Origin of the sequence: Pusillimonas sp. T2 (assembly GCF_002236805.1) — a bacterium.
Classification (GTDB): Bacteria; Pseudomonadota; Gammaproteobacteria; order Burkholderiales; family Burkholderiaceae_B; genus Neopusillimonas.
Genome location: NZ_NIQA01000001.1, coordinates 460552 through 575894 on the forward strand (window position 1 = coordinate 460552; position 115343 = coordinate 575894).

Consider the following 115343-nt stretch of genomic DNA (forward strand, 5'->3'; position numbering starts at 1 on the left):
ACTTGCGCATGGGTCTGGCTACGGGCTATTACTCGTTCCGATTCCGTGTCGCACAGCAAAACCCCGACGGCAGCTGGGCCGTTGTCGAACCGTCTCGCTGGCCGTCAGACCGTGGCCTGGAAGCATTGACTGCGGTGATTGCACGCACTATCAGTGCCAGCCCGGCATTGCCGCTGCAACAATGGGAAGCCCGCATGCGCGCAGCGCCCTAAAGCGCATGGGCCAACACTTCCGACACTAGGGGGTGCTGCTCTCCGCGCCGGTTTCTGATCGCAAAAACCTCTTCGCGAACCCAGTCGTCGCCGCCTAAACGTCGCAAACCCTTGAGCAACCTGGTTTGCAAGGCACCGAAGCGGCTGACCGGAAAAACGCCCAACCCCTGAGCCGCAAACACCGCCATCAGAGCGCTGTCTTCAAACTCACCCACCACGTTGGGTTGCACGCGAATTTCGGCAAACCAACGATCGAGCGACGCACGTAATTCCGAATGCCCGGTGGGCAACAGAACGGGGATTTGAGCCAGGCACGCAGGAAACGCCTGAACCTGTTTTTTGCTGACCCATGCCGAAGGCCCGAACCAGTCGATGGGCGACGACACCAGTAGTTCACTCTTGACCCGTAAATTGGCGTTGACTGGAGCCGCCTGGCCCGCCAGCACCAGGTCGATATGATGCAGGGTCAATTCGCCCAGCAACGGATCGAACTCGCCTTCGTGACACACCAGGTGCAAATTGGGCGTCGTCAGGACAGGCTTTAACAACGCATGAGCGGCAAGCTTGGAGATGCCGTCAGACAAGCCCACCGCCAAACGCACCACCGGTCTGGAAGCCGTTTGCAAGACCTCTTGGGGCAAACGCTGGCCCAACTGAAAGATTTCTTCCGCACGTGTGAATGCGGTCTTTCCGGCATCGGTTAACGCCACGCCGCGCCCTACGGGCTTGAGCAACTGACAACCCAATGACTCTTCGAGTGCGCGCACCTGCGCCGATACGGTCTGGACGGCCACGCCCAAACGATCGGCCGCCCGCGAAAAACCGCCCTCTTTGCCCACAACCCAAAAATAGTACAGATGACGGTAATTGATCATATTTCGAAAAAACCGAAGTTAAATTCAATTTTATGATGATTTATTAGAAATAAACAGACAGGCACAATTGGCCCTGTTTTCTAACCCCGTCCAATTTAAATGGCAACCTCATCATGACTGAGCTCATTTCGTTCCTGTCGACCCCCATGGCCAGCATGCCGCTCTGGGCCTGGCTGTTCTTCTTTCTAATTGTTATCACCCTTCTGGTGCTCGACCTGGGCGTGCTGCATAAAGAACAGCGCGAAATCGGTATCCGCGAAAGCCTGCTGCTATCGGCGGGGTACATTACGGCGGCCTTGATTTTTGGCGGTTGGGTCTGGTGGTATATGGGCGCCCAGCAGGGCCTTGATTACTACACCGGCTTTCTGATCGAAAAATCGCTGTCAATGGACAATATTTTTGTCATTGCACTTATTTTCAGCTACTTCGCCATCCCGCCAAAGTATCAGCACCGCGTACTGTTCTGGGGTATTTTGGGCGTCATTGTGCTGCGCGCCATCATGATTGGCCTGGGTGCCGCGCTCATCAACGAGTTTGACTGGGTCTTGTACATCTTCGGCGCGTTTCTGGTGTTTACGGGCGTCAAAATGTGGATCATGGCGGACGCCGAGCCCGACCTGGCCAAGAACCCCGTGCTGAACTTCGTGAAAAAGCACATGCCGCTAACGAACGAGCTGCACGGCAACGCATTCTGGGTAAAGAAAACCGACCCAAAAACCGGTCGACTGATGCGCATGGGTACCCCGCTGTTCCTGGCCCTGGTCATGGTCGAACTGACCGACCTGGTGTTCGCCGTCGACTCAATCCCGGCCATTTTCGCCATCACCACCGACCCGTTTATTGTTTACACCAGTAATATTTTTGCCATTCTGGGTTTACGTGCCCTGTACTTCGCGCTATCCGCAATGATTCACCGCTTCCATTACCTGAAGTACGCGCTATCGCTCATTCTGGTCTTTATTGGCTCGAAGATCTTCCTGGTCAACATTATTGGCAAGATCCCGGCCTGGGTATCACTGGGTGTGACCATGACGCTGATTGTCGGCGGTATTATCGTAAGCTTGAAGAAAACAGCCGCCCCTAAAGACACCCACTAAGGGGGCCGGGCGGCCACCGGAGACATCATGGAATTCCCTCAGTCCGTCATTGACCGCGTCGTCGCCCGCCAGGGCTGCCTTCACCCGTACGACCACTTCAACGCCGCAGAAACGGCGTTTGTAGTGGTCGACCTGCAAAACTTCTTTACGCAACCTGGTTACCTGGGCGAATGCAAGGCAGCCCGAGCCACCTTCCCTGCCGTCAACGCCCTGGCCGCTGCATTACGCCAGGCAGGCGGGCACGTCATCTGGATACAAACCAGTGCCGACGGCGCCGAAAAATTCTGGTCGCACTTCCAGCACAACATGCTTGCGCCCAAAAACAGCGCCCGACGCCTGGCCGAGTTATCCGAATCGCACGACGGGTTTCAAATACCCGACGCGCTTGACGTCGCCCCGTCTGACACGCGCATCATCAAACGCTACTACAGCGCGCTAAGCCCCGGTTCGTCCAACCTGCATGATGCCTTGCAAGCCAAAGGCGTCAAAAACGTACTTGTAGGCGGTACCGTCACCAATGTCTGCTGCGAATCGACCGCCCGTAACGCCATGATGCTCGACTACGTCACCGTCATGGTGCACGACACGCTATCGGCCGTCACCCCGCAAGAACATCAGGCTTCGCTTGAAGGCTGGCTGCTATTCTTTGGCGACGTTCTGGGCACTGAAGAGGTCATTGCCCGGCTACGCGCCGACTAATCATTTTTGTGCACGATACTGACAAGGCGTGCACAAATCCGATAGTCGCCCCCCTCCGCTGCACATTACTGTTCGGTTACAGCCCGGCGGGCATTGCCCCGCTGCGGCCAAACTTGTTGAACACAACTTATAGTGCATCGGAGACCTCATGAAAACCAATAACTTCCTGAACAGGGACCACTTCCTGCTGGGTACCTTTTCAACCAATTGCTCGGGCGGCATGACCGTCTCGAAATTGCCCAATCGCTGGAAAGCCGACTGGGAAAGCAACCTGAAAATCGGCAGGCTCCTGGACGACGCCGGCATGGACTTCATGCTGCCCATCGCTCGCTGGATTGGTTACGGCGGCGAAACCGACTTTCATGGTTATGTACTTGAAACCGTGACCTGGGCCACCGCCATGCTGGCCAACACGAAGCAGCTGACTGTCTTTGCAACCATTCACACCAGTGCCAATCACCCGGTCGTGATTGCCAAGCAAATTGCGACTATGGCCCAAATTAGTGGCGAGCGCGTTGGCCTGAACATTGTGGCCGGCTGGAACAAACCTGAATACGAAGCCCTGGGTCTGAGCCTGCCCGATGACCACGAAACCCGTTATGGCTATGCGCAGGAATGGTTCGACGTCATCAAAAAGGTCTGGAAACACGACGGCCGCTTTGACTGGAACGGCAAATACTTCCAACTCAAGGGCGTCTATGGCAATCCCAAGCCGCAAACCATGCCCCCGATCTATAACGCCGCCGGTTCGGGCCTTGGCCGCGAATTTGCAGCACGCAACGCTGACTTCCTGTTTACCCCCGCCATCGACCTGGAGCGCTCAAAGACCGAAGTTGCAGAGCTCAAGCAACAAGCCCTTGACCAGGAAGGCCGTAAAGTGGGCGTACTGACGTTCTCGCATGTCATTTGCCGCCCCACCGAAGCCGAAGCCAAAGCGGTATGGCAATCGCTGCAAGACAACGCCGACTGGGCCGCCGTCGACAACCTGATCCGTCTTCAGTTCGCACACGCCCATTCATTCCCGCACGACCTTCTGGCCCTGATTCGCGAGCGCTTCGCAGCTGGCCATGGTGGCTTCCCGCTGGTGGGTACGCCCGAACAGGTTGCAGACGGCATTACCCAACTGCACGAAGCCGGTTTCGGCGGTACCACGCTATCATTCTTTGACTACGCGGAAGAATTCCCCTATTTCCGTGATAACGTGCTGCCCATCCTTGAATCACGTGGCATTCGCAAAAAATTTGTATGAACGACGCATTACTCAACCAGGAATTCCGGGCCGCCATGCGCCAGCTGGCCGGCGGCGTCTCGGTCATTACCGCCGCCAACGGCAACGAGCGAACCGGCCTGACAGCCACATCGGTGGTGTCCATTTCGATGGACCCACCCGAGCTGTTCATTTCGGTAAACCAAAGCTCATCGTCGTGGCCTGTCATCGAGAAAGCCGGCAAGTTCGGCATCAATGTGCTGCAGCATGGCCAACAAATTGTGGCCGAGCACTTTTCGGGGAAAGGCGGACGCAAAGGTGACGACCGATACGCCGACGACGACTGGTACCAGACCCCGGACGGCGTCTGGCTGTCGCGCCGGTCGCTGGCTGCTTTTGCCTGCGACGTCGAAAAAGTCTGGCTGCACCGGCAACATGCACTTATCGCTGGCAAAGTCACCCGGATCGACATTAATCCTGGGCCTAAGCCACTTGCGTACTGGCAAGGCAATTACGGGTCATTTTCGGGCCAATAGCCCACATGTGAAATGGTCCCCCGGGGAAACCCCCAGAGGCAAAAAAACAGTTTAGGTATAAACTGTTAGCTTTATGTCATTGGGGCGTTTCCCCCGGTTCACCAGCCGCATTCTCCGGCTTCAGGCCGGCCCGGGCGCCGAAGGAAAATGCACATGCAGGCGGCACTCAACGCGCAACCGCGCAGCCATTTGTTTAGTCGTTTCCCAAAGTTCACATCGCATGATGCCGAAGAAGTCAGGCATCAGGTCAGCCGTATTTTTTGCGATCACGACCTGAAAGTCGTAGGCAAATCGCAGGCGCTTAATACACAAATACACTTTCGCCCTGGCAAGCGCGTCAGCTATGGCCGAATGCTTTATGGCGCCACTGTCGACATCGAGCCAGGCAAGCTCGACGATTTTTACCTGATACAAATCCCGGTTGCCGGGCAAGAAACCATCGAATGCAACCGGCAATCGGTGCACTCAAACCCCAGCATTGCCACCATCATTAGCCCCGACCTCGAATTCCGCATGCGGCACGAACGCCATGCCGAAAAGCTGTTCATTCGGGTCGAGCGCAACGCCTTCGAACAGCAATGTGCCCAATATTATGGGCAAGGGGTACGCGGGGCATTAAATTTTGATCCGGCTATCCCCCTAAATACCCCGGTCACGCAATCGCTCAAGCGTTTGCTCGACTGGCAATTGCTCGAAGCCTCTGAAGGCGAGCTCTTCAATCAGCCGCTTATTGCTGCGCGCTTCGAAGAAACTCTGATGGTGTCGTTGCTATGTAGTTTGTCGCACAACCAGCAACATACCATCGACCCGACCACGGTCGCTCCGGGGTTTATCAAGCGCGCCGAAGATTACATTCAACATCACGCTCACCTGCCGCTTACTGCCGGCGACATCGCCGAACATGTCGGGGTCAGTATCCGCAGCCTGTTTGCCGGGTTCCGAAAATATCGCAATACATCACCCATAAAGCTGCTCAAAGAAGTTCGGCTCGAGCGTGTACGCTCCGACCTCGAACGCCCTGCGGCCCATACCAACGTGACCCAAGTCGCTCTGCGCTGGGGGTTTACACACCTGGGGCAGTTCTCGGCCGACTACCAGCAACGGTTTGGCGAGCTGCCATCGGCCACGCTCAAGCGGCACGTATCCTGAACCATAAGCCGTAAAGCGCAGGCACAAACAACAGGGTAATGGCTGTTCCCACGGCCACGCCGCCAATCAATACAAACGCCAGCGGTCCCCAAAAAGTGTCCAGGGTCAACGGCACAAACGCCAGCACAGCGGCCAGGGCCGTCAGCACCACCGGCCGCGCGCGCTGCACTGCCGCTTCAACCACACCCTCCAAAGCCGTCATGCCGGCATCAAAATTGTCGGCCACCTGCTGAGTCAGGATCAAAGTGTTGCGCATCAAGATGCCCGCCAGGCCAGTCAGGCCCAGCAAGGCAACAAAGCCAAACGGCTGATTGAACAATAACAGGGCCAGCACCGCCCCGATAAGCCCTAACGGGGCCGTCGCCACGACCATAAAGGTGCCCGAAAACGAACGCATTTGCAGCATGATGAAGACCAGCATGGCGGCAAACATGACAGGCTGCAACTTTTGAATCGACGACTCGCCCTTACCTGATTCCTCAATCGTTCCGGCCATCTGCAGGTCATAGCCCTGCGGCAATTGCTCGCGTACCGACGCCAGAGTCAGCCATATCGCGACACTTACATCATTGGGTTGTGCGCCCTGCACGTCGGCCTGCACCATCAACGAACGTTGCCGGTTATAACGCTTGATTAAAGGCTCTTCGAAACGGGTTTCGACCTGACCCAAATGAGCAAAGGGTACTTTACGTCCCTCGGGGGTCAGAATTTCAATTTGCCCCAGTAGATCAGCATGCGAGGTCTCGTCGTCTAACCAGGGGCTCTGCATGCGGGCCACCACATCAACGGTGCGGATATTCTGGCGTAACTGACTAATGACCAAGCCATCGAGCTGAAACTGCAGCTGTTGCGACACCTCAAGCGGCGTCAGCCCCAACAGCCGCAAGCGCGCATTGTCCATCGACAAATGCAATTGCGGCGCGCGCTCGTCCCACTCAAGATGGGCATCGAGAATGTGCGGATTGGCCTGCATGCGTTGACGCACCTCATGGCCGACATCACGCAACACATGCGGGTCGGGCCCCACAAGCCGGAACGCCACCGGCCACACCACAGGCGGGCCGTACAACAAACCGGTCACTCGCACGCGCGCCTCGGGGAACGCCCCATCGGCAATCGCCTGTTGCAAACGGGCGATCACCCGGTCACGAGCTTTGGCGTCGTGCGTAACGGCGATCAGTTTGGCAAAAGCCGGGTTGGGCATTTCAGGGCTGGCAGAAATAAAAAACCGCGGTGCTCCAGCGCCGATATACGCTGACAAGCTGCGAATATCCTCGTCGGGGGCCAACAAACTTTCGATTTTGCGAACCGTTGCATCGGTTGCGGCAATACTGGAGCCTTGCGGCAAATAGACACTGACCAGCACTTCGGGCCGATCGGAAGCCGGAAAAAACTGCTTTTGCACGACCGTAGCCATGCCCACAATAGCCACTACCAGTAGCCCCACCGTCGTAAAAACCACCGTCTTTCTGTGGACTACGCACCAGGTGACCCAGGTGCGCAAACGACGATAGCCCGGCGTTTGATACGCCGCAGTGCCGCCATGATGCGCCGGCATGTCGGGCAACAGCTTTACGCCCAGATACGGCACAAATACCACCGCCACCAGCCACGATACGATCAACGCAATACCCAATACCCAGAAGATATTGCCGGTGTACTCTCCTACGGCCGACTGTGCAAAACCCACAGGAATAAAGCCGGCTACGGTGACCAGCGTGCCAAACAGCATAGGGGCTGCGGTCACATTCCAGGCATGTGCCGCCGCACGCACGCGGTCCCAACCCGCCTCCATTTTTACCAACATCATCTCGACCGCAATAATCGCGTCATCGACCAGTAGCCCCAAAGCCAATATCAGCGCGCCCAACGTCACCCGATCAAGATTGATGTTCATTAGCAGCATGACCAGAAACGTAATGCCCAACGTCAGCGGCACGGCAACACCGACAATCAGCCCCGCCTTAACGCCGATAGCCAACATACTGACGGCCACCACTACCGCAATCGCGACAAAAAATTTGACCTGAAACAGGCTTACCGCGCCGGCAATAGCCTCGGCCTGATTAGTCAGAACCTCGAGAGTCATCCCCAAAGATAGCGTCTCACGCTCTTTAACGACGAACTGAGTCAACCGCTCACCCAGTTCAAGGCCATTCACCCCACTTTCCATGACCACGCCCACCAGCATGGCGTCTTTACCGCGCGACCGAACCAAATAGCCTGGCGGGTCTTCATATCCCGGCGTCACGGTTGCAATATCAGACAGGCGAATGAGACGGTCGCCTATGCGCAACGGCACGGCTGACAGTTCGTCCAGATCAGACAAGTCAGTGTCCAGCCGTAAATAAACCCGCGGTCCTTCGGTTTCAAGGTGGCCAGCGGGCAACAAGCGGTTGTGCGCATCGATGGCTTGAAACACCGCCTGCGGCGAAATGCCCAAGTTATTCAGACGCGCAGTATCGAACTCGACAAACACGCGCTCGGACCGCTCGCCCAGCACAAGCGCCTTACGTACACCCGGCACCATACGGATCCGGTCACGCAGCGCTTCGGCATCGCGCGTCAGTTCGCGCATGGGCAGGCCTGGCGCCGTCAGCGCCACAAGACTGAAATAAACATCGGCAAAATCATCATTGACCACGGGCCCCATAACGCCGGCCGGCAAACTGATTGCCTCTTCCTGCATGCGCTTTCGTACTTCGTAGAACAGATCGGGTACCTGCGCTTTAGGCGTGTGATCAAAAAATTCGACCTGCAAGCTCACTTGCCCCGGGCGTACCGAGGTCTCGATTTTGTACAGACTGGGGACTTCTTGCAGCCGTTTTTCAAGCCGGTCGGCCACCTGCTGCTGCATTTCTTCGGGCGTGGCCCCGGGCCAGTAGGCTGACACCACCAGCGCGCGCACCGTAAACGGCGGATCTTCGGCGCGCCCAAGGGCCATGAAAGCGTAAATGCCGGCAATAACCGCCAGAATCAAAAAAAACAGCGTAATGGCGCGCTCTTTGACCGCCAGCGCCGAAAGATTGGGAAAACTCATTTGCTGAGTTCCTGCACGGCCATGCCATCGACCAACAAATGGGTACCCAGCGCGACGATTGTTTCGCCGGCCTGAAGATCTGCACGTATCAAGGCTGTTTCTGTGTCCAGCCTTAACAAGGTCACCGGAACAGGCCTGACTGTGCCATCTTTAAGTAGCCAGACATTAGGACCCTCACCCCGTTCGCTCAGCGCCCCAACAGGTACCCTGAAAAGTTTGCCATCTGTCTCTTCCAACGAAAACATTAACCGCTGTACGCTCCCCAACTGCAGCGCCGGCGCTTGTGGCGGCAATGCATAACGGGCGCGCAGCGTACGGCTTTGCGCATCGACGGCACCGGCCGCTTCGCGCAACTGCACCACCATAGCTTCCCCGTCGGACTTCAATTGCCCCTTGGCGGGCGGCTGATCACCTTGCGGAAAATAAACCTCGATCTCACGCTCGCCCGCATGAGCCAGCAACGCGACCGTTTGGCCCGCCGCAACAACTTGCCCCACATCGCCTGTCACATCAATCAATACGCCGTCGGCCGGCGCCAGCAAACGCGCATATTCAAGTGCATTTTTCGCCTGCGTCTGGCGCGCCAGCGCCCCTTGCAGTCTGGCCTGTGCTTCTTGCAGCACAAGTTCGGCCTGATCGGCTGCCTGACGGCTGACGGCGTTGCCGGCCAGCAATTGCCGATGGCGCGTCAGGTCGTCTTGTGCAATGCGTTGGGCCGCGCGCGCAGCGACCACGCCCGCCTGGGCTTCGCGAAATTGCTCATCCAGGTCGCGAGTGTCCAGCTGGAACAGTGACGCCCCTTTCTTGACAACCTGCCCGGCGTCAACGGCACGTGCCAGTATTCGGCCCGGCACTTGAAACGCCAGGGGCGATTCGACACGCGCACGCACCACACCCGACAGGCTGAACGCAGACCCCTCGGCAGCCTGCAATGTCCAGGTCTTTACATACGGTGCAGGCGTTGCCGCGACCGTATCACGACCCTCGCCACAACCAGACAAGAACAACGCCGCCACCGCCAAGCCAACAGCCAGAAAACGCATGAACTACCCCAAATTTGAACTGAATCGCATCGTACCGTATGTATGCCACCCGATGCAGGGCAGATTTTTGAATAGATAAACAATATTAATTAATTCATTAGATATTCAAATTTCCATAATGACTCGGCTTGACTTTAAATAGACGCATATCTGCTTCAGCCCCAAAGGAACCTTGCAAAACCATGTCCAAAGAATGTGAAATCCTGATTGTCGGCGCCGGTATTGGTGGCCTGAATCTTGCCCTCAATTTACACGCGGCCGGTATTTCATGCCGCCTGTACGAGGCGGTTCCTGACATCAAGCCGCTGGGTGCGGGTATCAATGTCCTGCCTCACGCGGTCAGTGTGCTCGACCGCCTGGGCCTGGTACCCGAACTGGAAAAAGTAGGCGTGAAGACCAAAGAATCCATTTTCTTTGATCACCACGGTTCATTTGTATACAGCGAACCGGCGGGTCTGGATGCCGGCTATGCCTGGCCACAGTTTTCGATTCATCGCGGCGACCTGCAATTTGTCTTGATCAATGCCGTAAAACAACGCCTGGGCGATGACGCGATTGTGCTCGATCGGCGCTGCACAGGAGTGACCCAGGACGACAACGGCGTTACCGCTACTTTTGTCGACAGCGACGGTAAACCTTCAGAGGTCAGGGCGTCCATTCTTGTCGGCTGCGACGGTATTCACTCCGTCATCCGCAAACAGTTGTACCCCAATGAACGCGAGCCCCGGTTTTCCGGAATTAACATGTGGCGCGGCGTCACGCCCATGAAGCCCTTTTTAAGCGAAGCCAGCATGGTGCGCGCCGGCTGGCTCGACGTAGGCAAGATGGTGATCTACCCGATTCGCAACAATATCGACGCCGAAGGCAACCAACTGATCAACTGGGTGGCGGAAACCTTGTCCGACCGCCCGGTCGTGCGAGACTGGACGCGTGCCGGACGCCTCGAAGACTTCTTCTCGTACTTCGAAAACCGCCACCACGACTGGTTGGATATCTCGGGCATGATTGCCAAGACCGAGACCATTCTTGAATACCCCATGGTCGACCAAGACCCGCTGCCACGTTGGAGTTTTGGGCGTATTACGCTGCTGGGCGATGCCGCACACCCCATGCTGCCTCGGGGCTCGAACGGGGCTGGGCAAGCCATTCTTGACGCCCCGTGCCTGATCGAACAGTTCAGAAAATACGGCATTAACGAGGGCGCACTAACGGTCTACGACCGCATTCGCAACAAGGCCACCACCGATGTGGTCTTGTTCAATCGCAGCGCGCCGCCCGACACTATTCTTAAAGAAGTGCATGAACGCACTGGTGGCAAACCCTTTAACGACATCAACGACGTGATCAGTCGTGAAGAGCTGCAGGCCATTTCGAACCGCTACAAAAGCGTCGCCGGCTTCAAGGTCGAAGACCTGCAAAAGAAACCTGCAACCAGTTCTGCAGCATAAGCCCGCAAGCATTACCAAATCAAAATAAACCAAGGAGACAAACCATGAAACCTTTCAAGAAAGCACTGAGCACCCTGGCCCTGGCCTGCGGCCTCATCGGCGCCGGGCAAGCACATGCCGAAAACCTGAAAATCGGCCTGATCCTGCCTTTATCGGGTCCATTTTCAACGATAGGCAAGCAAATTCTCGACGGCGTCAAACTGTATATGAACGTACACGGCGACACCGTCGCCGGCCGCAAAGTCGAGCTTCTATTGCGCGACGACACCGGCATTGCGCCAGCTGTCAGCCAGCGGGCAGCACAAGAGCTGTTGGTTAACGAAAAAGTCAATATTTTGGCTGGCTTTGGCTTTACGCCTGCAGCGTTTGCTGTAGCCCCGCTGTCAGAAAGCACAAAAACGCCCATGGTGGTCATGAACGCGGCAACGTCGTCCATCACAACCAAGTCGCCCTACATTTTGCGCACCTCATCCACCATGGGCCAATTTACAGCGCCCAATGCCATGTGGGCCGCCAAGAACGGCATGAAGAATGTCATTACCCTGGTGTCCGACTACGGCCCAGGGCACGACGCTGAGAAGCAGTTTGTCAAAACCTTTACCGAAAACGGCGGCAATATTGCGGCGCAAATTCGCATGCCCGTGCAAAGCCCCGACTTTTCACCGTTCCTTCAGCGTGTCAAAGATGCCAAGCCGGACGCCGTCTTTCTGTTTGTGCCTGCGGGTGAACAAGGCGTTGCATTTATCAAGGGCTACCGCGAACGCGGTCTAGATAAAGAAGGCATCGAACTGCTATCAACCGGCGACATCACCACCGAAGACCTGATTGCCGCTACCGGTGACGCCGCGATTGGGTTGAAAACGTCCTTCACCTATTCCGAGGCGCACGACTCTGACGTCAACCGAGAATTCAAACAGAAGTACAAAGCCATGTATCCGAACCAGCGCCCCACGTTCCTGACGGTTGGCGGCTACGACGGCATGCACCTGATCTACGAAACACTGAAGAAAACCGGTGGCAAATCAGACGGCGATACCTTCCTGGCCAGCGCCAAGGGCATGGCTTGGGAAAGCCCTCGCGGCCCAATCTCCATCGACCCTGAAACGCGCGACATCATCCAGAATGTTTACATTCGCGAAGTCAAGAAAGTCGACGGTCTGCTACAGAACGTAGAGTTCGACGTTATCCCGAACTTCAAAGATCCAGGCAAACAGCCCTGATTACGCGTTCAAATACAAAAAAGCCTGCATACGGCAACGTTGCAGGCTTTTTTGTGGTCCGCGGCAAGCCACCCAGCGCGCTGCCGCAATACACATCACGCCTACGCGTAAGAGTTTCTACACCGCTTTGGGACGCGGCCGCTTGTGAATTTGGCCCAGCGACGCATAGAACGGACCGCCCAGACGGGCCACAGGATCCATCGCAACACTATCAATGTGACGCCCGTCGAATACGTTTTTATCGACGTGGAAGGCCACAATTTCGGCGATATACAACGTATTAATGCCGGTACCCAAGGGCACCACTTGCGACAAACGGCACTCCATTTGTGCAGGCGACACCGCTACACGCGGCGGCTTGACCAACTGGCTGGGCAGCAACGGAATCTCAAGCACCTCGGCTTCGCTAACGTTGGCCGGGTACTCGGCACTGCTTTGGTTCATCATGTCGAGCGCTGCGGTGGGGGTGATATTGACGACGAACTCGCCGGTATCGCGAATATTGCGCGCCGAATCCTTGAGCGCGCCATCGTCTTGCAGCGCAATGTTTACCGCCAGCATGGGTGGGCTATGCGCCACATAATTAAAGGAACTGAACGGCGCCACATTGACGACACCCTCGGCACTTTGCGAACTGACCCACGCCACAGGCCGTGGCACCACCAGGCCGGACACCATCTTGTACCCCATGCTAGGGTCGATTTCCGACGCCAGCAAGGTCGTCATGTCATCGTTCTGAAAAACTTTCATTTAAATAAACACTTGAATAGCCAAAGAGAAGCGTCCGAATTTAACAGCTTCGGACGCCTTTAGACAATGCGAACGTCGTCAGCCGGGGCTTGGACTGACCGGCCTTGGGATGGGCCTACAGCAACGACGCGATCAGCCAGTAAATACCTGCTGCCATCAGCGCCGAAGCCGGCACCGTGATGATCCAGGCCGCCACAATTTTGGTCACCGCAGTACGCTTGACCAGCTCACCACGGTAAACACGACGCATTTTTTTGTATTCTTTTTTGGTCAACTCGACGTCTACCGTGTGATCTTTAAGCTGCTGCAGCATGGCTTGCTTGGCTTGCACATCGGCAGCGGCAAACTTGTCAAGAAACGCCTCGACCTGCGCCTTATCGGCCCCGGTGTGCCGGTGTTTGATCCACTCGAGCATTTGCGAATAGTTTGACTTCAGGTGTTCGCGCAAAAAGCCGACACCAAAAATCCCGCCAATAGCAATATGTGTTGAGCTGACCGGCAAACCCAATTGCGACGCAACAATCACGGTTACCGCCGCAGCCATGGCAATAGAAAATGCCCGCATCTGGTCAAGGTCGGTAATTTCGCCACCTACCGTACGAATCAGCTTGGGACCATACAAGGCCAAGCCAATGGCTATGCCCAACGCACCGATCAACATGACCCACAACGGGATACCCGCCTTGTCGGAAACACCACCATGAAGGACTGTGTCGGCAATAGCAGCCAGCGGCCCAATCGCATTGGCGACATCATTGGCGCCATGCGCAAAACTAAGCAAAGCTGCCGCAAAAATCAGCGGAATGGTGAACAAGGAGTTAATGGACTTTTTGGTATTGGACAATGTCGCCACACGACGTGCCATGACCGCACGCGTAAGCAACCAAACCAACGCACCAATAAGCCCACCGACAATAACCGCTGTAAGGAATTCAACATCCCAGATCTTGTTCAACCCCTTAAGAATAAGATAGGTGGAAAAGGAGAACGCCATGACGCCGATAAGAATGGGCACCGTCTTGCGTGCTGCAGCCACCATGTCGCTTTTGTAGGTAATGGCCCATTTAATCCACAGCAAAAAGCCGGCTGCAATCAGCCCGCCCAGAAGCGGCGAAACCACCCAACTGGCCACAATTTTGACCATGACGCCCCAGTTGGCCGCAGCAAAACCACCCGCCGTTACTCCGGCGCCAAGCACTGCACCCACAATAGAATGAGTCGTCGACACAGGCGCACCCAGCGCCGTCGCCAGGTTCAGCCAAAGCGCACCGGCCAGCAAGGCCGCCGTCATCAGGGCCAGGAAGTGATCGGGGCTGGGAATAGCCGCCATATCAATAATGTCGCCCCGCACTGTCGAAACCACATCACCGCCTGCGATAAGCGCACCCATAACTTCGAAGATCGCGGCAATGACTATGGCCCCTGCCATTGAAATTGACTTTGACCCCACCGCCGGTCCAACATTGTTAGCCACGTCGTTGGCGCCGATATTCATGGCCATGTAGCCGCCAATCATGGAAGCGACTACCAACATAATGCCCTGCGTGCCCGAAGTCCCCAGACCTAAAGACGAATAGATCATGATGCTGACAACAAACAGCAGACCCATGCCAAAGCGGAAGAATTCACGCTGACTGCGTTTAGTCGCGTGCTGGATGTCGGAGAGTTCCTGGAATTGCATGAAGATAGTCGGGAGAAAAAGCCCGTTTGCGAAAAATTGCGTAATTATGACATTTCAATGAATTGTCATGCGAACGGTTACATCACAATGAAGCGATGGCGCAACACCTATCCCCCGTGATGCCGCGCGTAAACCTCCGCCCCCATCGCGGCAATTTGCTGTTCAATCAGGGCGTCGAACGGTCGTAACAACGGCTCAAAATCTTGCCCGGGCTCAAGCCACGTCAACGTCCGGACAATCGCCTCAATCGTTGAAACGGCATTCGGTTCAGCGGCTTTACGCACGCGATAACGCGATGGCACACCATCGGCCAGCATCAGCCTGGGCAAGTCGGCCAGCACCGGATTCAGCTGAACAAGTTTGCGCGCCTTACGCCACGTGCCATCAGGCACAATCAGCAACGGTGCGTCGCCGGCCGCAAGTGCCTCAAGCGGCAGAGGTGCCTGAGCCTCGGGGCCCGGAAAAAGCAGAAACGCGGCCGAGGCCTGACGAATAGATGACGCCAGATCGGGAAAATGCTCGCCCACCCACAGGGTGCTGTTGGTTAACCCCAACGCAGCCAGCCGCGCCGTATTCAAGGCATGACGGGACTCATCAGGATGCTGCAGAATGAGTACACGCGTACGGCTGGGTACGGCGGAAACGTAAGCGCACAGGCAATGCGTTGCTGGGCGAAGACATCGTGGGCAACTGGAACGCCCCTTCTTTTCGAGATTCTTTGTATTCACCCTGGACATTCAATCTAAACAATAACAAGCGGTAGCACTCAAGCCCACCCATTGCACCGAACAATCCTCGTGAGGGTCGCGACTGTAACGAGAAATAGCTTAACGCCCAAAAAATCAGGAGAAATCTGGAAAATTACAAATAAAACAATTGGTTATAATGCAATTTTAAGAAACATTATCCAAAGTAAAAATAGTAGTGCATAGAAGACTTGTTGCGCACCAACAAAATGATCACCCAAACTCACGTTTTCCGTTTTTTGAGCAACAGCAGTACCGGAAACATTCTAAACTCGAAGGGTTATGGAAAACGAAGACATTACGACTGATCATCCCTTGAGCCCTACGTACGCCATCGCAATAATTTCAGCGAAAGGGGGCGTCGGCAAAACATCGTTCGCGGCCAGCCTTGGCGTCTGCATCGCACGGGCCGACCGACCAGTCCTCATGCTCGACTTGGATCCTCAAAATTCGCTTTGTCACCATGTTGGCATCCCGCCAAACGCACGAGAAGGCTCTGCGCTGGCAAGCCTTAACAACCACAAATGGTCGACCACAGTGGTAGAGCTTGCTCCAGACGTACGCCTGATCCCATACGGCATTCCCTCAGAGGCCGAACGAACCGCCTACGAAGACATACTGGAGCAAAACCCGCACTGGCTTTCAGAGCGTTTAAGCGAACTATCGATAACACCCGGCACCATCATCATTTTTGACACGCCGCCGGGCCCATCTATTTACATTCAGCGCGTTCTCGAAATCGCAAATCTAGCCCTGGTGCTCACTTTGCCCGATGCGGCCTCATTCGCAGCCATACCTGTCATGGAGCGCTTACTGAATCAATACAGCAGGCCACGCACGGCGTTCGACGGGGCCAAGTACATCATTAACCAAGTCAACAGCGCACACCCCTTGTCACGCGACATGGCTGAAGTTATCCGCCACGAGCTGGGCTCTGCATTGATAGGACGCATACATGCTGATCAATTTATGTGTGAAGCGTTGGCGAATCGACAAGACGTCACCAGCTTTGCGCCCTACTCGCAAGCTTCTTACGACATCAAAATTTGTACAGACAGGGTTTTGCAACTATTGCAAGCCAACACGACGAAACGGCCATGACCACCAAAAAATTGCCAAACAAGTATGCTGTCGGCATCAACAAACTGCTGCAACAGGCCTCTGAAGAGAAACGCTGGCGCAACCCGTGGGTCATTGCCATAACCCTTGCCATTACTTTATTTACCTTTGGCCTGCTGATCGTAGTGCCGCTCGACTTCTGGTCGCAGGTCCTCTTTTCGGTCTGCATATTGGCAGTAGCCATGGTCATCAGAAGACTGGAAAGCAAAATCGCTTCCCACATATTGATCATTTTTTCTTCATTGGCGTCGCTACGTTACATGTATTGGCGCGTTACCGAGACACTGGGTTTTGAGACGCTTCTTGATGCCACATTCGGCTATGGCCTTTTACTAGCCGAGATATACGCCCTATTGGTGCTATTGCTGGGTTACCTCCAAACCGCCTGGCCGCTGCACCGAAAGCCTGTGCCGCTGCCCGACGACATCGACGCCTGGCCCAGCGTCGATGTGTTCATCCCAACATATAACGAACCCATAGGTGTCGTGCGGCAAACCGTCTACGCAGCACTCGCCATGGACTGGCCTGCTGAAAAACTGAACGTCTACTTGCTAGATGACGGCAGGCGCGAAACCTTCCGAGAACTCTGTGAAGACGTAGGATGTGGGTATATGACCCGCGACAACAACCGACACGCCAAGGCGGGAAACCTGAACGCAGCCCTGGCCCAAACCAACGGAGAATTCGTAGCTATCTTTGATTGCGACCATATACCTACGCGCTCGTTCCTCCAATTAACCATGGGGTGGTTTCTGCGCGACTCAAAACTCTCCATGGTTCAGACCCCTCACCACTTTTTCTCGCCCGATCCTTTCGAGCGGAACCTAAATACTTTTCAGTCGGTACCCAACGAGGGGAACCTGTTTTATGGCGTGGTGCAAGAAGGCAACGACCTTTGGAATGCCTCGTTTTTCTGCGGCTCCTGCGCCATTCTCAGGCGCAGCATGCTGAATGAAATTGGCGGGGTTGCCATTGAAACGGTAACCGAAGACGCTCACACCGCACTCAAACTAAACCGAAAAGGCTACAACACAGCCTATCTGGGGATACCGCAGGCTGCAGGTTTAGCGACCGAAAGCCTTTCAGCACATGTGGGCCAGCGCATACGTTGGGCGCGCGGCATGGCACAGATTGCACGCGTCGACAATCCGCTACTTGGAAAAGGCCTTACCCTAGGGCAAAGGCTTTGCTATCTGAATGCAATGCTTCACTTTTTTTTCGGGCTCCCTCGCTTAGTGTTCCTGACCGCTCCATTGGCATTTTTGTTTTTCGGGGCACAGGTTTTCCAGGCATCCGCACTCATGATCGCCGCATACGCGCTGCCTCACATCATCCAGAGCAATCTGACCAACTCCAAACTACAAGGCAAATTCAGGCATTCGTTCTGGAACGAAGTCTACGAATCGGTGCTTGCCTGGTATATCGTGCGACCGGTCATCGCTACATTCATCAACCCTAACAAAGGTAAGTTCAACGTAACGGCCAAAGGCGGCATCATCGAGCGATCTTACCTTGACGCTGACATCGCCAAACCTTATATCTTGCTGCTCGGGCTGAATCTTTTTGGCTTGCTGATCGGCGGCATCATGTTGGCAAGCAACTATGAGAACCCCGACCTGTTCATGACCATTATCATGAACATGCTCTGGACGGTCTTCAACGTACTTCTTGCAGGAGCCTGCGTGGCGGTTTCCCTCGAAAGCCGGCAAATCCGGCAATCACCACGGGTATCAGCCACGCTTCCCGCGATTCTGCAGACGCCTGATGGTATGGCATTTCGCTGCGACACCCACGACTTCTCTGAGCAAGGACTTGGCGTCACGCTGCCGCCTGGCGTCCAAATAGCGCCCGGGTCGCTCGTTGGGGTCACACTTACGCGCGGAGATGACGAAGCCTACGTACCCTGCAAGGTAGTGTTGTGCCAAGACCAACGCATCGGTGTCAAACTCGAACCGCTTACGCCAGAACAGGCTTTTAACTATACGCAAATGACCTTCGGGCGTGCAGACTTGTGGGTCGACGCCTGGAACGCCGCAGCGCCAGACGCGCCGTTAAGCGCCCTACGCAACGTATTAAATATTGGTGTGCGAGGCATCAGACTATTCGCGAAGCTATCGCGCGACACCCTGACAGAAAAACTCAAGCATCCCGGCATCGGGAAGGCACGCTCTTCATCAGACTCACAGGTTAAACAGTCATGAAGGCGCTCGCTGGAAAATTGCATTCTGGGTTTCAGCTGCTTTGCGCTGCGGCTTCAGTATTGCTAGTAAACACGGCTTACGCCGCAGATCACGTCGAACCGCACGCACTCAGCGCTCCTGAAATACAAAGCAGGTCCCCAAACCAGGCATCAACGCAGTCTCTGTCGTATACGCTAGCCGACCTTGGCCAGCGCAATAACATCAAGATTGTCGGCGCCGATGGCTCGTACAGCGTCGCCCTGCTCATGCCCAACAAAATCGTGCCGGTCACAGCGCAACTCAAGCTGAAATACCATCATTCAGACGAGCTACTCAGCGGTCTATCTCACTTGAATGTGCGTATAGACGGAAAACACGTTGCGACAATACCCATCAAGCAAGATGAAGCGGGACAAGAACTGAGCTACAACGTCGAATTACCAGCGGGCTGGATAACACCCGAATCAAGGCTGGACCTGCAGCTTATTGGACACTACACCAATCGCTGCGAAAACCCCCGTTATTCCGGACTATGGCTAGAAGTAGACAACACGAGTACTCTCGATCTGGAGGCGCGTCCGAACCTTGCCAACCCTCGCCTTGACGATCTGCCTGTACCCTTCTTCAGGGGTAACTCGATCGCTCAACTTGTCTTGCCTTTTGTATTGCCGGCAAGCCCGGATGCCGAAACCCTTGAAGCGGCAGGCATCGTTTCGTCGTGGTTCGGCGCGCTCGCCGACTATCGCGGCGCAAAATTCCCCGTTAACCACGACAAACTGCCCGAAACAGGGGACGCCGTTATCGTCTTAAGCGCAGATGAATCAATTAACGGACTTGAGCTGCCTGCGGTAAAAGGGCCTGAGGTGGGCGTGTTCACGCACCCAAGTGATCCAACCGCCAGCCTTCTGGTCATACGGGGTAAAAATCAAGCCGAGGTAAAACAAGCCGCGCAGGCACTTGTACTAGGCGACAAGGCATTGACCGGTAAGCAAGCGTATATCTCAGCACTCGACCTTCCAGAACCGCGACTACCCTACGATGCGCCCAGATGGCTGTCTCGTCACAATCCCGTCGCGTTCGGCAATTTGCAAGCACCTGCCAACTTGCAAGTCAACGGTTTTTCGCCCGATTTAATCAGGTTTGGAGTACGTTTGCCGCCCGACCTTTATGACCCTGACGATGTTGGGGCATTAATTAAACTTGTTTACCATTACACACCCCGGCCAAAATCAGATGCATCCCGCCTCTTGAGTAGCGCTAACGGCATTCCGCTTGGCGTCATAGATCTCAAACCAGCGGGCAACCCCGACACGGCCACACTAAGCCTTCCGGTCAGAACGCTTGCCTCACAAACCGAGCTCCAGTTCTATTTCGACTATAACTATCTATCTCGCGAGAACTGTAAAGACGTTCCCGCGGATACTGTGCGAGGTCGGATCGACCCTAGCTCGACCATCGACATATCGCACTTGCCGCACTTTATCGCCATGCCCAATATGGCCGCTTTCGCCAATAGCGGCTTTCCGTTCACTCGCTTGGCAGATTTATCTGAAACAGCCTTTGTTCTACCGCAACAATCTGGTACCGAAGAGCAAACAACCTACCTCAACATTCTGGGTCAAATGGGCGCAGCGACCGGATACCCCGCAATACGCCTTCAGGTTGTTTTCCCGCAGCCAAACACCCCACTGCCCAACAAGGATATTTTGGTCATCGCGGGATCCAACGTCCACGATGTATTGGGGCCTTGGTCGAGCGCCCTGCCAAAAAATAGCGTCCTGGAAAACGGCCAAGATCAAGAAAATTCCTCGTTATGGAAAAAGCTTATTGCATACGTCGACCCTTCGACCAGCACTCAACCGCATCGCCAACTAAACCATCAGGCATTACTAACCGGCTTTGAGTCGCCTGCGTCAGCGGGCCGCAGCGTTGTTGTAGTTGCGTCAGCAAACCCATCAAATCTGCACCATTTCAGCGACGCGTTGTTAAACACAAGTTTGTTGGAACGCATCCGTGGGTCAAGTATTAGCCTGGGTGCCGATCAGGTACAAACGCTGTCAACACAAACCGACTATTACCTGACCGACCTAAGCCTGCCGCATCGCATTGTTTGGTACTTGGAACGCCACCCGTTAATCCTTGTCATGCTCGCTCTAATCACGACCGTGATACTTGGGCTCATGATGTACGCAACACTGCGTGCTCGCGCGATTAAACGTCTGCGCCAGCAAGAGAGCTAAACGAACAGGGATGCAATACAACACCTAGCCAAAAGGCTTAAAACTTTTGTAATTTTGGTCTAAAATCGCATTAAGTCGCACATTTAACATAATGCTACTCTTTAGGCATGTGCGCTACAGGCAAGGTTATGCTTCAAGAATGCGGGCCGGAAACCCGCAGCTCCGCCTTGCAAAAATTATGCTGGTTATGCATATACGCTTCTCAAGTTGCCAATTCCAGCGCTCTCCGTCTGCGTTGCAGCATCTGGGCCGCCCTGCTGGCATACCGTTTTTCCCCGCAAAACTACCTAAATCGCTCGTTCCAATGCGTATTTCCATACGTATTGCCCAACGCTGCGCTCGCAACGCTTGAGAAATCCAATAAGAACCCAAAGGACCGTCGTGGAAAAAGATATCGTCCAGTACTTGATTACGCAACACTGCTCGGCTCAATGGAGAGGCTTCATGGGGGCGCTTGCACAAGAGCTCACACAGCATCTCACACCCAGCAACCTACGCGGGCTCATGCGCCGCGCGGGCCAACGCTTTGCAAGACAGCACCCCTTACCAGAAAGTGAGACGATCGGTGCACTTCAAAGCGCAATCAATGCGCTCTGGCAATCGATGAACTGGGGTTGGGTTTCTATCGACGACGAACATGCACAACTCGTTATTCGTCACTACCTGTCGCCTTTACCCGTCAGCATGCTGCCCGAGAACATGCCCTGGTCAAACGGTTTCCTGGAAGGCGCCTATGAGCAATGGCTGCATCAATCGGGTGCTGATGAATCGCTTTGTCTGCGTCAATCGGCCATCGACGACAGCACGGGTACTGTTGAGTACCGCCTTGAGCACCGCTCATTCGAACGCTGAAATGAGTCGTACTCACCATTGTAAAAAACGAAACGGAATAGAGTGGAACGCAAAATGAGTCAAGACACCGACATTCAAAACCTGTTTCGACAGTTCGACGGGCAATCTGCAAAATATAAAGAGATCACCCGTGACGAGCAAAATTCCAGCGCACGTCACCGGTGGCCGTTGATCGAAACCATTAAGCTTCACCAAGAGCCGGTTCCGCCTGCGCGCATCGTAGAGCCGGCTTTTCCTGAGCACGTTGCAGAGCCGCAAGTGAGCAACACGTTCGCGGCTGCGGTCGCGACGAACCAAGCACAACACGCTTCCGTGGCGCCAGCGCCTGAGCCAAAACCCGCGCGTGTCATACCGTCAAAAACGGCCTTGCTCAGGTCGCTCGCGCAGTCGCCCCAACGACTTCGATCGCAATTTGGCCCAACCGCCGCGCCCGACCTCTCAGAGGCCCAACACAAGCCATTGTTCCAGGCGTCAAACAAGCGCACCGAAAAAAAACCAATCGAAACGCCTGCGCCCAGCACGGTAGCGCAAAGCGCTGCGCCCACAACACCGTCCGATACGGCACAAACGCCGCTAAAGCGGTTATTCGGGCGTTTGGCATCGTCACCGCAAGACAACGCCCCCTCTGACCTTCCCTTGCGTCGCGGATGAACCGCACCGTGAAGAAAGTAGCGATCGTTTCAACCAAGGGCGGCGTAGGCAAAAGTACCGTATCAGCAAATCTGTGCATGGCACTATTTCGCTCAGGCTTTCCGGTGCTGGGTGTTGACCTGGACCCTCAGAACGCATTGCACCTGCACTTTGGCGGCCGCAATGACAGACTTGACGGGATTTCGAGAGCGACACTGGAAGCACGCGAATGGCGTGACGCGGCGTACCAGGTTGACGCCGGCCTGGCCGTTTTGCCGTACGGCCTAATTAACGAAAACGATCGTCACGAGTTTGAAAAACGACTGACCCACGACGCCCACTGGCTCGAGCGCAACTTAAATCAATTGCCTATCGCACCCGAAACCATCGTCATCATCGACACACCGCCGGGGCCGTCAACGTATTTGCAGCAAGCCCTAACAACTGCAGACCTGGTCATTGTGGTGACGCTTGCCGATGCGGCCTCGTATGCCACCCTGCCTCAAATGGAAAAACTCATCCGCAACTTTTGCACATCGCGTGATGATTTTTTAGGGTACAGCTATCTGGTTAATCAGTACGATCCTAACAAAGCGCTTAGTCAGGACGTGCTGCAAGCCCTGCGAGAGCAGCTCCCTGACAGCACCGTCGAGCCCGTCAAATTTAACCAAAGTGTAGGCGAGGCACTTGCCTACGGAAAGACCCTCATTGAGTACCGTCCGGACAGTATTGTGAATCAAGATTACTTTTCCTGGGCCAAGTGGATCCTAGACCACCTCGAAGTCACAGTACCAGACACCTAAGCACGCTGCGCCAACTCAGACAAAACAAAAGACCTCAGATGCTCATGACAAATAAAACGTTTCACCCGCCCTTTACACGTGGTCGGCTTATTGCACGATGGATCGTGCCTTGCATGCTGGTTGGGGGCTTGTTAAGCCATACGTCCAGCCACGCCAACGAAACAACAATTGCCTCTGAGGAAACAGTCGCGCCTATCGGGATCGAACCGGTTGCGGCCACCCCACCCTTTGTCGCCAACCGCAACATAACCTTCCAAGCGCTCGGGGCACAATATCCATTGAACCTGCGCGGCATCGACTCAAGCAACACGATCCCCTTCAGCATTCGCGCAGACGAGGTAGTTACAGGCGCACGGCTCAAGCTTGGTTATGCCTATTCGCCTTCACTGCTCCCAGATCTCTCGCACATCAATATTCTGGTCAACGACGAGGTTGCGGCAACCATCGCGCTGCCCAACGATAAGGCAGGACGCCAGCTCACAAAAACCGTCACTCTCCCTGCCCATCTCATCACGGCCTACAACCAGTTACGCGTCCAATTAGTCGGGCACTACACGCTCGAATGCGAAGACCCTCTGCATTCCAGCCTGTGGGCCAACATCAGCAACCGCAGCACCTTAGAGCTGGCGGTCAACCCGCTGCCGCTACCCGACGACCTTGCCCTATTCCCATTGCCGTTCTTTGACCCACGGGATATCGAGCAACTCGTGTTGCCGTTTGTATTTAGTGGCGTCGCCGACAACAACGTGCTAGAGGGCGCTGGCGCGCTGTCCTCTTGGTTCGGTGCGATGGCTGGCCATCGCCGCGCCCACTTTCCTGTAGAGAAAGACGTGGCGCCTGCAAGCGGGAACGCCATCGTTTTCGTCAACGGTGCAGAGCAAGCCCGCTTTTTTCACTCTGACCCTTTGGCCGGCCCCACGCTGGCCGTTACGCCTAACCCTCAAGACCCCAGCAGCAAATTTTTACTGATAATGGGCCGAAACAGCGAAGAGCTTAAGCAGGCCGCCATTGCCCTGGCTGCGGGTAACCAGACACTGAGCGGTCGCGCAGCGCTCATTACACAATTCGCCGAATTGAAACCCCGGGTTCCTTACGATGCGCCCCGGTGGCTACGCACCGACCGGCCCGTAGCATTTGGCGAACTGATCGACGAAAAGCAATTGAACGTGTCCGGTTACAGCCCAGACTTGATTCGCATCAACGTGAGGACACCTCCTGATTTGTTCGCATGGCGCGAGAAAAACGTACCTATTCAATTAAAGTACCGCTATACGCCGCAACCGACTTCAGTGAACTCTTCTTTGCTCTTCAGCGTCGACGATCTCTTCATGAAGTCGATGCCATTGTTCGCACTGGATGATCTTTACCCAGAGCAAACCCCTGCTACCCAAACGCTACCGGATCAAGACATACCGTCTCACGCGCTGCTGGAAGTGCCGTTGAACACGCTGAAGTCCAGCGCACAACTGCAGTTTCGCTATATGTACGACTACATAAAGCAAGGCGAATGCCGTGACATCATCATTGACAACGTTCGTGGTTTGATCGACCCCGAGTCGACCATCGACCTGACAAGCTATCCTCATTTCAAGGCAATGCCGGATTTGACGTCGTTTGTAGACAGCGGCTGGCCTTACACCCGACTTGCCGACCTGTCGGAAACGGCAGTCATTCTGGACAAGCAATTTTCTGCCGACGAAGTTACGCTGTACCTCGACCTGATGGGCCTGATGGGCGAATCGACAGGCTACCCTGCGCTGGCCGTGACCGTAACCCACATAGACGGAATCGACGCGGTCGCCAACAAAGACTTGCTGGTACTCGCCGCCGGTGCCGAAAAACCCGCCTTAACCTACTGGAACGACTTCTTGACCGGCAGTTACACGGGTGCAGACGGCAAACGCTTGGGAACGTCCGACTTGCTGTACAAAAGGTTGATGTGGCCCACGCCTGACCCACGCAACGCCATCGTGCCGCAACGGGCGACGATTAACTACGACAGCCGCGGGTCCAGCGCCATAGTGGCTGGCTTCGAGTCTCCGAAAGTTCCAGGCCGAAGTGTGGTCGTTGTGGCCAGCAATCAACCCGAGGGCCTTAAACAAGCCAGCTCGGCCATACTGAAAAACGAAGATTTTCAGGGTACGGTGGGGGGAAGCCTTTCTATCGTCAGAAACAATAAGATAGACCAGCTTGTTGCAGACCAAACTTACTACACCGGCGATTTGGGCTTCTTCAAGCATATTCAGTGGGTACTCTCACCCTATCTGCCGGCCGCCCCCTGGAAAGCCGCTCTGATAGCACTCCTTGCGCTCTTGGTCGTGGCCGCCTTGGTGACGCAGCTTGCCCGAAAAGTTTTACGCAATCGCAAAGCGCGTACACCTAAGGCCTAAAACATGCCCCGTCACGCGCTGCGTCGTCAACTGTACAAAAGCCAGCACCCTCAACCGGGGCGGCGACGCTTCATCTGTTCATTAGCGGCCAGCGGCCTTTTAGCCGTTGGCGGCAACCCGATGGCGCAAACCGAACCGGTAGCCTCAACACAGTGCCGCGGCACCGTTGACTGGCCCCAATGGCAAACCTTTCTCGAATACTTTGTGCAGCCTGACGGACGCGTGCTCGATGCCAGCACCCCCGAACAGCACAGCTCGTCGGAAGGGCAATCGTATGGCATGTTTTTTGCCTTGATTGCCAATGATTGCCAGACATTCGAGAAAATGTGGCGTTGGGCCGTAAACAACCTGGCAAACGGAGACATTTATCGCAATTTGCCGGCCTGGATTTGGGGTAAAGACAAAGAGGGAAACTGGCGCGTTCTGGACAACAACTCGGCATCCGACGCCGAACTCTGGTTCATTTATTCACTGCTGGAAGCCGGGAAGCGCTGGGGTCGCCCCGACTACACAAACGACGCGCTCGCGCTGTTGCGGCTCGTCGAAACGCTGGAGATCGACACCTTGCCAAGCCTCGGCAAGATGCTGCTCCCCGGGCCCAATCACTTTGTCTTGCCCAACAATATCTGGCGTCTGAACCCCAGCTATCTTCCTTTACCGGTGTTGCGCCGGCTGGCCAGCGTTTCACCAAACGGGCCCTGGAACGAGGTCATTGAATCGACGGTCGCCCTGCTTCAAGCGACGACGCCCAAGGGGTTCGTGGCCGATTGGGTGTGTTATCAGGCAAACCCAGAAGCAGGCACCGGGATGTTCATTACTGACCCCGACAAAGGCGACGTCGGTAGTTACGACGCAATTCGCGTGTACTTATGGGCCGGTATGACGCCCGCTGACGACCCGTTAGCACAGACCATACTCGACACGTTATATGGCATGGCCATAGCGGTCAAAGAAACCGGCGCGCCCCCGGAGCGCGTGGATACCAAGACGGGGGTTGGCACAAACACAGGACCAGCCGGGTTTTCATCTGCCTTGGCCCCCTACTTCCATGCGCGCAATGAGCTGGCCCAAATGAACGCACAATACAACCGGGCCGCATCGTTGCTGCAAGCAAACCTGCTTGAAATGCGCGCCAAAGCACAACAGCCGCCATACTACGACAACGTATTAGATCTGTTCAGTACAGGTTGGCAACAAGGTCACTACCGTTTTACGGCATCGGGTGACCTACAACTCCAATGGGACCGCTAATGTCTGCCCGTCACTACACCATCGCCTTAGGCCTTCTGGCCGTTCTGACAACTCAAAACACCTTTGCTCAGCAATCCTCTGTCGTAGGGTCGCTTGTAGAGCAAGGGCGCTACTGGCAATCGCGCGGTGACTATAAGCGCGCCGCCGAAGTCTGGGACAAACTGCTGGTCGCCAACCCCGGAAACCCTGATGCACTGTATGGTCTTGCACGGGCTGCCCTTGCGGCGAACGACCTGGTCTCTGCCAATAGCCTTCTAGAACGCCTGCGCGCAGCCTCGCCGCGAAGCAGCCTGCTCCCGCTTTTGGAACAAGAGGTATACCTGGCTCAACCAGGGCCGCGTGCAGAACTGGATAAGGCACGATCTTTAGCCGCGGCTCAACAAATGGACGAAGCCATCGCACAATACGATAAAGTGTTGCGAGGCCAAAAACCCTTGGGCAGTCTGGCCCGTGAGTACTACAACTACTTAGGCTATAGCTCACAAGGCCTGGAGCGATCGATCCAGGGCCTCGAAGAAATTACCCAGTCTTCTCCTGACAATCTGAACGATCAGCTATCGCTTGCAAAACAGCTAATACGCAGCCTGGATCGCCGCCAGGAAGGGCTGACCATGCTGGAGCGCCTGTCAAAACAGCCCGCAGTTGCGAGTGAAGCAACAGAAGCATGGCGCTCTGCCCTGACCTGGATTGGCCCACCTCCGCCTGCCTATCGCGCAGCCTTCGAGGCCTATTTAAAGGCCAATCCAAGCGACGACGAAATCCGAAAAATCCTGAATTCGGCGCGCGCCAACGCCTCCAGCCCGACCAGCAATAACACCAAGCCATCAGAGCGAGCAGCCACCCCGCCGGCACAAAACCCTAAACTGGCGCGCGGATTCCAACTTCTGGAGGCCGGCAACTTGGCTCAGGCCGAAGCCTCATTCCGGGAGGTTTTGCAGCGCGATCCTCGCGACGCGGATGCTCTTGGGGGTTTAGGGCTGATTTACATGCAAAACAATGACTTTGCCCGGGCCGAAGAGCTGCTCGCGGTAGCGGCCAATCGCAAATCGGGTTGGAAACGAAGTCTGGGCGTGGTGAAGTATTGGAAGCTGGTCAACGAGTCCAACACTGTCAGACAGCAAGGCAATACGGCCCAAGCACGCAGCCTTGCAGAGCAAGCCATCAAAATGGACAACAAAACCGCCGCTGCGCACAATGCGTTGGGTGGCGCCTATGCCAAAGAAGGGCAAAACGAAAAGGCAGCGCAGGCCTTCAGGCAGGCTCTAAAGGCCGATAGCGCCAACCCGGAAGCCCTGCAAGGCTTAGCCGAAGCGCTGACCAACATGGGCTCGCTGGACGAAGCGGCCACCCTTGTCAATAAACTGTCTAGCAACCAACAACTTGACGCGTCGCAAGTTAGTAAATTGCGCGCCACCCTGACCACGAGCCGCGCACGACAAGCCATACAGCGCGGCGATACCGCCAACGCGCAACGCGCCCTGGAAGATGCACTTCGCGACGAACCGAACAACCCCTGGATAAGGCTGGAGCTGGCACGCCTTTACGCAAAAAACGGCGCCATCACCGAAGCCCGTGGTCTGGTTGACGGTTTGCTGCTCTCGCACCCGAACATGCCAGATGCACTGTACAGCAGCGCCTTGCTATCGTTAGAGCTGGGCGAATGGAACAACGCTTACAACACATTGCAACGTATCGCGCCAGCCGACCGAACGCGCGAGATGAGCGACTTACTGCAGCGCACCGGCATACAGGCTCAATCGGCACAGGCGGCCACACTGGCCTCTCAGGGCAAGCTTGCAGAGGCGCAAAGTCTGTTGCTTGGCCTGGAGCAATCTACCGCGAACGATCCGGGCCTGACCAGCGCCGTCGCTTCGGCCTGGGTCGATGCCGGTAACAGTGGCCGGGGCCTGGCGCTGATGCGCAAAACGCTGGAAAGCTCGGGCAGCAATAATCCGGATGCCCTGCTGGCTTACGCAGGACTGCTGCTGAAAACCGAGCAAGATGTTGAAGCGGCCGGCATAATGCGCAGCCTGCAGACTAAATCTCTAACGCCAAGCCAACAAGAGGCCTATAACAATCTGGCGATCTTGTACACAGTAAGACAGGCCGATCTGCTGCGGCAACGGGGCGACCTGGTTCGCGCCTACGACACACTCGCCCCCGTACTTTCACAACGGCCTAACGACCCTGCGGCACTGGCGGCACTGGCCAGAATGTATGCCGACAACGGCGACCATCAACAAGCGTTTGACTACTACCAGCGTCTGCTAAAAGATGATCAGGATAATGCGTCGCTGCAGATTGCGGCGGCCATGGCGGCAACGCAACTAGGCGATAAGCAATATGCTGAACGCGCCATCAACCACGCGCTGAGCATTGCTCCGGACAACCCGGAAATTCTGGCCAATGCCGCTCGACTGTATCGGGCTCAAGGCAAGACCAGTAAAGCCATGGATTTATTCACCGCTGCTGTGGCCGCTGAAAACAAAAAGCTCCAGTTGGCATCGGTACAGCCAGTAGATCAGGCTCCAGCGCAACCTCAAACGCCGGCCTATATCAATCCATTCGCCCAAAAAGCGGCCGTACAACCGCCCGCATTACAAAACAACACGTTCCAACCCAAGACAACGCCGTCACAAGTTGCCATGCCCATGGCGACCCTACCTTTACCCGCAAACAATTTGTCCGCTGCGGCTCCCACCCCAGTCTCGGCAACCGCGCCCGGGCCTGCAATATCGCTATTGCCACCGACACCCAACAACGCGGCCCAAAATATGGCGTTCGCGGCCCCTAACCCCACCCCTCCGGCGCCAGTTACGAATCAAGCCGCCGCTGAGATTGTGGCCTCCAGCAGACTTACTGCGCTTAATAAAGAGCTCGCCGACCTTCGAGACTTGCGCAACCCCGAAGTCAAACTGGCAACGACTGGCCGCAGCAATAACGGGGAAAGCGGGCTGAGCAAGTTGACCGACATGCAAACGTCCCTATCCGTTCAAATGCCCGTGGGGGATGGCAAGCTGACACTCGAAGCGACTGCCGTCAAACTCAAGTCCGGTGAGATCAGCCAGAACTACTACAGTCTGGATCGCTTTGGTGGTGGGCCCGTAGCCATCTATGACGGTATTGCGCAAAGCGGCCAATGGGGTAATGCCCAGGCGCTGAACACGATTACACCCTCGGGTAAGCAACAAGACAGTGGCGTAGGTTTATCCGCTGCGTACGAATATCAGGGGCTGAAAGTCGATATAGGCACCACGCCTTTGGGGTTCATAAGAAACAACATCATCGGCGGCCTGAAGTACGACGGCATGCTCGATAGCCAGAACCGTAGCTGGTATAGCGTTGACGTCTCAAGACGCCCCGTTACCGATAGCCTAACCTCATTTGCCGGCGCCCACGACAGTCGAACCGACATGACTTGGGGTGGGGTTACCAGCACCGGCGTCCGACTTCAGGCGGGCCAAGACACCGATGACGTTGGGTATTACGGCTACGGCAGCTGGCACGCCCTGCGTGGCCATAACGTCGCCTCAAACTCACGCACCAACGTCGGCGCTGGCGTTTACTGGCATCTGGTACGCGAATCAGATCAACTGCTTACAGCAGGGCTGAACCTCGACGCCACGTTCTACGAAAAAAACCAACGGTTTTTCACTTATGGTCATGGCGGCTATTTCAGCCCGCAATCCATGTATTCGCTTAGCGTACCTATTACTTGGGCCCAGCGCAGCGGGCGCTTCTCGTACAAACTGCAGGGGTCCTTGGGCGTAGAGCACTTTGAAGAAAACGACGCCGATTACTTCCCGACTGACTCGTCACTGCAGGCGCGAGCACAAACGGCAACACAATATGCCCGCGCTTTGGGGCTGACAGGTGCAACCAGCGTGTATTCAGGGCAATCCAAAACAGGCTTGAGCTACAACCTCGCCGCCGCGGCTGAATACCGTCTGACGAACCATCTGGTACTAGGCAGCCAGTTAGGCCTGAATAACGCCAAAGACTACCGCCAATGGGCTGGCGGCCTTTACATGCGCTACACGTTCTACCCGAGCAATAAGGGCATGGACCTGCCTATTACCCCTTACCGTGGGCCATACGCCAACTAACGCTTTTTTATATTGCGCTAATCGAAGAGGTTTTACATGATCACATCCATCTTAGCGGGCCTGACTATTTTAATTATTGGCGACAGCCATCTGACAGCACCCGGCTATCTGATAACGACATTGCACGATGGACTAACCAAACAAGGCGCGATCGTGCACACCATCGGTGTGTGCGGATCCAACCCTGGCAGTTGGTTGCAAGCGACACCCGGCGACTGCGGTGAAGGCGAGCGCAAAGGCGATGCGCAGCCTACGTTTAAGGCCAGCGGCGCCCAAACTCGGCCTATTGCCAACCTAATCACCCAAAACAAGCCCGATCTTGTTGTGGTCGTCATGGGGGACACCATGGCCGGCTACGACAAAAGCAATTTCATGAAAACCTGGGCCTGGCAAAACACAACGCAGCTGACTAAAGCCATTTCCTCCAGCGGCACCGCGTGCGTCTGGATCGGGCCTGCCTGGGGAACCGAGGGGGGCAAATACCAGAAAAGTTTTGCGCGTGTGAAACAGGTTTCTGGGTTCTTGGCGACTAACGTCAAACCCTGCAGCTATATCGACTCACTCAAGTTCTCCAAGCCAGGAGAATGGGCAACCGTCGACGGCCAGCACTTTACCGCATCAGGCTACCAGCAATGGGGTAAGGCGCTCACCCAGGCGATTTCAACAGACCCCGTTGTGCAAAAGCTCAAAAGGTAGAAAACATGTTGCAGCACAAATTTCTGGCCGCCGCCATTGCCTGCCTGACGAGTTTGCCGCTATCGGCAACCGAGATTCCTTTATATGAAACAGGGCCAGCGGAAGATGCCGCTTTCATTCGTTTCGTAAACGGCACACAGGCATCGCTCAACATTGCTGGCGGGCAAGCTAAAAACGTCATTCAGTTAACGTCCGACAAGCCGGTTTCCGATTTCGTTCCTGTCGCGGCAAACCGTCCCTTGAAGGGCGTCTTTGAACAAGACGGCACAAAAGCACCCTCCGAAACTGTGGTGAAACCAGGTGAGTTCGTAACGGTTGTCGCCGTACCCGACCAGACAAAAGGCCTCGCACTTCAGACTATCCGTGAGACGCCGGAAGAATTCAACTCCCTAAAAGCCTCCCTGGCGCTTTACAACTTATCCAGCCAATGCGGTCAAGCAACGCTCAAGGTGTCAGGAAAAGACGTTGAAATTTTCAGCAATGTGGCGGCAGACACTGCATCGATTCGCCGCATGATCAACCCCATAAAGCTGGATGTGCAATTGCTTTGCAACGCAAAGCCCGTCGGCAAGCCCGTGTCGCTGGGGCAACTTTCTGCCGGCGAACGTTACACCTTATTTGTACTACCCGAAAACAGCGCTACGGGCACGCGCCTCTACCCCAGCACAGATACCATCAGTTTCTGACAACATGGTTTTCACTTCGCTCGAATTCCTTACGCTATTTCTGCCGGGATTCTTTGGTATCTACCTGGTAACGCCAGCCGCTTGGCGCAACCGTGTGCTTTTACTTGGCAGTTGGTTCTTCTACGCCTGGTGGAGCCCTGTATTTCTTAGCTTACTGATTATCGTCACAGGTATTGCATGGTTTGGCGGTCTGCTCATACAGCAGGCATCCGAACACCACAACCAGCAACGTGCCAAACATTGGTTGATCCTGCTCATCACCATCAATGTTGGCATTCTGTGCTGGTTCAAGTATGCAAATATTGTCGTTGCCACCTACAACCAGACCGCACTCTGGGTGGGGGCTATGCCGGTGACATGGCAAAAAGTACTGCTGCCTGCAGGACTTTCATTTTTCGTTTTGCAAGCGGTGTCGTATCTCATCGACGTCAAGCGCAACACCATTAAAGCGCAGCCTAGCTTTGTCGATTTCGGTGCATACATCGCAATGTTTGGCCAACTGATTGCCGGACCGATTATCCGTTACGAATGGGTTCACACCGAACTGGCGCACCGCCCCATGAACTGGCCAAATTTTCGCCAGGGCGCACGCCGCTTCATGATCGGCATGAGCATGAAGGTGCTGGTCGCTGATACTTTAGCGCCCATTGCCGATATCGCGTTCGCGTTACCCGCTCCGTCTATGGCAGACGCCTGGTTGGGTTGCGGTGCCTACACGCTGCAGCTATTTTTCGACTTCGCCGGCTACAGCGCCATGGCTATTGGCCTGGGACAAATGATGGGGTTTCATTTCCCAGAGAACTTCAACAGCCCATACCTGGCTCGCAACATCCAAGATTTCTGGAGACGCTGGCACTTGTCGCTGTCCAGCTGGATCAGAGACTACCTATACATCCCACTCGGAGGCAACCGCTATGGCGTGTATAAAACCTACCGGAACCTGCTGTTGACCATGGCCATTGCCGGCTTGTGGCACGGCGGCGACAGCTGGAACTTTCTTTTCTGGGGCATTGCACATGGTGTAGCCCTGAGCGTGAACCGAATTTGGAACGAGGCCGGATGGCCGAGATTGCCATCGGCCTTGGCGCACGCCCTAACCCTGATCTTCGTCATGTTAGCCTGGACCCTATTCAGAGCGACCGACTTTGATAACGCCATAGCCATGTATCAAGGGCAATTTGGATTTAATGCGCTAGCACTCGGCAACGAGCTACGGCTCGCCTGGCGACCCGCCCACGGCATCGCCGCAATTTTAGGCATTGCCTGCGTCTTGTTCCCGTTAGCCCAGCCCTGGCTTGATCGACAGCCAGCGACCCAACGCCTGGCCAATATACGCGGGCTTTGGCCATTGGGCGCCTTCTTACTGTCTTACAGTCTGCTAGCCAGTCGCGGCTCCACCCCATTCTTGTATTTCCAATTCTAATGACGCCTGCCGATACGTCCGACCGCACGCAAGAGCGAATCGTTTCCAGGTCACTGGGCGGCACGATCGCGGCCATATGCATGGCCGCATTCATGCTTGTTGGTCTGCTCATAAATATTGTCGCGCTGTCTGAAGACTCAACAACAGATACAACCTCATATAGCTTGGCAGACATACTCGACGGGACAACAAGCCAGCAGATTGCTGATGAACTGGCCCAAACCGTACTTCCCAAAGAAGCGGCAAAACTGCAACGCGCAGTCAACTGGCTTGTTTTGGGAGACCTGGGTCCGAAAGTACGACGAGGTTGCAATAACTGGCTATTTCTGACCGATGAGCTCACGACCCATGCCGATGGCGACAAGGCCAGTCGAGTGCGAGCCACGCAAGTCGAAGCAGTACAGAAAATGCTGGCAAAGCAGGATATCCAGCTGATTGTCGCTGTAGTCCCCGACAAAAGCAGGATCATGCAGGACCAGTTATGCAGCCTCCAGCGACCGGCGATACTCGAAAACCGTGTGCAATCGTGGATTCAGCGACTACACGACAGCGGCATCGCGGCCGTTGACCTGTCGCAGCCCATGCAAACAAGCGCAAGCCCATCGTTTTTACGCACCGACACCCACTGGAACGCGACAGGGGCACAACTTGCCGCACAGGCCATTGCAGCCAAAGTAAAAGAACACTACGGTACGCCCCTCTTACCACGTCAAACGGTCGAGGTTCAAACGGCTCAGCCGCACATTCGTCCCGGCGATCTGGTTAGATTGGCAGGCGTAGATTGGCTACCAACCGCACTTCAGCCTAAAACCGAGGAAGTGGCCCAGTTAACGTTCAACGTCAAACAAGACCCCTTGGCCGATTCGGCCGACGACTTATTCGGCGACGACAACTTACCTACCGTCGCACTCATTGGCAGCTCATTTTCTCGTACCTCACATTTTGACAATTTCCTGTCGCTTGCGCTCCAGACACCCATTGCGAATATGTCAAAAGATGGCGGCGCGTTCTCGGGGTCGGCAAATGACTACTTTCGCAGTCCAGCATACAAGCAAACGCCCCCAAAACTAGTCATCTGGGAAATACCCGAAAGAGACCTTCAAGCACCGTTGGACAAGGACGTGGCCATTTTGCCGCCATAAGCTTTAATATGCGGGGCGCTTGCCCTAGCGCTCACGATCGCTGTCGCACTCGTCACGTTCCGACATAGAACACCATGACCAAGAAATTAAAACGCCTGGCGTCCGACCTGCCAAATAAGACGCCAGTGCTAAGATAGCCTGCGAATCAACACTAACGGCCTACCATGACTTTTTTTGCCGTACGCACACGCACGCAGTCCCGCTACCTGGCATGGGTGCTGCTTGTGCTTGCCCTAGGGCTTCATGCAGTCGCTCGGGCACAGCCTACAGTCGCCCTAACTTTCGACGATGGTTTCAACGCCGAGGGCAACAACCGCGTAGCCGCTCAATACAACAAAGTCATACTAGATACGCTACGCAACAAAAACATCAAAGCCATGTTGTTTCCATTGGGTGCGCTTGCCGACAACCCCGACACGATGGCGCTAGTAAAGGCTTGGGGCAACCAGGGCCATGCCATTGGCAATCACACGTACTCCCATCAAGCCTTGAGTTCAACAAACACGCGTCGCTATCTCGAAGACATAAAACGCGCCGACCTCCTGCTAAGACAAGTTCCTGGCTGGTGCGCTCGGTTAAGGTTCCCTTATCTAGACGAAGGGAAAACACCCGAGCAGCGTGCAGAAGTACTGCAATGGCTGGCAGCAGAAGGCTATGGCGTGGCGTCCGCTACGATTTCGTTGCCCGACTGGGAGCTGACCAAACAATACGAAACATTGCTGAACAACGCGGACACTAGCGGTGCCAAAGCATTTTTGAATGACTATACAAAACAAGTCATCACGCAGGCCCGAGCTCAGGAAAATTACTGGCAAGGCCTCTTGAAACGCAGCCCAGCGCACGTTTTATTGCTACATGCCAATCCGCTCAATGCCGACGCATTACCTAGTATCATCGACGCCCTGCGGCAAGACGGATGGCACTTCGTTACCCCAGCCAGTGCCTTTGCAGACCCCATCTACCAACGCGCTTTGCCAGCGTCGTCTGCCAATGATCCAGCCGTAACGTTACCCACGCCCATGTGTAACTAGCGCCAATGCCGAGCCCAATTGATATGCAGACGTCTCGCACTGTCCCATTGTTTGACCTGAACATCCAGGCCGTTAAATTCGATGCCGCATGCGACATGCTCACCCACGATGCCGAAAATAAAGGCACATCGGCACGCGTTGTCGTAACCCCAAATGTCGATCACATTGTTCGGCTTGAACGCAGGCCAGACCTGAAGGCCTTGTACAAACAGGCAGACTATATTTTTGCCGACGGCATGCCCATTGTATGGGCCAGCCGTTTACTCAAGCGCCCGCTACCCGAACGGGTAACTGGCGCTGATCTATTCGTTTCGATGTGCAAAGCGGCGGTTGAAAAACAATGGAAAGTCGCCCTGCTTGGCGGTCGCCCAGGTTCAGAAAATGAGTTGCTTGCTCACTTTCAGCATACGTTCCCCGGCTTGGATATTGAAATTATTGCGCCGTCGATGCAGTTTGATCCCCTGGGCCCAGAAGGCGCTCAGGCCGCACAACATATTGCCGCACGCGAACCGAATTTAATATTCGTTTGCCTCGGTCTGCCCAAACAAGAAATCTGGGCGCTGCACTATGCCTCGCAACTGCCAGGTGGCGTACTCATGTGCGTTGGAGCGGCCATGGAATTTGCTCTGGGGCAGAAACCCAGAGCACCGCTGATATTTCAGAAAGCCGGCTTTGAATGGCTATGGCGGCTATTATCAGACCCAAAACATTTATGGCGTCGTTACTTGGTAGACGACCCGTACTTTTTGGCTATTTGCTGGAAAGAGTGGCGTTGCCAACGCATCAAAAACAGAAACGTCGGCACATGAAGCCGCTGTCTCAATTTATCTGTCTGAGCGGCACTTGGCTAATGTCACTGAGCGCGGCATTGAACACCGCCTAAATTAATAAGCGTTGCGATCCCAAAATATCATCAGCGCGGTTCGAAACAATATTTTTATATCCATCCAGAGCGACCAATGCGTAATGTAATAGCGGTCGTACTGCACCCGGCGCTCCATCTTTTCAAGGGTGTCGGTCTCACCACGTAAGCCATTGACCTGGGCCCAGCCGGTGATGCCAGGCTTCACGGTATGGCGCAGCATATAACCACGAATTTTCTGTCGATAAAACTCGTTGTGTGACTCTGCATGGGGACGCGGGCCCACCACACTCATCGACCCCTGCAATACATTCAACAACTGCGGCAGCTCATCGATCGAGGTGCGACGCAAGAAACGCCCTACCCGCGTCACGCGGTCGTCGCCCTTGCGGGCTTGCTTCAGCAAGCCATCTTGGTGCGCATCGGCACGCATCGAACGAAACTTATAAACCATTATGGGTCGTGCGCCTTCACCGTACCTTTTCTGCCGGTAAAAAACAGGACCTGGGCTATCAAGCTTGATAGCCAATGCCGCCAGCAACATCACCGGAGACAGAACCAATAGCGCTACGCTAGCCAGCACAACATCCGTTACCCTTTTTATGTAGCGCGATGCGCCTACCATCGGGGTTTCGTGAAGCGCCAACAACGAAACACCTGCAATTTCTGCACCCTGTACAGAAAAACCTTCTGACAACCGGGGCTCAGGCATGAAATAGATGGCGCTTGTCGAGTCATAAAGCTTATCCATCAAAGTGGCCATTTCGGGGCGCTCGTGCTCTCGCATGGCGACAAAAACTACCGAAAATTCATTCTTCTCGATATGTGCAATGGCATCGTTATAGCCGCCCAGATAGGGCAACTGCACGCTCTCGGGATACATGCCTGAAGGCACAGGCTGCGCTGCATAGTAGCCAACAATCTCCATACCCAAGATGGGGGATCGCATCAACCGATGTGCAAGCTTGTAAGCTTCGGGGCCCAAACCAACGAAAATCGCTTTGCGCCGGTTCGTTGGCGCCGTGTTTACCCGCCATACAAGCATCCGCAAGCCGGCCAACACAATGCACTGCAACGGCAAACTATAGCCGGCCCACTCAAGCAGCAACGCCCGAGCGACGCTGTCGGGAACCTGGCTGTGCAATACGAAAAAAACAAGAATCATGGCCACTAGCAAAATGCGCAACCAGCGCACCGCAGCTTGCCGTAGCATCCATACCATGCTTCGGGCGCTGATCATCAAGTGAAACATGTAAAACGCCATGAATGCGGTAATAGCCAGCACCCAGACCGCAATGAGACCCGTACTGTCGCCAAGGACACCGTGACGTTCTATCAGTAATCCGGCAATGCCACCGTTCACCGCTGCAGACAACAGTCCGGCCGCCACCAAAAAACCATGGTTGTTACGGCCTAACTTTTCAGGTTGAAACATACACGCTCCGATTAGCGTCCGTAAGCATCGTCGAAGCGGACAATATCATCCTCTCCGAGATAGGACCCCGACTGTACTTCGATGACCTCAAGAGGAATGGAACCGGGGTTCTCCAGCCGGTGCCGACTACCCAGCGGGATATAGGCGGACTGATTCTCGCCAAGTAAAAACGTCTCTTCGCCCCGAGTTACTTGCGCTGTACCTCTGACAACAATCCAATGCTCGGCGCGATGATGATGCAACTGCATGGACAAACGCCCACCCGGATGCACAGTGATGCGTTTGACCTGAAACCGCTCGCCGAAATCGACGGATTCGTAATAGCCCCAAGGCCGCAGCACCCGATGCGGCGACACAGCCTCGGATCGCCCTTGCGCTTTTAATATCGTGACGATATCGCGTACGTTCTGCACCTGATCCCGCGCCGCCACCAAAACCGCATCTGGAGTGTCAACGACAACCAAATTCTGAAGACCAAGCAACGCCAACAAACGATCGCTGCCGCTGGCATAAACATTGCTGCAAGAAGTCGCCAGAACATCGCCCATCAAGACATTGCCATCGGCATCTTTCTCGCTAAGCTGATGCAAGGCTTCCCAAGACCCGATATCGGACCAGCCCGCATCAAGCTCGACCATAGCGGCATCAGGAATACGTTCCATGATGGCATAGTCAATAGAGTCGGACGGGCAGGACTGAAACGCCGAAGCATTGATCCGAGTGAAGTCCCCATCGTTTCTAAGATCAGACATCGCCTGACGACAAGCACTCAGGATATCCGGACGAAACTGTTCGAGCGCCTGTAAGTAGGAACTGGCACGAAACAAAAACATGCCGCTGTTCCAGTAATAATTTCCGTGCTGCAGAAATTGCGCAGCCCGAGTCGCATCGGGCTTTTCGGTAAACTGCTGCACAGCAAATACGAGCTCATCGGAAGCATCGGGGGTTGGATCAATTTGAATGTAGCCATAGCCCGTTTCCGGATACTGAGGCTTAACACCAAACGTCACAAACTTTCCGGCAGCGGCCGCCGGCAACCCTGCACTCACAGCCCGAGTAAACGCCTCGGGGTCGCGCACAGCGTGATCAGAAGGCAAAACCAGCAACACGGCATCACTTTCATCCCGCGTGGCCAACAGGGCCGCCAATGCAACTGCGGGCGCTGTATTGCGCCCCGCAGGTTCTAGCAAAATAGTGCCATCATCTGGATACCCGACCTGCCGTAACTGTTCAGCAACGATAAAGCGATGCTCTTCGTTGGCGACGGCAATGGGCTGCGCTGACGTCAAGCCGGCCAAACGCTCAAAGGTTTGCTCAAGGGGCGAGTGCCCACCAAGTATGGGCAAAAATTGCTTCGGATAGATCGCGCGAGACATCGGCCAAAGCCGCGTCCCGGAACCGCCCACCAGCAAGACGGCGCGTAATTCAAGCACCTGGGCTTCTACCATGACTCCCCCGTCAAGTTAACAACGTTATTACTTACTTTCCCGCAGCTTTTGGATTTGAGGCATACCGCCCAACTCTCCGACAATGGCCTTGCTCCAGGCCGCATAACCGTCAGGAGTGAAGTGCTGACCGTCAAATGTGCGCCATTGCCCCGGCTTGGCGAACTTCAGGGAATCAACGTACGTGCAAGGGCTGACGGCGCTGGACAAAAACCGCGCAGCGCGTTCGACCCGATCATCTTGTTTGTTGTACTTGCCCCCGGCCTTTCCGTAGGCCGGCCCCACCCATACACAGGGCGTCTTCGTTGCCGAAATAGCTTTAACAAGGCTACTGACCCCCTGCCATGCCCAAGCTTTAGGAAAAGCGGGGTTATCGTAAGACCCCATGGTGTCGCCAATGATCACCACAACCACATCGGGCTTGTCTGCGGCAATCAATTGACCGATCGCCTGGGTCTGCGTACCGGGACCCGTTACGGTTGCAGCGGCCTTACCCTTTTTCACAGCGCCACAATCGACAACCTTCGGCTTGATCCAATCGATGGCGCTCGCCCCACAGGCACCCACAATGTGAGTTTGAGTCGCACCTTGAGCGGCTAAATCGTTATACAAGTTGTCGCGCAGTTCATAGATCATGTGGCTTTCGCCAAGCACTAAAAAACTAAGACCGGCCAACGTAGCCGCTGTAGACATAAAGTACAGCCCCTCAAATCAGAACCATCGTTCGTTAACGTAAACAACATCACAAGTCTGCAACCCTATAACTCCAGGCCAAACATCAGAAAACTCTTGAGAGCAGGCACTCGTTTCTGTGATCGACGAATAGTAACGGAATTCTAACTTGCGACAGCGCTCTACGGAATAAGACCTAGGCCTTACGGCCAAAATCTAGCGTTACATCTCGGGAGTTTCATGTAAAGCGCAACAAAAATCCGAAGGAGGGTTACGCACCGTCACCCAGGCAGCGTCCGGGCAAACCAAAAGCTTTACCTTTAAAGCCATGGCCCCCGGGCTATACGTGTACCACTGCCCCCCCATGGTGGCGCAACACATCACCAACGGTATGTACGGCATGATCCTGGTCGAACCCGAAGGCGGCTTGTCGAAAGTCGACCACGAGTTCTACGTCATGCAAGGCGAGCTTTACACCGCCCAAAAACACGGCTCGTAAGGCTTGCAAGAGTTCTCGCTTGAAACACTCCTGGACGAAAACCCCGAACACCTGATGTTTAACGGCACCATGAGCGCCCGAACCGAGAAATACAAACTGCAAGCCAAAGTAGGCGAAACCGTACGCATCTTCTTTGGTGTCGGCGGCCACAACCTCGCCTCCAGCTTTCATGTCATTGGCGCAATTTTCGACAAAGTCTACAAACACGCCTCGCTAACCAGCCCACCCCTTACCAACGTCCGGACCACGCGCTATCACGCGTTGAAAAAGGCTTGTCGGGTGTGCTGAAGGTGACCGGCAAAGAAGATCACACTATCTTCAACTCAACCGAAAAAATCGACCCGGCGTCGGGGCAATAGACGAGCGGGCCTTAACCAAAGCAGACCCGCCCAAGTGGCTACGTGCTATCGAATCAGATCGGGTAGCCACAAAACCAAGCCCGGGAAAGCGATGATCAGGCCCGCCACTACAAACATGGCTATCACAAACGGAAGCACACCGGAAAAAATATCCATCAATCTAAGTTCGGGGTTGGCCGATTTGACGGTAAACACGTTGATCCCCACTGGGGGCGTAATCAAGCCAACCTCGATAAGGATCATCATCAACACGCCGAACCAGATCAAATTTACGCCTTGGTCTGTCAGCGCAGGAATAAACATTGGGACAATCAGAACGAGAATACCCAAAGATTCGAAAATCATCCCCAACAAAACCACAATCAAACCAATAATCAATATCAGCGTCAAGCCGCTCAAGCTGAAACTGTCGACAAGATTTGCCAATATGAATGGCAGACCGGTCAGGTTAATGAATTGCGCAAACACCATTGCACAAGCGGCAATCAGAAAGATAGCAGCCGTGATAGATGCCGACACGCCGAAGGTATCTACATATTCGCGCCAACGACGCATGTATCCGCGCTGAAAGGCAATTAGCCAAGCGCCCAAAGCACCCACGCTGGCCGCTTCGGTCGGCGTAAAAATGCCCACATAAATGCCGCCCAACACAACGGTAAACAACACCAGGAAAGCGCCACCTTTCTTGAAAACACCTATCCGGTCAGCAACAGACATTTCCTCTCCTAGGGGTGCCAACTGAGGCTGGAAGAAGACCCAGATTCGAATTGCCAACAAAAAAACTAGGATCAACAACAAACCTGGAACAACGCCAGCCGCAAACATAAGCCCGATGTCTTCCCTGGCGAAAATACAATAAATAACCATGGGAATACTGGGAGGAATCAGAATTCCCAGTGTGCCACCAGCGGCGACAGAACCTGCTGACAGGCTGTCTTTATAACCATGACGGCGCATAGGCGGCATTGATACTTTCGTCATAGTTGCAGCAGCAGCAACAGAGCTGCCGCACACGGCAGAAAACGCGCCGCAAGCAAGAATTGTTGCCATGGCCAGACCGCCACGGAAACGGCCGACGACGGCATTACCAATGGCATACAGCTCATCTGCCACGTTAGAGCGACGGATAAACTCGCCCATAAGAATAAATAAAGGCACTACCACCAAATTAGGGTTAACAAACAGCTCGGCGATTTGCTGGCCAGCCATAGTGAACGCCGCGCCGAAATCACGCATCAGTCCAAACCCGATAAACCCGATGATCAGCGAGGCATAGGCTAGCGGTATGCCTGTAAAGCTCAGCGCAATCAGCGCACAAAATCCAATAATGGCTAGATACATATCAACCCTATTCGGTAGTCCGGACAATCTGGCTTATCAACTGGACCAGAAATGCAGCAAAACACAACACACCACAGGCCAGAAAAACCCAGCCAACCTGGAACTCCAGAAGAAAAGATAATTCGTGATCGTGAAGCTTGCGCAATGCGTACACCGTTACCAACAGCGCGACCGAGAAAATACCCAACACGTTGACCCAGGACAAAAGCAAACTATGGCTACGCGGAAAAAGCTTGGTCAAGTGATGACTGAATAGATCAACGCAAATATGACACTTGTCGCGAACAGCCGTTACAAGACCAGCACCTATCACTATCGCCAACGCAAAGTTCACCAACTCTGCCGCCCCAAAAATAGATCGATTTAAGAGCTGTCGAAAGAAAATGTCGGCGTCTGTCATGACCACCATAAACACCAACAAAACAACGGAAATAACACTGGCAAGCCTGAAGAGAAACTTCGCAAACGCCATGCCAAACTCCTGAAAAAAGACAGGGCCAACATTTATACGTTGGCCCAAATTACATCAGTTTCCGGTAATACCGGACTCGACCAAGAAGTCTTTCAGCATGGCGTCGACATCAACACCCAACTGTTTACCGGTTTCACGCATAGCCTCGAACTGAGGCTTTGCGGCCTCTTGAAGCTGGGCATAGAACGCCGGATCGGCCGGCAGCACCTGTACGCCATCGCCTTTCATTTCTTTCAGGGCAATCTGCATTTCGTTATAGCTGGCAGCCCCACCCTTGGCCGAGAGCTTCTCGCCGGAGACAGACATGATGGCTTCACGATTCTTTTCGCTCAACGCGTTCCATTTATTGCGGTTAATAAAAATCGAGAAACTGGTCGAGGATATAGCGCGAGGGAACCAAGTAAACGACTTGGTATAAGGGCCAGCTTTATAATCGCGAGCAATTTCTGGCGCAATGCCCGTATAGCCGGCCACGATCTTGCGAGACACCATTTCGCCAACCTGTACCGCGGGCGTAGCAACAGGGCTCATCCCCAACGCCTTGAGCAAATCGGCAGGCGGCCCAGGCAAGGCCCACATCTTGCGGGCCTTCAGTTCGTCAAGACTATTGATGGGTGTATCGGTCAAGCTGGCCATCTGGCCACCAGCATTATGGAACAGCCCTAACAAATGGGCTTCCGGAAACGGTGCCTTGGCCTCGATGTGCTTTTTATAAACGCGCCACAGCGCCACCGATGCATTCTCCGACTCATCGACAAGCCACGGAAGCATAGTGGCCTGCAACAACGGCGCTTTGTTCTTAAGGAAAATATTGGCCATAAAGGCAATATCGAAAACGCCCGACTTTACGGCGTCGAGCTGTTCGGGCGGGGGCGCCATATTTCCCGCCGTAAACTGAATCACAACCTCGCCACCCGTCGCTTTCTCGACATCTTGCGCCCAAGCCTTGGCAACTTCGTGGAAATTGTTTGAACGCGGCACGAAAACGTTGAACAGCAGCGTTGTTTTAGCTTGTACAGGCGCCATATTTACTGCAAGACCAAGCAGCATCAATCCAGCTATTTTTTTGAACATGTTGTGTCTCCTCACAAACCTTGTCTAATTAATTTATACGTTGTGCGTAAATGCATCTTTGCCCATTGAACAGGCCAATGCCGTGGTTTATCAGGCGCGCCCTAACGGGAAGGGAGACCTGTCGGCCGACATCATAAGCTCGCGTGCCAGTACCTCGAACATCTGACTACGAACCTGAGAGAAACCAGGGTCGTTCGCCAAGTTAGTCAACTCATCCGGGTCACGCCTCAAGTCGTAAAGCTCTACCCAATCCCCCTCGTCGTACACGGTCAACCTGTAGTCATTCGTCACTACCGTTCTGGCCCTGACTGGGTGATCAAGCCCGAAAGTAGGTGCGTGCCCATCCTCTTCAATCAAAACAGCTTTCCTAATGTCGGCCTGATTCTCATGAACTACTGGTGCAAGGTCTACTCCCTGAATACCAAAGTAAGGTGCAAGCCCAGCCCTTGACAGGATGGTTGTTGAAATATCGAGCGTGCTGGCCAAAGCCTGGGTGGCCTCGCCACGACTTTGCATGCGGCCATGCGCGGGCTCTTTCCAAATGAATGGCACGCGCACCAGACTTTGGTAATGCAGCGCCGATTTCAAAAGCAAACCATGGCTGCCCATAAAGTCGCCGTGATCACTGGTAAAAATAACTACAGTGTCTTTATCTAGACCAAGCGCCTCAAGCTTTTGAAGAATACGACCAACAGTATCGTCAATCATCGTAATCATGCCGTAGGTAAGCGCCAGTGACTCTTTGGCCTCACGCTCCGTCGCGGCAAAGCCAACAGTGGAAGTTATCCTGGCATCGCCGTTCTCACGTTGACGCCGCAAGGTTTTGACGGGGTCGAAACACTGGTCGTATTCAGCGTAAAACGAGTTAGGCAAGACGATGTCTTCCGGATCGTACATGTCCCAGTACTTGCCGGGCGGCGTGAAAGGATGATGGGGATCCGCAAATGAGCAGTGCAAGAAAAACGGGGCATCTTCCTGCGCGGCCATATCCAGAAAATCGACAGCCCGGTCGCCCGTCCAGGCGGTTGGATACTGATGCTCGGGGACCTGGGTACGCCACGCCTGGGGGGCTGAGTAGCGCTCATCTTTCAAGGCATTTTTTTGACCGCGAAGCTGATCAATATCGCCCACTTGGTCGACTAGCCAACGCGCATAATCGCCCTCTACCAAATCACCATGCATGGTCGCCAGATCAACATGATCAAAACCGTAATACGGCGTCTGAACACGATGGGACGGGTTTTCGCGCCATAACCGCAAAAGCTCCATATCGTAGCCGCCCTCATGCCAACGATTTTTCATCGCATCCGAAAGCCCGTCAGGCGGTGCGACCTTACCCTGAGGCAAAGCCGGGGTCGGCATTTCTGGAGGCAGGTCAGTCATGTTTTGCAAGTGGCACTTACCAACCAAACCGGTTTTATACCCAGCCGCCCTGAGCAACTCGACAAAAGTCGTTGCGCTGCGCGATAACGGAATCCCGTTACAGCGTGTGTCGTGCAACGAGGGCAATCGGCCGGTCATTAGCGAGGCCCGATTAGGCATACACACACCGGACGCAACATAAAAACGGTCAAAGCGCCGCCCCTGTTGGGCAAGGCTGTCGATTACCGGCGTTTTCAGAACTGTGTTGCCATAGCAACCGACGTGATCGGCACATTGCTGATCTGTCGTAATCAACAAGAAATTGGGTTTACGCATAGTCGCCTCAACGGAACAAAAGCCCACCCGTTGTATGCAACGTTTGCCCCGTAAGCCAACGGCTATCGTCACTAATCAAGAAAGACGCGACGCCCACGATGTCATCGGTATTGGCCACGCGCTTTAACGACTGCGCACTCATAATGCCGTTCAGCTGCGCTTGAGTGAACGTTTCCCGAGGCACATTGGTCTCGGTGAAACCCGGCGACAGCGTATTAACGCGAATGTCATCACCGCCAAGCTCACGCGCCATCGCGTGAGTCATGCCATAAACAGCCGCCTTGCTGGCGACGTAATGCATGTATCCAGCTTTACCCATCCATACCGCGTCGGAACCTATGTTTACGACGCTGGCCGAACCGGCCGCGCGCAGATAGGGCAACAATGCACCTACCAGCATCCACGGACCTTTAATATTAACGGCCATCACACGATCCCATTCAGATGCATCAATTTCCCAAAACGGCTTCAACTTGATGGTTGAAAAAATCGCTGCGTTATTGATCAACCCGTGAATCTTCGGATGTTGTTGACCCAACTCTTGGGCAAACCGTTTCACATCTTGCTCGTTAGAAACATCCAGCACTTTCCCCTCGGCAGACAGCCCCTTCGCACGCAGATCCTCAACCGCCTCTGCCAACGGCTCAGGCTTCAGATCAACCAAAATAATCTGTGCACCCTCGCTGGCCAGCCGCTCAGCATAGGCTTTCCCTATGCCTTGCGCCGCACCCGTGACCACCACTGTTTTACCCATCAACTTTCCGTTATTCATTTCTATTCCTTTACCCTTTTCAATGACGTTTTGACAGCTCAAGCCATACGGAACGGATCGCGCGTAGCGCCCGTCAGCTCTATCCAAACCGACTTTGTCTCAAGAAAATCCAGTATCGACTCAACACCGTTCTCGCGTCCAAGGCCGCTACTGCCAAATCCACCAAAAGGCACGCTCGGCGATACAGCGCGATAGGAATTGACCCAAACCGTACCCGCGTTCAGCTTGTGCGCCACCCGGTGCGCGCGTTGAATATTCATGGTCCAAACAGAACCCGCCAGTCCGTACTCAGTGTTGTTGGCCAACTCAATGGCTTCTTCCTCAGTATCAAATGGCATCACACACAACACAGGTCCGAAAATTTCTTCTTTCACAACACGCATTTCCGGATTGACATCGGTGATGACGGTTGGGTTGATAAACCAACCCTGCTTGTTCGCATCTACGCCGCCCGTCAGAATCGTGGCGCCCTCCGACTTTGCGCTCTCCAGAAATTCACTAATGCGATCGAACTGGGGCTTATTTGAAATAGGGCCCATTTCTGTATCAGCCGCTTGCGGATCGCCCACCTTGATAGTATTGGCTCGCGCAACGATGCGGTTCACCACATCGTCCATCAAACTACGATGAATAATCAGGCGCGATCCCGCCATGCATGTTTGGCCGCCGGCAGCAAAAATACCTGCGATTACGCCATTGGCAACTGCCTCGGGGTCAGAATCCTCGAAGACGATCTGAGGTGACTTGCCGCCCAACTCGAGCACAACACCGTTCAACTGACTACCGGCCGCCTGCGCTACTGCACGGCCTGTTGCCGTTGATCCAGTAAACACAACCTTATTTACGCCAGGATGTGCAGCCAGGTGAGCGCCAAGATTTCGATCCAGCCCCGTTACAACGTTAAACACCCCATCGGGAATCCCCGCTTCTTTGACAAACCGACCAAACGCCAAAGTAGAGGCGGGCGCATGCTCCGAAGGCTTGATAACAAACGTGCAGCCAGCGGCCAACGCCGGCGCCAACTTCATCGCCATCAGCATCATCGGCGCATTCCATGGCGTGATTGCGGCAACCACACCCACTGGCTGACGTTGGGTGTAAACGAAAAAGTTGTTCTTGTCGGTAGGAATCGTTTTACCTTCCAGTTTGTCTGTCAGGCCAGCAAAATAATTAAACCATTCGGGCAGATACTTCAGCTGAAAAATCATCTCGCGATAAAGCTTGCCCGAATCCCGCACCTCCATACGCGCCAGGTACTCAGCGTTCTCGTCAATCAATTCACCCAGACGACGGATAAGTTTTGCACGCTGGAAGCCAGACATCGCCCCCCAAGGCCCCTTCAACGCCTGACGCGCGGCTGTCACGGCAGCGTCAATATCCTCCGTACCGGCATCCGGAATTTCTGCCCAGTTCTCGGTTGAAAAAGGATCCGCTGTCATGAATGTCTTGCCCGATTTCGCAGGCAAATATTCACCGTTGATGTACAGTTGAAAATGCTCGATAGCGTTGGTTGCAGCCGTTTTGGCATGAGTCTCAGACATCGTTGTCTCCGTGTTGACTGTTTTTAAGAATGACGGTTGTCGTTAGCATGCAGTCTAAGTAAGCACACATAAAAAATCGATTGAAAAATAGGCAGTAAGCCATATCCAGGAGTAATATCCGAACTAACCCTAGTGCCTCATATCCTCCCCTTGAGCGCTGCGGGGCTCAATCATCAACATAAAAGAGCGAGACATGAATCTGGGTTCTTTTCAACGCCAAGTTCACCTCCGACAACTCAGGTTGCTGGTCACCATTGCCGAACAAGGCTCTCTGGCCAGAGCGGCCGATGCGCTGCACATTACACAACCCGCCGCAACAAAGACACTTCGCCAACTCGAAGAAATCATCGGTGACAGCCTTGTCGAACGCGGAGCTGGCGGAAGTGTCCTGACCCCTCTTGGCCACGTGCTTTATCAACGAGCACAGTCAATCATGACTGAAATCCGAGAGGCGGAAGAAGAAATGGGTCTTTGGCACGCCGGCGGTGCAGGACACGTCACCCTGGGCGCGATGCCGGTTTCAACACCTGCGCTTATTCCCAAAGCGCTGCTGTTACTGGCAAAAGAAGCCCCAAGGGTTACCGTAAGAGTTATTGAAGGCAGCTCTAACACACTGCTGGAGAAGCTCGGACAGGGCGAACTCGATCTAGTGACTGGCAGATTCTGGAAGGGCGAGGATCCGTCGGTTATTACTGAAGAGCTCTACGAGTCTGCGTTTAAACTACACACGCGCACCACTCACCCTCTAACCCAAAAACAAACCCTTACCCTCGAAGAGGCCTGCAGCTATCCTTGGTTAATGCCACCGCCCGGTGCCCATATTCGGTCCGCCTTGGACGATATGTTTCGCGGGTTACACCTCAAACCACCCACGCACCAAGTCGAGTCCACCTCGTATCAAGTCTTCCGTAATCTCGTCCTGAACTCCGACGTCATAGCACCACTTCCGATCGAAGCATTGCTCGAAGAGGTTCAAGCGGGCCGCATGACATATATACCAATTCACCTACCATTACGCCTTCCGCCGATCAGTATCGTTCGACACAGCAAACGTGTACCCTCTCCGGCGATGCTTACGGTTATGCAGCAACTACGCGAGGCCAGTAAAAAAATAGGGGATATCGAAAAAACATAAAAAAAGGCGGCAATCGCCACCTTAACTTCTCGTCACGCCACAATTGCTTTCGGTATTTGTGTTTTTCCTGACGACGGGGACCGAGTCTGCGCACGCTCCGCTTCCATCATGCTTCGCAGTACGCGCTTATAACGCTCAATGCCGACATCCGACTCCAGGCTCACTTCTTTTAGTGTCCTTCCAGCACGCAGCATTGCTTGCTGTTGGGCACGGATCATGTCGTGGTCCTGCTCAACAAACGCGTAACGGCGCATTTCCGCGATCTGCTCCCGAATTTGAGTATCCAGCGGTTCGCCATGCTTAACCGGATTCTGGCGAACGGCCACAAAGTGATACCAGCACGTTGTTTCGGTCTCGGGGGTAAGGAAGTGAATCCCGTAAACGCCTGTCCCTTCCACGCGGGACGCTCCGGGACGCGTCACACCATTATCATTCACCAGACAAGCAGGCGGCTGCCAGGTGATATTGGTCCACAGGTCGACCGGTTGACCATCCCGTAAAAACTGAAGGTCGTGAAACTTGGTCACGGGCACGTTACGGGCAATACGGTCGACCGAAACGCGATTGCCATTCTGCTCAACCTTGGTATCCGATTTGATCGTAGCCTCGTTGCCTAACAAACCATCATGCAAGAACGAGGTATGACTCAAGTCCATCAAGTTATCCACGACCAACTCAAAGCCTGCCTCCATTTTCATCCAGTCGCGGCGACTCACCAGCTCTGGTTGCGCATCGTCGATCAACTGGAAATCAGGAATGAGATCCGGATCAGCGGCTTGATCACCCATCCAGATCCAGATCATTGAATGTTTCTCTGCAACAGGATATGCCCGGGTGTGTGCAGCCGACGGGATTCTCTCTTTCCCGTGAGGATTGCGGACACACGCCCCGCTCCCATCGAACTCCAAACCGTGGTAACCACAGCGGATTTTGCAACCATCAACAAGATAGCCTTTGTGCAAAGGCGCAAAGCGATGCGGACAGATATCGTCTAATGCCGAGACCTTGCCATCGGTTGAACGAAAAAGTACTACCTGTTCGCCCAGATAAATTCGACCGACGATTTGGCCTGGCTCGAGATCCTGGGACCACATCGCTGCGTACCAGGTATTCCGAAGGTAATTCATTGTGCTGTCTCCGAGAAATTCATGTGTCTTTAAACTGGATTTGGGCAGGCAACCCACAAGGCTTGAACCCCTTGATTTGTGAGCTCAGTCTAGACAGACGGCTAAAGCTTGAATAGCATCTTTGTGGTTTGGGCCGATAACCTGGAGTTAACAGTGCGATTAGAACAACTACGGTACATGCTGAAAATTGCCGAGGTCGGGAGCCTGCGCAAGGCCGCAGCGTTGCTTGGCGTCAGCGCGCCCGCGCTGACCAAAAGCCTTCGGCTCCTCGAAGACGAACTACAAGCGCCGCTATTGAACAGGACGCCTAAGGGCGTTGTACTCACAGAGTTCGGCCGAATCGTCACAACGCGTGCGCGCACCGCCTTCATTGAAATTGATCACATCGCCGACGAAATCAGAAGCATCAGAGGTGAGAGTGGTGGGCGCATCCGAGTTGCCGTGTCTCCCATTACCGCGGTGTCGATCATCCCTTCCGCCGTGCGACGGTTTCGTAAAACCTATCCAGAGGTCGTCATCACCGTCATGGATGGGTTGTACCCAAAAGTGTTACCACTAATTCGCGAACGCGAAATTGACTTTTCCGTAGGCCCACTACCCGAGCCCATGCTTGGCCCCGAATTTGCAGTCGAACAGCTATTCCTCTCAGAGGTCAGCATCTGCTGTCGAATTGGGCACCCGCTCGCCACTGCAAAGTCACTGGTTGACTTGGAAGACGCCGCTTGGGCCACATCGGGCCCCGAAGAAGGGCCTGGCAACTTATTCAAGCCCAAGTTTCAACAATTAGGGATCATGCCTCCCAAAACAATTCTGCATTTCGAATCGATTCTTTCATTACTGGCTGCAGCCCTCAAAGAGGATCTGGTATTCGTCATGCCCAAAAAGATCGTCGAACATCCTTTTCATGCCAATCACATTTGCCAAATCCCCCTGCGTGAGCAATTTCCCGGCGTACCCATTTATTTGATCAAAAACAGCCAGTCACCACTTAAGCCCGTTGCAGAAGCTTTTGCCAAACAAGTTAAACGTACACCTCTGGGATAACGCCTAGGGGAAATACCGATATTACCTTCAGTAATGGCAGCATAACTATTTTTCAATCGCGCTCATACCGCAGCCCACCTTAGACTGTCTTCCAGGCAACCTGCAGTAACTTGAACAGCAACACGTCCCCTTGTTGTCCTCGCGTCTTATGCGAGGTAGCCGAGTGCGCACAACCAAAAATACCCGCCTTCATAAGGCCGGGGAAGGAGACACCATGTTCATCAAGAAAATCGCTATTGCCGCCACCCTGGCCTTGGCCGCCAACATGGCACCAGTACACGCCGAAACCACCCTGCTTTTTAATGTATTTGTCCCCCGCTCCAACAACTTCCACAAAGTTGCCGAGCAGTGGGCCAATGATGTCAAAACAGCAACCAATGGCGAAGTCATCATTAACTTCACCGCAGGAAACATGGCGCCACCGCCCGAGCAACTCGAGGCCGTCAAATCAGGCGTATTCGACATTGCGTTCATCGCAAACATATTCCTCAAAAACAAGGCCCCATTGCTTCAAGCAACCATGTTGCCCTGGTTAGTCAACAAGTCAGAAAATGCATCCGTTGCGCTCTGGAACATTTACAAGCAACACATAGAGCCCAAGGCACCATTTCCCGATGCCCACCTGTTGACTCTATTCCACTGGGAAGGTGGTCATGTGGCCAGCATTACCGACACAGCCATTAATAGCATCGATGAACTCAAGTCGCGCAAAATGTGGGCGTTGCCTGGACCTCCTGCGGATACGTTAAAGACGTTGGGCATGAGCCCGGTTGCCACCCCGGCAATACAAGTCGGCGAGATGGTTTCACGAAAAATCGTATCCGGCTACACAGGAATCGCGCCAGAAATCGCTAGAGACTTCAAGGCGGGCTCCTACACAAAATCCATTACCCGATTCCCCAGGTCAATTACGTCGACCAGTTTCTCGGTATTCATCAACAAAGACAAATGGAACGCACTCAGCCAAAAAAACAAAGACGCTATTTCATCGGTATCCGGCGAACACTTTGCCGCGATGGCAGGTGCGGCCAGCAATCGTGAGATGCAAGCCGCATTGGACGAAATGACCAAGCATGGAGTCAAAGTTGTACAAGCAGACCCAAAGTTCTACGAAGCTCTGCAAGCTGCCGCCACGCCGCAGTTTGATGCAATGCGTGAAGAAGGTAAACGACTCGGCGTTGATATCGACGCCATGCTGGCCGACTTTATCCAGAAGTCCGACGCCCTGAACTGACCACAGGTCGTGGCCCGGGCCGCGGTCGTCTTAAAAACCCAAAGAAACCAGGTCTGATACGTGCGCCCCCCCGAAATGGAGAAGAGCCGAAGTATCCAATGCGGGGAGGTATTTGAGGGTACCCCTAAATCTACCCCCATGTGGGGGTATATGCCCATACCTTGATGTCTAAACATACAAACGTAAAAAACCCGCAATGTGTTTAAACATGCGGGTTTCTATACTGTTGTCTACTGTTGTAAACGAATTCTTGGCGGACAGAGGGGGATTCGAACCCCCGATACGCTATTCACGTATACACGCTTTCCAGGCGTGCGCCTTCAACCACTCGGCCACCTGTCCTAATCGCTTTTAACTACTTGCAGGCAAGGCACAAAGCCTCACCAAAGCGAAGTCCGCCATTTTAACAGAAATACGGCAAAATCAAAAACCTATACCGTCTTGCTCACCATGCGCTCAACATAACGCGCAATCATGTCAATTTCCAGGTTAACCGCACTACCCGCCTTCAAATGCTTCAGCGTCGTCACTTGCACCGTATGCGGAATCAGGTTGATCCGGATCTCGCAGCTACCATCGGCTGCGTCGTCGACCTGGTTTACCGTTAAGCTGACCCCGTTTACCGTAATCGAACCCTTATAGGCCAGATATTTCGCCAAACTGGCCGGCACCCGAATGCGTAAGTCCCACGATTCCCCCACCGGCTCGAAACGCACGACCTCGCCCAGGCCGTCGACATGGCCCGACACCAGATGCCCGTCTAGTGAATCGCCCATGCGCAACGCATGCTCCAGGTTCACCTCGCCGATCGCATCCAACCCCGCCGTCCGGTTCAAGCTCTCGCGAGACACATCGACCTTGAACGTTGAGCTCGTAAACTCGACGACTGTCATGCAGGCGCCTTGAATCGCGATTGAATCACCCAAGCGCGTATGTTCGAGCGGCAATCCACCCGCCTCAAGTGTCAGGCGCACGCCCGCGTCATCTTCGCCGGCCTTCAGCGGTTGAACATCAACAATCTTGCCAACCGCCGCAACAATCCCTGTAAACATAAATCACACCCTAAGTCAGTGGGCCGGCACTGTATGCCCACCCGATAAATCAGTTGATACCGCCGCCAGCAGATCAGCCCAGCGATCGGCGCGGCGCGCACGCACACGCAAATCGGGGCCAATACCAACCGGCGCTAAAAAATCGTAACGCTGGACGTCACCCAAACCACTTAACCCAGGCAGCGCAAACATACCCTGCCCAGGGCCCAGCACCATGGGTGCAAAATACACCAGCAATTCGTCGACCAGGCCCGCCTGCAGCAACGCCCCGTGCAAACGCGCACCCGCCTCGACATGAATCTCGTTGAACTCATTGGCGCCCAACCACTGCATGACCGCCATCAAATCGACATGGCCATCGTGCTCGGGCAGCACCACCACCTGAACACCGCAATCGGCCAGCCGTTGTGCTTTGTCGTGATTGACCACGCAAGTAAACACCAGCACCCGCCCGCCGTCGAAAAGCCGGGCGGTTTCAGGCACCTGGAAATGCGTATCGACGACAGCGCGAACCGGCTGGCGCGGCGTGTCAACCTCGCGCACGGTCAACTGCGGATTATCGGCCAGCACCGTGCCCAGGCCTGTTAACACCACACAACTACGTGCCCGCCAGTGGTGGCCGTCGGCACGAGCCTGAGGCCCCGTAATCCATTGTGACACCCCGTTAACCAGCGCAGTCTGCCCATCGAGCGACGCCGCCGACTTAACCCATACCCACGGCGCTTTGCGCGTCATGCGCGCCACAAACCCGGGGTTCAATTCAAGCGCCTCATCGGCACAGACCGGCACTGACACCTCGATACCCGCTGCGCGCAACCGGGCAACGCCACGACCACTGACCAAGGGGTTGGGGTCGGACATGGCAATGACCACACGTGCAGGACGCGCAGCCACAAGCGCATCGACACACGGCGGCGTGCGACCAAAATGACTGCAGGGCTCGAGCGTCACATATACCGTAGACCCGGCGACATCGACGCCGCGCTCTTGGGCCTGCCGCAACGCCATGACTTCGGCATGTGGGCCGCCCACGGCTTGCGTCGCACCAGACGCCAACAATTGGCCGTCTTTGACAATGACGCAACCAACGCGTGGGTTAGGATTGGTCAAGAAAAGCACACTCGCGCTAAGCGAAATGGCCTGACGCATCCAGTGAAGATCGATCTCGGTTACCCGTGACATAGCGGGCACGCCACCAGCGCCGCCCGCCATCATGCACCCTTTGATGCGCGACTGCCCGAGACAGGCTCGACCTTAATTTCGTCAATAGCTTTGACGAACTCGTTGATATCTTCGAAACTTTTATAGACTGAGGCGAACCGCACGTAGGCCACCTGATCAAGCTTGATCAGTTCGTTCATGACCAACTCGCCCAAATAGCCCGTTGAAACTTCGCGCTTGCCACTCGTCAAGAGGCTTTCTTCAATACGCGCTACGGCTGCATCGACTTGCTCGGTACTGACTGGCCGCTTTCGAAGCGCAAGCTTCAGGCTACCACGCAATTTTTCAAGATCGAACTCAGTGCGCGTACCATTTCGCTTGACCACGGCGGGCATCGACAGCTCGACCCGCTCGTAGGTGGTGAAGCGCCGTTCGCAAGCCGTGCAACGGCGGCGCCGACGAATGGTATCGCCCTCTTCGGAAACGCGAGAGTCGATGACCTGTGTGTCGGAACCATTACAGAACGGGCATTTCATGGTTTAGACAGGCCTGGCGCAACACACACGACAGGCCTGACCCTTGAGGGATTAGCGGTAAACCGGCAGGCGCGCGGTCAATTCGTTGACGCGTGCACGCACGTCGGCAATGACGGCTTCGTTTTCAGGATTGTCGAGCACATCGGCAATCAGGTGAGCGGTGAGTTCGGCCTCGGCTTCTTTGAAACCGCGCGTGGTCATGGCAGGCGTACCCAAACGAATACCGCTGGTGACAAAGGGCTTTTCGGGGTCGTTGGGAATAGCGTTTTTATTAACCGTAATATGCGCCTGACCCAAGGCCGCTTCAGCCACTTTGCCGGTAATCCCCTTGGGACGCAGATCGACCAACATCACGTGGCTTTCTGTGCGACCTGACACAATACGCAGGCCACGCTCGACCAGCGTACGAGCCAAAACGTCGGCGTTTTTAACAACCTGTGCCGCGTAAGTTTTGAACTCGGGTTGCAAGGCTTCTTTGAAAGCCACAGCCTTGCCCGCAATAACGTGCATCAACGGGCCGCCCTGAATGCCGGGGAAAATAGCCGAATTGATGATCTTTTCGAACTCGGCCTTCATCATGATGACGCCGCCGCGAGGGCCGCGCAGCGATTTGTGCGTGGTCGATGTAACGAAATCGGCATGCGGAAAGGGGTTGGGGTAGGCACCGCCAGCAACCAAGCCCGCGTAGTGGGCGATATCGACCATGAACAGCGCGCCGTTATCGTGTGCGATACGGGCCATACGTTCGAAGTCGATACGCAGCGAATAGGCCGACGCCCCGCCGACCACCAGCTTGGGTTTGTGGGTTTTAGCCAGCTCTTCCAGCTTGTCGTAGTCGATGGCTTCGTTGGCGTCGAGGCCATACGAAATAAAGTTGTACAGCTTGCCCGATGCGTTAACCGGCGAACCATGCGTAAGGTGGCCACCTTCGGCCAGGCTCATGCCCAATACGGTGTCACCGGGCTTAAGCACCGCCATGTAAACGCCTTGATTCGCCTGCGAACCAGAGTTGGGCTGCACGTTGGCCGCTTCGGCGCCGAACAATTCTTTCAGACGATCGATCGCCAGTTGCTCGACGATGTCGACGTACTCGCAACCGCCGTAGTAACGCTTACCTGGGTAACCCTCGGCGTACTTGTTGGTCAGTTGGGTGCCCTGAGCCTGCATAACGGCGGGGCTGGTGTAGTTCTCGGAGGCAATCAGTTCGATATGCTGTTCCTGACGAACATTTTCCTTTTGAATGGCGGCCCACAATTCGGGGTCGACGTGATCAAGCGTACGCGAGCGGTCAAACATGAAGAATCCTAGGAAGTGCAAAATAAAGGTCAAACGGCATTTTAACCCGGCCGCCTGTAAACCACCTAAGCGCTGGCAAGCGCCGGGTTCAGGGTGTATTTGCCGGTAAGGGCCGCCTGCGCAAGCACATGCCCCTGAATAGCACGCAACACATCGGGGCCCGTAAAACGGCCCTCGAGCGGAACGCGTTCGATATCAAGGGCATACACCGTGAACACGTAACGGTGAACAATGGCGTCGTTCCAGGGGGGGCACGGGCCGTCATAGCCGAAGTAATCGCCGCTCATGTCGCGGTCGGCGGCAAACCAGCCGGTGTAGTCATTAACGCCCTGACGGGTATCGTTGGCGGCCAAAGGGCCACCCTTGCCACGCGGCGTGATGCCGTCCGAATAAGCACCCTCGGCGATTTCACGTACCGATCCGGCCACATCAATCAGCACCCAATGGTAGAAATCGACGCGCGGCAAACTGGCGGGCACTTCGCGCCCCTCTTGGTTGACGTCGTCCCCCTTGCTGGGCACGTCGGGGTCGTGGCACACAACGACAAAAGATTTTGTCCCTTCGGGCGCATCGACCCAGGCCAGGTGGGGGTTGCGGTTACCCGCAAGGGCGATATGCGATTCGGAGTCGATCTTCCCGAAAGCGTTAGCTTGCGGAATGAACTGCTGGTCGGCAAAAGATTTACTGGTCAGTTTCATAAGGCCTCCTGAATGCTGGACCGGATCATGCTACAGAGTATTTGGCGTGCCGCAACCGAAAAATGGCGACCGGATTTAAGCAACCGTGACACGGGCAAACTTGCGCTTACCTACCTGCACCACATAGGTGCCGGCCGGCAACTGCAAACCCTTGTCTTCAATGCGTGTGCCATCGACACGAACCCCGCCTTGCTCGACATTGCGCTGAGCTTCGGCGCCCGACGCAACCAGGCCGGCTTCGCGCAGCACTTTAAGAATACCCAACGGCGCCCCCGCCAACTGCACTTCGGGCATGTCATCCGGGATAACGCCGTCGCGGAAACGCGCCTCGAAACGCGCCAGGGCTTCGTGGGCGTCTTTCTCGGAGTGGAAGCGCCCTACGATTTCTTGCGCGAGCAAAACTTTAGTGTCGCGCGGGTTGGCGCCGTCGTTCACGGCCTTTTGCAGAAGCGCAATTTCGTCTTGGGTACGGAACGACAACAGTTCGAAATACCGCCACATGAGCGTATCGGAAATAGACATGAGCTTGCCAAACATGCTGTCAGGCGTTTCGGTAATGCCGATGTAATTTCCTTTGGACTTCGACATTTTATCGACCCCGTCGGTGCCTTCGAGCAACGGCATGGTCAAAATGCACTGCGGCTCTTGGCCGTATTCTTTTTGCAACTCGCGCCCGACCAGCAAGTTGAACTTCTGGTCGGTACCGCCCAGTTCGAGATCGGCCTTAAGCGCAACCGAATCGTAGCCCTGCATGAGCGGGTAAAGAAACTCGTGCACCGAAATAGGAATGCCCTGCTTGAAGCGACGGGTAAAGTCTTCGCGCTCCATCATGCGCGCCACGGTGTAGCGGGACGCCAGCTGAATCATGCCTCGTGCGCCCAATGGGTCACACCATTCGGAGTTATAGCGAATTTCGGTTTTGGATGGATCGAGAACCAGACTGGCCTGGGCGTAATAAGTCTTGGCGTTTTCCTGGATCTGTTCGGGCGTGAGCGGCGGACGGGTGGCGTTACGACCACTGGGGTCGCCAATCATGGAGGTGAAGTCACCAATAAGAAAGATGACGGTGTGCCCCAAGTCTTGCAACTGACGCATTTTGTTCAACACCACCGTGTGTCCCAAATGGATGTCGGGAGCGGTAGGGTCGAGCCCCAGCTTAATACGTAACGGCTGACCTGTGGCGCGACTGCGGGCGAGCTTTTTTACAAATTCGCTCTCTACCAACAACTCGTCGCATCCTCGCTTAACTACGCGCAAATCCGCTTCTATTTCGGGGGTAATGACAACTTCTGGCGACGACATATAACGACCGTTGATAAGAAAATATGAAAAAATACTCGAAAATAGTCAAGCAATGCGATAGCATACCGTGTTAATTAAAGCGGTGCGCGTTGCAAACTAACCACGGGCTTGTTTTTGCAATTGCCAACCAGGTTGACACGCAATCTTCAGTAACAGGAAATATGCGGGCCAAACACGGGCCGTTCACATGCCAAACATGTCAAAAAAACAGCCAACCGACAAACCCACACATCACTATATTACCGGCGGCCTAATGCTGGTGGCCCTTGGCCTTTTTGCTACAGCCGGCGCGCTGGCGGTGGTCAAGCCCATTACCGAAGCAGCTCCCCCTGCAGTATATCAAGCGCGGCAAACACTTAGCTTGCCCAGCACGCTTCCCACTCTGCCCGAAGTCGCCCTCGAACAGTCGCCGTTCATCGACGAGACACGTATTCGGCCGGGCGACACACTGGCTGCCGTCTTGCAACGTCTTAACGTCCAAGAAGCCAACCTGCAGCAGTTTTTGGTCCAGAACGAAGGCGCGCGCTCTATTTACAAACTGTACCCTGGCCGCACCGTACAAGCCGCCCTTGATGCACAAGGTGGGCTGCAATGGCTTCGCTATTACCACACGCCGGGTGCGCGCGACGGCAACGCATTCGTTTCCAAATGGCTTGAAGTACGCCCCGATGGCAACAACGGCTTTACTGCGCTAGAACAAGCCGAAGCCACCGAAACCCAAATGCGTATTGCCGAAGGCGAAATTACCCATTCGCTGTTTGGCGCCACTGACGCTGCCAACATCCCCGACGCCATTACTTTTCAGATGGCCGAAATTCTGGGTAGCAAAATCGACTTCATGCGCGACCTGCGCAAGGGCGATCGCTTTCGCATCGTTTACGAAACGCACTCGCACGAAGGCAAAGAAGTCGGCTCAGGCCGAGTTTTGGCGCTCGAGTTCAACAACGGCAACAAGACCTACGATGCTGTCTGGTTCCAACCCGAAGGCGAATCAGGCGGCTACTACGATTTCGACGGCAAAAGCCTGAAAGGCGCTTTCTTGCGCTCAGCCCTCAAGTTCTCTCGCGTCAGCTCTACGTTTGGCATGCGTCGTCATCCGGTACACGGCAGCTGGCGGGGCCATAACGGCGTCGATTACGCTGCGCCTACCGGTACGCCTATCCATGCCACCGCCGACGGCGTTGTCGACTTCATCGGCAACCAAAATGGTTTTGGCAAGATCGTCATCCTCAAGCATGGCAACAACATCTCTACCTATTACGCCCATCAAAGTCGCTTTGCCGACGGCCTTAGCAAAGGTGACCGGGTCGAGCAGGGCCAGCTTATTGGGTATGTCGGGTCTACCGGCTGGGCGACCGGCCCGCACTTGCACTACGAATTCCGCGTTGGCGGCAGGCCTGTCGACCCGCTGTCAGTCGACCTGCCCGTCGCCAAAGTGCTAACGCCCAAGCAATTGGCTGCGTTCCAGTCAAAACTCGACAGCTTCCAAAGCCACTTCCAGTTGCTGGCCGCCTTGCAAGACGAAGGTAACAGCGCCGAAGACGCCGAGGTCAAACTCGCCAGAGCCGAATAAGCCAAGGCAAGCACCCCACCCCCAGCGGTGGGGTTTTCATTTCAGCGGTTACTTTTTATGCCTCAAGCCCCCGCCTATTACATTGGCCTGATGTCGGGCACAAGCACTGACGGAATCGACGGCGTGCTTGCCGATTTCAGTCGCTCAAACCAGCCCCGCACGCTGGCCAGCGCGTCACTGCCCTTGCCCCCCGAACTACGCCAAACCTTGCTGTCCCTGAACATCAGCGGGCCCGACGAGCTGGTTCGTAGCGCCCATGCGTCTAATCAACTGGTTCAACAGTATGCCCAAGTATGCGCAAAACTACTCGAACAGACCGACCTGGACGCCAGCCAGGTTGTGGCCATTGGCGCCCACGGGCAAACCGTCAGGCACGACCCGCTTGCCGGTTACACACTGCAGCTGAATGCGCCGGCCCTGCTAGCCGAACTCTCGGGTATTGACGTTGTTGCCGACTTTCGTACCCGCGACGTCGCCGCTGGTGGCCACGGCGCACCCTTGGTACCCGCCTTCCACCAGGCCTTGTTCTCGTCGACTTACCCGCGCACCGTGCTAAACTTGGGCGGCATAGCCAACATCACCATACTCGAACCCGGGCAGCCTGTTCGCGGGTTCGATACCGGCCCGGCCAATGTACTAATGGACCTCTGGTGCCAGCTAAAAACAAGCCGCCCCTACGACCACAAGGGGCAATGGGCAGCCAGCGGCAGTGTCAAACCCCAATTGCTGACCTTGCTGCTCGAAGACCCGTGGTTTCGCCTACCCCCACCAAAATCAACCGGCCGCGACCTGTTCAACCAGGCCTGGCTCTCAACCCGACTCAGCGCCTGGCACGCAACTAATCCACACCAACCCCTGGCTGATGCCGACATACAAGCCACACTTCTGGCACTGACGGCACAAACCGTGGTCGATGCTGTGACTGCCCATGCCAGCCGCACACAAGAACTTTTGGTTTGTGGTGGCGGCGCCCTGAATGACGCCCTAATGACCGCTCTGCGCGAGCGGCTTGACTGCCCGGTGCACGCCACCAGCCATGTCGGGGTACCGGTACAAGACGTCGAAGCACTGGCGTTTGCCTGGCTGGCGTGGGCGTATGTAAACAACCACCCAGCCGGCCAACCGTCGGTAACCGGGGCCCGACGGGCCACCATACTGGGCTGTTTGCACAAGGCCTGAACCCTGTCGCTTAAATGCGGCAGTAACGCTAATCTTCCTGCGCCAAAAATCCGCCGCTCTGGTGCTGCCACAGCCGCGCATACACACCATTCTTTTTCAACAGTTCAGCGTGACTGCCCTCTTCGATAATCTTGCCGTCATCAAGCACAATCAAGCGATCCAACGCAGCAATCGTCGACAAACGATGGGCTATGGCGATCACTGTCTTGCCTTCCATGATCTCATTCAGGCTCTCTTGAATGGCCTGCTCGACTTCCGAATCCAGCGCACTGGTCGCTTCGTCGAGTAACAAAATAGGTGCATTTTTAAGCATGACCCGGGCAATAGCAATACGCTGACGCTGCCCACCGGACAACTTGACGCCCCGCTCGCCAACCAGCGTGTCGAAACCCCGGTTACCCTTAGGGTCGCTCAATTGATTGATAAATAGATCGGCCTGGGCACGCCGTGCCGCCGTCATGACATCGTCGTCAGTGGCGTCGGGGCGACCATAGGCAATATTGTCGCGAATAGATCGGTGCAACAACGAGGTGTCTTGCGTAACCATACCAATAGCACTGCGCAGGCTGTCCTGGCTGACTTGGGCGATATCTTGGCCGTCGATACGAATTTGACCCGAGTCTACATCGTAGAAACGCAACAATAAGCTGGTGAGCGTAGACTTGCCGGCGCCAGACCGACCCACCAGGCCGATTTTCTCGCCCGGTTTGACACGCAGGTTCAAGCCATCGAACACCTGGCGCTCGCCGTTGTAATTAAACGAAACGCTGTCGAAGGTGACGTCGCCTTGTTTGACCTGCAGCGCGGGCGCCCCGGGCTTGTCTTGCACTTTGGGTGGGTGCGTTAAGGTGGCAATGCCATCTTGCACCGTGCCAATGTTCTCGAACAGCGACGCCATTTGCCACATGATCCAGTGCGACATGCCATTGATACGCAGTGCCATAGCCGTTACGGCGGCCACTGCCCCGGTACCGACTTCGTTGGCGTGCCAAAGCGCCAGGGTGTAACCCCCTGCCGCCAGTATCAGCCCCACCACCAACGCCTGGTTCACGATTTCAAACTGGCTGACCAGCCGCATTTGCCGGTAACCCGTTAACTTGAAGTCTTCCATGGCGGCACGCGCAAACTGGGCCTCGCGCCGGGTATGCGAGAACAGCTTTACCGTAGTAATGTTGGAATAGGCATCGGTAATGCGCCCCGTCATTGATGAGCGGGCGTGCGCCTGCTCTTGCCCAACCTTACCCAGGCGCGGCACAAAATAGAACATGGCCAGCGCATACAGAATGATCCAGCCCACAAAAGGCAGCATCAGGCGCAGGTCGAAACTGCCCGCCAGGGCAATGATGGTAACGAAGTACACCCCCATGCCCACCACAATTTCGCAGAACGTCAGCAGTACGTCGCGTACGGCCAATGCGGTCTGCATGACTTTAGTCGTCACCCGGCCCGCAAACTCGTCAGCAAAAAAAGACAAGCTTTGCCGCAGCATCAGGCGGTGGAAATCCCAGCGCAAACGTAGCGGCAAATTAATGGCAAGGGCCTGATGCTGCACCATCGTACGTAAAGCCACCAGCACAATACTGGTAACCAACACAATGCCAATACCCCACAGCACACTACGCTCGTGGCTCGATATTGGGCCATTGGCATCCCATACGGCCAGGTAATCAACAACTTGACCTAAAAACGCAAACAGCCAGGCTTCGTAGATAGAAACGGCAGCGCTGAATACCGCTAGCCAAGCAATATAGCCGCGCGCACCGCGGGTGCACGCCCATAAAAATGGCAGCAGCCCCTTAGGAGGTACCGGCACTGCATCGGGCGGAAACGGATCAAGCAGGCCTTCGATTCGGCCAAACACATCGGGTTTCATGATTGAGATGCCCTTGAGTAAAACAAAAGAGCCCTGGTCCGTAAGGAACAGGGCCCTGCGATACCGTGAAACGGATCAGAAAGCGGGTTTACGCCGAGAACGACGAGCCACAGCCGCAAGTAGACGTTGCGTTGGGGTTCCGAATGACAAACTGCGAGCCTTCGAGGTCGTCTTTGTAGTCGATTTCGGCGCCGACCAGATACTGGAAGCTCATGGGGTCGATTAACAGCTGGACACCTTCTTTGTCGATGGCAGTGTCATCTTCATTGATGACTTCATCGAACGTGAAGCCATACTGAAAACCCGAGCAACCACCGCCTTGCACGAAAACGCGCAATTTGAGTTCGGGGTTGCCTTCTTCGGCGAGCAGGTCTTTGACTTTTGCCGCCGCAGCATCGGTAAACACCAGGGCTGGTGGGGGGGCTTGAAGATCAACGGATTCAGTCACATTGCTCATTTTTTAACTCCGGTACGGCCAATGGCCGCCATTGAACTGCATTTACACATAGACCCGCACGACCTAGTCGGCAGCCAGATTAACAGTGCGTGTTGCACGTACGGCCGAGCCTTCCATGACGTTAAGCGTTACCGACTTGGGCACAAAACCCTCGGGTAAATCAAGCAGACCTTCGGCACGCTGGAACTGGTCGAAACTGAGTTTTAACGGGGTAGACTGGCTTTGCTCGGTGTTGCTTGCACCAACCCCGGCTGCGGGCTTTAACGTTATTTTAACGTTTTTCCCTTTTTGCACCCCATTAGCCACAAACTCCATAAGGCCATTAAAGCCAGAACCCGACGTACCGTTGCGCATCAGCAGCACCCGATAAGACAACAACCCTGCCCTGGGCTCGATATCAAACGCTCTGACGGTCACTGCGCCAGCGGGACCAGGCGGCAACAACTGCTCGTAGAAGGCCAACCGTTCGCGAGCGCTGGCAAGATCAGACTGAGCGGCATTCAGCGTGGTTTCGAGACTAGTGCGCGTGGTTTGCTCGACCAGCAACTGGCTTTGAAGCGCGTCGCGCTCGGTGGTCAGTTTAGCCATATCGAAACCCATTTGAGCCACGGTAACGTCGAACCGGGTTTGCAAGGCTTCGAAGCGGCTGGCTTGATCGCCCGACCGCGTATGCTGACCAAACATAAAACCAGCAAATAGTGCGGCCACCACCACGACTAGCCAGACAATTTTTGGCCAGTGACGTACCAGGCCGACTTGATTGTGTTTCATACAGAGTCGACCCGAAAACTACGGAAAAGTTCCGTCGCGCAGGTGCGCGGCACCCGCTTATACGTCAGGGCAAAACCGCCACATGATTGAGCCCGGTGGTTTCGGGCAGACCAAACATCAGGTTCATATTTTGCACGGCCTGACCAGACGCCCCTTTGACAAGGTTATCTTGAATAACCAGCACCACTAATTGACCGGGGCTGGGGCGGTGAACGGCAATACGCAAATGATTGGACGCCCGCACAGAACGGGTTTCGGGCTGGCTGCCCGGCGGCATGACGTCGATAAAGGCCTCGTCGGCATACCGTGCCTCGAAGAGCGCCTGAAAATCGGTGTCGAGTGCTTCGGGCAAAATACGCAGATAAAGCGTCGAGAACATACCGCGAATCATGGGCACCAAATGCGGCACGAACGTCAAGCCGACAGGCTTGCCGGCAATGGCTGACAGCTGTTCGGCAATTTCGGGGTGATGACGATGCCCGGCTACCCCGTAGGCCTTGAAACTGTCGCTGGCTTCGGAGAACAAGGTAGCCACCTCGGCCTTACGACCAGCGCCCGATACCCCCGACTTGCAATCAGCAATAATGTGCTGGGTGTCGACCAGCGCCTTGCCGCCTTCGAGCAAGGGCAACAAGCCCAGGATAACCGTGGTGGGATAACACCCTGGGTTACCCACCACACTGGCGCCAGATATTTTCATACGGTTAAGTTCGACCAGACCATAGACCGAATCGGCCAGGATGTCGGGGCAGACATGCGGCATTTTGTACCATTTCTCGAAGACCGCCGTGTCTTGCAAACGAAAATCGGCAGCCAGGTCGATAATGCGCACGCCCTTGTCTAGCAAGGCCTGCGCCTGACTCATGGCCACGCCGTGTGGCGTAGCAAAAAACACCACGTCGCACTGGTCGAGCGCCGCATTTTCGGGTGTAGCAAAGCACAGGTCGACGTGGCCACGCAGGTTGGGATACATCTGGGCAACCGGCATGCCGTCTTCTTTGCGCGACGTAATCGCGGTGAGTTCGACGTTGGGGTGCTGCGACAGCAAACGCAACAGCTCGACACCGGTGTAGCCCGTGCCGCCCACAATACCTACCTTGATTTTCTTGCCCAATGCACCTGACATGATGTTCCTTGAAAATTTGAGTGCCTAACACCGTAATTATGCAACGCCTGCGCGACTTATGCAGGCACAAAGCAAAAGCCCCGGCATGACGCCAGGGCTTTTGACTGGACCGCGCAATACCACTGCAGCGGCCCGGGGTACACAAAACAATTAGCGCTTGCTGAACTGCTTGCGACGACGTGCTTTGTGGAAACCCACTTTTTTACGTTCGACTTCGCGGGCATCGCGAGTAACGAGACCAGCCTGCTTGAGCGCGGGCTTGAGGGTTTCGTCGTAGTCGATCAGGGCGCGGGTGATGCCGTGACGCACTGCACCTGCCTGACCGCTTTCGCCACCACCGTGAACGTTGATGTGAAAATCGAACGACTCGAGGTGACCCGTGAGTTCGAGCGGCTGGCGAACCACCATGCGACCCGTTTCGCGAGCGAAGTATTCATCAACAGGCTTACCGTTAACAACGATTTTGCCCGAACCTTTTTTCAAGAACACACGTGCTACCGAAGTTTTGCGGCGGCCGGTGCCATAGTTCCAATTACCGATCATGACCTATCCTTAGATTTCCAGCGGTTTAGGCTGCTGAGCGGAGTGCGGGTGCTCGGCGCCGGCGTAAATCTTGAGCTTCTTGGCCATGGCATAACCCAGGGGGCCCTTAGGCAACATGCCTTTGACCGCTTTCTGGAGGGCACGACCAGGAAAACGCTGCTGCATTTTCTGGAAGTTGGTTTCGGTAATACCGCCGGGGTAACCCGAGTGACGGTAGTAGCGCTTGTCGAGGGCTTTATTGCCGGTAACGACGATGTCGGCCGCGTTGATGATAACGATGTAATCACCGGTGTCAACGTGTGGTGTGAATTCTGGCTTGTGCTTGCCGCGCAGACGACGTGCGACTTCGCTGGCCACACGCCCGAGGACTTTACCCTTGGCGTCAATCACGTACCAGTCACGCTTGACTTCATGCGGCTTGGCCACAAAGGTCTTCATGATGGTTCCTAATAAATTAAAGCGCAAAGCCGGCGCCAAAAAATGCGCAAGCCCGCACATATTAAACATGTGGTTTCTTTTACCAAAAGCGCCAAAGCGTTGTTATAAGGCCAACTTAAACGACCCAGTGCCAACAAGCCTTGCTTGAAAACACCCAGCCTCGTTGCCCCACGGTTCGCCCGTGCACTTCCAGAAAAGCCCACTATAGTAGCATAAATTATTGTTTTTGTTGAATCTTATTTCTTGGCACGCGCCAACGCGACATTCAGGTAGTTATCGTAACTGCCCTCGGCCAGACGGAACCAGGGCGAGACTTCGTCGCGGAAACCCATGTAGTTATCAAACACTTTCTTGAATTGCGGATACTTGTCGCAAAACTCTTTATAGACCACATTCGCGGCATCAAAAGAAGCGTTCATGACATCAAGCGGAAACGCCCGCAGCACAGCGCCACTGGCAACCAGGCGTCGTAAGGCCGAAGCATTATGCGCGTCGTAATCGGTAAGTAATTGCTGACCGGCGTAACGGGTGGCCATAGCAATAATGGCCTGATACTGCTTGGGCAACTGGTTGTAAGCGCCATCGTTAACGTACAACGACAACTGGGCAGAGCCTTCCCACCAACCCGGGTAGTAATAATATTTGGCTACCTTTTGCAAACCCAGTTTTTCGTCATCAACGGGCCCCACGAACTCGACCGCGTCAAGCGTACCCTTTTCAAGCGAAGGGTAAATGTCGCCCGGTGGGATTTGCTGGGGCACCACGCCCAGGCGCGAAAGCACTTCGCCGGCAAAACCGGCCGTGCGCATTTTCAGGCCCTTGAGGTCTTCGGGTGTTTTGATTTCTTTGCGATACCAGCCGCCCATTTGCGTGCCGGTGTTACCCATGGGGAAATTGACGATGTTACGGGTAGCAAACAGCTCGCGCATCAGTTTGAGGCCGTCGCCCTGATCCATCCAGGCATTCATTTGACGGGCATTCAAGCCGAACGGCACGGCGGTGTCAAAACAGAAGGTCGGGTCTTTCCCGTAAAAATAGTAAGACGCCGTTTGCCCACACTCGACGGTGTTGTTGCTGACGGCATCCATGACACCGAACCCAGGTACGATCTCGCCACCGGGGTACAAACGAATACTGAAGTTACCGCCCGAAGCCTCTTCGACCATTTTGCAGAACGTTTGCGCCGAACTATACAGAGGCGGCAACGAAGGCGTGTAGGTCGAGGTCATTTTCCAGCTGACCTTGGGGTTGGCTTGTGCCATAACGGGTGCGCCCAACGCGGCCGTGCCAGCCACAGCACCCATACCAGCCTTTTTCAGAAATGAACGACGTTGCATGCAGTACTCCTACTGGCCGGCAATGGCCATTTGCTCGATAAGAATAGAACCGGTCGACTTGGACCCACGCACGATGGTGTCGGCGCCAACGGCCACAATTTGCCGGAACATATCTGCCAGATTCCCGGCAATGGTGACCTCTTGAACAGCATGGACGATCTCACCATTTTTTACCCAGTACCCAAACGCGCCGCGCGAATAATCACCCGTCACGTAATTGACGCCCTGCCCGATAAGCTCGGTGACCAGAAAGCCCGTACCCATTTTTTTAAGCATGGCCCGGAAGTCGTCGTCGGGATTGGTGAGCCGCGACGTTAGGCTTAAATTGTGCGAACCGCCGGCATTACCCGTGGTTTGCATCCCCAGCTTGCGTGCAGTGTAGGTAGACAGAAAGTAGCCTTGCAATACGCCGTTGACCACCACGTCGCGGGCCTGCGTGCGCACGCCTTCGTCGTCGAAAGGCGTGCTGCCCATGCCGCCTACTACCAGCGGGTCTTCTTGCACATTAAGGTGGTCTGCCATTACGGGCTTACCCAACGCATCGAGCAGGAAACTGGCCTTACGGTAAAGCGCGCCCCCACTGGTTGCCTGAACCAGAGAACCCAACAGACCCACCGCCAGGGGCGCCTCGAAGAGCACCGGGAAACGACCCGTTTTAATGCGCTTGGCCGACAAACGCGATAACGTCCGTTCGGCGGCGTAGCGGCCGACTGCAGCGGGCTTAGCCAACAACTTAGGGTCGCGCACCGAGCTGTACCAGTAGTCGCGCTGCATGTGGTTGCCCTTGCCGGCAATAGGCGCCACCGACAAGCTGTGGCGCGAGTACGGATACCCCCCCAAAAAACCACGGCTGTTGCCCAGCACAAAATGACCTTCGAAAGTTGCGACAGACGCGCCTTCGGTGTTGGTAATTTGCGGGCTGACATCGCGCGCCGCTTTTTCGGCTTTGAGCGCCAGCTCGGCGGCTTCGTCGGAAGACACCCCCCAGGCATGATGCAACTTCAGATCGGGATAGTCGTGTGCCAGGAACTCGGCATCGGGCAGGCCTGCGGCCGGATCGGCCGCCGTATAGCGCGCAATGTGCCAGGCAGCGTCGACAGTTTCGCGCAAGGCCTTTTTAGAGAAGTCGGACGTTGACGCCGACCCGCGCTGTTGACCCGCGAATACGGTGATATCGAGCGACCGGTCGCGCGTTTGCTCGACGGTTTCAATGCCCAGATTACGGACAGACACAGACAAGCCGGCACTTTCGGAGACCTCGGCCGCAGCGTCGGAAGCCCCCAGAGATTTAGCGTACTTGAGGGCGTCTTGCACAAGCTCGCGAAAACGCGCCTGGTTTTCAGAAATGGGAAGAAGTGACTTGGATTTTTTGCTCATCGCAGCTCTTATCAGGTTAGGCAGTTATCATATCGCCAATTACGCTTTGATTTCATCGGCCAACATGCATAACCATCCTGAACACGAACTCGACGACGACTTCGACGATCGTCCGCCCAGCAAATCACAAGTCAAGCGCGACATGCTGGCCCTGCAAGACCTGGGCAAGCAATTGGTCGACCTGTCGCCCGAAAAAATCAAACAACTGCCACTTGAAGAAAAGCTGTTCGAAGCCATCCGATTGGCGCAGCGCACTACGGCGCGCGAGGGCAGACGCCGCCAGATTCATTACGTGGGCAAACTGATGCGCGACGCCGATGCCGATGCTATCCGGCACCAGCTTGATATCTGGGAAAATGGATCACGCGAACAAACTGCGGCCATGCACCGTCTTGAGACACTGCGCGACCTGTTGTTGCAAGACGATAACGCCCTGACCAAGCTGCTTAACGAGTACCCCGGCGCAGATGTTCAGCATTTGCGCGCCCTGATTCGGGCCGGGCGAAAAGAAGCGGAAAACAACCAGACCTTACGACCGGGCCAAACGCCGCAGCGCAAGCACTATCGCGCGCTCTTCCAGGCCCTTAAAGCACTCGACGACGCCGCCTGAACATGACAACACTAGAAACACTGGAAATCGAAACTGCCCCCAACCCAACGCATGCCGTCATCTGGATGCACGGCTTGGGCGCCGACGGCAACGACTTTGCACCCATCGTTCCCGAACTGGGCCTGGGCTCATCGCCAGCCATTCGCTTCATTTTCCCCCATGCGCCGGTTCAACCCGTGACCATCAATAACGGTATGCACATGCGGGCGTGGTACGACATTTTGTCTATGGATATTGGCGGGCGTCGCGAAGACGAAACAGGCCTGCGCGCGTCGCAAGCGGCTATCGAAGCGCTGATTGCCCGCGAAAACAGCCGGGGCATCCCCACGCAAAACATTGTGTTGGCCGGGTTTTCGCAAGGCTGTGCCATGACGCTGCAGACCGGGCTGCGACACGCCGAACCCCTGGCTGGTCTGGTGTGTTTATCGGGCTACTTGCCCTTGGCTGACACACTAGCGAACGAACGTCACACCGCCAACGCGAACATACCTGTTTTTATGGCGCATGGCACCCAAGACCCGGTCGTCGCCATCGAACGCGCTCAAGCTTCGCACGACGCCATGACCGCACTAGGCTACGGTATTACCTGGAAAACCTATCCCATGCCACACTCGGTATGCCTGGAAGAAATCCGCGACATCTCGGCCTTCCTCAAACAGGTTCTGGTCTAAGCCCCCGGGCGCCCGTTTTGCCAGACGGCACCTAAGCCCCCCTCCCTCTGCTAGTCATCGCCCCCCGTGGCGGCGATGCCTGCGCATCTGCCTGCCAATTCCGCTCCAAACATCAGGGTAAATCCGGCCAAGCGCACTATTGCGTAGCGCCCGAAACTTCTTTACCGTAAGTGTATGCATTTGCATAAATTCGCGCCCACCACCTTAAGCGCCATTTTCAGCAATGCAATCGTCGCTAGGCTTCCCGGAAAATGCACACACGGAGAAAAAACCATGAACAAATCTTTGATGGCCCTGGTTTTATCAGCAGTTGCAGCAGCGCCCGCATACGCAGAAGAAATACCAACTTTGCGTGTGGGCTGGATGATTCCGGCCGAAGAGGCAAAATACCTGATGATCAAACGCCCCGAGCTGTTCCCCGACCTGGGCAAAAAATACAAAATCGAATGGTCTCAGTTCCAGGGTACGTCACCCATGATGCAAGCTTTGCGCGCAGGGGTGCTCGATTGCTCGACCATGGCGCCGCTCTCCATGGCACAGGCCTACCTCGAAAGCGGTCTCGAAAGCTATATCGTGGCGCAGCATGCCCACGAAGAGAAAGGTTATTTTTCGCCTTACTGGGCAGTAAAAAAAGACAGCCCCATCAAATCAGCCGCTGATCTCAAAGGCAAAATCATAGGTACCAACGCCTATGGCACCGGCATGTACTTCCGGATGCTCTTGTGGCTGAAGCAACAAGGTATCGACTACGAAAAAGATGTCAAGATCGTAGAAACCGGCTTTCCCGCCTCGGCCGACGCCATTCGCACGGGCCGCGTCGATAGCGGCCCGTTGGTACAACCCTTTGCCCTGCTGGCCGAAGAAAAGGGCGATTTACGCCCCCTGTTTACCTTGTCCGAGGTGCAGTCTCCTACCGTCTACAGCTTCGAGGGCTGCAGCAAGGCCTATGCCGACAAACATCCCGAGGTCGTTCGGCTGTACGTAAAAGACCTGCAGCGCGCCATGACAAAATTGCTTGAAGACCGCAAGCTGGCAGTTGAAGTCACCGCAGAAGTGACCCGGGCACCTGCGGCAATGCTCGACAAGTATCTCTTCACCGACAAAGACTTTACGCATATCGCCACCATGAAGCCCGACACCAAGGCCATTCAAGAACTACTAACCCTGCAAAGCGACGCCGGCTTTTTGTCCAAGCCCGTCGACGTATCCAAATTCGTACGCCCCGACATCATGGCCCCCATCGAATAAAACAAACCTGACAATACAAAAAAGGGCCGCAATGCGGCCCTTTTGCTATGTTCCAAACCATGAGGGCTTAATTATCAGCGCGTCATGGTGTCATGAAAGAAATCAACCAAAACCTGATTGAACTTCTCCAGTTCTTCGAGCTGAGGATTATGTGCGCTTTCTTCGAAAGCTACCAGGCGTGCATTCGGCAAACGCTCAGCCAGTTTCTTGGCGTCGTCAAAAGGCTGCTTTTTATCGTGCACGCCGTGCAAAATTAACGTGGGCACCTTAAGGGCCGAAACCCGGCTACCCAGATCGGTGTTTTGCAACGCCTGGCCCAACATTTTGGTAGCGTAGATAGGCCACTGCAACATAGTGTCGATAACCGCCTGGCGGGTAGCCGCCCCGGGATCACGATAATAAAAGCCGTCGTTCACTAGCTTTGCCGTCGCTTCGACTTTATTTCTTGCCATCCCTTGCGCATAAGCCTGCCAGCGTTCGGGCGAGAATCCGCCCCGCTCGCCCTCGGTTTCAAGAAAGCGAGCGCCGCCGCCGGCCAGCGCAAGCCCTCGTACGCGATCTGGGTGACGTAGCGCCATGGTCAGGCCAACATAAACACCCACGCCATGACACACCAGATGAAAACGGGACACCTTGCATTGTTGCAGCAAAGCTTCAAGATCGTCGGCAAGACCATCGAACGTATAGCCATGACCCGGCTTGTCGCTTTGACCGTGCGCCCGCTGATCGTAGACGACTGTACGGAACGTGTCGGTGAGCTGATAAACCTGCTGCTCCCACATTTCGTGGCTGGTACCGCCGCCATGTATAAAAACTATGGGCTCACCCTGCCCATAGTCTTCGTAATAAAGGTTAACTCCCGGTTCAACACTTGCCCATGCCATGGATGTCTCCTGTTGTTATTGGCGCGAAACGTTAATGTTCTGACAACCCCTCATCAAGCGCAAGCCACACGCGACGCATCGACGGGTCTTCGGCGTCGGCGTCGTTCTGGAAGCCAAGGCGCGTCATCAAGCCCAGCATCGCCCTGTTGTTGGCCAGGACAAAGCCTTCGATGTAGCCCAACCGTTGGGCTCTGGCCGCCTCGATCAACCCTTGCAGCAGCTTCTTGCCCAGACCATGCCGCTGCCATTTATCGGAAATGACCAAGGCGTATTCAGCCCCAAGGCCGTCGGCATTGCGAAGGTAGTGGGCAAAGCCCACAATTTGCTCTTGTGGATGCCCCCGGTGGGCCGGATTAGGCACCTGCACCGTAGCCACCAGCGCCAATTCCCGGTCGTAGTCGATGCGGGTATAGCGCGCCAGCATGCTGGGCGTGAGTTCGCGCAACATGGACACAAACCGCATATAGCGCGACTCGTCGGACAGGTCGCGTACGAACAACTGAAGCGGTTCGGCGTCCTCAGGACGAATAGGTCGCATCATCCAGGGTTCGCCATCGGCAAATTCGTGCGACTTGACCAACTGCCGCGGATACGGGTGGATCGCCATGTGGCCGTAGCCCGAATTTTCGGGCAGGGCAGCAAGCTCAGAGGGCTTGACCTCGACCTGAACACCTTGCGCGAACAGCTGCATATTGCCGGCCCAAATCGGGTCAATCAAGACATTAGCCAGTTCGGGTAGTTCGCACACCATGTCTGACAAGCGTTCGAGCACTTCTTGCAGGCGTTCGTAGGCGGCAGGGCTCATTTGATGCTTGAGTACACGCCGCCATATTGCACTGCGCTCGACCAACTGACGCGCCAGGAAGCCGTTAAGCGGTGGCAGTTCAATAGCGCGATCGCGCGCAGAAATTGCCGAACGCCCGCCGGAGCCAAAATTAATGAAGGGCCCATAAAGCGCATCGACGCCTACACGAATGGCCATGGGCACGTCATCGACGTGCTGCAACCCGGGGAAGTCGGCGTCGGGTTGCAATAACTCGAGAGGGATATCGAAATACGAAAACAGGTTTACGCACTCGGACAGCGTCAGATGCTGTCGCCCTTCGGCCAGCACCTGCGCCACCAGCTTGCGTGCCTCATCGACTTTTGGCAGGCGTACCAAAGGCTCGGGCGGCAGCGTCTGCAACGACAGTGTCTGGTTGTAGTGATAGGCAGCCAGAACGCCAAACGCATTGGTGGCCGCTTCGGGGGTACGGAACGACGGAATGCCGACCTCGTCGAGCATGCGGCGCAACGGCCGCATACTGGCCTCGCCCATCAGGCAGGCCATAATAGGTTTGGGTGCTTTGGGCGCCATGGCCGTGACTTGCCGCACCACTTCGGCCATATCGGCACGCGAGTCGGGGGCCAGCAACATCAGCAAGCCATCGACATTGGGGTCGTCCATGAGCGCCGCCAACATCAGACGCATGGTTTCGGGGACGAGCGCCGCACGCGTTACTACCGGATTCTTGACCTGAGCCCGAGGCTCGAGGCTCTCGGACAAAGCATTGACGGTAGACAATGAAAACTCGGCCGGCACAACCGCGGCGGCCTCGCCCATGATATCAAGTGCCAACTGAGGCGGACCGCTGCCATTGGAAAACAAAGCGATACGCCGGCCCTTGGGGCGAACCGGACTGCGCAACACCTTGATTGCGGAAAACAGCTGCACAAAGTAAGGCACCCGCACCGCCCCCGCGCGCCGTAGCAACGCATTAAAGACTGCGTCGCTTAACGAGTTAGGGTTACGCGCGCCCTGCCCGGCACGCAGCACGACCACCGGTTTGACAGATGCGGCGGCACGCAATGCACTAGTGAGTGCTCGCGACGACGCCACATTATCGAGATACACCGCAATGCTGTCGGTACGAGAGTCGGTAGCCAGGTAATCGAGCACTTGCGCAATGCCCACGCTGGACTCGTCGCCCATGGAAACAACCGTTGAAAACCCCAGATTGGCATCGCGGGCCCAATCGAGGACGGCGCTGAAAATAGCCTCGGACTGCGAGACAAGCGCTACCTTTCCGGGTAACGCCAAGTGCGACGACAGGCTAAGGTTAAGCCCGGTGTGCGTGCGCTGCAGTCCCAAAGACCGGGGCCCCAACACCATGCAGTCGTGCTCGCGGGCGAACAACCGACACAGCTGTGTATCGTGCGCAGGGTCAATAGACGGGTGGTCGGGCGACAGCACGATCAGTGCGCGCGGACGATGCGCCTGCAAAGACCACAAGGCCTGGTTAAGCATACGTCCGGTAAGCGACACGACAGCAAGGTCGAGCCGCGCCCCCTTGGCTACGCCGGTCAGGGTGGCCGGCAGTTTGACCGACTGACCCGGCTGTGCCACAACCACGGTAGCCTGACCGCGCAAACGTGGCGGCAAACTTTGTGCGGTGGCAAGGCCCTTGGGGCCCACAACAAGCACCGAAAGCGGATCGAAAAGTGCAGCGAGGCGATGGCGAAGCATGGTGTTGAATCTGTACCTTAAAATACCGGGATTGCACTTGATGTCGTGACGCATCTTCGCGTCGATACAACCCCAACATTATTATCTATCTATGACCTCGTCTACCCCAGCGGTTGTCCGCACGCGATTTGCACCCTCTCCTACTGGCTTTTTACACCTTGGCGGCGCACGCACTGCCCTTTTTTCATGGGCTTTTGCCCGCCATCATAAAGGGGTTTTTGTATTGCGTATCGAAGACACCGACCTCGAACGCTCGACACCTGAGGCCGTGCAAGCCATTTTAGACGCCATGCAATGGTTGAACATGCAGCCTGACGAAGGCCCCTTCTACCAAATGCAACGCATGGATCGCTACAGCGAGATCATTGAAAAAATGCTGGAAGACGGCACGGCGTATTACTGCTACAGCAGCCCCGAAGAGGTCGAAGCCATGCGCGAGAAAGCCCGTGCAGCCGGCAAGAAGCCGCGCTATGACGGCACATGGCGCCCAGAACCAGGCAAAACCCTGCCAGCAGTGCCCGAAGGCCGTAAGCCCGTTATTCGTTTTAAAAATCCGCAAGACGGTGTAACCGCGTGGCACGACTTGATCAAAGGCCCCATCAGCTTTGACAACACCGAACTTGATGACCTGATCATTGCCCGCCCCGACGGCACGCCCACCTACAACTTTTGCGTGGTGGTCGACGACTGGGACATGAAAATCACGCACGTACTGCGCGGCGACGACCACATCAACAACACGCCACGGCAAATCAATATCTTGCGAGCGCTGGGTGCCGAACTACCACAATATGGTCACTTGCCAATGATTCTCGGCCCCGATGGCGACAAGCTTTCAAAGCGCCACGGCGCCGTGAACGTCATGCAATACCACGAAGACGGCTACTTACCCGAGGCGATGATCAATTATCTGGCCCGCCTGGGCTGGAGCCATGGCAACGACGAAATTTTCTCGCGCGAACAACTGGTCGAGTGGTTCGACACCCGCAATTTGACCAAGTCGGCCGCACAATGGGACCCTAAAAAGCTGAATTGGGTCAATGCGCATTACATTCGCGAAACAGACAACAGCCAACTGGCTACCCTGGTTGCGCCGCGTATTGCCGGCCTGGGCGGCAACCCCAATGCTGTTGACCTGGACGATGTCATGGGCCTGCTGAAAGACCGCGCCGAAACGCTGAATCAACTGGCCGAAGGAGCCATGCTGTTTTGCCGCGAATTTGCCGGCGTCGACCCAACCCTGAAGGCCGAACACCTGACACCCGAAGCGGTTACCGTTCTGCAAGACTTTGCCGACCAGGCCGCCAACCTGCCCACCTGGACAACTGAAGCTCTGGCCAGCCTGATCAAGGCAACCCTTGAAAAGCACAATATCAAAATGCCCAAACTGGGCGTACCGTTGCGCGTTGCTGTCACCGGCCAAAAGCAAACACCAGCCATAGACGCCGTGCTGAGCATTCTGGGACGGGAAACCGTACTCAGCCGCCTGGAAGGCCTGTCCGACTAACCAGCGCCTAAAAGGGCAGACGGTAATCGTTTGGCATTCGGCCCAAGGTAATGTCGCCGTCGGGCGCCCGCAATCGCAGCTGGCGCCCCGACTGCGCACCTACGGTGTAGTTGTTAGTGTAAATGGGGTCGTCGGTCTCGACCTCGGCGCCATTAGAACGCAAGGTTTGCAATACCAGCGTTTGGCCCTCAAGGCGCCAGCAACCCTCTTCGCTTAACATTTGCGGCGGCTTACCCCGGCGCTGCAACTGCTCGCTGTAGGCCATTTTCCCGTCGGGCCCCAACTTTATCCAGACCTTAAGCTCGCCGGCAATGCCCGGCGACTTGCGGGTGCCCAGCCAGTTTCCGACCATACCCTGGCCCGCAGCTGCGGCCTGGCACTGTGGCTTGGGTGCCTGAACCTGCGGCGCCTGTTTCGTGACAGGGGCGCACGCCGCCAATAACATAACCAGCCCCGCAACGGCACTGACACCTGCAACCCTATTTACTTGTATCCGACGCATAACACCTGCTAATAGAATCAAACGATTTGGCAAGATACCAAGGGCAAGCGGTACTTGCCAATGGGGTGCAACATTTGCTCACCAAGACAGGCTTCCAGCCTGCCCCCAGACGGCCGAAAATAATCGAATAAAAAGGTTTCCAAGCACTATCAATGACTTGGCAGAGTTTGTCCGATTTTTTTCCCGGCTGAACAAAAAATTCATGTAAAACCGGCTTGATTCGCACGAGACCAGACACTACAATTAGTGCTCAAAATTACTCAAACCACTATATATAGTGGTTACAACAAAAAGAAGCACAGCAGTAAAAACAGCAGTTTTGCAGCCTGTTCTCTCTTCCACCATTCATAAAAACACGCTTCGGCGCTTAAAAAGCACGCCGTTTCCAGGAGCCCTCATGCAGACTTCTCAAACCGAATCCACGACCGCCCAACAGCCGTCGCCCGCCGCAAAATCGGGCAATGCCGGCAAGGCCAATAACCCCTGGCAAAACTTCAGCACCATTCGCCGTAACGGGGCCGTCGTTGCCTTCGAACCCAACAAAATTGCCATCGCCATGACCAAGGCCTTCCTGGCCGTCAATGGGGGGCAAGGTGCAGCGTCCGCCCGCGTCCGCGAACTGGTCGAGCAACTCACCTCCCAGGTCGTCAACGCTCTGGTGCGCAACCGCCCAGGCGGCGGCACGTTCCACATCGAAGACATTCAAGACCAGGTCGAACTGTCGCTCATGCGCTCAGGTGAACACGACGTTGCCCGCGCCTACGTGCTGTATCGCGAAAAGCGCGCCCAAGAACGCGCACGCGCCGAGTCGGCCAACCCCTCGCCCGCACAAGCTGTCGTGCTGCATGTCACCGACAATGGTGTACGCCGCCCGCTCGACCTCGACCAGCTCAAAGCCACTATCGATGCTGCCGGTGTCGATTTGCCTGTACAAATCGACTCCGACGCCATTCTTAAAGAAACCATCAAAAACCTGTACGACGGTATCCCCGCCGACGAGGTCTACAAGTCGGCTATTTTGTCAGCCCGCGCCATGGTCGAAAACGACCCGGCCTACAGCCAAGTCACTGCACGCCTTTTGCTGCACACAATCCGTGCCGAAGTGCTGGGCGAAGAAGTCTCGCAAGCCGAGATGAACACCCGCTACGCCGAATACCTGCCCCGCTTTATCAAAACCGGTATCGAAAACGGCCTGCTCGACGACAAACTGGGCCAGTTCGACCTGCCCAAGTTGGCTGCTGCCCTGAAAGCCGACCGCGACAACCAGTTTTCGTATTTAGGCCTGCAAACGCTATACGACCGCTACTTCCTGCACGTACGCGGCCGTCGCATCGAACTGCCGCAAATTTTCTTCATGCGCGTCGCCATGGGCCTGGCCCTGAACGAAATCGACCGCGAAGCGCGCGCCATCGAGTTCTACAACATTCTGTCGTCGTTCGACTTCATGAGCTCGACGCCCACGCTGTTCAACTCCGGTACGCTGCACTCGCAACTGTCGTCTTGCTACCTCACGACCGTCTCTGACGACCTGGTCGGCATTTACGACGCCATCAAAGAAAACGCTCTGCTGGCCAAATACGCTGGCGGCCTGGGCAACGACTGGACACCGGTACGCGCGCTGCGCAGCCACATCAAAGGCACCAACGGTGAAAGCCAGGGTGTGGTCCCTTTCCTTAAAGTCGTCAACGATACAGCCGTTGCCGTCAACCAGGGCGGCAAACGCAAGGGCGCGGTTTGCGCCTACCTCGAAACCTGGCACCTCGACATCGAAGAGTTCCTCGAACTGCGCAAAAACACGGGCGACGAGCGCCGCCGCACGCACGACATGAACACGGCCAACTGGATCCCCGACCTGTTCATGAAGCGCGTCATGGAAAACGGCGACTGGACCTTGTTCTCTCCGTCCGACGTCCCCGACCTGCACGACAAATACGGCAAGGCTTTCGAAGAAGCCTACACCGGTTACGAAGCCAAAGCTGCGCGCGGCGACCTGCCCCTGCACAAGACAATCCCGGCTGCAACGCTGTGGCGCAAGATGCTGTCCATGCTGTTCGAAACCGGTCATCCTTGGCTGACATTCAAAGACCCATGCAACATTCGTTCGCCGCAACAACACGTTGGTGTGGTTCACAGCTCTAACCTGTGCACCGAAATCACCCTGAACACCAACGAGTCTGAAATTGCAGTGTGCAACCTGGGCTCGGTCAACCTGGCCGCGCACATCACACAAAACGCAGACGGCAGCTACGCGCTCGACCACGACAAGCTTCAGCGCACCATCGACGTAGCCATGCGCATGCTCGACAACGTCATCGACATCAACTATTACGCCGTACCCAAGGCACGTAACTCCAACGTACGCCACCGTCCGGTCGGCATGGGCATCATGGGCTTCCAAGACGCCCTGCATATCCTGCGCGTTCCGTTTGCGTCGCAAGCCGCCGTCGAATTCTCCGACCGCTCTATGGAAGCCGTTTGCTACTACGCCTACCTGGCCTCCAGCAAACTGGCCGCCGAGCGCGGGCCTTACGCCAGCTTCCGTGGCTCACTCTGGGATCGCGGCATTCTGCCTCAAGACACCCTCAAAATGCTGCGCGACGAACGCGGCGGCTATGTCGAAGTTGACGACAGCAGCAGCATGGACTGGGAAGCCCTGCGCGCGCACATCAAGCAATACGGCATGCGTAACTCCAACTGCGTTGCCGTAGCGCCTACCGCCACTATTTCCAACATCATTGGCGTGTCACCCTGCATCGAACCCACCTATCGCAACCTGTATGTCAAATCAAACTTGTCGGGCGAGTTCACTGTCGTCAACGACCACCTGGTGCGCGATCTGAAAGCACGCGGCCTCTGGGACGAAGTCATGGTCGCCGACCTGAAATATTTCGATGGCAGCCTGGCACGCATCGACCGCATCCCCGAAGATCTGCGCGAGCTGTACGCCACCGCGTTCGAAGTCGACCCCAGCTGGGTCGTCGAATGTGCTGCGCGGCGCCAAAAATGGATCGACCAGGCCCAGTCACTGAATATTTTCATGGCCGGTGTCTCGGGTAAAAAACTCGATGCCACTTACAAGCTAGCTTGGATTCGCGGCCTGAAAACCACGTATTATCTGCGCTCTAGCGGCGCAACCAACGCCGAAAAATCCACCGGCCGCGGCGGCGAACTGAACGCCGTTGCCCAAGCAGGCATGAGCGGCGGCATGGCTGCGGCCCCCGCGCCCATTTCGACGGCACCCGACCTGCCCGAAGCCGAAGTCATGGGCACCGTATGCACCTTGCGCCCTGGCGACGACGGCTTCGAAGAGTGCGAAGCTTGCCAATAACGCCGGCCAAACTATTTAAAAGGTTTAATCATCATGCTTAACTGGGACGAAGATACCCCCCTCGGCACCCCTACCCCCGCAGCGGCGCCTCGCGCCGCAGCGCCTGCGGCTCACGCTCAACCCGACGTAGCCATGGTCAACCCTGTTGCTGCTGCGGCTTCGACGACGGCGGCACCGGCTTCGGCCGGTCGCGTCAGCGCGGCCGACAAGCGCATCATCAATGGTCAGACCGATGTCAACCAACTGGTGCCGTTCAAGTACAAATGGGCCTGGGAAAAATACCTCGCGACCTGCGCCAACCACTGGATGCCGCAAGAAATCAATATGTCGCGCGACATCGCCCTCTGGAAAAACCCCACAGGTTTAACCGAAGACGAGCGCCGCATTGTTAAGCGCAATTTGGGCTTCTTTGTCACAGCCGACTCGCTGGCCGCCAACAACATTGTGTTGGGCACATACCGCCACATCACAGCGCCCGAATGCCGGCAATTCTTGTTGCGCCAGGCCTTTGAAGAAGCTATTCATACGCACGCCTATCAGTACATCGTCGAAAGCCTCGATCTCGACGAGTCCGAAATTTTCAACGCGTACCACGAAGTCCCATCGATCCGCGCCAAAGACGAGTTCCTCATTCCGTTCATCGACGCTATCGCCGACCCGAACTTCAATACAGGCACGCCCGAAGCCGACCAGACCTTACTCAAGTCGCTTATCGTGTTTGCCTGCCTGATGGAAGGCTTGTTCTTTTACGTGGGCTTTACTCAAATTCTTGCACTGGGTCGCCAGAACAAAATGACAGGTGCTGCCGAGCAGTACATGTATATCTTGCGTGACGAGTCCATGCACTGCAATTTCGGCATCGACCTGATCAACACCATCAAGCTCGAGAACCCGCATCTCTGGACACCAGAGTTCCGCGAAGAAATTCGCGAACTCTTCAGCAAGGCCGTCGATCTTGAATATGCATATGCCGAAGACACCATGCCACGCGGTGTGCTTGGTCTGAACGCATCCATGTTCAAGTCTTATCTGCGCTTCATTGCCAACCGACGTTGCCAGCAAATCGGTATCGAGCCACTCTTCCCGCAAGAAGAAAACCCCTTCCCCTGGATGGCAGAAATGATCGATCTCAAGAAAGAACGCAACTTTTTTGAGACACGTGTCATCGAATATCAAACAGGTGGGGCCCTAAGCTGGGAATAATGCTTGGATAGTGTTACTGCTTACGTTAGACTCATAGCGTGCCGGGTGCTGTGCACTTTGCACGCTTGTGCCATTTGAAATGGGTCGCACCATAATGTGGGGGCCATATCAAATGGGTGGACGTTCTGTACGATTCATTCTCAAGGAGCATCACTATGGCTACAGCCAAGAAGGCAGCACCAAAGAAAGCCGCTGCAAAAAAAGCAGCACCAGCAAAAAAAGTTGCAGCAACCAAAGCAGCGCCCGCTAAAAAAGCAGTAACGGCAACCAAGGCCGCACCCGCAAAAAAAGCGGCTGTTAAAAAAGCTGCGCCTGCCAAAAAAGCCGTAGCCAAAAAAGCAGCGCCGGCAAAAAAGGCAGTTGCTAAAAAAGCAGCGCCAGCTAAAAAAGCAGTAGCCCAAAAAGCAGCACCGGCCAAGAAAGCCGTCGCGAAAAAAGCTGCGCCAGCCAAGAAAGCAGTAGCAAAGAAAGCAGCACCTGCCAAAAAAGCAGTGCCCGCAAAAAAAGCAGCCACTAAAGCCGCTGCTGCTCCTGCCAAAAAAGCTGTAGCTAAAAAAGCGGCGCCGGCAAAATCGGCAGCGCCTAAAGCCGACGCCCCCAAGGCCAAAAAAGAAGAAAAGAAAACCGAAAAAAAAGCCAAGAAAGAAAAAAAAGCCAAAGCAACCAAAGCTGAAGCCAAAGCCAGCAAAGGCGCTCAAGCCACCGAAGCCAAAAAAACGGTAAACCCCGTCGCATCGTGGCCCTTCCCCACCGGCGACAGGCCTTAAGCTTTAAAAGTACCGGCTTTACTTCCTTCAAACTGCCTGGCCATGCCAGGCAGTTTTTATTGACACGACAGCATATGCAAACAAGGTCTGCCATCAAGCGTGCCTTTACCGGCCAGCTGAGCAGCAGTGTTTCTGCATGCGCAAGCCCTGCGCTCGTGCGACAATGTGCCGTTGTTAACTTTCAGGCTGGCGACTACTCATGTTTGGCAATATCCTGCACTTCATTATCAACATCGTCTTCTCGCTGTTTGGCATTGCGCTCATCATCCGCGCCTGGATGTACGCAATCCGCCTGCATCCGTTCAACCCGTACGCTCAGGCAGTTTTACGCATTACCGACTGGCTGGTGCAACCTATCAAAAAAGTCATCCCAGCCAGCAAGTTCCTCGACTGGCCCAGCCTGCTGGCCGCCTACCTGACCGCGCTGGTCTTTTTGCTCCTGACCTTCTTCGTACTCACCGGCCACTTGCCTGTCGTCAACGGATTGCTGGGCGCCTTGGTCGCCAGCTTTCTCACGGTACTTAAATGGGCGTTCAACCTGGTGTTGTGGCTCACGCTCATTCAAGTTGTACTGTCGTGGGTTAACCCCATGGCCCCGTTAATGCCCGTACTGCAAACACTTACTGCCCCACTGCTCGACCCTATCCGCCGCATTCTTCCCAGCCCAGGGGGCATCGACTTCTCACCCCTGGCGCTGCTTATCGTGGCCCAAGTCGTCATGATGGTGCTCGAAGGCTTTGCGTACCGGCTCTTCGGGGTTTAAGCCCGCAACGTTAATCAACCAAAAAAAACGCTGCTTTTATAGCAGCGTTTTTTTTAACTTCTTTAACCGTTCTTACATGGGCACGACGCGGGTTGGGCCCTGGCCGCTAATAACACGCACCCGCTGACCGGCCGAAATAGCTACGTCGGCCGCCTGTGCAATAACGCGTGTTTCGCCGTTATCGAGCTGTACGGTGATTTCGAGCCCTTGGGTTTTACCGACCTGGTTTTCGATGGTGTTACCCAGCAAACCGCCCAAAATAGCGCCGCCTACCGTTGCAATCGCACGGCCCGAACCGCCGCCCACAGCATTACCGGCAACACCGCCCAAAGCGCCACCTGCAATCATGCCAGCGCCCGACGACTTCTCGTTTTGAATGGTGACAGGACGCACCGAAACCACAGTGCCCATGCGCATGATTTGCTCTTGTTGCGCCTGACCATAGGTATAGACAGAGCTGGATGCCGAGGGATTGGCACACCCTGCAATAACCGCCAGACTACCTACCGCAACCGCCAATGCAGCCCAGCGACCGCCACGCGATGGAACATGTGTTGTAACTGTCGAACCCATTTCGATGCTCCTTTAGGCCTTGGACGCAAGGCCCGATAATTAAACTGCTGCCGGCAATGCCAGCCCATAATGTTGCTGAAGCATGGCCGCGATGTCATCGCGCCCAGGCTGATGATTTTGCGGGCCGCGTGAACCAATTTTAATCGCGCCCATGACATTCGCCAAACAACAGGCGTCGTGCAAGGCCCAGCCTTCGGACAACCCATACAACAAACCCGCGCGGTGGGCATCGCCGCACCCTGTTGGGTCAACTACATCACTAACTTTGACCGGATCAATATGCGTCGAGTTCCCGTTCTGGAACACGGTAGCACCTTCGGCACCGCGCGTGACCACAACTGCCTTCAGTCGTTCGGACAAGGCCTCCATGGACACACCGGTACGCTGGGCAATCACGCTGGCCTCGTAGTCGTTAGCCGTCAACAAGGTAGCCATATCGATCATTTCGTGAAGATCGTCGCCTGAAAAGAGCGGCATGGCCTGCCCCAGGTCGAACACGAACGGAATACCGGCATTTTTCATGCGTCGAGCATGGGCAAACATACCCTCTTTGGAGTCGGGCGACACAATGCCCCACACCGCACCGTTGCCATCAAAATCGTTTTCTGCCGAACGCACCATGGCACCGGGGTGAAACGAAGCAATCTGGTTGTTGTCGAGGTCTGTCGTGATAAAGCACTGGGGCGTGAACATGTCGGAAATGACACGAACCTGGCTGACGTCGATACCTAAACTACCCATGTACTCGAGATAATCGGACGCATCGACCCCAACGGTGCCAACGGGCACAGGATGCCCACCCAGCAAACGCAGGTTGTAGGCAATATTGCCTGCGCAACCACCATACTCTTTACGCATTGACGGCACGAAGAAAGACACGCTAAGCGACTGGATGCTGTCGGGCAAAATATGATCTTTGAAATGCCCCTCGAAAACCGTAATGGTGTCGAATGCAACCGAACCGCAAACTACTATTTTCTTTGCCATCTTAATCCTTTGAAGGAAAATACTTGCCTAATTGATAACCATTGATACGCAAGCCGTTAACTGGCACCGATACACGCAAACGAACCTCTTGTTGCGCGCCGAACGGGCCTCTGAGCTGTTGATCGTCAAGATAGTCGGCGGGCTGCAAAATACGTCGCGACACAATGGCGCCCGAGAAATCGACCAGGTCGAGTGTAAGCGCCGGCCACTGCTGCGGCTTGTCGTAGGTATTGCGCATGACAACAGTCAACACCATTTCAGTCACGTCTGCCGCACCCAACGGAGGCCTAGTCTGTCCGGCTTCTGCGCCAGCCGCACGTAATGAAGAATCCATTATCGAGATGCGATCAATGCGCTGCGGATAGTCGACGGTGCAATCAAGATGCAGGCATGCACGCTCAAGCCAGGGTCGAGTCCATGGCACCTCAGCCGCCAGTTGCATACGGAATGCATAAGCCAGCAAAAGGGCCGCCAGACCCAAAATCAGCAATACCAACACCCAACGCAGCCCGCCCGAGCGCCCACTCGACACACGTCGACGATCGGTTAAAAATACGCTGTCGTTGACCTTACGATAATTTTTGGGCTCGACGAAAATACGAGGCGCGTCCGATGCGGGCGCATCGTCTTCGATATCGGACTCGAACACGCCAGCGCCGCGATCATTGAGGGTATGTGGTGAGCGAGGCCCGGCACTGGGCGCCGCAAACGTAGGCTCGGGTCGTGCGGGCACCGCAGGCGCCCGACCTCGTACAGGAATCGTCACGGGCGGCAACGTATCCTCTGGCGCCTGAGGCAGCGCTGCGGGTACGTAGTCTTCGGCCGACTTCTCGTCTACGACCGCCTCGTAGCCGTCGAAGATGCCGGCGCAATTAATGCACCGGATATATCCCTTGCGCAGCTTCATTTGCTCGAGGCTGGCCCCGAAGACAGTGCCGCAATCGGGGCAACGGGTGTTCAGCTTCATACTGCTACGCCAGAAGAAACATTACTGGCCACGTTGGCCGTGCAAACATACCCAGCCGTCACGGGCTTTCCAGACAGACATGGCTATCCAGGGGGCATACGCTTGCGCGACCTCTTCGGCCTGCCGCTCGAGCACCCCTGACAACACTAGATGACCACCAGGCGACACCCGATGACACAGCATGGGCGCAAGGATCTTGAGCGGATTGGACAGAATATTGGCTACAACGACGCCAAAATCGCCCTCGGGCAAAGCATCGGGCAAACCAGCCTGCAATTCGACCTGATTGACTGACGCGTTGTATTGCGTCGAGGTGACTGCCTGCGGGTCGATGTCGACCGCCCAGGTAGGGCCACAGCCGAGCTTACGCGCAGCAATGGCCAAAATACCCGAACCGCATCCGTAATCGAGCACGGTGGGCGCCCCTGTCATGGCTTCGGACAACCATTCGAGGCACAAGTGCGTTGTAGGGTGACTGCCCGTACCAAACGCCAGACCAGGATCAAGCTCAAGCGTGACCACGTCGTCTGATGCGGGCACGATCTGATCATCGCGATGCCAACTCGGGATAATCCAGACTTTTTCACCCACTTGGATCGGGCCAAACTGCGATTGCGTTACCCGAACCCAGTCAGCGTCGGGCACCTCGCGTGTTTCCCAGTGAGATAGGTCGAGCCCCAGGTCGGCATTGACACGCACGGCCTCAAGGATGTGCTCGGGGTCAACACCATCGGGAAGCAAGGCAACAACACAGTTGTGTTGCCACGCCTGCACTTCGGGCTCGGTACCCGGTTCGCCGAACAAAGGCTGTTCAGCTTCGGTATCACGGTCGGCGTCTTCTACAGACACCGACAGCACACCCGCCTCGAGCAGCGCGTCGGACAATGCCTCTGCCGCTGCTTCGGGACAATTCAACACCAATTCACGCATGAGAGCTTCCGGATTGTTGACGAACGGCCCGATCAGGGACGCTGCGACAACTTGTGTTCGAGATAGTGAATACTGGTGCCACCCTCGACAAAGCGGGCGTCTTGCATCAGCTCGCGGTGCAGCGGGATGTTGGTTTGAATGCCTTCAACCACCATTTCGGACAAGGCAATTTGCATACGCGCAATCGCCTGCTCGCGGGTATCACCATACGTAATGAGCTTGCCGATCATGGAGTCGTAGTTAGGCGGAATGCTGTAACCGCTGAATACGTGGGAATCGAGACGAACACCCATCCCCCCCGGGGCATGCCAGGCGGTGATTTTGCCCGGGCTGGGCGTAAATTTGAAGGGGTCTTCGGCGTTGATACGGCACTCGATGGCATGGCCGCGGAACTGGACGTCACGCTGACGGAGCGTAAATTTTTCGCCGGCGGCAATCCGGATTTGCTGGGCAACCAGATCGACACCTGTAATCATTTCGGTAACGGTATGTTCGACCTGAATACGAGTGTTCATCTCGATGAAGAAGAACTCACCATTTTCATACAAGAATTCGAATGTCCCTGCGCCGCGATAACCCATTTTGCGGCAGGCTTCGGCACAACGTTCGCCAATGCGTTCAATGAGCTTGCGCTGAATATGCGGAGCGGGCGCTTCCTCAATAACCTTTTGGTGGCGACGCTGCATCGAGCAATCGCGCTCACCCAGCCACACGGCATTACGTCCGCCGTCGGCCAGCACCTGGATTTCGACGTGACGCGGGTTCTCGAGGAATTTTTCGAGGTAGACCTCGGGGTTGTTGAACGCAGCACCGGCTTCGGTGCGCGTCATACCCACAGCATTAAGCAGCGCGGCCTCGGTGTACACCACACGCATGCCACGACCGCCACCACCACCAGCAGCCTTGATAATGACCGGGTAACCCACGTTGCGTGCAATGCGCAAAATTTCTTGCGGGTCTTCGGGCAGCGCGCCGTCGGAGCCGGGCACAACCGGCACACCGGCTTCGATCATGGCGTGCTTGGCACTGACCTTGTCACCCATGAGGCGAATGGTTTCGGGGCGAGGGCCGATAAAAACAAAGCCGCTTTTTTCAACGCGCTCTGCGAAGTCGGCGTTTTCGGACAAAAACCCGTACCCAGGGTGAATGGCTTCGGCGTCGGTAACTTCGGCGGCCGAGATAAGGGCCGGCATACTCAGGTAGCTGTCTTTGGCAGACGCAGGGCCGATGCAAACAGCCTCGTCGGCCAGACGTACGTACTTGGCCGAACGGTCGGCCTCGGAGTACACGACAACGGTTTTAATGCCCAGTTCACGGCAGGCCCGCTGAATGCGCAGGGCGATTTCACCGCGATTGGCAATCAGGATTTTTTCAAACATGGATCAGCCAATTACAAATAGGGGTTGGCCATACTCGACGGGCTCGCCATTCTCGACCAGGATTTCTTTGATCACGCCAGACTTGTCTGCTTCAATTTCGTTCAGCAACTTCATGGCTTCGATGATGCACACCGGATCGCCTTCTTTAACCGACTGGCCAACCTCGACAAAAGGCGAAGCCCCTGGATTAGGCGCACGGTAGAACGTACCTACCATAGGTGCTTTGACGATATGGCCTTGCGGCGCCTTGGGCGCGGCTTCGGCGGGGGCAGCGGGTGCTGCCGCAGCTGCGGCCTGCACAGGCGCGGCCTCGGGCACGTAGGCCACCGGCTGAACCGACTGGGAGAATTTGACGATGCGTACCTTACCCTCGCCTTCGGTGATTTCGAGTTCGGCAATACCGGACTCGGCAACGAGATCGATCAAGGTTTTTAATTTTCTGAGGTCCATACAAACTTCCCGTAACGCGGCATCAGGCCAATTCAGCGCGATGCTCGAGTAATGATTGTTAAAAAATTAATTGGTGAAACGCAGCACCTAATGAGCCAGGGCATAACGAAGCGCTGCCTCGTACCCATAGGCACCTAAACCTGCAATAACGCCCTGCGCCTGATCCGACAAATACGAGTGATGACGGAAAGGTTCACGTTTGTAGACGTTGGACAAATGTACTTCGATGAACGGCAAACCCACTGCGGCCAACGCATCGCGAATAGCCACACTGGTGTGCGTGTAAGCACCTGCATTAATGATAATGAATTCTGTTTCGTCGTGCCGGGTCGCCTGAATGCGATCAACCAGCTCACCTTCGTGGTTGCTTTGAAAAACAGCACAACCCGCATCGGCTTCGGCGCAGACTTCGGCCAGGCGCGCGTTGATATCGGCCAGCGTTTGCCGCCCGTAAATGCCGGGTTCGCGGGTACCCAGCATGTTCAGGTTAGGGCCATGCAAAACCAGAATGTGTTGTGCCATTTATGCTTTTCTACGACAGACAGACCGTCTTTTTACGCTAAAGAGCGTTATTTGTCTATTAAATACCCAAAAACCCAGGAACGTATTGGATTGCAGCAACACGTACTCAAGGCTTTGAAACACGCTGCAAAATCGCGTCGAGATGATCGGGCTTGACCTGACCCATAATGCGTTCGAGAACGTTGCCGGACGCATCGTACACCAGGGTATACGGCAAACCACCTGTTGGATTGCCCAAGGTTTTCATTAAGTCGATGCCACCATACCCCGTGACCAGCAACGGATACGTCACATTGACCTTAGGAATGAACTTTTTAATGTTGGCAGCCGTATCGACCCCCAACCCCACAAACTGCACCCCAGGATACTTTTGCTTAAGCGCTTCGAGGTCGGGCATTTCTTTGACACAAGGCGGACACCAAGTCGCCCAGAAATTAACCACCACTGGACCGCCCCGCCACTGATCGAGCGGAACCGGGGTGCCGTCAGAGTCGGGAAACTGAAGACCAAACAACCCGGCCGACGATGCCACGGCATGGGGTACCCCCCCAACGGCCAAAAGCCCTGCGGCAAACATGCCCAGGCAACGCTGCAAAAATTTACGACGCATCATCATAAAATGGATTTTAACATCGCCGTTATTCAAGCGCGGCACTACCGGCTGACTACAATAGGCAGCCAGGAGAAAACGAATGCACATACATATTTTGGGGATCTGCGGGACCTTCATGGGCGGTTTGGCCCTGATCGCCCGCGCGGCAGGCCACACTGTCACGGGCTGCGACGCCGGTGTCTACCCCCCCATGAGCACCCAGCTTGAAGAACAGGGCATCACCCTGACCGAAGGCTTCGGGGCCGACCAGGTCGACCTTAAACCCGACCTGTTCATCGTGGGCAACGTTGTGACGCGCGGCAACCCGCTGATGGAAACCATTCTTGACCTTGGCTTGCCTTACACGTCGGGCCCGCAATGGCTGGGCGAAAACATTCTGCAAGGGCAACATGTTCTGGCTGTTGCCGGCACACACGGGAAAACCACAACCAGCTCGATGCTGGCCTGGATACTGGAACAAGCTGGGCTAGCCCCCAATTTCCTGATTGGCGGCATCGCCCCGGGCCTCAAAGTATCGGCCCGGTTCAACCCGGCACAAAAATTCTTCGTCATCGAAGCCGACGAATACGACACAGCCTTTTTCGACAAGCGATCAAAGTTTGTACATTACCGGCCGCGTACCGCGATACTGAACAACCTTGAATACGATCATGCGGATATCTTCCCGACGCTGGACGCCATCGAAACTCAGTTTCATCACTTGCTTCGCACCGTGCCGGCCAGCGGGCAAGTCATACGCCCCGTCAATGCGCCTGCTCTCGACCGCGTCATCGCACGCGGTTGCTGGACGCCCGTTGTCGACTTCGGCGACAACGGCCACTGGCAGTATCGCGATCAAGGCCATGCTACCCACTTCAGTGTCATTCAAGACGGCACACCCGTAGGCGACGTCACCTGGAGCCTGACCGGCGAACACAACAAGCTGAACGCGCTGGCCGCCTTAGCAGCAGCGCGCCACGTGGGGGTCGACACCGCGCAAGCACTGCTGGCGCTGTCGAGCTTTGGCGGAGTGAAGCGGCGCATGGAAGTGCGCGGCACCATCGCCGACATTACGGTGTACGACGACTTCGCCCACCACCCCACGGCCATTGCTACGACGCTGGCCGGCCTGCGCCGGCAAGTCGGTCAGGCCCGCATTCTGGCCGTCATCGAACCACGTTCGAACACGATGAAACTGGGCACCATGGCCGCACAACTGCCCGGCGCCTTGCAAGATGCCGACTTGGTGTTTTGCTTTGGCGAAACACAAGGCAAACACGCCCTGGGCTGGGACCCAACCCAGGTACTGGCGCCCCTGGGTACAAAAGCTCACGCACATCACGACTTGAACACACTGGTACAAGCCATCGTTACCGCCGCCACTGCCGGCGACCATATCCTGATCATGAGCAACGGCAGTTTCGGCGGTATCCACCAAAAAGTCCTTGCTGCTTTACAGCAACCCCACCCATGATTCTTTACTTGCACGGCTTTCGCTCCTCACCGCAATCCGCCAAGGCCCAGTGGCTAGCCCAAGCCGTTGCCGACCTGAACCTGACCGACCACTGGCATTGTCCGCAACTGCCGGCCAGCCCGCAGGCCACGATCGATTTATGCAACAATCTTATTGACTCGCATGCAAGCGACCCGGCTGGCGTCACCCTTGTGGGCTCGTCGCTTGGGGGCTATTACGCCGGTCACCTGGCGCATACTCGCGGCTGTCGTTCCGTTTTGCTCAACCCGGTCATTTACGCCGCACGCGACCTGGCCACTCAAGTCGGCACACACCAGCAATACCACAGCACCGAACCTTTCGTTTTTTTGCCCAGGCATGTCGACGAACTCGCCGCACTTGCATTTCCAAAGCCCCAGATGCACAGCCGCTATTTTTTAATGGCGTGTACGGGCGACGAAGTGCTTGACTGGAAAGAAATGGCAGCTTGGTACGCAGGGTGCCAAAGCCGCATCGTCAGCGGCAGCGACCACGGCATTTCCGACTTCCCGCGCTGGTTGCCCGAAGTCATGCAATTCATTCGGGCCATACCCCAAACGCAACGATAAAAACACAACGATATATGTACGTTCTCTACGAAGACAGTGGCGCATTCAAGGCTGAAAAAATCTTTTCGCAAAGCGACTCAACCCTGCAGGTCGAGTCCGAAAGCGGAAAACGCAGCAAAATAAAAGCAGCCCACGTACTGTTCCAATTCGAGCAGCCCGCGCCACAACCCCTCCTGGCTCAGGCGCATGCGCTGGCCGACACGTTGGAAATTGATTTTTTGTGGGAGTGTGCGCCGCAAGACGAGTTCGAAGCCATTGCCTTTGCACAAGAGTATTTCGGCCACCCACCCTCGGCTACTGAAAAAGCAGCTCTTATTTTTGCGCTGAACAGCGCACCGGCCTATTTTCATCGACGCGGTAAGGGTAGATACCGTCCAGCTCCACCTGACATACTCAAAGCCGCTTTGGCCGCCATCGAAAAAAAGCAAAAACAAGCCGAACAGCAACAAGCCTGGACGGATGAATTGGTTGCAGGTCGACTACCGGAAGACTTGGCCGCTGTTGCACAAAGCTTTTTGGTCAAGCCCGACAAAAACTCCTTGCAGTGGAAGGCGTTTGATGCGGCCGTCACTCAACTGGGCACAAGCCCCGAAAAATTATTGCTTCAGGTCGGCGCCTGGCCCAACCCGCTCAAGCTTCACCGCGATCGCTTCTTCGCCACCCACTTCCCGAAGGGGCACGAGCTCAAAACGCTCGATATCCCGCCCGTTGAAGACGAACTGCCGTTTGCCGATGTCGAGGCCTACTCAATCGACGACATCACCACGACCGAGGTTGATGATGCCTTGTCAGTCACCCCGATTTCAGCCTCCGAAGTACGTATCGGTATCCACATTGCGGCCCCTGGCCTGCTGATCAAGCGCGGCAACGAATTCGACGACATGGCACGCAACCGCATGTCTACGGTTTACATGCCCGGCCAAAAGGTGTCGATGCTGCCCGAACCGCTGATCCAGGCGTTCTCGCTGGACGCCGGGCAAATCAAACCCGCTTTGTCGCTGTACGTCACGGCCAACCTCGAGACCGGAGAAGTCAGCGCGACCGAGACCCGCCTTGAGCGCATCAGCGTTAAAGAAAACCTGCGGCACAACTGGCTGGATGCAGATGTGACCGAAGAAGCGCTGGACACGCCCGAGGCACCGCTGCCCTATGGGCATTGGTTGCGCCCCTTATGGCAGTTTTCGCGACACCTGAACCGCGAACGTGAGGCCGTACGCGGCAAGCCGGAAAACAACACCCGGACCGAATACTCGTTTTACCTCGAAGGCCCGCCGGACGACCCGGAAAGCATCGTCAAACTGGTGCCGCGCCAACGCAACGCGCCGCTTGATCGCCTGGTGGCCGAGTACATGATCCTGACCAATAAACTGTGGGGGGCTTTTATGGCCCAGCATGGCGTGCCCGGCATCTACCGTTCGCAACAGGCCGGGCGTGTTCGCATGTCGACGCAAGCGCTCCCCCACGAAGCTATCGGCGTGCCCCAGTATGCATGGTGCACCTCGCCTTTGCGACGCTATGTCGACCTGATCAATCAGGGGCAAATTATCGCCGCAGCACAACATGGCGTATCGGCACGACTGGTTGCGCCCTTCAAGCCCAAAGAAGCCGACCTGTTCGCCATTATTGGCGCCTTTGATGCGCAGTACGCCGCATGGGGCGAGTTCCAGTCCACCATGGAACGCTATTGGTGCCTGCGTTGGCTGCAACAACAAGGCATTACCGAAGTCACCGCCAGCGTACTGCGCGAAGACCTGGTCAGGTTCGATTGTGCGCCCTTAGTAACCCGGGTGGGCGGTCTGCCCGAACTCGAACGCGGTACGCAGGTCAAACTGGCAATAACAGGCTACGACGAGCTTTCGCTCGAGATTCATTGCCGCCTTATCGAGACCCTTTCACCGGAGCCATGAGTCGCGTGTGGGCCATAGAGCGCAAAACATATCTTTACATTGGTATCGCGGCGTCCCTGATTTTGCACGCTGCGGCACTGGCCCTGCGCTTTACCCACACACAGCAACCAACCCGCCCACCGGCACAATCGCTCGATGTCACCTTGGTTAACGCGCACACCGAAGCGGCTCCGGTTGCACCGCAGGTGACTGCACAAAACAACCTGAACGCCGGCGGCAACACGGCAAACAACAACGCCGTAGCCAGCACCCCGTTACCGCGCACCAGCACCGAGGCAGCCGATGAAATCATTCTGGAAGCCATGCGCAAACGCCAAGCCGAGCTGGAGGCGCGCCAAGAGCAATTGCTGACCCAGCTTGAGGCCCGCCTGCAGGTCAATACAGCACAACGACCCGATCTGCTGCAGCAATCAGATGATCCCGGCCAAGACAACCGTATCCAGGACAGTGCTCTGCTTGCCGCACAAATTGCCGCACTGAAAGAGCGCATCGAACGTTACAACGCACGACCCAAGCAGCAGTTTGTAGGGCCAGCCGCGCAACAAGCTGCCTATGCGCAGTATGTCGAAGCCTGGCGGCAAAAAATCGAACAGATCGGTACCACGCATTACCCACAAGAAGCACGCGGCAAAATCTACGGTACGCTACAGCTCACCACCTACATCAGAAAAGACGGCTCTCTTGAGCGTGTCGAGATCAACAGACCATCGTCCGAACCGGTACTGAACCTGGCAGCCCGGCGCATTGTGCAACTGGCTGCGCCGTTCCCTCCTTTACCACCCGAAGTCGCAAAAGACCTGGATATTCTGGCCATTACCCGAACCTGGCACTTCACCAACGACCAACTGATCACCCAATGACTACCCCAGCGCCCCCCATCTCCAACCCTGCACTTCGAAAATTTGCCGTCATTGGCAATCCTGTCGCCCATAGCCGTTCACCGTTTATCCATGAGGCGTTTGCCGCTCAAACCGGGGTATCACTGGTCTACGAAAGGTTGTGCGCGCCACTCGACAATTTTGCGGGCACGGTAAAGCAATTTTTTGACGATGGCGGTGTCGGCCTGAACGTGACTGTCCCGTTTAAAGAACAGGCCTGGCAAATGGCAAAAGACGGCCTGTCGGAACGCGCCCGCGTTGCCGGTGCAGTCAACACGTTGTGGATGCAAGACGGCCAGCTTAAAGGATGCAACACCGACGGTATCGGGCTACTGAACGACCTTGAGCGCCAGGGGCAAAACCTGACCGGGAAACGCATTTTGCTGGTGGGCGCTGGTGGAGCGGCGAAAGGTGTCGCGCTGCCGCTTCTAGAGGCCGGATGCACCAAACTCCACATTGTCAACAGAACTGTCGAAAAGGCCATGGCCTTGCACGCCGCCATGACGGACGCTGCCCCGACCTATGCCTTGTCCCTCAGCGCCGGAGGTCTGGACTCGGCCGACGGTCAATGGGATATCGTCATCAATGCGACGTCGAGCAGCATCGACGACAAGGCCCCGGACCTGCCGGGCGCGCGCTTTGCACCAAACGCCCTTGCCTATGACATGTTCTACGCCACCCGGCCCACAGCATTCATGCGCTGGGCCGAAAGCGCCGGGGCGGCGCACGTCTGCGACGGGCTGGGTATGCTGGTCGGGCAAGCTGCCGTCAGCTTCCAGATCTGGAATGGCGTGTTGCCCGATGTCGGCCCTGTGCTGATCGCGCTGCGCGCGCAATTGCACGCCAACCTATAAGCGGAGCCCCCAGCCAATGTCAAAAGCCAGACTCGCCGGACTCTTTGCACTGCTAGGCCTGTTCGGCCTGCTGCTGTATCAGTTCGGCCTGTTTGTCATGGTGGTTTGGCTGAACTTTAACAACCCCAACACCAGCGCCTTCATGCGTGCCACGCTAACCGAACTGCGTGCCGATAACCCCGATGCCCGAATTGCTTTCGAGTGGGTGCCCTACGACCGTATCAGCCCGAACTTGAAACGCGCCGTCGTGGCGGCCGAAGACGCCAACTTCATGACCCACAGCGGCGTCGAATGGGAAGCCATAAAACGCGCCTTCGAATACAACATTCAAATGGCAGACGAAGGCCGCAGCCGGATCCGCGGCGGGTCAACCATCAGCCAGCAACTGGCAAAAAACCTGTTCCTTTCGAGCGACCGCTCTTACTTGCGTAAAGGGCAAGAGCTTGTCCTGACCTACATGATAGAAGCCGTCATGAGTAAAGAGCGCATTCTGGAGCTTTACCTGAACATTGCGCAATGGGGCGTCAATGTCTTTGGCGCACAGGCCGCCGCACAACACTACTTCAAACGCGATGCGGCACAGCTTGGCAGCGCACAGGCTGCCCGCCTGGCCGCCATGTTGCCCAACCCCGCTTACTACGACCGGCGCGGCAACACCACTTACCTGCAATCGCGCACCGCCACGCTTACCCGGCGCATGCGTATGGTCGACATTCCGTGAACTGGGCAACAACATACCCACCACCTTATCGTGGCATTACAACGCACGATAGCGCGTCGTTTGTTAAGCTTACGACTTGGCTTTTTTGATTTGAATCTTCATGCGCACCGCTCGTCGCTATCTTGCCCGCGAAATCAATCGCTCATGTGCCGTTGTCTTACTGGCACTGCTGGGCTTATTTACCTTTTTTGCGCTCATCGAAGACCTGGAAGACGTCGGCGAAAAATTCACCCTGCTGAACCTGTTTTATCTGCAGGCGCTGCAAATGCCAACGCGACTCTACGAATTGCTGCCCATAGGCTTGCTGATCGGGGCCATTCTGGCCCTGGCCAGCCTGGCGCAACGCAACGAACTGGTCATTTTCCGGGTATCGGGCGTCAGCGGCATGAAGCTCATGCGCATGTTGTGGGTTATTACCATCCCCTGGGTCGTCGGCGCCTTCATCTTGTCTGAAATCGTTACCCCCGCGGCCGAAATCAAAACAAGCGAAACCACCCTGCAATTACTCGGGCGCGCTGGCGGCGGCCGACTGAACAGCGGCTACTGGTTCAAAGAAGAAGCCCCGGATAACGGCACGCGTGTGATCAACATTGCTGAATTGAAGCCTAATGGCGGGGTTGGCGGCATTACGCTGTACGAGTTTCGTCACGGCCAAGAACTCGCCACATATTCGCAAGCAGTAGACGGCTACTTCGCCGACGGCGCCTTGATCATGAACCAGGTCACCGAAACTGCCGTAAATGCGCAGGCCGTTTCGGCTCTAGCCGATGCCAAAGTGCCCGACATGCCGGTCACGCAAGTTAATCATATCGAACAGCGCAGCCTGCCCACATCGCTTACGCCCGAACGCCTGATCGCTCGTATTCTGACACCCGAACGCATGTCAATTTCGGTATTGACCGACTACATCAGCTACCTTGAGTCCAATAACCTGCAAACTGACCGCGAAGTCGTCGCCCTGTGGCGCAAGCTAGCGTACCCGTTCACCTTGCTGGTCATGATCACCATTGCGGCACCCATTGGCTTTATGCAAACCCGCCGTGGCGGCGTTGGCGGCAAGGTGTTTGTGGGTATTTTGCTAGGTGTCGGTTTTTTCATGATCAACCAGTTAGCGCTTAACGTCGGCATGCTCGGCAAATGGGCACCCTGGGTCACAGCCCTCGTCCCCAACATTGCGGCGTTATTGTTGGCCCTTGGCGCGCTTATCTTGATGGAAAACCAGCATAACGTCAGGCGATTCATGGTCAGCCGCAACCCGTTCAGCCGGCCGGCCCGATGACCAGACATCACGACATCTGGATGATCGGCGATATTCAGGGGTGCTGTCATGCCCTTGAAGACCTACTCAAGCACCCCGACCTGTCGGCCGATAGAAATCGCGAGCTCTGGTTCGCTGGCGACATTGTCAACCGCGGCCCCCGTTCGCTTGAAACCGTACGACACATCATGGGCATGCGGAAAAAAGCCGTTACCGTGCTGGGCAACCACGACCTAAACCTGCTTGCGGTGGCTGCTGGGGTGCGCAAGCCCGGCAAGTCGGACACCATAGCCGACATCTTAAAAGCCCCTGATGCCGACGAAATCATTACCTGGCTGCGTCACCGCCCATTAGCGCACCACGCCCACGGTCACCTGCTTGTGCATGCGGGCGTACTGGCCAAATGGGACGTCGACAAGACCCTGGCGCTGGCCAGCGAAGTCGAGGCCGCACTGCGCTCACCCAACTGGAAGCGCACGCTTGAAAAAATGTATGGTAACGAACCAGCCGACTGGCGTGACGACCTGGGCAATAACAAGCGTTTGCGGGTGATTATCAATGCCCTGACGCGGATTCGCATGTGCAATAAAAAAGGGCACATGGAGTTCAGCTACAAAAACGCACCCAATGCGTCAACCAACGGCGACCTGATCCCGTGGTTCGACGTACCCAACCGGGCAACGGCCGACCATACCATTGTCTTCGGACATTGGTCGACGCTGGGTTTGATGATACGACCCGACGCCATTTGTCTGGACACCGGCTGTGTGTGGGGCGGCAAACTTACTGCATTGCGCCTGCACGATCACAAATTGGTGCAGGTATCGTGCAAACAGGCGCAAAAACCTTAAATCGCCAGGCTCAAGCCCGCCGACAATTATGACGTTGGCGCACAAATAACCGCATGACGAATTTGCTCGCGCACCAGAGTCGCGACTTCGGCCCGCCCCAAGGGCTGGCTTTCCGATGGCGGAATGGGCGGTAAAAATTCAACCTCGACGCGACTGCCTGTTGCGCCCAGCAGCACCCACATATTGCCGACCAAGGTTTGTTCACCCACAAAGGCCAACAAATCGCTACGCTGGGTGCCTTGATAAAACCTCAAGGCCACAGGCTGTATGACAACTCCGGCCCGCAGGGGCGGCTCGAACAGGCTGGCGTGAAACGGCAAGACATCGAAACCCGTGCTGGTCGTACCCTCGGCAAATAACCCCACCACCTGAGCCGTATCGAACATGGCCTGCATTTGCTCGCCGACGCGGCGCACCGAATTGCGCTGGGTGCGATCAATAAACACCGTACCCGCCTTATAGACAAGCCAGCCGATAACCGGCCATTTACGGATATCTTGCTTGGCAATGAACGCCACGCAGCGAACGCTGCTGAGGATAAAGATATCTATCCAGGACACATGATTAGCGACCCATAGCGCGGAGCCCGTCATGACTGGCTGGCCAATCACCTGAACCTTGACCCCGCATATGGCCATAAGCATGCGAGACCACATATTGTTGAGCCGCGACCGCCCTTGCAATCCGACAAGGGGATAAATCGTTGCGACACAAAAAAGGCTGGAAGCCAGCCATAACAGCACAAAGGGAACTCGGATCAAAAACAGTACTACGCGCAAAATAACCTCTTCAGGATGTTGCACCTTGACCCGGAGCATCAAGGTATCGCTGCAGGATAATAGCAGCTGCAACCGCGTCGTCGGGCTGATGACTGCCTAATCGCTCTTGCGCCTCGAGACTGGAGCCTCGCTCGTCGACCAACTCGACCGGGACACCGAAGCGACCGTTAATCTGGTTGGCGAAACGACGCGCCTGCGTTGTAGCCAACTGCTCTGCACCATAGGTATCGAGTGGCAGGCCGACAATCACACGATCGGGCCGCCATTCGTTGATAAGGCTGGCTATAGCCTGAAACCGCAAGTCTCGGCGCTCGGCCGTGATAATGGTTAAAGGCCGGGCGTGGCGCGTTAGCGTATTGGCCAGCGCCACCCCTATTTTCTTCAGGCCATAATCGAAAGCCAACAGGGTTTCTTCAGGCATGCCCCGCCGTACCTGCCAGCATGGAAGAATGAATACCCAACACCCCTAGTGCTGATTCGTAGCGTGACTCGGAAGGCACATCGAATATGACAGTATTGGATGATTCGACATTGAGCCACGCATTTTGCGCCAGCTCACTTTCCAGCTGACCGGCGCCCCAACCTGCGTACCCCAACGTCACCAGATAATGGTCGGGGCCCTTGCCCGCGGCGATATCTTCAAGAATATCGCGCGACGTGGTGAGCAGAACATCGCCCAACGGGATACTGGACGTATATTGACGCCCTGGCGTGTGCAACACGAAACCCCTGTCAGTATGCACCGGGCCGCCATAAAAAACGGGCTGCTCGGCAACCGCGGCACCGGGCGCGAAACTGATGGAGAGACGCTCGAGCAGATCGGCCAAGGTGAGGTCTGTAGGCCGGTTGACCACCAGGCCCAGTGCACCCTGACTATTGTGTTCGCATAAAAACACTACCGTGTTGGCCCACTCGCCGCCGACCATGCCGGGCATGGCCAGCAAAAACTGTTTGGACAAGTCAACCTGGTGTTCGGTGTGGTGTGTAGCAGATGCCATGACTCGCCCCTTAAGGTAATTAAACTTCCATCATCTCGAAATCTTCTTTGCGGGCGCCGCATTCGGGGCAAACCCAGTTGGGAGGAACGTCTTCCCAACGTGTACCGGGCGCAATACCCTCGTCGGGCAACCCAGCTTCTTCATCATAAATCCAACCACAGATCAAACACATCCATGTACGCATTACTTGTTACTCACTGAAAATATTGAAAGCCGCCCAAGGCAAGGGCAGGTATCCTATAGAATGGGGTCAATTCGATTAATCCCAATAGTAACCGGGTTTCCCTCAGTGCAAGAAGCGTCGCCCCCTATCGTCCTCGTTTTCGGTCCGTTCGACCCAACCGGTTCGGCATTTTTGCCGGCCGACGCCATTACGTGCGCCGCTCTGGGCGGCCACGCCATCAGCGCCGTCACAGCGCTGCATATCCAAGACACCGCCAACGTCGAAGACGTCCAGGACATCAGTCCCGACATCATCGACGACCAGGCTCGCTGCCTGCTCGAAGATATGTCGGTGCGTGCCATCAAGGCTGGGCCGCTGTACACCACCGATGCTGTCAGGGTGCTGGCACAAATTGCGGCCGACTACGCCGATGTTCCGTTGGTGGTTCATTTGGCCGGGGTACCTCAGGTTTTTGCCAGCAACGAACACGACCTCGAAGAGGTCAACGCCGCGCTCTGCGAACTCTTGCTCCCGCAAACCGACCTGGTCATTATTGAAGACAGCCTGCTGTCGCAGTGGGGCAACGACGGCGTTCTGCCCGGGCGGGGGGCCGGCCATCTGGCCGACACCTTACGCAGCTTTGGCACACCCTGGGTACTCACCACGGGCGAAACACTTCGGCCGGGTCATCGGGCCTATGTCTTGCGCGGCCCCGACCAACAAGTCTTCAACTGGGCGTGGCATGCCCCGCAGGCTCGTACCGCCAACCTCGATGGCCCCCTTGCCTGCGCGCTGACGGTAGCGCTGGGCCAAGGTAAGGCCTTACCGGGTGCGGCAGAAGACGCCATCAAAGCAACCGTCGAACTCACTGCACGCACCTTCCGGCCCGGCATGGGTTCACGCCTCATCAACCGCACAGCACCATGACCCACGCACAACGTTTTCCCCGCGGCCTGTATGGCATCACGCCCGACACCACACACTTCGAGGCGCTGCACGAAGCCGTTACGTCCGCCGCTCTGGGCGGGATGAAAACACTCCAGTGGCGACAAAAACAGTTGTCGCCAACGCTGTCGCACCGGCATGCCCTGGCCATGGCGCAACTTTGCCGGCAGCTGGGCGTTGTTTTCATCATCAACGACGACGTCGATCTGGCCATTGCCGTCGGCGCCGACGGGGTACACCTGGGCAAAGACGACGGCTCCGCCCGCCACGCCCGCGAACGTCTCGGCCCCGGCAAAATTATCGGTCGTTCGTGCTACAACGAAATTGAACGTGCCAAAACTGCCATTGCCGACGGTGTCGACTATGTAGCTTTTGGCACTGTATTTACATCATCTGTCAAACCCGATGCCGTTCGCGCACCACTTGCGCTTTTCGCGCAGGTACGCAGCCTTTTCAATGACCAACCACCCGTCGCTCTGGTGGCTATCGGCGGCATTACGGCCGATAATGCATCCCAGGTCGTTAGCGCCGGAGCCGATAGCCTTGCCGTTATCGGCGGCCTTTTCGATCAGCCCGATGTCCGGGCAACCGCGGCACGCTTTGCCGCCCTGTTTTAACTTTTACTTGCTCAAAGATACCGCCCATGCCACGTAATACCGCCCTCTTCGAACGTGCCTCTCAAACTATTCCCGGCGGGGTCAACTCGCCAGTTCGGGCCTTCCGCTCGGTGGGTGGCGTTCCGCGCTTCATCGAGCGCGCCAACGGCCCCTATGTGTGGGATGCCCAAGGCACACGCTATACCGACTATGTCGGCTCATGGGGCCCCGCCATCCTGGGCCACGCCCACCCCGAAGTCATCAAAGCCGTCCAAGATGCCGCCGTCAACGGCCTGTCGTTTGGGGCACCCACCGAAGCCGAAATCGAAATTGCCGAAGCCTTGGTGGCGCGCCTACCCTCTATCGAAAAAGTGCGCCTGGTCAGTTCGGGCACCGAAGCCACCATGAGCGCTATCCGGCTGGCCCGCGGTTACACCAAACGCTCCAAGATCATCAAATTCGAAGGTTGCTATCACGGCCACGCCGACAGCCTGCTCGTCAAGGCAGGCTCCGGTATGCTCACCTTCGGGAACCCGACGTCGGCCGGCGTACCGCCCGAGTTCATCCAGCACACACTGGTGCTCGACTTCAACAACATCGATGCCGTCGAGGCCGCCTTCAAGGCCCACGGCGACGAAATCGCCTGCATTATTGTCGAACCCATCGCCGGCAACATGAATCTGGTTCGCCCGCAGCCGGGCTTCCTCGAAGCCTTGCGCCAACTATGCACCAAACATGGCGCATTGCTGATTTTCGATGAGGTCATGACCGGCTTCCGTGTCGGCCCGCAAGGGGTTCAGGGACTAACAGGCGTCAAGCCCGACATCACCACATTAGCCAAAGTCATTGGCGGCGGCATGCCAGTCGGTGCATTTGGCGGCCGGGCCGACATCATGGAGTACGTCGCTCCGTTGGGGCCGGTTTACCAGGCGGGCACGCTGTCCGGCAACCCCGTCGCGGTTGCTGCAGGCCTGGTCACCCTCAAGTTGCTATCCGAACCCGGCTTTTACGACCGCCTGGAAGCCCAAACTCGCAAATTGGCCGATGGCCTGGCTGAGCTCGCCGAAAACGCCGGCATTCCGTTTAGCGCCGATTACGTCGGTGGTATGTTCGGCCTGTATTTCCGCGAACGTATCCCGACGACGTTAGCCGAAGTGTCCGAATGTGATGTCGAGCTGTTCAAGAAGTTCTTCCATGCCATGCTGATCAAAGGCATTTACTTTGCGCCGTCAGCCTTCGAGGCCGGGTTTGTATCGGCCACACACGACGACGACGTCATCAATGCAACACTTGACGCTGCCGAAGAGGTGTTTGCAAAGCTATAAGCCTTGTAGATAGCGCCGGGGCCCTTGTCTGTTGCATACAAGGACCCGGTTATCGCGCTCAACGCCCGGTTCCGCCTGGCTCAGACCTTACTGGGTTCGGCGTAACGCAAAAACAGAAACGCCCCGGGGTATTAGATACCCCGGGGCGTTTTTCTGGATTTACCGATCAGTCGAAAGATCAGGCAGCCGGAGGCACGACCGCAGTCACCTCGATTTCAACGCGCGCACGGTCTTCAATCAGGGCGGCCACTTCGATGGCCGTCATGGCCGGGAAGTTGCGACCGATAGTGGCACGGTAATGCTGGCCGATTTCACGTAGCTGCGAGGTGTACTCTTGCTTGTCGACCACATACCAAGTCATGCGGGTAATGTGTTCGGGGCCAGCGCCGCCCTCTTTCAACACGTCGACAATGTTGCGCAACGTCTGGCCAACCTGCTCGGCCAAGTTGTCGGTTTCGAACTGCTGCTGGGCATTCCAGCCGATCTGGCCCCCAACAAAAATCAAACGGCTGCCGGGTTGCATTTCGGCCATAGTACCGTTAGCGTAACCGCGGGGTTCAGCCCAATTTGGGGGTTGCAAAATTTTCATGATTGCCTCGTGTAAATCAAATAAAAATCAAAAAATAGTTAGCTCTGTTGGGCTTGTTGCCTAAGAACGAACCGTTGCAATTTGCCTGTTTCAGTGCGCGGCAGCTTGGCGACGAACTCGATAGCGCGCGGGTATTTGTACGGAGCGATAGTGGCTTTGACGTGATCTTGCAATGCCTTGACCAACGCAGCATTGCCTTCGAAACCAGGCTTGAGCACCACAAAAGCTTTAACGATGTTGCCGCGCTCGGGGTCGGGCTGGCCAACCACACCGCATTCAGCAACAGCCTCGTGCTTGAGCATGGCGTCTTCGACTTCGGGCCCGGCAATGTTGTAGCCGGCCGAAATGATCATGTCGTCATTACGCGCCTGGTAGTAAAGGTAGCCGTCTTCGTCCATTTTGAACGTGTCGCCAGGCAGGTTCCAGCCATTCTGGACATAGACCGTTTGACGATCGTCGGCCAGATAACGGCAGCCTGTCGGGCCTTTAATGGCCAGCCGACCAACAACACCCGTACCCACCGGGTTGAAATCATCGTCGACAACTTGCGCAATATAGCCGGGCACAACTTTGCCAATGGCACCACGTCGCACGTCTTCGGGTGGGCTGGACACGAACACGTGGATCATTTCGGTGCCGCCGATACCGTCGGTCATTTCAATGCCTGACGCTTCTTTCCAAAGCTGACGTGTCGTGTCTGGCAAGGCTTCACCTGCCGATACTGTGCGCTTCAGGCTGGACAGGTTGTATTTGCCAACCAGAGCCGCCATCTGGCGATAAAACGTCGGAGCGGTAAAGGTTGTCGTCACCCCAAACTGCTCGACCTTGGCCAGCAGTTCGTCGGGCGACAGCTTTTCGATAAGTACCGTCGAGCCACCGACACGCAGCGGGAAACACAGCATGCCACCCAACCCGAACGTAAAGGCCAACGGCGGCGTACCGCAAATGATGTCGCCTGCGTCGAGCTTGAGAATGTGCTTCGAAAAGGTGTCGCACATAGCCAGAACGTCGCGGTGAAAGTGCATGCACCCTTTGGGCTTGCCTGTCGTACCGCTGGTAAACGCAATCAGGCAAACATCGTCGACTGCGGTGTCGCAGGCCTGAAACTGGCCCGACTTGGCCGCAGCCAATGTCTCGAGCGCATCGGAGCCATTGTCGCAAAAGTAACGGACACTTTTAAGTGACGGGCAATACGCCGGATGCGCAGCGTCGAAGCAATGCTCGATTTCGTCAGCAAGACGCTTGTCGCACAGTACAGCAGTAATTTCAGCCTTATCAACAACCGGCTTGATTTCTGATGCGCGCAGCAAAGGCATGGTGGGCACGGTGACCAGACCGGCCTTGACGGCGGCCAACCAACTGGCCGCCATCATGGGATTATTAGGGCCACGCAGCAACACGCGGTTGCCTGGCACTAAACCCATGTCTTCGACCAGTACTTGAGCGATCTGGTCGGTCAGGCGTTTAAGCTCGGCATAGGACAACGACTTTTTTTCGTTGCCTTCGGGCCAACGCAACGCGATATTGTCGCCGCGACCCTGCTCGACATGGCGGTCGACCAGCTCTACAGCAGCGTTCAGACGGGCCGGATAAGCGACATCGGAATTACCGTCGAGCAGAAATTCGGGCCAAAGCTCGACGGGCGGCAGATTGTCGCGGGCAAAAGTATCAATATGGGCAGATCGTTCCAACTGTGTCTCCTCTTTTTATTGGCTATGGATTACGGCGAGTTCTTGAGCAGCTCGCGCGCAATGATCAGTTTCTGCACTTCGGTTGCGCCTTCGTAAATCCGCAAGGCGCGGATTTCACGGTAAAGCTTTTCGACGGGTTCGCCCGACACCACGCCCTGGCCGCCAAACATTTGCAACGCACGATCGATAACGCGTTGCGCAGATTCAGTAGCTGTCATTTTGGCCATGGCCGCTTCGCGGGTGGTCCGTTGCTTTTGTACATCGCGCATCCAGGCCGCACGATATGTCAGCAATGCCGAAGCATCGATATCGGTAGCCATGTCGCCCAAGGCAGCCTGAGTCAACTGCAGGTCGGCCAGTGTCTGACCAAACATTGGTCGCGATTTCGCACGTGCCGTGCCCTCTTCCAGGGCGCGACGGGCAAAGCCTAACGCAGCCGCAGCAACCGATGCACGGAAAATATCCAGCGTCATCATGGCAATTTTAAAGCCCTGGCCGGCGTCGCCAAGACGCTGCGAGACCGGAATACGGCAGTTCTCGAACTTCAGTCGCGCCAGTGGATGCGGTGCGATGACGTCGATACGCTCGGCAATCGTTAAGCCCGGCGTATCGGCATCGACAACAAACGCCGAAATGCCGCGTGCACCCGGGGCTTCGCCGGTACGTACAAACACGCAGTAGAAATCGGCGATTCCACCATTGGAGATCCAGGTTTTTTCACCATTGATCACATAGTGATCGCCTTCCAGCGTTGCTTCGCACGACATGGCAGCGACATCGGAGCCGGCATTGGGCTCGGACAGCGCAAACGCCGCTATAGCGTCACCACGGGCAACCCGTGGCAAGTAACGCATGCGCAGGTCATCGCTGCCGGCAATTGAAATAGCGCCGCTACCCAAACCTTGCATGGCAAACGCAAAATCGGCCAAACCGTCGTGACGCGCCAGCGTTTCGCGCACAATACACACTGCGCGCGAGTCGATTTCGGGCCAGCGGCCGCCCCAGGCGCCACCGGGGCCCGACGGTACGGCGACCGTTAACCAACCGGCATCCCCCAGCGCGCGCACCAGGTCACGACACGCCTGATCGGTATCGCTGTGATCGATACTGGACAAATTTGCTTCACACCAAGCGTCGAGTTCCCGGGCGAACGCCGCATGACGCTCGTCGAAGAACGGCCAATCAAGCCATGTCGTGTCGGTCATTTAGTCACCTTCGAAAACGGGTTTCTGTTTGGCTACAAACGCGTGGTACGCACGATGAAAGTCTTTAGTCTGCATGCAAATAGCCTGAGCTTGCGCCTCGGCTTCAATCGCTTCGTCAACGCCCATAGCCCACTCTTGGTGCAGTGCCTTTTTGGTCATGGCATGCGCAAACGTCGGACCATTGGCCAACTGCTGCGCCAACTTTTGTGCTTCGGCCAATAAGGCATCGGACGAGTGCAGACTGTTGTAGAAGCCCCAGTTATAGCCTTCTTGGGCCGACATGGAGCGACCTGTGTAAAGCAATTCGGACGCCCGCCCCTGGCCAATAATACGCGGCAGAATCGCGCACGAGCCCATATCGGCGCCGGCCAAACCCACGCGGGTGAACAAAAACGCTGTTTTGGTTTGCTCGGTGGCCAAACGCATGTCAGACGCCAACGCAACCACCGCGCCTGCGCCGGCACACACGCCGTCAACCGCCGCAATAATGGGCTGCGGGCAGGCGCGCATGGCTTTGACCAGATCACCCGTCATGCGGGTGAACTCGAGCAATTGAGGCATCGTCATTTTGGTGAGCGGGCCGATAATTTCGTGCACATCGCCACCCGAACAGAAGTTGCCCCCTGCACCGGTGATAACCACCATTTTGATGTCGTTGGCATAAACCAGCTTGCGGAACAGATCGCGCAACTCGGCATAGGACTCGAATGTCAGCGGGTTCTTGCGATCGGGACGGTTCAGCGTAATGGTGGCGACTTTGCCGTCTTCGGATACTTGCCACAAAAAGTTGCGGGCCTCGTAACCGGCCATGGGGCCCGTATGGTGGGCCATGGTGTGTTCTGTCGTCATGAAAACTCCTTCGTTAGGTAGGCTTAGCCCACCATGACTTCGCCCCCGTCGACGGGGATAGATTGACCATTTACAGCACTGGCACCCGGCTGACACAGCCAGGCAATCGCGTCAGCGACTTCGGCCGGTTGCACCAGACGCCCCTGAGGGTTGCCTTCGGCCAGCTTGGCCTTGGCTTCGTCAAGCGACATGCCAGTTTTTTGCATGATGTTGTCGAGCGCCTCGCGAACCAGATCAGTTTCGGTGTAACCCGGGCACACGGCATTGACCGTAATACCTTTGCGGGCCACTTCGAGCGCTAACGAACGCGTTAAACCAACCACGCCATGTTTGGCGGCGCAGTAGGCACTGACATAAGCATACCCTTGCAAACCGGCGGTACTGGCCACATTGACAATGCGCCCCCACTTGGCCGCCAGCATATCTGGCATGGCGGCTTGAATACAGTGGAATGTACCGGTCAGGTTAACCGCCAGCATCTGATGCCAGCCGTCTTCAGTTAAACGATCGAAACGTTCGCTGATCGCCTGACCTGCATTATTGACCAGGATCTCGATGGGCCCGAAGCGCTCGCGCGCCTGGGCAAAGGCGGCCTTGACCACCGCCCCTTCGACAATATCGCCGGTGACGTAAGCAACGTCACCCAGCACAGCCAATTGTTCGGTTGCCTTTTGCAGCGACGAAGCGCTGCGGCCCATGAGGGTGACCTTGCAACCTTGCTGCAGCAGGCGCTCGGCCACCATCAGGCCGATGCCCCGAGAGGCACCGGTGACCAAGGCATGCCGCGGCGCTCCCGCCGCAGCGCCGATCATTTGCCAACCGGCTGTGCGTAAGCAGCAGCCCGCTCGAAGTAACTCTCAAGCTGACGTTTGGCCGGGAAGTACTGCTTGGGCCAGGTAACGTCGGTGTAGCCAATACGTGCCGATTCGCGCAGTGTCCACGCCGCGTCAGCCAGATGCGGACGACCTACGGCGCAAAGATCGGCACGACCCGAAGCGATGATGCTGTTGACGTGATCGGCCTCGAAAATGGTACCGACCGCTGTGGTCGGAATGCCAGCTTCGTTGCGAATACGGTCGGCAAACGGCGTTTGGAACATACGGCCATAGACCGGTTTTTCGTGGCGCACCACCTGACCGGACGAGCAGTCAACCAAATCGACACCAGCCGCCTTGAACATAAGGGCGATTTCGATGGCGTCGTCGGGTGTGATGCCGCCTTCGGCCCAGTCGTGTGCCGAGATGCGAACGGCCATGGGCAGATTTTGTGGCCAGACGGCGCGCATGGCCTTGAAGACTTCGAGCGGGTAGCGCATGCGGTTTTCCAGCGAACCACCGTATTCGTCTTTACGTACGTTAGTAAGCGGCGAAATGAAGCTGGACAGCAGGTAGCCGTGTGCGCAGTGCAACTCGAGCCAGTCGAAGCCAGCGGTCACAGCGCGGCGTGTTGCTGCCACAAACTGATCGCGGACCTCGTCCATTTGGGCGCGTGTGATTTCTGACGGTGTTTGAGACACGCCTTCGATGTATGGAATAGGCGATGCCGAAACGATAGGCCAATTGCCTTCGTCAAGCGGCAAATCGGTGCCTTCCCAGCTAACCTTGGTCGATGCCTTGCGGCCGGCATGCCCAATCTGGACGCCGACTTTAGCGTCGGTATTCTGGTGAATGAAGTCAGTAATGCGCTTGAATGCCGATGCCTGCTCATCGTTCCAGAGGCCAGGGCAAGCGGGCGTAATACGGGCTTCGGGCGAGACACACGTCATTTCGACCATGACCAAACCGGCGCCGCCCATGGCACGCGAACCCAGATGGACCAGGTGGAAGTCGCCAGGTACGCCGTCAACGCACGAATACATGGCCATTGGCGACATGACGATACGGTTTTTAAGCGTAACGTCGCGCAGCTTGAACGGTGTATGCATGGGGGGCACGGGGTGATCGCCGTCGGCTTTGGCACCCGACTGCTTGGCCAGCCAGCGCTCGTAGCCGTCGATCCATTTCGGGTCACGTACGCGCAGGTTCTCGTGCGAGATACGCTGCGAACGGGTCAGCAACGAATAAGCAAACTGCTCAGGCTCGAAGTTTTCGTAGCGCGACACGTTCTCGAACCACTCGGTCGAGTTACGGGCAGCGTTCTGGATTTTTGCGACCTCGACACTACGGACATCTTCGTAGTGCTGCAGACCTTCATTGAGGTCGAGGTTCTTGGCGATCAGGCAGCGATGCAACTCGATCGCGTCTTCGAGCGCCAGTTTAGTACCCGAGCCAATGGAGTAGTGTGCTGTGTGAACGGCATCGCCCATGAGAATAATGGGTACGGTGCGCCCGTCGGGCAGCGTTTGACGGTGAACCCACTTGCCGCAAATAACACGGGGGAAACGAATCCAGATAGCCGAGCCACGCAGGTGGGAGGCATTCGAAATCAGCGGGTTGCCATCGAGGTAAGGGGCGAAGATTTTTTCGCAGAAGGCAATGCCTTCTTCCTGACTCATTTTGTCAATGCCGTGAGCTTGCCAGGTTTCATCTCGGGTTTCGACAATAAAAGTCGATGTACCGGGCTCGAACTGGTAGGCGTGCGCCTGGAACCAACCGTGCTCTGTTTTGACGAAAGCAAACGTAAAGGCATCGAACGTTTTTTTGGTGCCCAGCCAAACAAAGCGGCAATGACGGGTGTCGATGTCGGGCTGGAATGTGTCGGCGTAGCGTGTACGCACACGGCTGTTCAGACCGTCGGACGCGATAACGAGATCGGCCTTGTACTTGACAGCGATTTCCTGATCGTCGGTAACGTCGGTTTCGAACACCAGGTTGACGTCCAACTCTTTGCAACGATCTTGCAGGATGTTCAGCAGCTTTTTACGACCAATACCAATAAAGCCGTGACCACCGCTACGAATTGCGCGGTCTTTGTACAGAATCTCGATGTCGTCCCAGTGGTTGAAAGCCTGCGCAATGCGTTCGGCAGAGACCGGGTCGGCTTCTTTCAGGTTTTCGAGGGTAGCGTCTGAAAACACAACACCCCAGCCAAACGTATCGTACGGTCGATTGCGCTCGATGACGGTTACTTCGTGGCTAGGATCGCTGAGCTTCATGAGCAGACCAAAATACAGGCCAGCGGGACCTCCACCAATACATACGATATTCATGAGCGTTCTCCGAGAGTTTTCTTGAAATTTGAGCGCGTTTGGCAAGAGGTACGCGCAAACCTTATTTAGTTTAGGTTTAAACTATATACAGAAAAAAAACCACGTGCAATGCTTTTTTTATGCGGCGTCGCACAATATCCGGGACACTAGAAACAACCCCTAATAGAAAACTTCAAGATTAAACTATATAAATGGTAAACCTTGACATTGTTTTCGTTTAGACTTGGACTAATTTGGCTGCATTTTCGGTCAAATTCCCCGCATTTGAACCTGTTGCCCATGAACGCTATGCACCCCCTTACCGGCGAACTCTCTCGCCCCGATCTTGAAAGCCGGGCCGGCCCCGACGACCACGACGACCTGCGTCTGTGGCTACGGTTGCTCACATGCTGCAACCTTATCGAAGGCGACATCCGCAGCCGCCTGCGCATCGACTTCGAAACCACGCTACCTCGTTTCGATCTGATGGCTCAATTACTGCGCGTGCCCGAAGGCATGAAAATGAGCGAGCTATCCCGGCACATGATGGTGACCAACGGCAACATTACCGGTATTACCGATCAACTCGAAAAAGAAGGCCTGGTCGAACGCCTTAAGGTCGCCTCCGATCGGCGCAGCTCCATCATTCGCCTGACACCAAAGGGCAAGCGCGCTTTCAAAAAAATGGCCGATGCCCACGAACACTGGATCCAGGGCCTGTTCAGCGGGCTGTCCGACAAAAGCCGAAAAGCGCTGTTCGATGCGCTGGGCGAACTTAAACTGCTGGCCCAAACCCGCTTGGCGGCGCGCGACTAACAGCGCAGGCCGCATACGATAAAATGACTTTTTGCCCGCACTGCGGGCCTCATTTTTTTGTGCGAGTGCAGCCATGGCCGTCAATTTGCAAATCCCCGAAAAATCCAGCGTATTTCCGGTCGCCGGTGTAGAAATCGGCATCGCCGAAGCCGGCATCCGCAAAGCCAACCGCAAAGACCTGACCGTCTTTCGTCTGGCGCCCGGCACCGCCGTCGCCGGCGTATTTACGCAAAACCGCTTTCGGGCTGCACCAGTGCAAGTCTGCGAGGCCAACCTGACGTCAGGGTCTGAAATTCGGGCGCTGGTCGTCAACACAGGCAATGCAAATGCCGGCACCGGCACCCCGGGGCTTAAAGCCACGCACGACACTTGTGAAGCGCTGGCCAAACTGCTGGGCCTGGCGGCCAATCAAATCCTGCCGTTTTCTACGGGCGTCATTCTCGAGCCCTTGCCAGTCGATCGCCTCGTGGCCGGCCTGCCCGCAGCCATTGGCAACCTGTCACCCGACAACTGGTTCGACGCCGCCTATGGCATCATGACCACCGACACCCAGCCCAAAATCAGCTCTCGCCGCGTCGATATCAATGGCCACACCGTAACCATTACCGGTATCAGCAAAGGCGCGGGCATGATTAAACCCAATATGGCCACCATGCTGGGTTACCTGGCGACCGACGCAGGTATTGCACCGGCACTGCTCAAGCAAGTAGCGGCCGACCTGGCCAACCAATCATTCAACCGCATCACTGTCGATGGCGACACCTCGACCAATGATTCATTCATTGTCATGGCTACGGGCCAGTGCGGGCTGTCTATCGACTCACGCGAACACCCCGCCTATCCCGCGCTTTACCAGGCATTGGCCGAAGCCGCCCTCGACCTGGCACAAAAAATCGTGCGTGATGCCGAAGGCGCGACCAAGTTCATGACAATCCGGGTTGAAGGCGCAAGCAACACCGACGAGGCCCTTAAAGTGGCTTACGCCGTTGCCCATTCGCCCTTGGTAAAAACGGCGTTTTACGCCAGTGACCCAAACCTGGGCCGTATTTTGGCGGCTATCGGCTATGCCGGCATTACTGACCTGGATGTCGGCGGTGTCAACTTGTGGCTAGGCGACGTTCTGGTGGCCAGCAATGGCCAACGGCACCCCGATTACGTCGAAGCGGATGGCCAACGCATCATGAAAGAGGCCGAAATCGCAGTGCGCATTGCACTGGGCAGAGGCAACGTCACCGAAACGGTCTACACCTGCGACTTCTCACACGACTATGTCAGCATCAACGCCGACTACCGTTCGTAAGTTTGCACGTTGCCCAAAACACAACAGCCAGGGCGCCGGGCACACCCTTGCCCGCCCTTAGCTGTTGACTTCAAACGGTTTTTTAAGCCATAATAGCCAGCTTGGCATTTTGCCAAGATATTTTTTTGAGGTATTCCCACATGTACGCGGTCATAAAAACCGGTGGCAAACAGTATCGTGTTGTCGCTGGCCAAAAACTCAAGGTAGAACAGATACCAGCAGACATCGGGCAAGAAATCTCGCTAGACCAGGTATTGTCGGTAGGTGAAGGCGACCAGCTTAAAATTGGTACGCCATTAGTCCCCGGTGCCGTGGTCAAGGCAACTGTTCTTGCGCAAGGTCGGCACGACAAGGTAAAAATCTTCAAAATGCGCCGTCGCAAGCACTATCAAAAGCGTCAAGGCCATCGTCAAAACTACACCGAACTGCGCATTGACACAGTCAACGTGTAATTTCGGATAAGGTCATCAGGAGCTAAACATGGCACAAAAGAAAGGCGGCGGCTCAACGCGGAACGGTCGCGATTCAGAATCGAAACGACTGGGTGTAAAAGTTTACGGTGGTCAGGCAATTAACGCCGGCTCCATCATTGTTCGCCAGCGTGGTACGCAATTCCACCCCGGCGTCAACGTCGGTATTGGTAAAGACCACACGCTGTACTCGCTGGTCGACGGCCAAGTAAAGTTCGCCGTTAAAGGCGCACTGAACAAGCGCACCGTATCGGTTGTATCGGCTGACTAAGCTCTGCAATCTTGCGCGCAAAGCCCTACCAGCCGGTAGGGCTTTTTGTTTTAGAATATCCTCTTAATTTTTAAGCGACGGGCCCCATGAAATTCGTAGACGAAGCCACCATCGAAGTTATTGCCGGCAAAGGCGGTAACGGCGCCGCGAGCTTTCGCCGCGAAAAGTTCATCCCAAGGGGTGGGCCTGACGGCGGTGACGGCGGGCGTGGCGGCAGTATTTATGCCATTGCCGACCGCAACATCAATACCCTTATTGACTTCCGCTATTCGCGTCTGCATCGCGCCAAAAATGGTGAAAACGGCCGCGGGTCTGACCAGTACGGCGCAGCTGCCCCCGACATCACCTTGCGTGTCCCTGTCGGCACCACAATTTTTGACGCTGACACAGGCGAGCAATTATTCGACCTCGACCGTCACAACCAGCAAGTAACGCTGGCGGCTGGCGGCGACGGCGGCAAAGGTAACCTGCACTTCAAGTCCAGCACCAATCGCGCGCCCAAGCAATTCACCTACGGTCAAGAAGGCCAGCAGCGCCGCCTGCGTTTCGAGCTCAAAGTATTGGCCGACGTCGGCCTGCTGGGTTTGCCTAATGCCGGTAAATCCACCTTCATCAGCCGGGTTTCAAACGCGCGCCCCAAAATTGCCGACTACCCATTTACAACACTGCACCCTAATCTGGGGGTCGTTCGCACGTCCGAATCACGCAGTTTCGTTATTGCCGATATCCCTGGCCTCATTGAAGGCGCCTCCGAGGGTGCCGGGCTGGGGCATTTATTCTTGCGCCATTTGTCCCGCACACGAGTGCTGTTGCATCTGGTCGACGTCTCCTCGCCCGACCCCGACATCGATCCCGTCGGCCCTGCCGTAGAGGGCGCCCAGGCCATTGTCGAAGAGCTTCGCAAGTACGACCAGACGCTTTACGAGAAACCCCGCTGGCTTGTCCTGAACAAGCTCGACATGGTGGCTGACCCCGAAGACGTCAAGAAACGCATTTGCAAGGCGCTTGACTGGAAAGGCCCGGTATTTGCCATTTCTGCACTTACCGGTGAAGGCACGCAAGACCTGATCTGGGCACTGCAAGACTGGCTCGACGAAGAGCGACAGCGCGCCAATACGGCGTCCGACAAGGCCGATGGTTCGTATGTTGCTGAAGACCCTCGCTTCGACGACACACGCGGCCCGGTCGACACGCCCGACGCCTCCTGACTCCCTATCGCTTCCCCTTTACCTTCAGTTTCAGCCATGTCTTCCGAGACCTCAGTCGTCGCCAAATCGAAACGTATTGTTGCCAAAGTCGGCTCTTCCCTGGTCACCAACGAAGGGCGAGGCATCGACCTGGTTGCCGTCGGTGAATGGGCCGCGCAAATCGCCGCCCTGCACCAGCAAGGGCGCGAGGTTGTGCTGGTGTCCAGCGGCGCCATCGCCGAAGGTATGGCACGCTTGGGTTGGGCCAAGCGCCCGCAAGCCATGCACGAGCTTCAGGCGGCTGCGGCAGTTGGCCAAATGGGTCTGGTACAAGCCTACGAAGTTGCCTTCGCACGTCATGGCATTCGCACGGCACAAATTCTGCTCACCCACGAAGACCTGGCCGACCGCGAGCGCTACCTGAACGCGCGG

The 115343-nt window shown here is 55.8% G+C and carries 106 protein-coding genes and 1 tRNA gene (2 of these 107 only partly in view); 55 read left to right on the forward strand and 52 right to left on the reverse strand.

What is annotated here, in order from left to right; all coding sequences use genetic code 11:
• Positions 1-212, forward strand: the final stretch of a protein-coding gene (locus PuT2_RS02110; protein WP_093969366.1) for a metal-dependent hydrolase. It extends 835 nt beyond the left edge of the window; only the last 212 of its 1047 coding nucleotides appear in the window; the start codon falls outside the window, past its left edge; it ends in the stop codon at positions 210-212.
• On the opposite strand, the gene PuT2_RS02115 is transcribed toward PuT2_RS02110, so the two are convergent.
• Positions 209-1087, reverse strand: a complete 879-nt coding sequence (locus PuT2_RS02115) for a LysR family transcriptional regulator (protein ID WP_093969367.1) — start codon at positions 1085-1087, stop codon at positions 209-211. The genes PuT2_RS02110 and PuT2_RS02115 overlap by 4 nt on opposite strands.
• A gap of 113 nt (positions 1088-1200) precedes the next feature.
• On the opposite strand from PuT2_RS02115, the gene PuT2_RS02120 reads away from it, so the two are divergent.
• The 5 genes from PuT2_RS02120 to PuT2_RS02140 all read left to right on the forward strand — a co-directional run bounded on the left by PuT2_RS02120 (position 1201) and on the right by PuT2_RS02140 (position 5775).
• Positions 1201-2184 (forward strand): TerC family protein, encoded by a 984-nt coding sequence (locus tag PuT2_RS02120; protein ID WP_093969368.1) that lies wholly within the window; start codon positions 1201-1203, stop codon positions 2182-2184.
• Positions 2185-2211: 27 nt separating this feature from the next.
• On the forward strand, positions 2212-2883 hold the full coding sequence (locus PuT2_RS02125) for a cysteine hydrolase family protein (protein WP_093969369.1): 672 nt from the start codon (positions 2212-2214) through the stop codon (positions 2881-2883).
• 148 nt (positions 2884-3031) lie between these two features.
• Complete coding sequence (locus PuT2_RS02130) at positions 3032-4132, forward strand: LLM class flavin-dependent oxidoreductase (RefSeq protein ID WP_093969370.1); 1101 nt, start codon at positions 3032-3034, stop codon at positions 4130-4132.
• The gene (locus PuT2_RS02135) at positions 4129-4626 is read left to right on the forward strand and encodes a flavin reductase family protein (RefSeq protein WP_093969371.1); all 498 of its coding nucleotides are present in this window, start codon (positions 4129-4131) and stop codon (positions 4624-4626) included. Before PuT2_RS02130 ends, PuT2_RS02135 begins: the two co-directional genes overlap by 4 nt.
• A 153-nt stretch (positions 4627-4779) precedes the next feature.
• Complete coding sequence (locus PuT2_RS02140; RefSeq protein WP_158213995.1) at positions 4780-5775, forward strand: AraC family transcriptional regulator; 996 nt, start codon at positions 4780-4782, stop codon at positions 5773-5775.
• On the opposite strand, the gene PuT2_RS02145 is transcribed toward PuT2_RS02140, so the two are convergent.
• Positions 5756-8815, reverse strand: a complete 3060-nt coding sequence (locus tag PuT2_RS02145; RefSeq protein WP_093969373.1) for an efflux RND transporter permease subunit — start codon at positions 8813-8815, stop codon at positions 5756-5758. The two genes, PuT2_RS02140 and PuT2_RS02145, sit on opposite strands and share 20 nt — an antisense overlap.
• A complete protein-coding gene (locus PuT2_RS02150) occupies positions 8812-9858 on the reverse strand; it encodes an efflux RND transporter periplasmic adaptor subunit (RefSeq protein WP_093969374.1) in 1047 nt (348 codons plus the stop codon). Before PuT2_RS02150 ends, PuT2_RS02145 begins: the two co-directional genes overlap by 4 nt.
• A gap of 182 nt (positions 9859-10040) precedes the next feature.
• Here PuT2_RS02150 and PuT2_RS02155 point away from each other — a divergent pair, with 182 nt between their 5' ends.
• Both PuT2_RS02155 and PuT2_RS02160 read left to right on the forward strand, forming a co-directional pair.
• Positions 10041-11306 (forward strand): flavin-dependent oxidoreductase, encoded by a 1266-nt coding sequence (locus PuT2_RS02155; protein WP_093969375.1) that lies wholly within the window; start codon positions 10041-10043, stop codon positions 11304-11306.
• 44 nt (positions 11307-11350) lie between these two features.
• The gene (locus PuT2_RS02160) at positions 11351-12526 is read left to right on the forward strand and encodes an ABC transporter substrate-binding protein (protein ID WP_093969376.1); all 1176 of its coding nucleotides are present in this window, start codon (positions 11351-11353) and stop codon (positions 12524-12526) included.
• Between the two features lie 117 nt (positions 12527-12643).
• Here the strand turns inward: PuT2_RS02160 and PuT2_RS02165 are convergent, their stop codons facing one another.
• The 3 genes from PuT2_RS02165 to PuT2_RS02175 form a co-directional block, all read right to left on the reverse strand.
• The gene (locus PuT2_RS02165) at positions 12644-13276 is read right to left on the reverse strand and encodes a flavin reductase family protein (protein ID WP_093969377.1); all 633 of its coding nucleotides are present in this window, start codon (positions 13274-13276) and stop codon (positions 12644-12646) included.
• 115 nt (positions 13277-13391) lie between these two features.
• Positions 13392-14957 (reverse strand): inorganic phosphate transporter, encoded by a 1566-nt coding sequence (locus tag PuT2_RS02170; protein WP_093969378.1) that lies wholly within the window; start codon positions 14955-14957, stop codon positions 13392-13394.
• Between the two features lie 107 nt (positions 14958-15064).
• Positions 15065-15685 carry a tRNA-uridine aminocarboxypropyltransferase gene (locus PuT2_RS02175; protein ID WP_254046914.1) on the reverse strand — a complete coding sequence of 207 codons (621 nt, stop codon included), beginning with the start codon at positions 15683-15685 and terminating at the stop codon, positions 15065-15067.
• Between the two features lie 300 nt (positions 15686-15985).
• Between PuT2_RS02175 and bcsQ (PuT2_RS02180) the strand changes: the two genes are divergently transcribed.
• The 15 genes from bcsQ (PuT2_RS02180) to PuT2_RS02250 all read left to right on the forward strand — a co-directional run bounded on the left by bcsQ (PuT2_RS02180) (position 15986) and on the right by PuT2_RS02250 (position 37061).
• Positions 15986-16804 carry a cellulose biosynthesis protein BcsQ gene (gene bcsQ / locus PuT2_RS02180; RefSeq protein ID WP_093969380.1) on the forward strand — a complete coding sequence of 273 codons (819 nt, stop codon included), beginning with the start codon at positions 15986-15988 and terminating at the stop codon, positions 16802-16804.
• On the forward strand, positions 16801-19023 hold the full coding sequence (gene bcsA, locus PuT2_RS02185) for a UDP-forming cellulose synthase catalytic subunit (RefSeq protein ID WP_093969381.1): 2223 nt from the start codon (positions 16801-16803) through the stop codon (positions 19021-19023). The genes bcsQ (PuT2_RS02180) and bcsA overlap by 4 nt, the downstream gene beginning before the upstream one ends.
• Positions 19020-21242, forward strand: a complete 2223-nt coding sequence (gene bcsB, locus PuT2_RS02190) for a cellulose biosynthesis cyclic di-GMP-binding regulatory protein BcsB (RefSeq protein ID WP_093969382.1) — start codon at positions 19020-19022, stop codon at positions 21240-21242. The genes bcsA and bcsB (PuT2_RS02190) overlap by 4 nt, the downstream gene beginning before the upstream one ends.
• A 381-nt stretch (positions 21243-21623) precedes the next feature.
• Positions 21624-22094 carry a cellulose biosynthesis protein BcsD gene (bcsD, locus tag PuT2_RS02195; RefSeq protein ID WP_143516083.1) on the forward strand — a complete coding sequence of 157 codons (471 nt, stop codon included), beginning with the start codon at positions 21624-21626 and terminating at the stop codon, positions 22092-22094.
• 54 nt (positions 22095-22148) lie between these two features.
• The gene (bcsP, locus tag PuT2_RS02200; RefSeq protein ID WP_143516085.1) at positions 22149-22745 is read left to right on the forward strand and encodes a cellulose biosynthesis protein BcsP; all 597 of its coding nucleotides are present in this window, start codon (positions 22149-22151) and stop codon (positions 22743-22745) included.
• Positions 22742-23527, forward strand: a complete 786-nt coding sequence (gene bcsQ, locus PuT2_RS02205) for a cellulose biosynthesis protein BcsQ (protein WP_093969385.1) — start codon at positions 22742-22744, stop codon at positions 23525-23527. Before bcsP ends, bcsQ (PuT2_RS02205) begins: the two co-directional genes overlap by 4 nt.
• A 44-nt stretch (positions 23528-23571) precedes the next feature.
• Positions 23572-25917, forward strand: coding sequence for a cellulose biosynthesis cyclic di-GMP-binding regulatory protein BcsB (bcsB, locus tag PuT2_RS02210; protein ID WP_158213997.1), 2346 nt, complete (start codon positions 23572-23574; stop codon positions 25915-25917).
• Positions 25918-25920: 3 nt separating this feature from the next.
• On the forward strand, positions 25921-27168 hold the full coding sequence (gene bcsZ, locus PuT2_RS02215) for a cellulose synthase complex periplasmic endoglucanase BcsZ (protein WP_093969387.1): 1248 nt from the start codon (positions 25921-25923) through the stop codon (positions 27166-27168).
• Positions 27168-31274: a cellulose biosynthesis protein BcsC gene (locus tag PuT2_RS02220; RefSeq protein ID WP_158213998.1), complete on the forward strand. Its 4107-nt coding sequence runs from the start codon at positions 27168-27170 to the stop codon at positions 31272-31274. Before bcsZ ends, PuT2_RS02220 begins: the two co-directional genes overlap by 1 nt.
• Positions 31275-31310: 36 nt before the next feature.
• Complete coding sequence (locus PuT2_RS02225) at positions 31311-31970, forward strand: SGNH/GDSL hydrolase family protein (protein WP_093969389.1); 660 nt, start codon at positions 31311-31313, stop codon at positions 31968-31970.
• 5 nt (positions 31971-31975) lie between these two features.
• Positions 31976-32656 (forward strand): alginate O-acetyltransferase AlgF, encoded by a 681-nt coding sequence (locus PuT2_RS02230; protein WP_093969390.1) that lies wholly within the window; start codon positions 31976-31978, stop codon positions 32654-32656.
• Between the two features lie 4 nt (positions 32657-32660).
• The gene (locus tag PuT2_RS02235; RefSeq protein ID WP_093969391.1) at positions 32661-34079 is read left to right on the forward strand and encodes an MBOAT family protein; all 1419 of its coding nucleotides are present in this window, start codon (positions 32661-32663) and stop codon (positions 34077-34079) included.
• Complete coding sequence (locus tag PuT2_RS02240; RefSeq protein WP_093969392.1) at positions 34079-35221, forward strand: hypothetical protein; 1143 nt, start codon at positions 34079-34081, stop codon at positions 35219-35221. Before PuT2_RS02235 ends, PuT2_RS02240 begins: the two co-directional genes overlap by 1 nt.
• A gap of 164 nt (positions 35222-35385) precedes the next feature.
• A complete protein-coding gene (locus tag PuT2_RS02245) occupies positions 35386-36252 on the forward strand; it encodes a polysaccharide deacetylase family protein (RefSeq protein WP_093969393.1) in 867 nt (288 codons plus the stop codon).
• 23 nt (positions 36253-36275) lie between these two features.
• Entirely contained in the window at positions 36276-37061 is a 786-nt protein-coding gene (locus tag PuT2_RS02250; RefSeq protein WP_093969394.1) for a WecB/TagA/CpsF family glycosyltransferase, read from the forward strand.
• Positions 37062-37136: 75 nt separating this feature from the next.
• Here the strand turns inward: PuT2_RS02250 and PuT2_RS02255 are convergent, their stop codons facing one another.
• From PuT2_RS02255 to PuT2_RS02265, 3 genes are read right to left on the reverse strand one after another with little or no spacing between them, the layout of a single operon-like run.
• Positions 37137-38549, reverse strand: coding sequence for an undecaprenyl-phosphate glucose phosphotransferase (locus PuT2_RS02255; protein ID WP_093969395.1), 1413 nt, complete (start codon positions 38547-38549; stop codon positions 37137-37139).
• 11 nt (positions 38550-38560) lie between these two features.
• Positions 38561-39997 carry a mannose-1-phosphate guanylyltransferase/mannose-6-phosphate isomerase gene (locus PuT2_RS02260; RefSeq protein WP_143516088.1) on the reverse strand — a complete coding sequence of 479 codons (1437 nt, stop codon included), beginning with the start codon at positions 39995-39997 and terminating at the stop codon, positions 38561-38563.
• 27 nt (positions 39998-40024) lie between these two features.
• The gene (locus PuT2_RS02265) at positions 40025-40687 is read right to left on the reverse strand and encodes an SGNH/GDSL hydrolase family protein (protein WP_093969396.1); all 663 of its coding nucleotides are present in this window, start codon (positions 40685-40687) and stop codon (positions 40025-40027) included.
• Positions 40688-40892: 205 nt separating this feature from the next.
• Here PuT2_RS02265 and PuT2_RS16045 point away from each other — a divergent pair, with 205 nt between their 5' ends.
• Positions 40893-41165, forward strand: a complete 273-nt coding sequence (locus tag PuT2_RS16045; protein ID WP_254046922.1) for a multicopper oxidase domain-containing protein — start codon at positions 40893-40895, stop codon at positions 41163-41165.
• Between the two features lie 3 nt (positions 41166-41168).
• Entirely contained in the window at positions 41169-41453 is a 285-nt protein-coding gene (locus tag PuT2_RS16050) for a hypothetical protein (RefSeq protein ID WP_254046915.1), read from the forward strand.
• A gap of 116 nt (positions 41454-41569) precedes the next feature.
• On the opposite strand, the gene PuT2_RS02275 is transcribed toward PuT2_RS16050, so the two are convergent.
• The 6 genes from PuT2_RS02275 to PuT2_RS02300 form a co-directional block, all read right to left on the reverse strand.
• A complete protein-coding gene (locus PuT2_RS02275; protein WP_093969397.1) occupies positions 41570-42865 on the reverse strand; it encodes a TRAP transporter large permease in 1296 nt (431 codons plus the stop codon).
• A gap of 7 nt (positions 42866-42872) precedes the next feature.
• Positions 42873-43337 carry a TRAP transporter small permease gene (locus PuT2_RS02280; RefSeq protein WP_093969398.1) on the reverse strand — a complete coding sequence of 155 codons (465 nt, stop codon included), beginning with the start codon at positions 43335-43337 and terminating at the stop codon, positions 42873-42875.
• Positions 43338-43391: 54 nt separating this feature from the next.
• A complete protein-coding gene (gene dctP, locus PuT2_RS02285) occupies positions 43392-44411 on the reverse strand; it encodes a TRAP transporter substrate-binding protein DctP (protein ID WP_093969399.1) in 1020 nt (339 codons plus the stop codon).
• A gap of 90 nt (positions 44412-44501) precedes the next feature.
• Complete coding sequence (locus PuT2_RS02290; protein ID WP_093969400.1) at positions 44502-46109, reverse strand: sulfatase; 1608 nt, start codon at positions 46107-46109, stop codon at positions 44502-44504.
• 7 nt (positions 46110-46116) lie between these two features.
• Positions 46117-46881 carry an SDR family NAD(P)-dependent oxidoreductase gene (locus tag PuT2_RS02295; protein ID WP_093969401.1) on the reverse strand — a complete coding sequence of 255 codons (765 nt, stop codon included), beginning with the start codon at positions 46879-46881 and terminating at the stop codon, positions 46117-46119.
• Between the two features lie 38 nt (positions 46882-46919).
• On the reverse strand, positions 46920-48422 hold the full coding sequence (locus PuT2_RS02300) for an aldehyde dehydrogenase (RefSeq protein ID WP_093969402.1): 1503 nt from the start codon (positions 48420-48422) through the stop codon (positions 46920-46922).
• Between the two features lie 193 nt (positions 48423-48615).
• Here PuT2_RS02300 and PuT2_RS02305 point away from each other — a divergent pair, with 193 nt between their 5' ends.
• Entirely contained in the window at positions 48616-49557 is a 942-nt protein-coding gene (locus PuT2_RS02305) for a LysR substrate-binding domain-containing protein (RefSeq protein WP_093969403.1), read from the forward strand.
• A gap of 32 nt (positions 49558-49589) precedes the next feature.
• Here PuT2_RS02305 and PuT2_RS02310 read toward each other — a convergent pair whose 3' ends face one another.
• On the reverse strand, positions 49590-50684 hold the full coding sequence (locus PuT2_RS02310; RefSeq protein WP_093969404.1) for an aromatic ring-hydroxylating dioxygenase subunit alpha: 1095 nt from the start codon (positions 50682-50684) through the stop codon (positions 49590-49592).
• A 153-nt stretch (positions 50685-50837) separates the two neighbouring features.
• Here PuT2_RS02310 and PuT2_RS02315 point away from each other — a divergent pair, with 153 nt between their 5' ends.
• Both PuT2_RS02315 and dctP (PuT2_RS02320) read left to right on the forward strand, forming a co-directional pair.
• The gene (locus PuT2_RS02315; RefSeq protein WP_143516091.1) at positions 50838-51728 is read left to right on the forward strand and encodes a LysR family transcriptional regulator; all 891 of its coding nucleotides are present in this window, start codon (positions 50838-50840) and stop codon (positions 51726-51728) included.
• A gap of 214 nt (positions 51729-51942) precedes the next feature.
• Entirely contained in the window at positions 51943-52962 is a 1020-nt protein-coding gene (gene dctP / locus PuT2_RS02320) for a TRAP transporter substrate-binding protein DctP (RefSeq protein WP_158213999.1), read from the forward strand.
• A gap of 251 nt (positions 52963-53213) precedes the next feature.
• Here the strand turns inward: dctP (PuT2_RS02320) and PuT2_RS02325 are convergent.
• The 7 genes from PuT2_RS02325 to tyrS all read right to left on the reverse strand — a co-directional run bounded on the left by PuT2_RS02325 (position 53214) and on the right by tyrS (position 59007).
• A tRNA-Ser gene (locus PuT2_RS02325) sits at positions 53214-53304 on the reverse strand.
• Positions 53305-53393: 89 nt separating this feature from the next.
• Complete coding sequence (locus tag PuT2_RS02330; protein WP_093969407.1) at positions 53394-54014, reverse strand: riboflavin synthase; 621 nt, start codon at positions 54012-54014, stop codon at positions 53394-53396.
• Between the two features lie 15 nt (positions 54015-54029).
• The gene (ribD, locus tag PuT2_RS02335; protein WP_093969578.1) at positions 54030-55196 is read right to left on the reverse strand and encodes a bifunctional diaminohydroxyphosphoribosylaminopyrimidine deaminase/5-amino-6-(5-phosphoribosylamino)uracil reductase RibD; all 1167 of its coding nucleotides are present in this window, start codon (positions 55194-55196) and stop codon (positions 54030-54032) included.
• A gap of 29 nt (positions 55197-55225) precedes the next feature.
• Positions 55226-55711, reverse strand: coding sequence for a transcriptional regulator NrdR (gene nrdR / locus PuT2_RS02340; RefSeq protein ID WP_093969408.1), 486 nt, complete (start codon positions 55709-55711; stop codon positions 55226-55228).
• A gap of 51 nt (positions 55712-55762) precedes the next feature.
• Positions 55763-57007, reverse strand: coding sequence for a serine hydroxymethyltransferase (gene glyA / locus PuT2_RS02345; protein WP_093969409.1), 1245 nt, complete (start codon positions 57005-57007; stop codon positions 55763-55765).
• A 65-nt stretch (positions 57008-57072) separates the two neighbouring features.
• Positions 57073-57705 (reverse strand): YbhB/YbcL family Raf kinase inhibitor-like protein, encoded by a 633-nt coding sequence (locus PuT2_RS02350; protein WP_093969410.1) that lies wholly within the window; start codon positions 57703-57705, stop codon positions 57073-57075.
• 75 nt (positions 57706-57780) lie between these two features.
• The gene (tyrS, locus tag PuT2_RS02355) at positions 57781-59007 is read right to left on the reverse strand and encodes a tyrosine--tRNA ligase (protein WP_093969411.1); all 1227 of its coding nucleotides are present in this window, start codon (positions 59005-59007) and stop codon (positions 57781-57783) included.
• A 196-nt stretch (positions 59008-59203) separates the two neighbouring features.
• Here tyrS and PuT2_RS02360 point away from each other — a divergent pair, with 196 nt between their 5' ends.
• Together PuT2_RS02360 and PuT2_RS02365 are read left to right on the forward strand one after the other, a co-directional pair.
• The gene (locus PuT2_RS02360) at positions 59204-60580 is read left to right on the forward strand and encodes a peptidoglycan DD-metalloendopeptidase family protein (RefSeq protein WP_371596182.1); all 1377 of its coding nucleotides are present in this window, start codon (positions 59204-59206) and stop codon (positions 60578-60580) included.
• A gap of 57 nt (positions 60581-60637) precedes the next feature.
• Positions 60638-61759 (forward strand): anhydro-N-acetylmuramic acid kinase, encoded by a 1122-nt coding sequence (locus PuT2_RS02365; RefSeq protein ID WP_093969413.1) that lies wholly within the window; start codon positions 60638-60640, stop codon positions 61757-61759.
• Between the two features lie 28 nt (positions 61760-61787).
• On the opposite strand, the gene PuT2_RS02370 is transcribed toward PuT2_RS02365, so the two are convergent.
• From PuT2_RS02370 to pmbA, 8 genes are all read right to left on the reverse strand, one after another.
• A complete protein-coding gene (locus PuT2_RS02370) occupies positions 61788-63632 on the reverse strand; it encodes an ABC transporter ATP-binding protein (protein WP_093969414.1) in 1845 nt (614 codons plus the stop codon).
• A gap of 88 nt (positions 63633-63720) precedes the next feature.
• Positions 63721-64089 carry an iron-sulfur cluster insertion protein ErpA gene (gene erpA, locus PuT2_RS02375; RefSeq protein WP_093969415.1) on the reverse strand — a complete coding sequence of 123 codons (369 nt, stop codon included), beginning with the start codon at positions 64087-64089 and terminating at the stop codon, positions 63721-63723.
• A gap of 63 nt (positions 64090-64152) precedes the next feature.
• Positions 64153-64860: a DUF6776 family protein gene (locus PuT2_RS02380; RefSeq protein ID WP_093969416.1), complete on the reverse strand. Its 708-nt coding sequence runs from the start codon at positions 64858-64860 to the stop codon at positions 64153-64155.
• 64 nt (positions 64861-64924) lie between these two features.
• Positions 64925-65986, reverse strand: a complete 1062-nt coding sequence (gene argC, locus PuT2_RS02385) for an N-acetyl-gamma-glutamyl-phosphate reductase (RefSeq protein WP_093969417.1) — start codon at positions 65984-65986, stop codon at positions 64925-64927.
• Between the two features lie 150 nt (positions 65987-66136).
• Positions 66137-66529: a 30S ribosomal protein S9 gene (gene rpsI / locus PuT2_RS02390; RefSeq protein ID WP_093969418.1), complete on the reverse strand. Its 393-nt coding sequence runs from the start codon at positions 66527-66529 to the stop codon at positions 66137-66139.
• Positions 66530-66538: 9 nt separating this feature from the next.
• On the reverse strand, positions 66539-66967 hold the full coding sequence (gene rplM, locus PuT2_RS02395; RefSeq protein ID WP_093969579.1) for a 50S ribosomal protein L13: 429 nt from the start codon (positions 66965-66967) through the stop codon (positions 66539-66541).
• A gap of 236 nt (positions 66968-67203) precedes the next feature.
• A complete protein-coding gene (locus tag PuT2_RS02400) occupies positions 67204-68304 on the reverse strand; it encodes a TRAP transporter substrate-binding protein (RefSeq protein WP_093969419.1) in 1101 nt (366 codons plus the stop codon).
• Between the two features lie 9 nt (positions 68305-68313).
• Positions 68314-69681 (reverse strand): metalloprotease PmbA, encoded by a 1368-nt coding sequence (gene pmbA, locus PuT2_RS02405; protein ID WP_093969420.1) that lies wholly within the window; start codon positions 69679-69681, stop codon positions 68314-68316.
• A gap of 64 nt (positions 69682-69745) precedes the next feature.
• Between pmbA and yjgA the strand changes: the two genes are divergently transcribed.
• From yjgA to PuT2_RS02420, 3 genes are all read left to right on the forward strand, one after another.
• Positions 69746-70291: a ribosome biogenesis factor YjgA gene (gene yjgA / locus PuT2_RS02410; RefSeq protein WP_093969580.1), complete on the forward strand. Its 546-nt coding sequence runs from the start codon at positions 69746-69748 to the stop codon at positions 70289-70291.
• Positions 70292-70293: 2 nt separating this feature from the next.
• Positions 70294-70962, forward strand: a complete 669-nt coding sequence (locus tag PuT2_RS02415) for an alpha/beta hydrolase (RefSeq protein ID WP_093969421.1) — start codon at positions 70294-70296, stop codon at positions 70960-70962.
• Positions 70963-71235: 273 nt separating this feature from the next.
• Positions 71236-72210, forward strand: coding sequence for an ABC transporter substrate-binding protein (locus PuT2_RS02420; RefSeq protein WP_093969422.1), 975 nt, complete (start codon positions 71236-71238; stop codon positions 72208-72210).
• Positions 72211-72284: 74 nt separating this feature from the next.
• Here the strand turns inward: PuT2_RS02420 and PuT2_RS02425 are convergent, their stop codons facing one another.
• Both PuT2_RS02425 and PuT2_RS02430 read right to left on the reverse strand, forming a co-directional pair.
• A complete protein-coding gene (locus tag PuT2_RS02425; protein ID WP_093969423.1) occupies positions 72285-73094 on the reverse strand; it encodes an alpha/beta fold hydrolase in 810 nt (269 codons plus the stop codon).
• A gap of 31 nt (positions 73095-73125) precedes the next feature.
• Positions 73126-75600: a GNAT family N-acetyltransferase gene (locus PuT2_RS02430; protein WP_093969424.1), complete on the reverse strand. Its 2475-nt coding sequence runs from the start codon at positions 75598-75600 to the stop codon at positions 73126-73128.
• A 91-nt stretch (positions 75601-75691) separates the two neighbouring features.
• On the opposite strand from PuT2_RS02430, the gene gltX reads away from it, so the two are divergent.
• Positions 75692-77107, forward strand: a complete 1416-nt coding sequence (gene gltX, locus PuT2_RS02435; protein WP_093969425.1) for a glutamate--tRNA ligase — start codon at positions 75692-75694, stop codon at positions 77105-77107.
• 7 nt (positions 77108-77114) lie between these two features.
• Here gltX and PuT2_RS02440 read toward each other — a convergent pair whose 3' ends face one another.
• Positions 77115-77609, reverse strand: coding sequence for a hypothetical protein (locus tag PuT2_RS02440; protein ID WP_123660868.1), 495 nt, complete (start codon positions 77607-77609; stop codon positions 77115-77117).
• A gap of 397 nt (positions 77610-78006) precedes the next feature.
• On the opposite strand from PuT2_RS02440, the gene PuT2_RS02445 reads away from it, so the two are divergent.
• The 4 genes from PuT2_RS02445 (at position 78007) to PuT2_RS02460 (ending at position 83670) form a co-directional block, all read left to right on the forward strand.
• A complete protein-coding gene (locus tag PuT2_RS02445; RefSeq protein WP_093969427.1) occupies positions 78007-80937 on the forward strand; it encodes a ribonucleoside-diphosphate reductase subunit alpha in 2931 nt (976 codons plus the stop codon).
• A gap of 33 nt (positions 80938-80970) precedes the next feature.
• Positions 80971-82140, forward strand: a complete 1170-nt coding sequence (locus PuT2_RS02450) for a ribonucleotide-diphosphate reductase subunit beta (protein ID WP_093969428.1) — start codon at positions 80971-80973, stop codon at positions 82138-82140.
• Between the two features lie 155 nt (positions 82141-82295).
• Positions 82296-82907 carry a histone gene (locus PuT2_RS02455; protein WP_093969429.1) on the forward strand — a complete coding sequence of 204 codons (612 nt, stop codon included), beginning with the start codon at positions 82296-82298 and terminating at the stop codon, positions 82905-82907.
• A 199-nt stretch (positions 82908-83106) separates the two neighbouring features.
• Positions 83107-83670, forward strand: a complete 564-nt coding sequence (locus tag PuT2_RS02460) for a YggT family protein (RefSeq protein WP_093969430.1) — start codon at positions 83107-83109, stop codon at positions 83668-83670.
• Positions 83671-83742: 72 nt separating this feature from the next.
• Here the strand turns inward: PuT2_RS02460 and PuT2_RS02465 are convergent, their stop codons facing one another.
• The 8 genes from PuT2_RS02465 to PuT2_RS02500 all read right to left on the reverse strand — a co-directional run bounded on the left by PuT2_RS02465 (position 83743) and on the right by PuT2_RS02500 (position 90094).
• Positions 83743-84243, reverse strand: a complete 501-nt coding sequence (locus PuT2_RS02465) for a glycine zipper 2TM domain-containing protein (protein ID WP_093969431.1) — start codon at positions 84241-84243, stop codon at positions 83743-83745.
• A gap of 39 nt (positions 84244-84282) precedes the next feature.
• Positions 84283-85230 (reverse strand): carbohydrate kinase family protein, encoded by a 948-nt coding sequence (locus PuT2_RS02470; protein ID WP_093969432.1) that lies wholly within the window; start codon positions 85228-85230, stop codon positions 84283-84285.
• 1 nt (position 85231) lies between these two features.
• Positions 85232-86197, reverse strand: a complete 966-nt coding sequence (locus tag PuT2_RS02475) for a zinc-ribbon and DUF3426 domain-containing protein (RefSeq protein ID WP_093969433.1) — start codon at positions 86195-86197, stop codon at positions 85232-85234.
• 21 nt (positions 86198-86218) lie between these two features.
• Entirely contained in the window at positions 86219-87127 is a 909-nt protein-coding gene (gene prmA, locus PuT2_RS02480; RefSeq protein ID WP_093969434.1) for a 50S ribosomal protein L11 methyltransferase, read from the reverse strand.
• Positions 87128-87159: 32 nt separating this feature from the next.
• The gene (accC, locus tag PuT2_RS02485) at positions 87160-88506 is read right to left on the reverse strand and encodes an acetyl-CoA carboxylase biotin carboxylase subunit (RefSeq protein WP_093969435.1); all 1347 of its coding nucleotides are present in this window, start codon (positions 88504-88506) and stop codon (positions 87160-87162) included.
• A gap of 3 nt (positions 88507-88509) precedes the next feature.
• Positions 88510-88956 carry an acetyl-CoA carboxylase biotin carboxyl carrier protein gene (gene accB, locus PuT2_RS02490; RefSeq protein WP_093969436.1) on the reverse strand — a complete coding sequence of 149 codons (447 nt, stop codon included), beginning with the start codon at positions 88954-88956 and terminating at the stop codon, positions 88510-88512.
• 87 nt (positions 88957-89043) lie between these two features.
• Positions 89044-89478, reverse strand: coding sequence for a type II 3-dehydroquinate dehydratase (aroQ, locus tag PuT2_RS02495; protein ID WP_093969437.1), 435 nt, complete (start codon positions 89476-89478; stop codon positions 89044-89046).
• Positions 89479-89584: 106 nt separating this feature from the next.
• Positions 89585-90094, reverse strand: coding sequence for a TlpA disulfide reductase family protein (locus PuT2_RS02500; RefSeq protein ID WP_093969438.1), 510 nt, complete (start codon positions 90092-90094; stop codon positions 89585-89587).
• 76 nt (positions 90095-90170) lie between these two features.
• Here PuT2_RS02500 and mpl point away from each other — a divergent pair, with 76 nt between their 5' ends.
• From mpl to PuT2_RS02540, 8 genes are all read left to right on the forward strand, one after another.
• Positions 90171-91544 carry a UDP-N-acetylmuramate:L-alanyl-gamma-D-glutamyl-meso-diaminopimelate ligase gene (gene mpl, locus PuT2_RS02505; RefSeq protein ID WP_093969439.1) on the forward strand — a complete coding sequence of 458 codons (1374 nt, stop codon included), beginning with the start codon at positions 90171-90173 and terminating at the stop codon, positions 91542-91544.
• On the forward strand, positions 91541-92131 hold the full coding sequence (locus PuT2_RS02510; protein WP_093969440.1) for a YqiA/YcfP family alpha/beta fold hydrolase: 591 nt from the start codon (positions 91541-91543) through the stop codon (positions 92129-92131). The genes mpl and PuT2_RS02510 overlap by 4 nt, the downstream gene beginning before the upstream one ends.
• Positions 92132-92145: 14 nt before the next feature.
• Positions 92146-94038 carry a ribonuclease catalytic domain-containing protein gene (locus PuT2_RS02515; protein ID WP_093969441.1) on the forward strand — a complete coding sequence of 631 codons (1893 nt, stop codon included), beginning with the start codon at positions 92146-92148 and terminating at the stop codon, positions 94036-94038.
• A complete protein-coding gene (locus tag PuT2_RS02520) occupies positions 94035-94898 on the forward strand; it encodes a TonB family protein (RefSeq protein ID WP_093969442.1) in 864 nt (287 codons plus the stop codon). The genes PuT2_RS02515 and PuT2_RS02520 overlap by 4 nt, the downstream gene beginning before the upstream one ends.
• A complete protein-coding gene (aroE, locus tag PuT2_RS02525) occupies positions 94895-95770 on the forward strand; it encodes a shikimate dehydrogenase (RefSeq protein WP_093969443.1) in 876 nt (291 codons plus the stop codon). Before PuT2_RS02520 ends, aroE begins: the two co-directional genes overlap by 4 nt.
• 16 nt (positions 95771-95786) lie before the next feature.
• On the forward strand, positions 95787-96491 hold the full coding sequence (mtgA, locus tag PuT2_RS02530; protein ID WP_093969444.1) for a monofunctional biosynthetic peptidoglycan transglycosylase: 705 nt from the start codon (positions 95787-95789) through the stop codon (positions 96489-96491).
• Between the two features lie 100 nt (positions 96492-96591).
• A complete protein-coding gene (gene lptG / locus PuT2_RS02535) occupies positions 96592-97770 on the forward strand; it encodes an LPS export ABC transporter permease LptG (protein ID WP_093969445.1) in 1179 nt (392 codons plus the stop codon).
• Entirely contained in the window at positions 97767-98600 is an 834-nt protein-coding gene (locus PuT2_RS02540) for a symmetrical bis(5'-nucleosyl)-tetraphosphatase (protein ID WP_093969446.1), read from the forward strand. Before lptG ends, PuT2_RS02540 begins: the two co-directional genes overlap by 4 nt.
• A gap of 26 nt (positions 98601-98626) precedes the next feature.
• Here the strand turns inward: PuT2_RS02540 and PuT2_RS02545 are convergent, their stop codons facing one another.
• From PuT2_RS02545 to PuT2_RS02560, 4 genes are read right to left on the reverse strand one after another with little or no spacing between them, the layout of a single operon-like run.
• Positions 98627-99379: a 1-acyl-sn-glycerol-3-phosphate acyltransferase gene (locus PuT2_RS02545; protein WP_093969581.1), complete on the reverse strand. Its 753-nt coding sequence runs from the start codon at positions 99377-99379 to the stop codon at positions 98627-98629.
• A gap of 10 nt (positions 99380-99389) precedes the next feature.
• Positions 99390-99800, reverse strand: a complete 411-nt coding sequence (ruvX, locus tag PuT2_RS02550; protein WP_093969447.1) for a Holliday junction resolvase RuvX — start codon at positions 99798-99800, stop codon at positions 99390-99392.
• Positions 99793-100377, reverse strand: a complete 585-nt coding sequence (locus tag PuT2_RS02555) for a YqgE/AlgH family protein (protein WP_093969448.1) — start codon at positions 100375-100377, stop codon at positions 99793-99795. The genes ruvX and PuT2_RS02555 overlap by 8 nt, the downstream gene beginning before the upstream one ends.
• Before the next feature lie 19 nt (positions 100378-100396).
• Positions 100397-100561: a rubredoxin gene (locus tag PuT2_RS02560; RefSeq protein ID WP_093969449.1), complete on the reverse strand. Its 165-nt coding sequence runs from the start codon at positions 100559-100561 to the stop codon at positions 100397-100399.
• Positions 100562-100666: 105 nt separating this feature from the next.
• Between PuT2_RS02560 and PuT2_RS02565 the strand changes: the two genes are divergently transcribed.
• Genes PuT2_RS02565 through hemL form a run of 3 tightly spaced genes read left to right on the forward strand, consistent with a single transcriptional unit; the run spans position 100667 to position 103406 of the window.
• Positions 100667-101467 carry a bifunctional hydroxymethylpyrimidine kinase/phosphomethylpyrimidine kinase gene (locus tag PuT2_RS02565; protein ID WP_093969450.1) on the forward strand — a complete coding sequence of 267 codons (801 nt, stop codon included), beginning with the start codon at positions 100667-100669 and terminating at the stop codon, positions 101465-101467.
• Positions 101464-102102, forward strand: coding sequence for a thiamine phosphate synthase (thiE, locus tag PuT2_RS02570; protein ID WP_093969451.1), 639 nt, complete (start codon positions 101464-101466; stop codon positions 102100-102102). Before PuT2_RS02565 ends, thiE begins: the two co-directional genes overlap by 4 nt.
• A gap of 26 nt (positions 102103-102128) precedes the next feature.
• Positions 102129-103406, forward strand: coding sequence for a glutamate-1-semialdehyde 2,1-aminomutase (gene hemL / locus PuT2_RS02575; RefSeq protein ID WP_093969452.1), 1278 nt, complete (start codon positions 102129-102131; stop codon positions 103404-103406).
• Positions 103407-103584: 178 nt separating this feature from the next.
• Here hemL and PuT2_RS02580 read toward each other — a convergent pair whose 3' ends face one another.
• The 6 genes from PuT2_RS02580 to PuT2_RS02605 are packed head-to-tail and all read right to left on the reverse strand — an operon-like array spanning position 103585 to position 110888.
• Positions 103585-103995: a RidA family protein gene (locus PuT2_RS02580; protein ID WP_093969453.1), complete on the reverse strand. Its 411-nt coding sequence runs from the start codon at positions 103993-103995 to the stop codon at positions 103585-103587.
• Between the two features lie 38 nt (positions 103996-104033).
• Positions 104034-105686 (reverse strand): AMP-binding protein, encoded by a 1653-nt coding sequence (locus tag PuT2_RS02585; RefSeq protein WP_093969454.1) that lies wholly within the window; start codon positions 105684-105686, stop codon positions 104034-104036.
• Between the two features lie 29 nt (positions 105687-105715).
• Positions 105716-106891 (reverse strand): acyl-CoA dehydrogenase family protein, encoded by a 1176-nt coding sequence (locus PuT2_RS02590; protein ID WP_093969455.1) that lies wholly within the window; start codon positions 106889-106891, stop codon positions 105716-105718.
• A complete protein-coding gene (locus PuT2_RS02595; protein ID WP_093969456.1) occupies positions 106892-107740 on the reverse strand; it encodes an enoyl-CoA hydratase family protein in 849 nt (282 codons plus the stop codon).
• A 23-nt stretch (positions 107741-107763) separates the two neighbouring features.
• Positions 107764-108552, reverse strand: a complete 789-nt coding sequence (locus tag PuT2_RS02600; RefSeq protein ID WP_093969457.1) for an SDR family NAD(P)-dependent oxidoreductase — start codon at positions 108550-108552, stop codon at positions 107764-107766.
• Complete coding sequence (locus tag PuT2_RS02605) at positions 108549-110888, reverse strand: bifunctional salicylyl-CoA 5-hydroxylase/oxidoreductase (RefSeq protein WP_093969458.1); 2340 nt, start codon at positions 110886-110888, stop codon at positions 108549-108551. Before PuT2_RS02605 ends, PuT2_RS02600 begins: the two co-directional genes overlap by 4 nt.
• Positions 110889-111167: 279 nt before the next feature.
• Between PuT2_RS02605 and PuT2_RS02610 the strand changes: the two genes are divergently transcribed.
• The 6 genes from PuT2_RS02610 to proB all read left to right on the forward strand — a co-directional run.
• Positions 111168-111683: a MarR family winged helix-turn-helix transcriptional regulator gene (locus PuT2_RS02610; protein WP_254046916.1), complete on the forward strand. Its 516-nt coding sequence runs from the start codon at positions 111168-111170 to the stop codon at positions 111681-111683.
• Positions 111684-111756: 73 nt separating this feature from the next.
• Positions 111757-112983 carry a bifunctional glutamate N-acetyltransferase/amino-acid acetyltransferase ArgJ gene (gene argJ, locus PuT2_RS02615; protein ID WP_093969460.1) on the forward strand — a complete coding sequence of 409 codons (1227 nt, stop codon included), beginning with the start codon at positions 111757-111759 and terminating at the stop codon, positions 112981-112983.
• 140 nt (positions 112984-113123) lie between these two features.
• Positions 113124-113435: a 50S ribosomal protein L21 gene (gene rplU / locus PuT2_RS02620; protein ID WP_093969461.1), complete on the forward strand. Its 312-nt coding sequence runs from the start codon at positions 113124-113126 to the stop codon at positions 113433-113435.
• A 28-nt stretch (positions 113436-113463) separates the two neighbouring features.
• Entirely contained in the window at positions 113464-113724 is a 261-nt protein-coding gene (gene rpmA, locus PuT2_RS02625) for a 50S ribosomal protein L27 (RefSeq protein ID WP_093969462.1), read from the forward strand.
• A gap of 86 nt (positions 113725-113810) precedes the next feature.
• Positions 113811-114932, forward strand: a complete 1122-nt coding sequence (gene obgE, locus PuT2_RS02630; protein WP_093969463.1) for a GTPase ObgE — start codon at positions 113811-113813, stop codon at positions 114930-114932.
• A 36-nt stretch (positions 114933-114968) separates the two neighbouring features.
• Positions 114969-115343, forward strand: the beginning of a protein-coding gene (gene proB / locus PuT2_RS02635; RefSeq protein ID WP_093969464.1) for a glutamate 5-kinase. 762 nt of this gene lie beyond the right edge of the window; only the first 375 of its 1137 coding nucleotides appear in the window; its start codon is at positions 114969-114971; its stop codon lies off the right edge, out of view.

Coding starts and splice junctions, on each gene's coding strand:
- PuT2_RS02140 (WP_158213995.1), top strand. CDS start 4,780: ATGCAGGCGGCACTCAACGCGCAACCGCGCAGCCATTTGTTTAGTCGT.
- PuT2_RS02255 (WP_093969395.1), bottom strand. CDS start 38,549: ATGTTTCAACCTGAAAAGTTAGGCCGTAACAACCATGGTTTTTTGGTG.
- PuT2_RS02245 (WP_093969393.1), top strand. CDS start 35,386: ATGACTTTTTTTGCCGTACGCACACGCACGCAGTCCCGCTACCTGGCA.
- aroQ (WP_093969437.1), bottom strand. CDS start 89,478: ATGGCACAACACATTCTGGTTTTGCATGGCCCTAACCTGAACATGCTG.
- erpA (WP_093969415.1), bottom strand. CDS start 64,089: ATGAGCAATGTGACTGAATCCGTTGATCTTCAAGCCCCCCCACCAGCC.
- mpl (WP_093969439.1), top strand. CDS start 90,171: ATGCACATACATATTTTGGGGATCTGCGGGACCTTCATGGGCGGTTTG.
- PuT2_RS02240 (WP_093969392.1), top strand. CDS start 34,079: ATGACGCCTGCCGATACGTCCGACCGCACGCAAGAGCGAATCGTTTCC.
- PuT2_RS02280 (WP_093969398.1), bottom strand. CDS start 43,337: ATGGCGTTTGCGAAGTTTCTCTTCAGGCTTGCCAGTGTTATTTCCGTT.
- gltX (WP_093969425.1), top strand. CDS start 75,692: ATGACCTCGTCTACCCCAGCGGTTGTCCGCACGCGATTTGCACCCTCT.
- PuT2_RS02595 (WP_093969456.1), bottom strand. CDS start 107,740: ATGACGACAGAACACACCATGGCCCACCATACGGGCCCCATGGCCGGT.
- rplU (WP_093969461.1), top strand. CDS start 113,124: ATGTACGCGGTCATAAAAACCGGTGGCAAACAGTATCGTGTTGTCGCT.
- ribD (WP_093969578.1), bottom strand. CDS start 55,196: ATGTCACGGGTAACCGAGATCGATCTTCACTGGATGCGTCAGGCCATT.
- PuT2_RS02125 (WP_093969369.1), top strand. CDS start 2,212: ATGGAATTCCCTCAGTCCGTCATTGACCGCGTCGTCGCCCGCCAGGGC.
- bcsA (WP_093969381.1), top strand. CDS start 16,801: ATGACCACCAAAAAATTGCCAAACAAGTATGCTGTCGGCATCAACAAA.
- PuT2_RS02515 (WP_093969441.1), top strand. CDS start 92,146: ATGTACGTTCTCTACGAAGACAGTGGCGCATTCAAGGCTGAAAAAATC.
- PuT2_RS02465 (WP_093969431.1), bottom strand. CDS start 84,243: ATGGGTTCGACAGTTACAACACATGTTCCATCGCGTGGCGGTCGCTGG.
- PuT2_RS02310 (WP_093969404.1), bottom strand. CDS start 50,684: ATGAATTACCTTCGGAATACCTGGTACGCAGCGATGTGGTCCCAGGAT.
- yjgA (WP_093969580.1), top strand. CDS start 69,746: ATGCATAACCATCCTGAACACGAACTCGACGACGACTTCGACGATCGT.
- PuT2_RS02225 (WP_093969389.1), top strand. CDS start 31,311: ATGATCACATCCATCTTAGCGGGCCTGACTATTTTAATTATTGGCGAC.
- lptG (WP_093969445.1), top strand. CDS start 96,592: ATGCGCACCGCTCGTCGCTATCTTGCCCGCGAAATCAATCGCTCATGT.
- thiE (WP_093969451.1), top strand. CDS start 101,464: ATGACCCACGCACAACGTTTTCCCCGCGGCCTGTATGGCATCACGCCC.
- PuT2_RS02555 (WP_093969448.1), bottom strand. CDS start 100,377: ATGGCATCTGCTACACACCACACCGAACACCAGGTTGACTTGTCCAAA.
- PuT2_RS02420 (WP_093969422.1), top strand. CDS start 71,236: ATGAACAAATCTTTGATGGCCCTGGTTTTATCAGCAGTTGCAGCAGCG.
- PuT2_RS02290 (WP_093969400.1), bottom strand. CDS start 46,109: ATGCGTAAACCCAATTTCTTGTTGATTACGACAGATCAGCAATGTGCC.
- PuT2_RS02475 (WP_093969433.1), bottom strand. CDS start 86,197: ATGAAGCTGAACACCCGTTGCCCCGATTGCGGCACTGTCTTCGGGGCC.
- PuT2_RS02360 (WP_371596182.1), top strand. CDS start 59,204: ATGTCAAAAAAACAGCCAACCGACAAACCCACACATCACTATATTACC.
- bcsB (WP_093969382.1), top strand. CDS start 19,020: ATGAAGGCGCTCGCTGGAAAATTGCATTCTGGGTTTCAGCTGCTTTGC.
- glyA (WP_093969409.1), bottom strand. CDS start 57,007: ATGTTTGACCGCTCGCGTACGCTTGATCACGTCGACCCCGAATTGTGG.
- PuT2_RS02540 (WP_093969446.1), top strand. CDS start 97,767: ATGACCAGACATCACGACATCTGGATGATCGGCGATATTCAGGGGTGC.
- PuT2_RS02430 (WP_093969424.1), bottom strand. CDS start 75,600: ATGCTTCGCCATCGCCTCGCTGCACTTTTCGATCCGCTTTCGGTGCTT.
- PuT2_RS02520 (WP_093969442.1), top strand. CDS start 94,035: ATGAGTCGCGTGTGGGCCATAGAGCGCAAAACATATCTTTACATTGGT.
- PuT2_RS02155 (WP_093969375.1), top strand. CDS start 10,041: ATGTCCAAAGAATGTGAAATCCTGATTGTCGGCGCCGGTATTGGTGGC.
- PuT2_RS02145 (WP_093969373.1), bottom strand. CDS start 8,815: ATGAGTTTTCCCAATCTTTCGGCGCTGGCGGTCAAAGAGCGCGCCATT.
- PuT2_RS02380 (WP_093969416.1), bottom strand. CDS start 64,860: ATGAAACACAATCAAGTCGGCCTGGTACGTCACTGGCCAAAAATTGTC.
- PuT2_RS02135 (WP_093969371.1), top strand. CDS start 4,129: ATGAACGACGCATTACTCAACCAGGAATTCCGGGCCGCCATGCGCCAG.
- PuT2_RS02275 (WP_093969397.1), bottom strand. CDS start 42,865: ATGTATCTAGCCATTATTGGATTTTGTGCGCTGATTGCGCTGAGCTTT.
- PuT2_RS02460 (WP_093969430.1), top strand. CDS start 83,107: ATGTTTGGCAATATCCTGCACTTCATTATCAACATCGTCTTCTCGCTG.
- PuT2_RS02130 (WP_093969370.1), top strand. CDS start 3,032: ATGAAAACCAATAACTTCCTGAACAGGGACCACTTCCTGCTGGGTACC.
- PuT2_RS02115 (WP_093969367.1), bottom strand. CDS start 1,087: ATGATCAATTACCGTCATCTGTACTATTTTTGGGTTGTGGGCAAAGAG.
- PuT2_RS02445 (WP_093969427.1), top strand. CDS start 78,007: ATGCAGACTTCTCAAACCGAATCCACGACCGCCCAACAGCCGTCGCCC.
- PuT2_RS02510 (WP_093969440.1), top strand. CDS start 91,541: ATGATTCTTTACTTGCACGGCTTTCGCTCCTCACCGCAATCCGCCAAG.
- PuT2_RS02440 (WP_123660868.1), bottom strand. CDS start 77,609: ATGCGTCGGATACAAGTAAATAGGGTTGCAGGTGTCAGTGCCGTTGCG.
- PuT2_RS02365 (WP_093969413.1), top strand. CDS start 60,638: ATGCCTCAAGCCCCCGCCTATTACATTGGCCTGATGTCGGGCACAAGC.
- dctP (WP_093969399.1), bottom strand. CDS start 44,411: ATGTTCAAAAAAATAGCTGGATTGATGCTGCTTGGTCTTGCAGTAAAT.
- PuT2_RS02470 (WP_093969432.1), bottom strand. CDS start 85,230: ATGGCAAAGAAAATAGTAGTTTGCGGTTCGGTTGCATTCGACACCATT.
- PuT2_RS02370 (WP_093969414.1), bottom strand. CDS start 63,632: ATGAAACCCGATGTGTTTGGCCGAATCGAAGGCCTGCTTGATCCGTTT.
- PuT2_RS02610 (WP_254046916.1), top strand. CDS start 111,168: ATGAACGCTATGCACCCCCTTACCGGCGAACTCTCTCGCCCCGATCTT.
- PuT2_RS02350 (WP_093969410.1), bottom strand. CDS start 57,705: ATGAAACTGACCAGTAAATCTTTTGCCGACCAGCAGTTCATTCCGCAA.
- PuT2_RS02305 (WP_093969403.1), top strand. CDS start 48,616: ATGAATCTGGGTTCTTTTCAACGCCAAGTTCACCTCCGACAACTCAGG.
- bcsB (WP_158213997.1), top strand. CDS start 23,572: ATGACAAATAAAACGTTTCACCCGCCCTTTACACGTGGTCGGCTTATT.
- argC (WP_093969417.1), bottom strand. CDS start 65,986: ATGTCAGGTGCATTGGGCAAGAAAATCAAGGTAGGTATTGTGGGCGGC.
- PuT2_RS02400 (WP_093969419.1), bottom strand. CDS start 68,304: ATGCAACGTCGTTCATTTCTGAAAAAGGCTGGTATGGGTGCTGTGGCT.
- accC (WP_093969435.1), bottom strand. CDS start 88,506: ATGTTTGAAAAAATCCTGATTGCCAATCGCGGTGAAATCGCCCTGCGC.
- PuT2_RS02170 (WP_093969378.1), bottom strand. CDS start 14,957: ATGCAATTCCAGGAACTCTCCGACATCCAGCACGCGACTAAACGCAGT.
- bcsZ (WP_093969387.1), top strand. CDS start 25,921: ATGCCCCGTCACGCGCTGCGTCGTCAACTGTACAAAAGCCAGCACCCT.
- PuT2_RS02220 (WP_158213998.1), top strand. CDS start 27,168: ATGTCTGCCCGTCACTACACCATCGCCTTAGGCCTTCTGGCCGTTCTG.
- mtgA (WP_093969444.1), top strand. CDS start 95,787: ATGTCAAAAGCCAGACTCGCCGGACTCTTTGCACTGCTAGGCCTGTTC.
- PuT2_RS02150 (WP_093969374.1), bottom strand. CDS start 9,858: ATGCGTTTTCTGGCTGTTGGCTTGGCGGTGGCGGCGTTGTTCTTGTCT.
- obgE (WP_093969463.1), top strand. CDS start 113,811: ATGAAATTCGTAGACGAAGCCACCATCGAAGTTATTGCCGGCAAAGGC.
- bcsQ (WP_093969385.1), top strand. CDS start 22,742: ATGAACCGCACCGTGAAGAAAGTAGCGATCGTTTCAACCAAGGGCGGC.
- nrdR (WP_093969408.1), bottom strand. CDS start 55,711: ATGAAATGCCCGTTCTGTAATGGTTCCGACACACAGGTCATCGACTCT.
- dctP (WP_158213999.1), top strand. CDS start 51,943: ATGTTCATCAAGAAAATCGCTATTGCCGCCACCCTGGCCTTGGCCGCC.
- PuT2_RS02425 (WP_093969423.1), bottom strand. CDS start 73,094: ATGGCATGGGCAAGTGTTGAACCGGGAGTTAACCTTTATTACGAAGAC.
- PuT2_RS02265 (WP_093969396.1), bottom strand. CDS start 40,687: ATGTCTACAGCGGCTACGTTGGCCGGTCTTAGTTTTTTAGTGCTTGGC.
- PuT2_RS02295 (WP_093969401.1), bottom strand. CDS start 46,881: ATGAATAACGGAAAGTTGATGGGTAAAACAGTGGTGGTCACGGGTGCG.
- hemL (WP_093969452.1), top strand. CDS start 102,129: ATGCCACGTAATACCGCCCTCTTCGAACGTGCCTCTCAAACTATTCCC.
- PuT2_RS02455 (WP_093969429.1), top strand. CDS start 82,296: ATGGCTACAGCCAAGAAGGCAGCACCAAAGAAAGCCGCTGCAAAAAAA.
- rplM (WP_093969579.1), bottom strand. CDS start 66,967: ATGAAGACCTTTGTGGCCAAGCCGCATGAAGTCAAGCGTGACTGGTAC.
- PuT2_RS02500 (WP_093969438.1), bottom strand. CDS start 90,094: ATGATGATGCGTCGTAAATTTTTGCAGCGTTGCCTGGGCATGTTTGCC.
- PuT2_RS02450 (WP_093969428.1), top strand. CDS start 80,971: ATGCTTAACTGGGACGAAGATACCCCCCTCGGCACCCCTACCCCCGCA.
- PuT2_RS02300 (WP_093969402.1), bottom strand. CDS start 48,422: ATGTCTGAGACTCATGCCAAAACGGCTGCAACCAACGCTATCGAGCAT.
- PuT2_RS02120 (WP_093969368.1), top strand. CDS start 1,201: ATGACTGAGCTCATTTCGTTCCTGTCGACCCCCATGGCCAGCATGCCG.
- PuT2_RS02590 (WP_093969455.1), bottom strand. CDS start 106,891: ATGACCGACACGACATGGCTTGATTGGCCGTTCTTCGACGAGCGTCAT.
- bcsQ (WP_093969380.1), top strand. CDS start 15,986: ATGGAAAACGAAGACATTACGACTGATCATCCCTTGAGCCCTACGTAC.
- prmA (WP_093969434.1), bottom strand. CDS start 87,127: ATGCGTGAATTGGTGTTGAATTGTCCCGAAGCAGCGGCAGAGGCATTG.
- PuT2_RS02165 (WP_093969377.1), bottom strand. CDS start 13,276: ATGAAAGTTTTTCAGAACGATGACATGACGACCTTGCTGGCGTCGGAA.
- PuT2_RS02230 (WP_093969390.1), top strand. CDS start 31,976: ATGTTGCAGCACAAATTTCTGGCCGCCGCCATTGCCTGCCTGACGAGT.
- PuT2_RS02560 (WP_093969449.1), bottom strand. CDS start 100,561: ATGCGTACATGGATGTGTTTGATCTGTGGTTGGATTTATGATGAAGAA.
- PuT2_RS02160 (WP_093969376.1), top strand. CDS start 11,351: ATGAAACCTTTCAAGAAAGCACTGAGCACCCTGGCCCTGGCCTGCGGC.
- PuT2_RS02415 (WP_093969421.1), top strand. CDS start 70,294: ATGACAACACTAGAAACACTGGAAATCGAAACTGCCCCCAACCCAACG.
- PuT2_RS02580 (WP_093969453.1), bottom strand. CDS start 103,995: ATGAAAATTTTGCAACCCCCAAATTGGGCTGAACCCCGCGGTTACGCT.
- bcsP (WP_143516085.1), top strand. CDS start 22,149: ATGAGTCAAGACACCGACATTCAAAACCTGTTTCGACAGTTCGACGGG.
- PuT2_RS02600 (WP_093969457.1), bottom strand. CDS start 108,552: ATGATCGGCGCTGCGGCGGGAGCGCCGCGGCATGCCTTGGTCACCGGT.
- PuT2_RS02330 (WP_093969407.1), bottom strand. CDS start 54,014: ATGTTTACAGGGATTGTTGCGGCGGTTGGCAAGATTGTTGATGTTCAA.
- rpmA (WP_093969462.1), top strand. CDS start 113,464: ATGGCACAAAAGAAAGGCGGCGGCTCAACGCGGAACGGTCGCGATTCA.
- argJ (WP_093969460.1), top strand. CDS start 111,757: ATGGCCGTCAATTTGCAAATCCCCGAAAAATCCAGCGTATTTCCGGTC.
- aroE (WP_093969443.1), top strand. CDS start 94,895: ATGACTACCCCAGCGCCCCCCATCTCCAACCCTGCACTTCGAAAATTT.
- rpsI (WP_093969418.1), bottom strand. CDS start 66,529: ATGATCGGTAATTGGAACTATGGCACCGGCCGCCGCAAAACTTCGGTA.
- ruvX (WP_093969447.1), bottom strand. CDS start 99,800: ATGCCTGAAGAAACCCTGTTGGCTTTCGATTATGGCCTGAAGAAAATA.
- PuT2_RS02605 (WP_093969458.1), bottom strand. CDS start 110,888: ATGAATATCGTATGTATTGGTGGAGGTCCCGCTGGCCTGTATTTTGGT.
- PuT2_RS02250 (WP_093969394.1), top strand. CDS start 36,276: ATGCAGACGTCTCGCACTGTCCCATTGTTTGACCTGAACATCCAGGCC.
- PuT2_RS02260 (WP_143516088.1), bottom strand. CDS start 39,997: ATGGTAGAAGCCCAGGTGCTTGAATTACGCGCCGTCTTGCTGGTGGGC.
- pmbA (WP_093969420.1), bottom strand. CDS start 69,681: ATGAGCAAAAAATCCAAGTCACTTCTTCCCATTTCTGAAAACCAGGCG.
- accB (WP_093969436.1), bottom strand. CDS start 88,956: ATGGACCTCAGAAAATTAAAAACCTTGATCGATCTCGTTGCCGAGTCC.
- tyrS (WP_093969411.1), bottom strand. CDS start 59,007: ATGTCGTCGCCAGAAGTTGTCATTACCCCCGAAATAGAAGCGGATTTG.
- PuT2_RS02235 (WP_093969391.1), top strand. CDS start 32,661: ATGGTTTTCACTTCGCTCGAATTCCTTACGCTATTTCTGCCGGGATTC.